General features: G+C 69.9%; 99 protein-coding genes and 4 pseudogenes (1 of these 103 running past the window's edge). 61 read left to right on the top strand and 42 right to left on the bottom strand.

Going from position 1 to position 115,343, the window contains the following annotated elements; translation table 11 throughout:
- The 4 genes from ABZ876_RS21810 to ABZ876_RS21795 form a co-directional block, all read left to right on the top strand.
- Positions 1-2,568 carry the 3' portion of a tetratricopeptide repeat protein gene (locus ABZ876_RS21810; protein WP_361783525.1) on the top strand. It extends 126 nt beyond the left edge of the window, so 2,568 of the gene's 2,694 nt are visible here — the last part of the coding sequence; its start codon lies beyond the left edge, outside the window; it ends in the stop codon at positions 2,566-2,568.
- 454 nt (positions 2,569-3,022) lie between these two features.
- Positions 3,023-3,394, top strand: a complete 372-nt coding sequence (locus tag ABZ876_RS21805) for a GIY-YIG nuclease family protein (RefSeq protein WP_361783522.1) — start codon at positions 3,023-3,025, stop codon at positions 3,392-3,394.
- A gap of 307 nt (positions 3,395-3,701) precedes the next feature.
- Positions 3,702-4,841 carry a DUF262 domain-containing protein gene (locus ABZ876_RS21800; RefSeq protein ID WP_361783519.1) on the top strand — a complete coding sequence of 380 codons (1,140 nt, stop codon included), beginning with the start codon at positions 3,702-3,704 and terminating at the stop codon, positions 4,839-4,841.
- A complete protein-coding gene (locus ABZ876_RS21795; RefSeq protein ID WP_361783516.1) occupies positions 4,838-5,362 on the top strand; it encodes a HEPN domain-containing protein in 525 nt (174 codons plus the stop codon). The genes ABZ876_RS21800 and ABZ876_RS21795 overlap by 4 nt, the downstream gene beginning before the upstream one ends.
- A gap of 438 nt (positions 5,363-5,800) precedes the next feature.
- Here the strand turns inward: ABZ876_RS21795 and ABZ876_RS21790 are convergent, their stop codons facing one another.
- From ABZ876_RS21790 to ABZ876_RS21780, 3 genes are read right to left on the bottom strand one after another with little or no spacing between them, the layout of a single operon-like run.
- Positions 5,801-6,121 (bottom strand): hypothetical protein, encoded by a 321-nt coding sequence (locus ABZ876_RS21790; RefSeq protein WP_361783513.1) that lies wholly within the window; start codon positions 6,119-6,121, stop codon positions 5,801-5,803.
- A 4-nt stretch (positions 6,122-6,125) separates the two neighbouring features.
- Positions 6,126-6,446: a hypothetical protein gene (locus ABZ876_RS21785; protein ID WP_361783510.1), complete on the bottom strand. Its 321-nt coding sequence runs from the start codon at positions 6,444-6,446 to the stop codon at positions 6,126-6,128.
- A complete protein-coding gene (locus ABZ876_RS21780; RefSeq protein ID WP_361783507.1) occupies positions 6,436-6,996 on the bottom strand; it encodes a bifunctional DNA primase/polymerase in 561 nt (186 codons plus the stop codon). Before ABZ876_RS21780 ends, ABZ876_RS21785 begins: the two co-directional genes overlap by 11 nt.
- A gap of 405 nt (positions 6,997-7,401) precedes the next feature.
- On the opposite strand from ABZ876_RS21780, the gene ABZ876_RS21775 reads away from it, so the two are divergent.
- On the top strand, positions 7,402-8,709 hold the full coding sequence (locus ABZ876_RS21775) for a hypothetical protein (protein ID WP_361783504.1): 1,308 nt from the start codon (positions 7,402-7,404) through the stop codon (positions 8,707-8,709).
- Here the strand turns inward: ABZ876_RS21775 and ABZ876_RS21770 are convergent.
- The 4 genes from ABZ876_RS21770 to ABZ876_RS21755 all read right to left on the bottom strand — a co-directional run bounded on the left by ABZ876_RS21770 (position 8,665) and on the right by ABZ876_RS21755 (position 13,123).
- Entirely contained in the window at positions 8,665-9,591 is a 927-nt protein-coding gene (locus tag ABZ876_RS21770) for an aminoglycoside phosphotransferase family protein (protein ID WP_361783501.1), read from the bottom strand. The two genes, ABZ876_RS21775 and ABZ876_RS21770, sit on opposite strands and share 45 nt — an antisense overlap.
- Positions 9,592-9,855: 264 nt before the next feature.
- Entirely contained in the window at positions 9,856-10,788 is a 933-nt protein-coding gene (locus ABZ876_RS21765) for a hypothetical protein (RefSeq protein ID WP_361783498.1), read from the bottom strand.
- A gap of 767 nt (positions 10,789-11,555) precedes the next feature.
- A complete protein-coding gene (locus tag ABZ876_RS21760; protein ID WP_361783495.1) occupies positions 11,556-12,947 on the bottom strand; it encodes a glycosyltransferase in 1,392 nt (463 codons plus the stop codon).
- Positions 12,944-13,123, bottom strand: a complete 180-nt coding sequence (locus ABZ876_RS21755) for a hypothetical protein (protein ID WP_361783492.1) — start codon at positions 13,121-13,123, stop codon at positions 12,944-12,946. The genes ABZ876_RS21760 and ABZ876_RS21755 overlap by 4 nt, the downstream gene beginning before the upstream one ends.
- A 976-nt stretch (positions 13,124-14,099) precedes the next feature.
- Between ABZ876_RS21755 and ABZ876_RS21750 the strand changes: the two genes are divergently transcribed.
- Positions 14,100-15,410: a UDP-glucose/GDP-mannose dehydrogenase family protein gene (locus tag ABZ876_RS21750; RefSeq protein WP_361783489.1), complete on the top strand. Its 1,311-nt coding sequence runs from the start codon at positions 14,100-14,102 to the stop codon at positions 15,408-15,410.
- Positions 15,411-15,793: 383 nt separating this feature from the next.
- Here ABZ876_RS21750 and ABZ876_RS21745 read toward each other — a convergent pair whose 3' ends face one another.
- From ABZ876_RS21745 to ABZ876_RS21730, 4 genes are all read right to left on the bottom strand, one after another.
- Positions 15,794-16,096, bottom strand: a complete 303-nt coding sequence (locus ABZ876_RS21745; RefSeq protein ID WP_361783486.1) for a hypothetical protein — start codon at positions 16,094-16,096, stop codon at positions 15,794-15,796.
- Positions 16,093-16,836 (bottom strand): GntR family transcriptional regulator, encoded by a 744-nt coding sequence (locus tag ABZ876_RS21740; protein ID WP_361783483.1) that lies wholly within the window; start codon positions 16,834-16,836, stop codon positions 16,093-16,095. The genes ABZ876_RS21745 and ABZ876_RS21740 overlap by 4 nt, the downstream gene beginning before the upstream one ends.
- Positions 16,833-17,057 carry a hypothetical protein gene (locus ABZ876_RS21735; protein ID WP_361783480.1) on the bottom strand — a complete coding sequence of 75 codons (225 nt, stop codon included), beginning with the start codon at positions 17,055-17,057 and terminating at the stop codon, positions 16,833-16,835. Before ABZ876_RS21735 ends, ABZ876_RS21740 begins: the two co-directional genes overlap by 4 nt.
- A gap of 523 nt (positions 17,058-17,580) precedes the next feature.
- Positions 17,581-17,859, bottom strand: coding sequence for a hypothetical protein (locus tag ABZ876_RS21730; protein WP_361783477.1), 279 nt, complete (start codon positions 17,857-17,859; stop codon positions 17,581-17,583).
- A 78-nt stretch (positions 17,860-17,937) separates the two neighbouring features.
- Here ABZ876_RS21730 and ABZ876_RS21725 point away from each other — a divergent pair, with 78 nt between their 5' ends.
- Positions 17,938-18,693 (top strand): GntR family transcriptional regulator, encoded by a 756-nt coding sequence (locus ABZ876_RS21725; RefSeq protein WP_361783474.1) that lies wholly within the window; start codon positions 17,938-17,940, stop codon positions 18,691-18,693.
- Between the two features lie 829 nt (positions 18,694-19,522).
- On the opposite strand, the gene ABZ876_RS21720 is transcribed toward ABZ876_RS21725, so the two are convergent.
- Together ABZ876_RS21720 and ABZ876_RS21715 are read right to left on the bottom strand one after the other, a co-directional pair.
- Entirely contained in the window at positions 19,523-19,978 is a 456-nt protein-coding gene (locus ABZ876_RS21720; RefSeq protein WP_361783760.1) for a L,D-transpeptidase, read from the bottom strand.
- Between the two features lie 1,035 nt (positions 19,979-21,013).
- Positions 21,014-21,781: a hypothetical protein gene (locus ABZ876_RS21715; protein WP_361783471.1), complete on the bottom strand. Its 768-nt coding sequence runs from the start codon at positions 21,779-21,781 to the stop codon at positions 21,014-21,016.
- A 1,080-nt stretch (positions 21,782-22,861) separates the two neighbouring features.
- On the opposite strand from ABZ876_RS21715, the gene ABZ876_RS21710 reads away from it, so the two are divergent.
- From ABZ876_RS21710 to ABZ876_RS21700, 3 genes are all read left to right on the top strand, one after another.
- The gene (locus tag ABZ876_RS21710; protein WP_361783468.1) at positions 22,862-24,097 is read left to right on the top strand and encodes a DUF11 domain-containing protein; all 1,236 of its coding nucleotides are present in this window, start codon (positions 22,862-22,864) and stop codon (positions 24,095-24,097) included.
- Between the two features lie 200 nt (positions 24,098-24,297).
- Positions 24,298-25,029 carry a L,D-transpeptidase family protein gene (locus tag ABZ876_RS21705; RefSeq protein ID WP_361783465.1) on the top strand — a complete coding sequence of 244 codons (732 nt, stop codon included), beginning with the start codon at positions 24,298-24,300 and terminating at the stop codon, positions 25,027-25,029.
- Positions 25,030-25,077: 48 nt separating this feature from the next.
- A complete protein-coding gene (locus ABZ876_RS21700; protein WP_361783462.1) occupies positions 25,078-26,037 on the top strand; it encodes a D-2-hydroxyacid dehydrogenase family protein in 960 nt (319 codons plus the stop codon).
- 354 nt (positions 26,038-26,391) lie between these two features.
- Here ABZ876_RS21700 and ABZ876_RS21695 read toward each other — a convergent pair whose 3' ends face one another.
- The 3 genes from ABZ876_RS21695 to ABZ876_RS21685 form a co-directional block, all read right to left on the bottom strand.
- Positions 26,392-26,997, bottom strand: a complete 606-nt coding sequence (locus ABZ876_RS21695) for a hypothetical protein (RefSeq protein ID WP_361783459.1) — start codon at positions 26,995-26,997, stop codon at positions 26,392-26,394.
- Between the two features lie 357 nt (positions 26,998-27,354).
- A complete protein-coding gene (locus ABZ876_RS21690) occupies positions 27,355-27,594 on the bottom strand; it encodes a chaplin (protein WP_361783456.1) in 240 nt (79 codons plus the stop codon).
- Between the two features lie 169 nt (positions 27,595-27,763).
- Complete coding sequence (locus ABZ876_RS21685) at positions 27,764-28,681, bottom strand: sugar phosphate isomerase/epimerase (protein WP_361783453.1); 918 nt, start codon at positions 28,679-28,681, stop codon at positions 27,764-27,766.
- A gap of 122 nt (positions 28,682-28,803) precedes the next feature.
- On the opposite strand from ABZ876_RS21685, the gene iolC reads away from it, so the two are divergent.
- From iolC to ABZ876_RS21655, 6 genes are all read left to right on the top strand, one after another.
- Positions 28,804-29,793: a 5-dehydro-2-deoxygluconokinase gene (iolC, locus tag ABZ876_RS21680; RefSeq protein WP_361783450.1), complete on the top strand. Its 990-nt coding sequence runs from the start codon at positions 28,804-28,806 to the stop codon at positions 29,791-29,793.
- Complete coding sequence (locus ABZ876_RS21675) at positions 29,790-30,797, top strand: deoxyribose-phosphate aldolase (RefSeq protein ID WP_361783447.1); 1,008 nt, start codon at positions 29,790-29,792, stop codon at positions 30,795-30,797. The genes iolC and ABZ876_RS21675 overlap by 4 nt, the downstream gene beginning before the upstream one ends.
- Before the next feature lie 7 nt (positions 30,798-30,804).
- Positions 30,805-31,626: a 5-deoxy-glucuronate isomerase gene (iolB, locus tag ABZ876_RS21670; RefSeq protein WP_361783444.1), complete on the top strand. Its 822-nt coding sequence runs from the start codon at positions 30,805-30,807 to the stop codon at positions 31,624-31,626.
- Positions 31,623-33,506, top strand: coding sequence for a 3D-(3,5/4)-trihydroxycyclohexane-1,2-dione acylhydrolase (decyclizing) (iolD, locus tag ABZ876_RS21665; RefSeq protein ID WP_361783441.1), 1,884 nt, complete (start codon positions 31,623-31,625; stop codon positions 33,504-33,506). Before iolB ends, iolD begins: the two co-directional genes overlap by 4 nt.
- Before the next feature lie 14 nt (positions 33,507-33,520).
- Positions 33,521-35,023 (top strand): CoA-acylating methylmalonate-semialdehyde dehydrogenase, encoded by a 1,503-nt coding sequence (gene mmsA, locus ABZ876_RS21660; protein WP_361783438.1) that lies wholly within the window; start codon positions 33,521-33,523, stop codon positions 35,021-35,023.
- A 389-nt stretch (positions 35,024-35,412) separates the two neighbouring features.
- Positions 35,413-36,813 (top strand): APC family permease, encoded by a 1,401-nt coding sequence (locus tag ABZ876_RS21655; protein ID WP_361783435.1) that lies wholly within the window; start codon positions 35,413-35,415, stop codon positions 36,811-36,813.
- A 14-nt stretch (positions 36,814-36,827) separates the two neighbouring features.
- Here ABZ876_RS21655 and ABZ876_RS21650 read toward each other — a convergent pair whose 3' ends face one another.
- The 3 genes and pseudogenes from ABZ876_RS21650 to ABZ876_RS21640 form a co-directional block, all read right to left on the bottom strand.
- Positions 36,828-37,658, bottom strand: coding sequence for an AAC(3) family N-acetyltransferase (locus tag ABZ876_RS21650; protein WP_361783432.1), 831 nt, complete (start codon positions 37,656-37,658; stop codon positions 36,828-36,830).
- A 64-nt stretch (positions 37,659-37,722) separates the two neighbouring features.
- Positions 37,723-38,865, bottom strand: a pseudogene (locus ABZ876_RS21645) (FxsB family cyclophane-forming radical SAM/SPASM peptide maturase); the annotation flags it as partial.
- An 83-nt stretch (positions 38,866-38,948) separates the two neighbouring features.
- Entirely contained in the window at positions 38,949-39,590 is a 642-nt protein-coding gene (locus tag ABZ876_RS21640; RefSeq protein ID WP_361783429.1) for a hypothetical protein, read from the bottom strand.
- 399 nt (positions 39,591-39,989) lie between these two features.
- On the opposite strand from ABZ876_RS21640, the gene ABZ876_RS21635 reads away from it, so the two are divergent.
- The 7 genes from ABZ876_RS21635 to ABZ876_RS21605 all read left to right on the top strand — a co-directional run bounded on the left by ABZ876_RS21635 (position 39,990) and on the right by ABZ876_RS21605 (position 46,786).
- Positions 39,990-42,710: an alpha/beta fold hydrolase gene (locus ABZ876_RS21635; protein WP_361783426.1), complete on the top strand. Its 2,721-nt coding sequence runs from the start codon at positions 39,990-39,992 to the stop codon at positions 42,708-42,710.
- Positions 42,707-43,570, top strand: a complete 864-nt coding sequence (locus ABZ876_RS21630) for an ABC transporter permease (protein ID WP_361783423.1) — start codon at positions 42,707-42,709, stop codon at positions 43,568-43,570. Before ABZ876_RS21635 ends, ABZ876_RS21630 begins: the two co-directional genes overlap by 4 nt.
- A 168-nt stretch (positions 43,571-43,738) precedes the next feature.
- A complete protein-coding gene (locus ABZ876_RS21625; protein WP_361783420.1) occupies positions 43,739-44,206 on the top strand; it encodes a hypothetical protein in 468 nt (155 codons plus the stop codon).
- 186 nt (positions 44,207-44,392) lie between these two features.
- Positions 44,393-44,710 (top strand): rodlin, encoded by a 318-nt coding sequence (locus ABZ876_RS21620; protein WP_361783417.1) that lies wholly within the window; start codon positions 44,393-44,395, stop codon positions 44,708-44,710.
- A 204-nt stretch (positions 44,711-44,914) separates the two neighbouring features.
- Positions 44,915-45,145: a chaplin gene (locus ABZ876_RS21615; protein ID WP_361783414.1), complete on the top strand. Its 231-nt coding sequence runs from the start codon at positions 44,915-44,917 to the stop codon at positions 45,143-45,145.
- Between the two features lie 136 nt (positions 45,146-45,281).
- A complete protein-coding gene (locus ABZ876_RS21610; protein ID WP_361783411.1) occupies positions 45,282-46,238 on the top strand; it encodes a chaplin in 957 nt (318 codons plus the stop codon).
- 347 nt (positions 46,239-46,585) lie between these two features.
- Positions 46,586-46,786 (top strand): MerR family transcriptional regulator, encoded by a 201-nt coding sequence (locus ABZ876_RS21605; RefSeq protein ID WP_361783409.1) that lies wholly within the window; start codon positions 46,586-46,588, stop codon positions 46,784-46,786.
- Positions 46,787-46,872: 86 nt separating this feature from the next.
- Here the strand turns inward: ABZ876_RS21605 and ABZ876_RS21600 are convergent, their stop codons facing one another.
- Positions 46,873-47,916 carry a zinc-dependent alcohol dehydrogenase family protein gene (locus tag ABZ876_RS21600; protein ID WP_361783407.1) on the bottom strand — a complete coding sequence of 348 codons (1,044 nt, stop codon included), beginning with the start codon at positions 47,914-47,916 and terminating at the stop codon, positions 46,873-46,875.
- 423 nt (positions 47,917-48,339) lie between these two features.
- Between ABZ876_RS21600 and ABZ876_RS21595 the strand changes: the two genes are divergently transcribed.
- Both ABZ876_RS21595 and ABZ876_RS21590 read left to right on the top strand, forming a co-directional pair.
- A complete protein-coding gene (locus tag ABZ876_RS21595) occupies positions 48,340-48,579 on the top strand; it encodes a heavy-metal-associated domain-containing protein (RefSeq protein WP_361783404.1) in 240 nt (79 codons plus the stop codon).
- An 89-nt stretch (positions 48,580-48,668) separates the two neighbouring features.
- Entirely contained in the window at positions 48,669-50,927 is a 2,259-nt protein-coding gene (locus ABZ876_RS21590) for a heavy metal translocating P-type ATPase (RefSeq protein WP_361783401.1), read from the top strand.
- 515 nt (positions 50,928-51,442) lie between these two features.
- Here the strand turns inward: ABZ876_RS21590 and ABZ876_RS21585 are convergent.
- Positions 51,443-52,732: a citrate synthase gene (locus ABZ876_RS21585; RefSeq protein ID WP_361783398.1), complete on the bottom strand. Its 1,290-nt coding sequence runs from the start codon at positions 52,730-52,732 to the stop codon at positions 51,443-51,445.
- A 232-nt stretch (positions 52,733-52,964) separates the two neighbouring features.
- Entirely contained in the window at positions 52,965-55,229 is a 2,265-nt protein-coding gene (locus ABZ876_RS21580) for an ATP-dependent RecD-like DNA helicase (RefSeq protein WP_361783395.1), read from the bottom strand.
- 54 nt (positions 55,230-55,283) lie between these two features.
- Between ABZ876_RS21580 and ABZ876_RS21575 the strand changes: the two genes are divergently transcribed.
- The gene (locus ABZ876_RS21575; protein ID WP_361783392.1) at positions 55,284-55,787 is read left to right on the top strand and encodes a hypothetical protein; all 504 of its coding nucleotides are present in this window, start codon (positions 55,284-55,286) and stop codon (positions 55,785-55,787) included.
- 4 nt (positions 55,788-55,791) lie between these two features.
- Here the strand turns inward: ABZ876_RS21575 and ABZ876_RS21570 are convergent, their stop codons facing one another.
- Positions 55,792-55,998: a DUF397 domain-containing protein gene (locus ABZ876_RS21570; RefSeq protein WP_361783389.1), complete on the bottom strand. Its 207-nt coding sequence runs from the start codon at positions 55,996-55,998 to the stop codon at positions 55,792-55,794.
- Positions 55,999-56,006: 8 nt separating this feature from the next.
- Positions 56,007-56,843: a helix-turn-helix transcriptional regulator gene (locus tag ABZ876_RS21565; RefSeq protein WP_361783386.1), complete on the bottom strand. Its 837-nt coding sequence runs from the start codon at positions 56,841-56,843 to the stop codon at positions 56,007-56,009.
- A gap of 202 nt (positions 56,844-57,045) precedes the next feature.
- On the opposite strand from ABZ876_RS21565, the gene ABZ876_RS21560 reads away from it, so the two are divergent.
- Both ABZ876_RS21560 and ABZ876_RS21555 read left to right on the top strand, forming a co-directional pair.
- Positions 57,046-57,456: an ATP-binding protein gene (locus tag ABZ876_RS21560; protein ID WP_361783383.1), complete on the top strand. Its 411-nt coding sequence runs from the start codon at positions 57,046-57,048 to the stop codon at positions 57,454-57,456.
- Positions 57,457-57,489: 33 nt separating this feature from the next.
- Positions 57,490-58,112: pseudogene (locus tag ABZ876_RS21555) on the top strand (hypothetical protein); the annotation flags it as partial.
- Positions 58,113-58,317: 205 nt separating this feature from the next.
- Here the strand turns inward: ABZ876_RS21555 and ABZ876_RS21550 are convergent.
- Positions 58,318-59,715 (bottom strand): protein kinase, encoded by a 1,398-nt coding sequence (locus ABZ876_RS21550; RefSeq protein ID WP_361783380.1) that lies wholly within the window; start codon positions 59,713-59,715, stop codon positions 58,318-58,320.
- Positions 59,716-59,857: 142 nt separating this feature from the next.
- On the opposite strand from ABZ876_RS21550, the pseudogene ABZ876_RS21545 reads away from it, so the two are divergent.
- The 15 genes and pseudogenes from ABZ876_RS21545 to ABZ876_RS21475 all read left to right on the top strand — a co-directional run.
- A pseudogene (locus ABZ876_RS21545) lies at positions 59,858-60,160 on the top strand (ATP-binding cassette domain-containing protein); the annotation flags it as partial.
- A 249-nt stretch (positions 60,161-60,409) separates the two neighbouring features.
- Positions 60,410-61,309 (top strand): ribokinase, encoded by a 900-nt coding sequence (locus ABZ876_RS21540; RefSeq protein ID WP_361783757.1) that lies wholly within the window; start codon positions 60,410-60,412, stop codon positions 61,307-61,309.
- Positions 61,306-61,680: a D-ribose pyranase gene (rbsD, locus tag ABZ876_RS21535; protein ID WP_361783377.1), complete on the top strand. Its 375-nt coding sequence runs from the start codon at positions 61,306-61,308 to the stop codon at positions 61,678-61,680. Before ABZ876_RS21540 ends, rbsD begins: the two co-directional genes overlap by 4 nt.
- A 274-nt stretch (positions 61,681-61,954) precedes the next feature.
- Positions 61,955-62,323, top strand: coding sequence for a gas vesicle protein (locus ABZ876_RS21530; RefSeq protein ID WP_361783754.1), 369 nt, complete (start codon positions 61,955-61,957; stop codon positions 62,321-62,323).
- Positions 62,324-62,365: 42 nt separating this feature from the next.
- Positions 62,366-62,818 (top strand): gas vesicle structural protein GvpA, encoded by a 453-nt coding sequence (locus ABZ876_RS21525; protein WP_361783374.1) that lies wholly within the window; start codon positions 62,366-62,368, stop codon positions 62,816-62,818.
- 8 nt (positions 62,819-62,826) lie between these two features.
- Positions 62,827-63,540: a GvpL/GvpF family gas vesicle protein gene (locus ABZ876_RS21520; RefSeq protein WP_361783371.1), complete on the top strand. Its 714-nt coding sequence runs from the start codon at positions 62,827-62,829 to the stop codon at positions 63,538-63,540.
- 45 nt (positions 63,541-63,585) lie between these two features.
- Positions 63,586-63,849: a gas vesicle protein GvpG gene (locus tag ABZ876_RS21515; RefSeq protein WP_361783368.1), complete on the top strand. Its 264-nt coding sequence runs from the start codon at positions 63,586-63,588 to the stop codon at positions 63,847-63,849.
- Positions 63,850-63,931: 82 nt separating this feature from the next.
- Positions 63,932-64,522 (top strand): ABC transporter substrate-binding protein, encoded by a 591-nt coding sequence (locus ABZ876_RS21510; protein ID WP_361783365.1) that lies wholly within the window; start codon positions 63,932-63,934, stop codon positions 64,520-64,522.
- Complete coding sequence (locus ABZ876_RS21505) at positions 64,515-65,681, top strand: SRPBCC family protein (protein WP_361783362.1); 1,167 nt, start codon at positions 64,515-64,517, stop codon at positions 65,679-65,681. The genes ABZ876_RS21510 and ABZ876_RS21505 overlap by 8 nt, the downstream gene beginning before the upstream one ends.
- An 81-nt stretch (positions 65,682-65,762) precedes the next feature.
- Positions 65,763-66,095: pseudogene (locus ABZ876_RS21500) on the top strand (gas vesicle protein); the annotation flags it as partial.
- A gap of 257 nt (positions 66,096-66,352) precedes the next feature.
- The gene (locus ABZ876_RS21495; protein WP_361783359.1) at positions 66,353-67,210 is read left to right on the top strand and encodes a GvpL/GvpF family gas vesicle protein; all 858 of its coding nucleotides are present in this window, start codon (positions 66,353-66,355) and stop codon (positions 67,208-67,210) included.
- Positions 67,207-67,470, top strand: a complete 264-nt coding sequence (locus tag ABZ876_RS21490) for a gas vesicle protein (protein WP_361783356.1) — start codon at positions 67,207-67,209, stop codon at positions 67,468-67,470. The genes ABZ876_RS21495 and ABZ876_RS21490 overlap by 4 nt, the downstream gene beginning before the upstream one ends.
- Positions 67,454-67,858, top strand: coding sequence for a gas vesicle protein K (locus ABZ876_RS21485; protein ID WP_361783353.1), 405 nt, complete (start codon positions 67,454-67,456; stop codon positions 67,856-67,858). The genes ABZ876_RS21490 and ABZ876_RS21485 overlap by 17 nt, the downstream gene beginning before the upstream one ends.
- A 205-nt stretch (positions 67,859-68,063) precedes the next feature.
- Entirely contained in the window at positions 68,064-69,104 is a 1,041-nt protein-coding gene (locus ABZ876_RS21480) for a LacI family DNA-binding transcriptional regulator (protein ID WP_361783350.1), read from the top strand.
- Positions 69,105-69,195: 91 nt separating this feature from the next.
- A complete protein-coding gene (locus tag ABZ876_RS21475; protein WP_361783751.1) occupies positions 69,196-69,996 on the top strand; it encodes a sugar phosphate isomerase/epimerase family protein in 801 nt (266 codons plus the stop codon).
- Between the two features lie 132 nt (positions 69,997-70,128).
- Here ABZ876_RS21475 and ABZ876_RS21470 read toward each other — a convergent pair whose 3' ends face one another.
- Together ABZ876_RS21470 and ABZ876_RS21465 are read right to left on the bottom strand one after the other, a co-directional pair.
- On the bottom strand, positions 70,129-70,773 hold the full coding sequence (locus tag ABZ876_RS21470) for a GNAT family protein (RefSeq protein WP_361783347.1): 645 nt from the start codon (positions 70,771-70,773) through the stop codon (positions 70,129-70,131).
- Complete coding sequence (locus tag ABZ876_RS21465) at positions 70,770-71,708, bottom strand: EamA family transporter (protein WP_361783344.1); 939 nt, start codon at positions 71,706-71,708, stop codon at positions 70,770-70,772. Before ABZ876_RS21465 ends, ABZ876_RS21470 begins: the two co-directional genes overlap by 4 nt.
- A gap of 99 nt (positions 71,709-71,807) precedes the next feature.
- On the opposite strand from ABZ876_RS21465, the gene ABZ876_RS21460 reads away from it, so the two are divergent.
- From ABZ876_RS21460 to ABZ876_RS21450, 3 genes are all read left to right on the top strand, one after another.
- Positions 71,808-72,725, top strand: a complete 918-nt coding sequence (locus ABZ876_RS21460; RefSeq protein WP_361783341.1) for a LysR family transcriptional regulator — start codon at positions 71,808-71,810, stop codon at positions 72,723-72,725.
- 332 nt (positions 72,726-73,057) lie between these two features.
- Complete coding sequence (locus tag ABZ876_RS21455; RefSeq protein WP_361783338.1) at positions 73,058-74,890, top strand: glycoside hydrolase family 3 protein; 1,833 nt, start codon at positions 73,058-73,060, stop codon at positions 74,888-74,890.
- Between the two features lie 115 nt (positions 74,891-75,005).
- Positions 75,006-75,602: a hypothetical protein gene (locus tag ABZ876_RS21450; RefSeq protein WP_361783335.1), complete on the top strand. Its 597-nt coding sequence runs from the start codon at positions 75,006-75,008 to the stop codon at positions 75,600-75,602.
- A gap of 23 nt (positions 75,603-75,625) precedes the next feature.
- Here the strand turns inward: ABZ876_RS21450 and ABZ876_RS21445 are convergent, their stop codons facing one another.
- The 8 genes from ABZ876_RS21445 to ABZ876_RS21410 all read right to left on the bottom strand — a co-directional run bounded on the left by ABZ876_RS21445 (position 75,626) and on the right by ABZ876_RS21410 (position 88,156).
- Complete coding sequence (locus tag ABZ876_RS21445; protein ID WP_361783332.1) at positions 75,626-77,047, bottom strand: S28 family serine protease; 1,422 nt, start codon at positions 77,045-77,047, stop codon at positions 75,626-75,628.
- Positions 77,048-77,169: 122 nt separating this feature from the next.
- On the bottom strand, positions 77,170-77,556 hold the full coding sequence (locus ABZ876_RS21440) for a hypothetical protein (RefSeq protein ID WP_361783329.1): 387 nt from the start codon (positions 77,554-77,556) through the stop codon (positions 77,170-77,172).
- 121 nt (positions 77,557-77,677) lie between these two features.
- Positions 77,678-81,409, bottom strand: a complete 3,732-nt coding sequence (locus ABZ876_RS21435; protein WP_361783326.1) for an ABC transporter ATP-binding protein — start codon at positions 81,407-81,409, stop codon at positions 77,678-77,680.
- Positions 81,410-81,667: 258 nt separating this feature from the next.
- Positions 81,668-82,705, bottom strand: coding sequence for an esterase-like activity of phytase family protein (locus tag ABZ876_RS21430; protein WP_361783323.1), 1,038 nt, complete (start codon positions 82,703-82,705; stop codon positions 81,668-81,670).
- Between the two features lie 67 nt (positions 82,706-82,772).
- Positions 82,773-83,693, bottom strand: coding sequence for a serine hydrolase (locus ABZ876_RS21425; RefSeq protein ID WP_361783320.1), 921 nt, complete (start codon positions 83,691-83,693; stop codon positions 82,773-82,775).
- A 195-nt stretch (positions 83,694-83,888) separates the two neighbouring features.
- Positions 83,889-85,574: a thiamine pyrophosphate-binding protein gene (locus ABZ876_RS21420; RefSeq protein ID WP_361783317.1), complete on the bottom strand. Its 1,686-nt coding sequence runs from the start codon at positions 85,572-85,574 to the stop codon at positions 83,889-83,891.
- Between the two features lie 22 nt (positions 85,575-85,596).
- The gene (gene speB / locus ABZ876_RS21415; protein ID WP_361783314.1) at positions 85,597-86,580 is read right to left on the bottom strand and encodes an agmatinase; all 984 of its coding nucleotides are present in this window, start codon (positions 86,578-86,580) and stop codon (positions 85,597-85,599) included.
- Positions 86,581-86,695: 115 nt separating this feature from the next.
- Positions 86,696-88,156 carry a sodium:solute symporter gene (locus tag ABZ876_RS21410; RefSeq protein ID WP_361783311.1) on the bottom strand — a complete coding sequence of 487 codons (1,461 nt, stop codon included), beginning with the start codon at positions 88,154-88,156 and terminating at the stop codon, positions 86,696-86,698.
- A 206-nt stretch (positions 88,157-88,362) separates the two neighbouring features.
- On the opposite strand from ABZ876_RS21410, the gene ABZ876_RS21405 reads away from it, so the two are divergent.
- Positions 88,363-89,988, top strand: coding sequence for a helix-turn-helix domain-containing protein (locus ABZ876_RS21405; protein ID WP_361783308.1), 1,626 nt, complete (start codon positions 88,363-88,365; stop codon positions 89,986-89,988).
- Positions 89,989-90,074: 86 nt separating this feature from the next.
- Complete coding sequence (locus ABZ876_RS21400) at positions 90,075-90,863, top strand: phosphatase (protein ID WP_361783305.1); 789 nt, start codon at positions 90,075-90,077, stop codon at positions 90,861-90,863.
- A 66-nt stretch (positions 90,864-90,929) separates the two neighbouring features.
- Here the strand turns inward: ABZ876_RS21400 and tesB are convergent, their stop codons facing one another.
- The 3 genes from tesB to ABZ876_RS21385 form a co-directional block, all read right to left on the bottom strand.
- Complete coding sequence (tesB, locus tag ABZ876_RS21395) at positions 90,930-91,796, bottom strand: acyl-CoA thioesterase II (protein ID WP_361783302.1); 867 nt, start codon at positions 91,794-91,796, stop codon at positions 90,930-90,932.
- Between the two features lie 32 nt (positions 91,797-91,828).
- Positions 91,829-92,986: an acyl-CoA dehydrogenase family protein gene (locus ABZ876_RS21390; protein ID WP_361783299.1), complete on the bottom strand. Its 1,158-nt coding sequence runs from the start codon at positions 92,984-92,986 to the stop codon at positions 91,829-91,831.
- A 119-nt stretch (positions 92,987-93,105) separates the two neighbouring features.
- The gene (locus ABZ876_RS21385) at positions 93,106-93,714 is read right to left on the bottom strand and encodes a TetR/AcrR family transcriptional regulator (protein WP_361783296.1); all 609 of its coding nucleotides are present in this window, start codon (positions 93,712-93,714) and stop codon (positions 93,106-93,108) included.
- 86 nt (positions 93,715-93,800) lie between these two features.
- On the opposite strand from ABZ876_RS21385, the gene ABZ876_RS21380 reads away from it, so the two are divergent.
- The 10 genes from ABZ876_RS21380 (at position 93,801) to ABZ876_RS21335 (ending at position 106,752) form a co-directional block, all read left to right on the top strand.
- Entirely contained in the window at positions 93,801-95,417 is a 1,617-nt protein-coding gene (locus ABZ876_RS21380) for a carboxyl transferase domain-containing protein (RefSeq protein WP_361783293.1), read from the top strand.
- 8 nt (positions 95,418-95,425) lie between these two features.
- Complete coding sequence (locus tag ABZ876_RS21375; RefSeq protein ID WP_361783290.1) at positions 95,426-97,393, top strand: acetyl/propionyl/methylcrotonyl-CoA carboxylase subunit alpha; 1,968 nt, start codon at positions 95,426-95,428, stop codon at positions 97,391-97,393.
- Complete coding sequence (locus ABZ876_RS21370; protein ID WP_361783288.1) at positions 97,390-98,328, top strand: hydroxymethylglutaryl-CoA lyase; 939 nt, start codon at positions 97,390-97,392, stop codon at positions 98,326-98,328. Before ABZ876_RS21375 ends, ABZ876_RS21370 begins: the two co-directional genes overlap by 4 nt.
- A gap of 5 nt (positions 98,329-98,333) precedes the next feature.
- Complete coding sequence (locus tag ABZ876_RS21365; RefSeq protein ID WP_361783285.1) at positions 98,334-99,494, top strand: acyl-CoA dehydrogenase family protein; 1,161 nt, start codon at positions 98,334-98,336, stop codon at positions 99,492-99,494.
- Positions 99,495-99,677: 183 nt separating this feature from the next.
- Positions 99,678-100,727 (top strand): ABC transporter substrate-binding protein, encoded by a 1,050-nt coding sequence (locus ABZ876_RS21360; RefSeq protein ID WP_361783282.1) that lies wholly within the window; start codon positions 99,678-99,680, stop codon positions 100,725-100,727.
- A gap of 29 nt (positions 100,728-100,756) precedes the next feature.
- Positions 100,757-101,608: a siderophore-interacting protein gene (locus tag ABZ876_RS21355; protein ID WP_361783279.1), complete on the top strand. Its 852-nt coding sequence runs from the start codon at positions 100,757-100,759 to the stop codon at positions 101,606-101,608.
- 120 nt (positions 101,609-101,728) lie between these two features.
- The gene (gene desA / locus ABZ876_RS21350) at positions 101,729-103,171 is read left to right on the top strand and encodes a lysine decarboxylase DesA (RefSeq protein WP_361783276.1); all 1,443 of its coding nucleotides are present in this window, start codon (positions 101,729-101,731) and stop codon (positions 103,169-103,171) included.
- Positions 103,155-104,438: a SidA/IucD/PvdA family monooxygenase gene (locus ABZ876_RS21345; RefSeq protein ID WP_361783273.1), complete on the top strand. Its 1,284-nt coding sequence runs from the start codon at positions 103,155-103,157 to the stop codon at positions 104,436-104,438. Before desA ends, ABZ876_RS21345 begins: the two co-directional genes overlap by 17 nt.
- A complete protein-coding gene (locus tag ABZ876_RS21340) occupies positions 104,435-104,983 on the top strand; it encodes a GNAT family N-acetyltransferase (RefSeq protein WP_361783270.1) in 549 nt (182 codons plus the stop codon). The genes ABZ876_RS21345 and ABZ876_RS21340 overlap by 4 nt, the downstream gene beginning before the upstream one ends.
- Complete coding sequence (locus ABZ876_RS21335; protein WP_361783266.1) at positions 104,980-106,752, top strand: IucA/IucC family siderophore biosynthesis protein; 1,773 nt, start codon at positions 104,980-104,982, stop codon at positions 106,750-106,752. The genes ABZ876_RS21340 and ABZ876_RS21335 overlap by 4 nt, the downstream gene beginning before the upstream one ends.
- Positions 106,753-106,829: 77 nt before the next feature.
- Here the strand turns inward: ABZ876_RS21335 and ABZ876_RS21330 are convergent, their stop codons facing one another.
- The gene (locus tag ABZ876_RS21330) at positions 106,830-108,425 is read right to left on the bottom strand and encodes a beta-N-acetylhexosaminidase (RefSeq protein WP_361783263.1); all 1,596 of its coding nucleotides are present in this window, start codon (positions 108,423-108,425) and stop codon (positions 106,830-106,832) included.
- A 241-nt stretch (positions 108,426-108,666) separates the two neighbouring features.
- Entirely contained in the window at positions 108,667-110,232 is a 1,566-nt protein-coding gene (locus ABZ876_RS21325) for a metallophosphoesterase family protein (protein WP_361783748.1), read from the bottom strand.
- 165 nt (positions 110,233-110,397) lie between these two features.
- Here ABZ876_RS21325 and ABZ876_RS21320 point away from each other — a divergent pair, with 165 nt between their 5' ends.
- A complete protein-coding gene (locus ABZ876_RS21320) occupies positions 110,398-110,655 on the top strand; it encodes a hypothetical protein (RefSeq protein ID WP_311692562.1) in 258 nt (85 codons plus the stop codon).
- A gap of 73 nt (positions 110,656-110,728) precedes the next feature.
- Complete coding sequence (gene glmS / locus ABZ876_RS21315; protein WP_361783260.1) at positions 110,729-112,546, top strand: glutamine--fructose-6-phosphate transaminase (isomerizing); 1,818 nt, start codon at positions 110,729-110,731, stop codon at positions 112,544-112,546.
- A gap of 131 nt (positions 112,547-112,677) precedes the next feature.
- Here glmS and ABZ876_RS21310 read toward each other — a convergent pair whose 3' ends face one another.
- Positions 112,678-113,244 carry a GPR1/FUN34/YaaH family transporter gene (locus ABZ876_RS21310; protein WP_361783257.1) on the bottom strand — a complete coding sequence of 189 codons (567 nt, stop codon included), beginning with the start codon at positions 113,242-113,244 and terminating at the stop codon, positions 112,678-112,680.
- Between the two features lie 248 nt (positions 113,245-113,492).
- Positions 113,493-114,020 carry a universal stress protein gene (locus ABZ876_RS21305; protein ID WP_361783254.1) on the bottom strand — a complete coding sequence of 176 codons (528 nt, stop codon included), beginning with the start codon at positions 114,018-114,020 and terminating at the stop codon, positions 113,493-113,495.
- A 540-nt stretch (positions 114,021-114,560) separates the two neighbouring features.
- Here ABZ876_RS21305 and ABZ876_RS21300 point away from each other — a divergent pair.
- Positions 114,561-114,881 (top strand): hypothetical protein, encoded by a 321-nt coding sequence (locus tag ABZ876_RS21300; RefSeq protein WP_361783251.1) that lies wholly within the window; start codon positions 114,561-114,563, stop codon positions 114,879-114,881.
- Positions 114,882-115,343: the final 462 nt, after the last annotated feature.

Genomic DNA, 115,343 nt, shown 5'->3' with positions numbered 1-115,343 from the left:
GCTGTGCGCTGGGCCCGGGAGACGACCGTACCGCCGGGGGCGGGCTATCTGCCCAACTCGGCATCCGGGGCATTCGTGGGTCGGGATCAGGAACTGCTGCGGCTGAGGGAGAAGCTGACGAACAGTGGCCATACCGCGGTGACCCATGCGTGGGCGATCCACGGGTTGGGCGGGGTAGGCAAGAGCACCTTGGCCTTGCACTATGCCCATCGCTACCGGGATGAATACACGCTGGTGTGGTGGATCACCGCCGAATCCCCTGAGCAGATCGACGCCGGCCTCAGTTCCCTGACAAGGCAGCTATGTCCACAGTGGGCCGCCACAGCCGACCCAGAGGAACACACCGCGTGGGCAATGACCTGGTTGCAGTGGCACCCGGGCTGGCTACTGGTTTTCGACAACGTCGAAAACCCCGAAGACTTGCGGCCCTATCTGGGAACGCTGCCTACCGGTCACCATCTGGCTACCAGTCGCAAGGCCACCGGCTGGCATGCCATCGCGCCTACCATGCCCCTGGGCCTGCTCGATCCGGCCGCCTCCGCCGACCTGCTCTGCGGTCTTGCCCTGGACGGCCAGCCCCCCACCCCCGAGCAATGGCGCCACGGCGAGGCGTTGGCTAAGGATCTGGGGTATCTGCCACTGGCACTGGAACAGGCCGGCGCCTACCTGCACCAGACCGCCACCGGCATGGACGTCTACCGGCAGGCGCTGGGGTTGATGCTGGCCAAGGCCGCCGACGGCATCAACCCCGAGCGCACCATCGCTCGCGTGTGGGACCAGACACTGAAGGCGATCACTGCTCGTAATCCACTGGCCGTCGCCCTGCTTCATACCCTGGCCTGGCTGGCACCCGACAACATCCCCCGCATCCTGCTCACCTCCCTGGCTTCCGATCCCTACACGCTGGACGAAGCTCTGGGCGCCTTGCGTGCCTACAACATGATCACTCTGGCTGGCCCTGACATCACCGTCCACCGTCTGGTACAGGCTGTGCTGCGCACTGGCTCCCAGATAGACGCCGATACCCCGCCGCCCGGCAGGCGCGAAGCCGAACGCACGCTCCTGCAGGCACTGCGCCCAGATGGGAATGGACAGCCCGCTCCGCCGGAACGTTGGCAGTACCTGATCCCACACGTGATCGCCCTGGCAGCCAGCGCTCCGGCCGGCTACTACACCGACGATGCCCTCAGCCTCTACGACGCCGCAACTGCCCACTTGAGAGGGCAAGGACAGCGAGCACGCGCAATTCCATTGCTCGGGGCCATGCTGGCCTGGTGCGAGGGGGTGCTGGGCGACACCCACCCGAACACTCTGAACAGCCGTAACAACCTAGCCCTGGCCTACGAGGAGGGGGGAGACTTGAGCCGGGCCATACCGCTACATGAGGCGACCCTCGCCCAGTACGAGCGGGTGCTGGGAGATACCCACCCCGACACCCTGCAAAGCCGCAACAACCTCGCTGGCGCCTATAAAATGGCGGGGGATCTGGCGCGGGCCATCTCGCTACATGAGGCGGCCTTGGCCCAGCGTAAGCGGGTGCTGGGCGACACCCACCCCGACACCCTGCAAAGCCGCAACAACCTCGCCGTGGCCTACGAAACTGCGGGAGACCTGAGCCGAGCCATCCCGCTATATGAAGCAACCTTGGCCCAGCACCAGCAGGCGCTGGGCGACGACCACCCTGGCACCCTGCGAATCCGTATTAACCTTGCTGGCGTATACCGGGCCGCGGGTAATCTGGGTCAGGCCATCCCGCTGTTGGAAACGACCCTCGCCCAGTACGAGCGAGTGCTGGGAGATACCCACCCCGACACCCTGCAAAGCCGCAACAACCTCGCCCTGGCCTACGAAACTGCGGGAGACCTGAGCCGAGCCATCCCGCTGTATGAGGCGACCCTGGCCCAGCGTGAACGGGTCCTGGGCGACACCCACCCCGACACCCTGCAAAGCCGCAACAACCTCGCCGTGGCCTACCAGGTGGTGGGAGATCTGGGTCGGGCCCTCCCTCTACATGCGGCGACTTTGGCCCAGCGTGAACGGGTGCTGGGCGACACCCACCCCGACACCCTGCAAAGCCGCAACGATCTCGCCGTGGCCTACGGGGCGGTGGGGGATCTGGGTCGGGCCCTCCCTTTGTTGGAGGCGACCTTGGCTCAGCGTGAACGAGTGCTGGGCGACACCCACCCCCACACCCTGCAAAGCCGCAACAGCCTCAGCGGCGCCTACTATGCGGTAGGTGATCTCGGTCGAGCCATCCCGTTGTTGGAGGCGACCTTGGCTCAGCGTGAACGAGTGCTGGGCGACACCCACCCCCACACCCTGAACAGCCGTAACAACCTCGCCGTGGCCTACGAGGCCGCGGGCGATCTGAGCCGGGCCATCCCGCTGTATGAGGCGACCTTGGCTGAGCGTGAACGAGTGCTGGGCGACACCCACCCCCACACCCTGCAAAGCCGCAACAGCCTCAGCGGCGCCTATGAGGTCGCGCAAATCCAAGCTGTACAGCAGCGGAGTACAGCAACCACCACGACCGTCCCCCACTCTCACCAGTCCCGAGCGACCGACTGACCGGCACCGGCAGACCTCAGCGACCGTCCCGCGCGTAGTTCGGGACGAGGATGTCGTGCCAGCCGCGTGCCAGAACCTGCGGGGAACCACGGGGAACACCGGTAAATCAAGGGCCCGCCACCAGGCGTCGAAGCCCTTCCACCACAGGCCAGCCCTGCGGCGAGTCCCAGATCACCTCAGCTTCCCAAGCTGATGTCACCGCAGCCACGCAGGCCAGGGGCGCTCTGTCAGCGTCGGCCAGTAGCCTGTGACGATCACCTGCGGCACGCCTGGAGGGTTCGTGGAAGCTACCGCTCTCGTCACTCCCGACCGGCTGTGGTCGGCGCACGAAGTCTTGGTACGCCCGAGCCCTATCCCGGCTACGGCAGGGGTCTATGGGTGGCACTTCAAGCAGTCGCCCCACCCGGACCTAGACGCCGGGCACCTCCTCTATGTCGGGATAGCCCCGCGGTACATGGCAAACCGGACCAGCACCCAAAACCTGCGGAAGCGGGTGCGGAACCACTACCGGGGCAACGCGGCCAGTTCGACGCTACGGCTCACCCTCGGTTGCCTGCTCGGACTCGAGCTGCGCCGCGTGGGCAACGGCCAGAAGATGACCTTCGGCAAAGCTGGCGAATCCACGCTGAGTCAGTGGATGGCGGACAACGCGCGAGTGTGCTGGATCGAGCAGAACGAACCGTGGACCTTCGAGTCCCAGTTCATCTCCCGACTCGACCTCCCCCTGAACCTCGCCCAAAACGGCCATAACGCGTTCCACAGTCGACTGGAGGAGCTAAGGGCCCAAGCACGACAGCGCGCGAGAGAGCTGCCGATCAGCTCTTAAATCCGCCGACGGGTCGTTGTCTGGGCCGTCTCTGGGCCGTCCGAGGCTGCCCGACGCCGACCAACAACGACAGAAGCCCACGGCATCTGAGCAGCTCAGAGCCGTGGGCTTCGTCAGTCCCGCCGGTCAGCGGGACCCGTGATCAGTAGACCGGCTACTGATCGTCCGCTGCGGGGGCACTTGACTCGCCATTAAGACTCCACCGACCTCCCTGTTGACCTCACGACCTGCAGCAACGGCAGGTATGTTGCCAAGCGGAGGTAACCGCCGACGCCGATGCGGTGCTTCCGCTAGGAGGAGGAGCATTATGTCGACGGACAAGGTGGAGCCCGGCGAAGGCGCCGAGCAGCTTGAGCTGACGAGCGAGGAGGTAGAAGAGGAAGAGGAGCGAGATGCCGCAATCTCAAATCTCGAGCCGCTTTCGTACTTCGGCACGGACTTCGACGTGCACGGCCTAGTTCGCCGACTGAATACCAAGGACATCGTCGTACCCAGTTTCGACCCGATGGCCGACTCGGGATCCGAACTGTCTGGCTTCCAGCGAAAATTTGTATGGAAGAAGACTCAAATGGACCGATTCATCGAGTCGCTACTCCTCGGATTCCCAATTCCTGGAATTTTCCTCGTCCAGCAGCCCAATAAGCAGTTGCTCGTTCTAGACGGGCAGCAGCGCCTCAGAACGCTTCAAAAGTTTTACAGCGGAAAGCACGCGCCAGACGAAGAGTTCCGACTTGATAACGTTGGCAAGGAGTTCAAGGGCCTGTCTTATGGCTCCCTAGACGACGAGCAGCGGAGACTCCTGGACAACACCTTTATTCACGCTACTGTCGTAAAATATAACCGGACACTCGGAGGTGACGAGAGCGTCTATTCACTGTTCGAGAGGCTGAACACGGGAGGAACAAATCTCTACCCGCAAGAGATCCGAGTTGCACTTTTCCACGGCGGATTGGTCGAACTACTGAGAGAGCTTAACGGATACGGAAATTGGCGCGCAATCTACGGCCCCCCTTCTGAAAGGCTTAAAGACCAGGAGCTAATCCTTCGCTTCCTCGCCTTCTTCGAGGATGAGGAGAAATATAAGCGCCCACTTAAAGTGTTCCTGAATGAATTCCTTTCCGCCCATCGAGACTTGGAGGGGCTGGCAAAGGAGGACCTTCGAAAGGTCTTCCACGCAACCTGCGATGCCGCAAGTATCGCCTTGGGGCGAAAAGCCCTGAGGGTAGAAGCTCAGGTGAACGCCGCCTTCGCCGACGCCATGCTCGTAGGTATCGCCCACCGCCTGAAGCGGGGACCCATCGAAAATCCGGAATCTCTAATTGAGGCCCGTGCTGGGCTTATCGCAAATCCCGATTTTATGAGCGCTGTCGCTCGAGCGACAGCCGATGAGGACCGGGTAACCCGCCGCCTCTCCCTGGCCAAAGAGGCTTTCAGGGAAATCCGGTGACCCGGAAGAGGGCTTCCCACTCTCTTGCCGCCCGAGTGCAAGTGGAGAGGCTAAAGAAATCAGTCGAGGATCTATACATTCGAGCCGATCCTAGAAATATCGACGATCCAGAGATCGCCAGCGACCTCGGCAGATACTTGTGCGTGAGAGTTTCTGGATTTCTAGAGCAGGCCACGCAGGTAATCTTGCGAGATTACTGCTCGCGAAACTCTTGGGGTGAAATTCAAACTTTTGCCCATTCATGGCTAGACCGTATGCCGAATCTGAGTTCTGACGCACTCGTGAAGCTGATAAAGAGATTCAATGAATCATGGGCAACCGAACTCGAAGAAATGCTTTCCGCGGAAGAGAGAAGGGCTAGCCTTAATGCGCTTATCGGGATTCGTAATGATGTAGCTCACGGCAAGCAGCAGGGCATGTCTCGACAACAGGCTTGGGAATACTTCGAGTTGGCCGAGACGCTTGTCGACTGGCTCTTGGAGCGCTTCGGCGACGTAAGTGCTAATGGCTCGCGTCAATAGCTCAAGAGCAGGAAGCCTATGGGGTACCGGCTGCCTTGGGCTGCTCTGGTCGACACAATTGGCAGCGTGGCTGAGGCCTGTGGGGGTGGAGCGAGGCATACGCGCGCGTGGTCGATCGGCAATCCCTGCCGTGGTGGCTGACTGTCGTCGGCTGAGGCTCAGCCGCTCCGGGGCCCCGTCCGGCCAAAAGATCCTCGAGGCGAAGAAACCGTGCCATTCACGTGCCAGATCCTGCGGGGAATCACGGGGAACAATGGGAACTTGCCCAGAGGGCGACCAGAATTTCAACGCCACTCCGCCGCAGGCCAGCACAGCAACCGCCGCTGAGAAACCCGAGCTTCCCAAGCTGATGTCGGTTGCCCTGCCGTTCGTCCGGGCTGCGGCGCTGGGGCGCCGGTCCCGGCCGAGCGGCAGGGCAAACAACTGCCGAGGAGCGGTTCAAGCGGCAGGCGCTTCCCGAGGAGGGAGCAGCGGCATGCCTGCCGTCGCCTCTCCTGACTCCGCGTTCAGACCAGCCGCAATCAGACTCGCCACCAGCTCAGCTGCCTCAGGACGAACGGCCCCGAGCTGCACCAGCCCGTCACCGAAAACGTTGACGTCGGCAACCAGGCCGGGAAAGTCGGAGTCCAGCCCGAGCAGCACGAGCTGATCAGCCAATGCGCCGGCGCTTTGCCGTGCCCAGTTCCAGCCGCGTACGTAGGGCACGCCCGGCGACAGGTTCTCCGCTCGTTTGGCTACTACTCCGCGCCGGTCGGTCATGATGTCAGGCCCTTCCCTGGTGTTCTTCGGCGACGGTCGGTTCGTCACCGTTGTCGTTGCGGTCTCGGCCGAAGCCGCTCGCGAGTGCCAGGCGCAGGAGTTCTGCGACGCGCTCGGCCGTGGCGGGGGACACTCGGCCCAGCTCGACGAGGCCGTGTCCGAACGCGTTCAAGTCCGCGCGCAGGTAGGGGAAGTCCTTCTCCAGGCCGGCGCGAACGAGGACGTCTCGCAGTGCGGTGGTGGCGTTTCGGGCCGCGTACCACCCGTCGCTGTCGAGCGGCGACCACGTGGCAGCGTCGCGCCCGTCGGTCGACTCATTCGGCATCCGTGCTCGACTCCTCGGGGAGCGCGGCGACCGCCGCGTACGGCGTCCGGTACTGCTCGTCGAAGCGGTCGATCCTTGCCAGGAGTTCCGCTGAAGCGACCAGCGCAGTGGCCAGGGCGACAGGGCGCAGCGGATTGGCTTCAGGTCGACGCGTAGGCGCGCGAAGCCACTGATAGCGGTCGTCGGCCAGCGGGATGGGGCCCGGCACGACGACGGCACAGTCCTTGCTCAGGTACCGGTATGGCGGCGGCGAGGACGTTTCGCGTTCGAGGTAATGCGTGAAGGTCTCGCAGCTCTTCGAGGAGAGGAAGAATCCGACTCGCTGTGCCTTGCGGTCGATAACCGTTGGTCCGAACGGCATCGCACTCCGCAAGAGGCGATCGAACATCTCCATCCCGAGGCGCTGTTCCACGCTCACCACGTCGAAGTAGCGGCCGGTCGGCAGCAGGCACGGCATGCGGGGATCGTCAGCCCACACCTGCCGGCACTCAACGGGGTTGTCCGCTGCCGCGGACAGCCATTCCATGCCGCTTCTGGTCATCCTCTGCATGCCATCTCACCTCGATCGAGACTGGGTTGCGGCCGCAACGCCGCCCTGTGTCCAGGCTCGGGGTCACCACCCTGGCCAGGGCAGATGACGAGAGGTGACGGGGGATGACGGGTCATGCGCGGACGCGTCATCCCCCGGCACCGATCAACAACCCTCGACCTAGGGTTACTTGCAGTGCGCGGTAAAGAACTGCGCGTACATTCGGTCGTGTATCCAAAGTGTCGTGCGCCCCAGAAGTCGCACCGGTGCTCACGTTGGGAGGGAACGGTCACGTCTTCGCTGGAGCCCATCAGCGTTCGCTTACGGCAAGCTCGTACGAGCCGAGGCTGGAGTCAGCCGAGGTTGGTACGCGAGTTGCGTCAGGTTGCGCTCCGCCGCGGCCACCAACTTCCGGCGGCCGCCAGCGTGAAGCGTCGTATCGCCAGTTGGGAGAACGGCCACAGCGCGCCGGACGACTTTTACGGTCCGTTGCTGTGCGAGGCGTACGACCTCAGCGCCGCCGAGCTGGGGCTGAACCACGAGGGCGAGCGGGACACCGGGCTCTTGGATGCCAGCTATCCGGCGAGTCCCGAAGGCGCGATCGATATGGTCGGTCAGCTGTGGCGCGCTGATCTCAACCGGTACGAGCCCCTGCTACAGGCCGAGCCGTCCGAGCCCGCGTGGAACGAAGCCTCGCTCCGCTGGTTGGTTGCACCCGAGCCGGCCGTTCCTCGGCAGCGTCGAGACGGAATGCGCGTCGGTTTCGGAGATGTCGCCGCCGTCAAGACCACGGCGGACATGTTCGCCGAGTTAGACGACCGGTTCGGAGGCGACCACGCTCGGCACGCAGCCGTGCAGTACCTCAGCACGGAAGTAGCGCCGCTCCTACGTGGGCAGTACACCGAGCAGGTGGGGCGAGCCCTGTTTTCCACCGTGGCAGAGGCAACCCTCCTGGCCGGTTGGATGTCGTACGACGCCTGCCGCCACGGCCTGGCACAGCGATACTTCCTGCAAGCCCTCCGGCTGGCCCAGGACGCCAACGACCGTCGGCTCGCCGGAAGCATCCTGTCCGCCATGAGCCATCAGGCGACGTTCCTCGGTCGCTACACGCAGGCCGCGACGCTCGCACGCGCGGCACTCATGGGCATCTCCCCCGTGGCCACGCCGACACTGCGTGCCCAGTTCCACGCCATGGAGGCTCGCGCACTTGCCCGCACCGGCGACGTACGGGCCTGCGAAGACGCCCTGACCGCAGCCACGAAGGCGCTGGAGAGCCGGAACAGTGACGACGAGCCCGAATGGATCAGCTACTTCGACGAGGCTGAACTTGCTGCCGAGGCCGCCCACTGCTTCCGAGACGTCAACAGCGCCCGAAAGGCCGTCGCCCACGCCGAGAACGCCATGAGTGGCAGCCACGTACGGAGTGACTTCTTCGCGACCATGGTGCTGGCGGACGCCCACCTACGCGTCGGCGACGTTGAGGAAGCCTGCCGTGTCGCCCTCGATGCTCTCGACCTGGGCGAGCAGCTCAAGTCGGCTCGCTGCATCAGCTACCTTGCCGAGTTCCGGCAAAACCTTGCAGGTGCCGGTAGCAGCAGGGACGTACAGAGCTTCACCGATCAGGTCAGAGACCACCGATTGTGGCTCGCCGCTGGCGGTCAGGTCGATTCCTGGACGCCACTGTCTAGGTTAGAACGGGCCCCATTCGTCTCGGCCCTCACCAGTACGAAGTGACCCCACACGCCGAGCGAACTCGGCGGCAGCAGGGTCGCTGCTCGTGACCTGGTGCCCGAGCCAGGCCACCATCATCAGTTCACGCAGGTCTGCGAGAGTCTCGTACCCGGGCCAGTTCATCAGGTCGAAGCCGTACCGGTGTACGAACTCTGCGTACTCCGCCTTGCTGTGCCACGCATACCGCTCATAGAACATCGCTGTCTGGACTAGGTCCCACTCGCGTGGTGCCAGCGCGAAGCCGTCCAGGTCGATGAGCACCGCGTGCCCGTCCCGGTGACGGAGGATGTTCCCGATGCTTGCATCGCCATGGATCATGCCGAAGGGAAGGACGAAGTCCAGCCGGTCGTAGTCCTTACCTAGGCTCGATGCTCGCTCCTCGAGGAACGTTCGGTCCTCCACCGAGATGCCGTCCAACCCTTCGAGCGACGCCGCTACCTTGGCCAGCGGGTCGTAGTACGGCAGGCGGAGAGACTCGGGTTCTTCAAGCCAGTGCAAGCGACGGAGGAGATCCGCGAGCTCTCCGACGGTCCCGTATTCCTCGTTCTCCTGGACGCTCTCCCAGAACGTCACCACCAGGCCGCCGACGACGAGTGGTTGGGTGACCGACGTCGGCACTCGCATGGCCGGGAAGTCCTGCGTCTCTAGCCACCGGGCCATGCTCACGGCCCGTTCCATCTCAGCAAGCACCGCCCGATCACGCGCGATTCGGACGATGACCGGTAAGGACGCCAGGCGGTAGACCGCGTTCGAACCCAGCCGCAGCAACTCGGCGCTACGGGAGTCGAGTCCGACCGTCGCGCATGCTTCCCGGAGAACAGGCTCCAGGCTCTCCGCCGTGAACTCCACGCCGCCGTCCGGTCCCTCGCTGCTGCCCGAGATCATGCTTCGACCATACGGGCCACACCGACCGCCCGACAGGCCGCCCACGTAATAGGGGCGTAATGGTCTTCGTCAGCAGCGACCATGACCAGCCCTCCCCTGCAGGTCAGCGCTCCAAGAGGCCAACGGTCTCCCCTGGCCTCCGGAGCCGTGTGCACAGGTTCGAATCCAGCCCAGTTTCACGAGGCCCCGCTCTTTCTCGTTCTTTCGCGTTGATCGCCACAGCCCGAGCCCCGCCCGTGGTCGGGGCGCTGTCCGCTCGACCGCTCAGGACAGCGCGTACGCCAGGCCGAACGAGTCCGTCAGGAACGACATCCGCGCATCCTCCATCGCCACGAGGACGGCGCTCACGTCCCGCCCCAGGTACGCCCCCCACGCGTCGACGCCTGCCTCCAGCGCACCCATGACGGTGATCAGTGCAGCCAGCGCAGTAGCGGCTTCACCAGCCCAGGAACCGTCTGCCGAGCGCCCCCGCGCGATCATCCACGGACGTCCATGCGCTGCACCGGAGACCAAGGGATACGAGCTCGTGCTCCACGGTGGCAGGAACGCCTTGATCTCCGCCGAGATGCTGTGGTCGAGAGGCGCAGACTCCCCGTCCACCGTGTACCCGGTCAGCCGCCCGCGCCGGTTAACCTGTTGCACAGCCCCCGCAGCGGTTACCAGCTGCTCGGCCTCCGCGATGTCACGTACGGCTGCGGCCTGCTCCTCCGGACCGAGCACCGCAGCCGCGCCGCTCTGGTTCTGCGCCTCCTTCACCCGCAGACTGGCCGCGCGAGCAACCCTCTGCCCCACCGACACAGCCGGGTCGCACAGGTAGCCGACGAAAGCCGCGCCCTCCAGCGTCGCTCGGCACAACGTCAGCGGCGACCACACAGGAGGCGGCGACATCATCAAGTCGTGCTCCAGCGCACGAACGTGGTCGAGCGCATGTGCCCAGATCAGCCGACATGCGTCGACCAGCAGCTGGTGGAGGTGCCACCGGGCATCCCGCTCTGGCCCCTCAGGCATTGCATTGAGAGTTTCGGCTTCCTTCGCCCACACACCGCCCGGCACTGCCCCGGCCGGCAACTCCACCGCGCGGCCAGTGTGCTCTCGGAACGCGCGCAGCAAACCTGAACTTGCCTGGGCTGGCGCCGGATTGATCGGGACGCAGAACAGGCGCCCGCCGTCAGGCGCCACCAGAGAACCATCATTCATGACCTTGAGACTAAGGAGCCCGAACCCGCCGCCGCTCGGAGTTTCCAGGCCCTCGCCTGCCTACTGCAAGTATCCGAGCACCGTGTGCGTCCGACAGACGTCTTTTCGGGCTGCGCGCTGCTCGGCCCCCTTGCGCTCGGAACGCTCTTCCCGTGCAAGGACGGGACGAAGAGGTCCGTGCCACACGCGTGCCAGATCCAGCGGGGACCCACGGGGAACAGCGGGGTATCGAGCGGTGGTCCACCAGGGCACCAGCGCTCTTAGTCACAGGTCAGGGGGACAACCCTGGCCAGAAGACACGAGCTTCCCAAGCTGGGGGCTTGGGCCCCGTGGTCACGGGCCGACCGTCGCGGCTTGCTCTGGTCAACGGCACCGGTAGCGTGGCTGAGGCCTGTGGGGGGCGCAGCGAGGCATACGCGCGCCTGATCGGTCGACGCACCCGCCATCGTGGCTGACCGTCGTCGGCTGAGGTTCAGAGGGGCCGCATCGAAGGTGCCCGCCGTCAGTCGAGTGTGGCCCTGCACTTGCAGGGCTGGGCCGTCTCTGGGCCGTCCGAGGCTGCTCATCGGTGGCCAAAGACGACCAACGACGACCACCAGCAGCGCGAGCCCACCGCCAGCTCGCGGTGCCCCATGGGGGCGCCGTTCAGCCGCAGTCGCCGCCGACAGCGCTCCGCGGTCAGCCCCCATCCTGCGCGTACCTCATGTAGAGGGTTTGCCAGGGAGGTTACGGGCAGTCAGTCGTCGGCGCGCCCACCTGGCGGCGCATCAGCTGGCAAGGTCCAGTTCGACCTTCTGCCGGGTGCCCCAGCCGGTCTTGTAGCAGGTCGCCATGGCGTACCAGCGAACGAACCGGAACACGGTGAACGCGAAGATCTGCGCGATCGGGGCCGCAAGGAACGTCAGGAAGTGAGACCAGAACGCGTCGTCGCTCCGCTTGAAGCTCAAGTAACGGAGCGCTTGTCCGTATCCGATGAGCACTGGGATCAGCAGCAGATCCCACGTCCATTGCTTCTCAACCACCGGCAGGTACAAGAACAGCACCACGAAGATCACAGTGGACAGCACCATCTGCACCCAGCCCAACAGGTGTCCCCAGTATGCGTAGTTGTTCAGCCGTAGGTACCGGAAGCGCCAGAAGGTGCGGATGAAGGCTCCTCGCATCCACCGGGTGTACATTCGGAACAGCTGGGAGAAGTTGTCCGGCATCAAGGTAGTGGCGAAGGCAGTGGGCTGCTGCACCGCCTTACCCCGCTGAAGCGCGTAGATCGTCAGCATGGAGTCATCGGAGAACTCCACCTTCCGGCCACAAAACGTTTCGTTGAGGTACCCGTCCAGGTTGTCGTCGAGGATGCCCGAACGATAGGCAGCGAGGACCCCGGAGTTCACAAGCACGCCGCCGAGCACGGACTGCGCCGATCGGTCCACCAGTTGCCCCACGACGAACCACAGGTCCGTCATGCGTACCAGCATGTCCCGCCACTTGCGTGGCTGTCCCTTCTGGTTCACGTTCCCTCGCAGGTTCGAGGCGAGCACGATGCCGGCGACGGACTGGATGTCCTTGTCCGCGAAGGGCTTCAAGATCTCCTCAAAGGCGTTCTGGTCCAGGTTCGCATCCGAGTCGACCGTCACGTAGACGTCCGTGATGACGCCTGCCCGCCGAGCACCGGTGACGGCGAGGCCCTGGGCGTGACGCTTGCCGGGTGTCGGGGTGGATTCCCAGATGAGGGGGATGCGCAGCGCCGTGCACTCCGCCTCGAACCACGCCTCAACCTGCGAGTAGTCCACGGAGTTGTCGTTCTCGACGACGATGATGCACTGCGGGAGACGGGACTGGCGAAGGATGGAAGCCAGGCACTCTCGGAAGGCGTTGGGCCCTTCGTTGCGGACCGGGATGGGAACCGTGACCCGAAGCTGGTCCAGATGTTTCTGCTGCCGTGGGGAGACCTTCTTAGGCCGCTCGGAGAAGTACAGGACGCACTGCCACATCAGCATGAGGAATGCGAGGGAGTAGACAGTGGCAAAGCGCTGCCCCTGGCCCTGCCAGGTGTGAATGCCGGAGTAGATGTGGCGGACCAGCCAAATGGAGAGGACCGCCCCCGAGAGGGCGGCCCCTGCCAGGATGCGGGTCCGGGTGCGGCGTACCCGGATCACGTTCATACCTCAGAAACCCCCTTGTTCCTGCGGAAGTTCGTTCGTACGAGGACGGCACCACCGACGACGAGCACGACCGCCAGGGCCAGCAGCCACAACTGCTGGAAGGCGACCCCTCCCACCGTGATGGCGCCGGCTCCAGTAGCGGCGAGGCTTCCGCCTCTCCCCCCTGTGTAGTTCATGGTGTTTTGCTCCTAAAATTGGTTGTACTGGACACTTGATAGCCCGTGCCCTCGCGAGTGGGGCGGCTCTCGGCTGCGGCTTGTCTCCGTCATCTGTGCGATGGCCGGCCCGTCTCCACAGCGCGCCGGTCAGGCAGAACCCCTTGAGATCACGGTCTCGAGGCGGTTGACGAACGCGAGTTGGGTGCCCGGAGGGCAGCTGCGGCTCCCGCAGTGACGGATGTGCGCAGCCACCTATCGACCCGAGCGAGGACCACCCTCGGCGCCAAGCTGGAAGAGTGACGAGAGTCGTCGCATCCCCTGCGTGCACTATCCGCGCTGAGGCCCTCGTGTGGTTGGTGTTACACCCGCCCCCAGGCGAATGTCACCGCACGTCCCTGACCAGTCCGGGCCCAGGAACAGTTGCCTGATCAACCCGGCGGTCGCGGTAGGCATGGCGCCGCCCAAGGCGCAAAGTCCGCCCGCTCGTACACGATATGACGCTATCTCGGCGGCAAGTCGTAAGGGGGTATGCGGCAAATGCAACAAGCCGACACCGCCTCACCCTCCGGCCCCCAAGGCAGACGTGCGGTCGATGACCATCACCGTCGATGGCCGCGACAGGCGTCCGGACACTTATCGAGTGGGTGATGGTGCCGTCAATGAGAGCAGGCACAACAGCCAGCTCAAGCCCCCCATGCCCGGACATACCCCTCCAAGGGCAAGTACCTGATCCATCAATGGTGAAGATTCTGTGCCCAATGTGTATAGCATGTAGGTGGTTGATAGTGGAACTTCATCTCGCTGACCGGTAACAAGGAGGCAGAGCCGCAGGTAACTTCCTTGCGTCTCTGGATGCTCAGCGGCTACTACCCAGAGCAGCGGCATCCCTCTGTGACCACCATCTCGCAGCCTCTACCGCGCCTCTGGCCAGTGGAACCACTCGTCTCCCTGACGCAGCGTCGCATCTCCTCCTGATGAACGAACGGAGTCCCGTATGCAGGGCAGCACCCGCAGCGTCGCCGTCTTCGGCGCCGGCTACATCGGACTGGTCACAGCCGCCTGCTTCGCCCACCTGGGCCACCGGGTTACCGTCCGCGACATCCAGCCCGAACGCATCCGTCTGCTGAACTGCGGCGACGTGCCCATCTACGAGCCGGGGCTGGGTGACCTCCTTGCCGAGAACAAAGAGCGCCTGACCTACACGCTGGACGCCGCAGAAGCCGTCCGCGACGCCCAAGTCGCCTACATCTGCGTCGACACCCCGCCCACCGCATCCGGAGACGCCGACCTGTCCCGTGTGTGGGCCGTCATCGACGCCCTCAAGGACGCACCCCATCTGACGGCCGTCGTCGTCAAGTCCACCGTCCCGGTCGGTACCGGAGCCCGCATCAGGGCCGCTCTCAACGAGGCCGGCCTCGAACACATCGGCTACGCCTCGAATCCCGAGTTCACCGCCGAAGGCCGCGCCGTCACCGACTTCCTGCATCCCGACCGCATCGTCATCGGCACCGCCGATCAGACCACCGCCGCGCTGCTCGCCGAGTTGCACGCCGGCATCGACGGCCCGGTGCAGCAGATGGACGTCGCCTCCGCCGAAATGGTCAAACTGGCTGCCAACGCCCTGCTCGCCACGAAGATCACCTTCATCAACGAGATTGCCACCGTCTGCGAAGCGACCGGCGCCGACGTCACCCACGTCGCCGACGCCATCGGCATGGACCACCGACTCGGCCGCCACTTCCTCAACGCCGGCCTCGGTTACGGCGGATCCTGCTTCCCCAAGGACTCCCGTGCCCTTCGCGCCATGGCCAGCAACAGCGGCTACTCCTTCCAACTCCTCAACGCCGTCATCGCGGTCAACGACCTCCAGCCCCGTCGCGCCGTCCAACGCCTCAAAGCCGAACTCGGCACCCTCGGCCAGCGGCGCATCGCTCTGCTCGGCATGACCTTCAAGCCCGGCACCGACGACATGCGCGAAGCCCCCAGCACTGTCCTCGCCTCCCGTCTTCTCGCCGAAGGCGCCACCCTCACCTGCTGGGACCCGATTGCGCGCCCCGACGACACGCCCCCTTGGGCCGCGGCAGAACGGCACCCCACCGTCATCGAGGCCATCACCGGCGCCGACGCTGCCGTCATTGTCACCGAATGGCCCCACCTTCGCGAGGTCGACTGGGAACGGGCACGTCCCACCATGCGCAACCCATTGCTCCTCGACGGACGCAACCTGCTCGACCCCGACGCGCTTTCACGTGCCGGGTACACCTGCATGGGCGTCGGACGTGCCACAAGGCGACCTCAGTCCTGATTCCTTCATGCCGCGGACAGAGCGCACTGCCGAGGGGTTGGTGAATGACAGCAGCGGAGTACAGCAACCACCGCAACCGGAGGTGGCCGACAAAGTCCTTCGGAAGCCCCACGACCAGCGTCCTGGACCGCAATGGCCGTCCGGCCGATAGTTCTGGACGAAGAGGTCTTCCCCAGGCTGGCGACAGCCGACGGTGGAGCTCGGGCCGTCTCTGGGCCGTTCGAGGTCACCCGGTACTAACCAACAACGACAGAAGCCCACGGCCGCTGAGCAGCTCAGAGCCGTGGGCTTCGTCAGTCCCGCTGGCCAGCGAGACCCTTGATCAGTAGACCGGCAAGTTGGCCGCACTGAGCAGGTCGTAGCCGCCAAACGCGCCCGCCCCTTCAGGGGCGATGAGGATCGCTTGCTGCCAGGAGGTGACCGCGGCTGGTTGCGACGCGGAGCACGTCTCGCAGTGCCCCGGTCAGTTCCTTGGCCAACCGTCGCAGGTTCTCCGGGCCTTGGTCCTGGTCGTCGAGGGTGTCCGAGGCATGCTGCAGCAGCTCGGCTGCCGTTCCCAGTTGTACCGCTTCGATGTTGTCCGCCAGGCGGGACATGTAGCCGCCCTTGTCGTCGGTGTTCAGGTAGCAGGGCTTGCCTTCCGGCCCCGACCATGGGAGGAGTCGTAGTTCGTTCGGTGCCGTCATCCCTGCATCTGCCTCTCATCGGGCACGTGATGGGTGGTGAAGACCGCGTCGACGCAATCCCCTGGGAACGCCAGAAGGGCGGCCTCGACGACTCGCCCGGCTGTGTCGGTCGCGACACGTGTGATCGCGAGGACTGTCTTGGAGGAGCCGGTCCGGAGGGCCGATGCTTCGTCCGGTGTTGGTGGGCGGGCGCATACCGTCTCCCGGACGGTTGCCAGCGGCGAGCCCAGAATGGCGAGTCGTCGGGCGGACTCCTGCCAGGAGGGTTCGTCATCCAGCACTTCGGCGGGGACCAGGTCGCGCGGGATGTAGATACGGGCCAGTCCGCGCGGGGACTCTTCCTCGTGACTGACGCAGAAGAACTCAGCGAGTGGACTGCCCCTCGGCACCTTGAGCAACGTCGTCAGGTGGCTGTCTGCCGGAACCGTGGTGGTGCGAACGGTGACGCGCAGAGCTGCTTCAGCAGCGGTCCACGGGTCCAGCGTCCCCCAGCCACCGACGTACACGATCTTGCGGAGTGGGCGGCGGACGAAGTTGCCTTTGCCGTGGATCTTCTCGACGAGGCCTTCGCCCTGGAGGACCGCGAGGGCACTTCGCAGCGTCACTGTGCTGACCTTGTAGCGGTCGGCGAGGCCGGCCTCGGACGGAAGACGTTCGCCCGGCTTGATGCGGCCGGTCGTGATCTGCTGCCGGAGATCGTCGGCGATGTCGTGATGGCGTGATGGCACGGACCGGATCACCGCCTCCTCTGCATCCGAACGGCGGCGAGCCGGGTTCGCGCGTGTATGGTCAGCAGCTCGCCCGACTCGAAAAGGAGTTGCTTGGCTCCCTGCGGGAGTTGGAAGAGGTCCCTCACCCGGCATGCGCTGCCGCCGAGTTGGATGACATCACCACGTTGCACGGTGGCCGCGGTGATCTCGACGTTGGACGCCAGCGCGCCGCCGGGTGCCCAGCCGCTCACTGCTCAACCTCCGCGGGCGTCGAGTTGTGAGACATCGAGTGACACGGGCAGGCGCACGTCTCGTAGACGACCGGCAGGTCGATCGGTGCGGATACCGGGGAGGGCTCCGTGCAGGCAAGATGCGTGCCGATACGGCAGGCAGTCGACCGGTAAGGGACGGCCGAGGCGTCGGCGATGTGTGGCTGTTGGCGAGGAGGCATCAGCGGACCCCCGCAAGGCAGGACCAGGCTTCAGCGGACAGGTGGGCAGCAACTACCACCGCATGCGGTCGTACTCGTTCCTCCCAGGCCAGCACGTATGGGCGGACGAGTGCGTTGTCCTCCCCCACGAGCGGGTGCCGGTGATTCGCGACGCTGGACGCCCGGCCCAGAATGACCGTTGGCGCGTCGGCGGAAGCAGGGAAGGCGGGGACGGCCGGCGGCCTGGAGGGCACTAAGGGGCGTCGATGCCTGCCCTTGGGGGCGTACCGCGCTCTGGTGAGGGAGACGGCACGGCGGATACGGTTGAGCACGCTGCTCAGCTCCTATCGCTGATGGCTCGGTCCCCCGACATCGCCCGTCGTGGGGACCGTTTTATGTACGACCGCCCAGAGAGTGCGGCCGTTCAGGCTGGTGGCGAGGAGCCCGAACCGGTCGGCCTCCGCCACCACGTCCAGGACCTCCCGCCATAAGTCGGCGGAGAGCGATTCCGGTATCTCCGCTTCAACCGACGTGTACCGGTCGTGCTCCTCCATGCGCGCGGAGAGCCCGACGGCGGACAGCCGGGCGGCGATGGCCGCCGCGCTAACTCCCGAAGCGGGCACAGGGCAGCCTCCGTCACCGGCGATCACTTTGAGTGAAGCTAGTTAACTAGATTAGAGCTAGTGGACTAGATTTTCCATATGCCTGAGCAGCCGCCCTATCTCCGCATCGCCGACGAACTCCGGCGCCGGATCGCGGAGCACGTCTGGGAGCCAGGGGACCGTTTGCCGTCCCGCGCCCAGATCGGCCAGGAGTGCGCGGTGGGCGAGAACGTCGTCCGCCGGGCTCAGGAGTTGCTGATCTCCCAGGGTGTGCTGGAAGGCCGCGCCGGTTCGGGCACGTACGTCGCCGAGCCCCGGCAGCGAGTGCGGGTGGTCCGGTCGTCCGCGCGTGAGAGACCCGACGGGTCGCCGTTCCGGGCGGACATGAAGGCTGTGGGTAGGCAAGGGGATTGGGAGAGCCGGACCGAGGCCAAGGTGCAGGCTCCAGCGGACATCGCTGCGCGGCTCGGCATCGCCGAGGGCGACCTGTGCGTCCGCACGACGTACGAGTTCCTGGCCGACGGCAGGCCGGTGCAGCTGTCCACGAGTTGGGAGCCGTACGACCTCACCGCCGGCACGCTCGTCGTCCTCCCCGAGGGAGGGCCGCACGGCGGGACGGGTGTCGTGAACCGTATGGCCGCGATCGGCATCACCGTCAGCCACGCCGTGGAGCAGCCGGAGCCGAGGCAGGCGACCGCCGAGGAGGCAACACTTCTGGGCATCCAAAAGGCCGCGCTCGTCATGCACATCCGGCGGACGTACTACAGCGATCAGGGGCGGCCCGTGGAGACGGCGGACATCGTGGTACCCGCCGCTCACTGCGAGATCGTCTACGAGATTCCCATCAATCGATGACGGTTCGGGGCCGTTGCGCTCCCAGTGACCACCCATCACACCTCCCGCACCCTTGTGGCTCCGTCAGGATTTCGCGCACGAGGACCAGAGTCAGTGCCCGAGTGGTCGCATCCACGCGTTCGGCCCTGCCGATCGATATGAGTCCCAGCGTCATCCATGACAGTCCGGTAATGCAGTACCAACTGTGGTACCGACACCCAGCCTCGCTACCGCTACAGTGCGCGCCGCGAACGGGGAAGTCAGCCTCGTATACGAGGCCTTTTGTGATCTTGACGCCTCAATCCGGTCTCTACCGGATACTCGGTCGCCGCCAGTCGAATGCGTATCGAAGGCTCGTCCATGAGACGCCGAGCACGGGAAGAAGAGCAGGTCAGCAAGGGTGCGATACACGACCCGCTAAGCGCCTTCTAAGCGCTTGGCCGCAGGTTCGAGTCCTGCCGGGGGCGCATAAAGCCTCTCACCTGCGAAAACACGTGAGGGGCTCTTTCATGTCCAGATGCACATCGCTCCCTGAGCAGGTGCCTTCACCTATCCACGATCGTGGGTAGCCGTGCCACCTCCGTTCTCGGGCCTCTAGAAGCGGTCGTCGTGCCGGATCCCGGGGGCAGCCGCGGTCAGCAGGGGTCGCTTGCAGGCCCATGTGCACCCGCTAGCTCGGCAGTGGAAGCCGCAGGTCACAGGTAGAGCGCCCCTGCCACTCTCCTGAGTGAGCGTTTGGCGCAGGTTCGAGTCCCACCAGGGGGTGGCGCTGAGCGCTTCGGTCGGCCTGTCGAGCGTTGGCTGCAGGGCCCCTGTGCCGCCTGGTTTCGTCACTGTGGCGTAGTGGGCGCTACGGACCGCTCGGGCCGCCGGCGCGGTCGCCGGCGTTCTTTACAATCACTGTGTCGCCGACCCGGCTGAAATCGTAGAAGCGGTGGGCGTCCGCCGTGCTCAGGTGGATGCAGCCGTGGGAGGTGTCTGCCCGGCCGATGGCGTGGTCCCAGGGCGCAGCGTGTACGAATACACCAGCGCTGGTCAAGCGCACCGCCCAGTGGACCGTGAGGGCGTAGTAGTTGGGATTGCGCGCATCGCATGTGATGTGCGCGCTGCACGAGGTCATCCTGATGACCGCGTTCTTGCCCAGTACATGGAACGTTCCGGACGGCGTGCGGAAGTCAGGCTTTCCGAAGCCCACGGTGAAGGTCATCACCGTCCGGCCGTGATCCGTGACGGTCATCCGGTGAGTCGCCTCGTCGAGCGTCGAAACGTGGCCCGAGGAGGCGGCCTGGGCGGGACCGGCGCCCAGCGTCAGGACGGCCGCCAGGGCACCGACCAGCGCGAGCCGGGTGGCGTCACGGAGGCGTGGGCTTGAGGCTTGGCGTCGGTGTGCCATATCTGATCACCACCGCTCTCTTGCACAAACCACCATATTCGCCCCTCATCCTCGCATCGAGGTGTCCCCAGGACACCTCGATCATTAAATCGAACACGTGATTGAATTCAAGGCATGGCGCACAGGACGTTCCCACCAGAGTTGATGCAAACGCAGCACGACTGGAACCGCACCTATGAAGCGCTCGCTCGACGGCCTCCTCAGACCACAGCGGTGCGCAGGCGCTTGCAGGTGCTCTCCAGCCGGCCGGTCTCCCATCCGTACTGCCACACGCGGGCTGGTCGATCGTCAGCGGCCAAGGTGGAGCTGCGTCGACAGGCGTGGGCGCAAGGGGAAGCGGAAGCCTCGTGAACGACCGGCTGACCGAGCGTCCGAAGCTGCCCCGGGGACCGACAGGGCGAGCTGCGCGAGGGCGTCCGACACACTTTGTGCCGCCGAACCCGTCTGACGAGCTCCGCCACGCATCAGAGAGCTGCGAGGGGCGATCGACGCATTCGCTCCGGAGCCGTTGCGGGTCGGGCCTGCCAGCGGGTGCCCCTCTCGGCAGACGCACAGTCAAGTGGCTGGCGCAGCATGACGAATGATGAGGAAGGCCCCGCCGCCGACCGTACGACCGCCGTGACCGATTCGGCTGGGGCTGCGGATCAGAAGCTGTGCCCCGGCGGACGGCCTGGCTCTCCGGGCCGTCCGCCGGGCCGTCCCGGGTCACACGACGACGGCCAACGCTGACGACCCTTGACCGCTTGGCCCCAGATCACAGCGTTGATCGCCTAGTAGAGCCCAGGTCAGCGGGCCCCCGGTCACTCCTTCGGCTACTGATCCAGTCCCTATCCCCGGCCTCTTCGCATCCGAGTAACGCATCCACACGCGCCGTCGGGTAGACGGCCGGCCCCAAGGTCGCGCCGGAACGGGACGTGCGGCCATGGGAGCCGTCGCGTCCGCCAGCCGTCAGTAGCGGTGGCCGGGCCAGTGCGGATCCGTCCAGCGGTCCTCGCCCATGAGTCCTAGCAGCCGTACCCGGTGCTGCAGATCCGCCGATACGCCCGACTCGCGGAGCCGCACCGCGGCATGGCTGAGGAGCCAGGCGACCAGTTCGGCACGCATCTCTTCCTCGTCGTGTTCGTACCAGTCGACGCTCCACGGCAGACCGTCTCCCAGGAGCTCGCACTCCCATTTCGCGACCGCCTCGGCGAGACGTCGGTCGCTGAGGTGCCCGGTCTGCCTCTCCCACTCGGCAAGCCAGGGGCCGACCGTTCCGGACGCCTCGGCACACATCGCGAAGACCTGGTGCGCCGGGACGACCGCATCCGGATCGGTGAGACTCTGCGCCCACCAGGCATGCAGGAACTCGCGTACCGAATCGGCTTGATCATCCGGCCACTGCTGCCAGCGGGCGCGGGCGAAGGAGTATCCGGCCTCTTCCAGTCCGAACAGGGGCTCCGCGTGACCGGCGACCAGGACCCTGGCGAACTGCGGCAGAATGCGGCGCAGCACGGCCGCGTGATCCCTCCAGTCGATGGCCTGCCAGGTCCGACGCAGGAGGTCCGGCTCCAGTTCCACGTCCGGCGTCTTCAGCAGGGAGAGCTCCTCCGAGCTGCCCCAGTGGCATTCGCAATTGCTCTCGTCCGGATGTGCGGTCATGCCATGGAAGGTGACAGAGAGGTTGTCCAGGGCGGCGCCGAGGCGGATGCGTGCGGGATGGTCGGCGAGAGGCATGTGTACCCGGCCTTCGAGGACTCCGGACGGCTTCCGCCGACCGAAGATCGTCACTTTATCCGGTGAGGCGGGGCCTTGCACTGGCCGCCCCGGGATGGGTGCGGACGGCGGTGAGCCGACAGCGACGGTGAAGAGAGCCAAGCCCGAGCTGACATCGACGAGTGACTGTGAGGATGGCGGTGGCACCGTCCGAGGGGTCTGACCCTCCGTCTGACCGACGCATGCTGTCCTGTCGATGATTTGTCGGCCACTTCGGGCGGTGCCGTTCGGCGCGCTGCCGGTCGGGCGTCGCCGAACGCGGGGGCCAGGAGCGGTGCCGGTGGACCGGCTGGACAGTGAAGCGCCGCGCCAGTGCTCCCAGTCACCGGCCTTCGTGACCTGTCCGTGGACCGGCAGCCCGCGCGGCGCTGGGCGGTGGACAGGAACGGCAGATCGAGTACGACAAGGCTGGGCCCAGGTCGGCTGCCCAGCAGGTGAGGGAGCCAAGCGACCTCGCTGCGGCCGGAACAGTCCTGTCGAATGCGCGCCGGAGTCGGCACGTAAGTCTCCACCAGACCGTACGACCGGTTTTTCCCGCAATGCAATTTCCGGGGCGGTCGTGACATTGAAGAAGCGTTTCACTTGACTCGAGTGGCGTTTGTGAAATTGCGCGCACACGAATCGTTTCTCCTGGTCCGATCCGATAGGTCTGCCGCCCGGCGCCCTCCCACTACCCGCCCGCCACATCGAACACGTGCGGGCGTATTCCAATTGATACGGCATTTATCCGTCGGCAAAATGGCAGGTCACCGCACGGTTCCTCACGCATCTACACACCACGCTGCGCATGCTCCATTGGGACTAAAAAAAGCCTGGTTACCGCGCCAAAAGGTGACTGGTATAGAGCCATGTGCTCTTCTTCAGCTGAAATCATCCGACAGGCCGCTTTCGGCAGCGGACGCATGGGCGCCGGCTGCAACAGGCCTCCTGCATGAAGGGTCAAACCTCGTGAGTCTAGGTAACGGCATGCGCCCCGGCGCTCGACGTGTCGGCGCGGTGTCGGCGCTCTCCGTGGGCATCATGACGGCGCTGACTTCGGGCATGGCTTCCTCCACCGCGGTCGCCGCCCCCAGCCACTCCGTCACCGAGGTGAAGGGAGTGCATGCGCAGTCACGGCAGGCCGGCGTCGACCTCGCGGTGACGAAGGACGGTCCCGCCTCCGCCACGGAGGGCGACCCCGTCACCTACACCATCACCGTGACGAACAACAGCGCGATCGCCTCGAGCGGCTACACCGTCACCGACTACCTTCCGACGGGTATCCGCGGCGTCGTTCCCCCGCCCGGTTGCACCATCCCCTCCGTGGGCCGACTGGTCTGCACCCACGGTCCGCTCGCGGGCCATGCCAGCGCCACGATCACCGTGACCGGCACCGCCGGCCAGGACTTCACCAACCTTCAGAACATCGTCACCGTCGAAGGCGTCGAAGCCGACACGGACTACACCAACAACGCGGCCGCGGTGCGCACCGTGGTCGCGCGGCGGCAGGTGGACCTGTCGCTGACGAAGTCGGGGCCGTCGTCGGCGCCCGTCAACAGCCCGGTGACGTACACCCTCACGGTGCGGAACAACGGCCCGCACGCCTCGACCGGCTGGACCGTCAGCGACCAGCTTCCGTCGACCCTGCACGGCCCGTACACCACCTCGCCGGGCTGTACCGTCTCCGTCACCAACCTGCTGACCTGCACCGGCGGTCCACTGGCCGTGGGCGCCACCGCCACGGTCACCGTGACCGGCTTCGCCGGCCCGGGCTTCAACGGCGTGCGGAACACGGCGGTGGTCAGGGGCCTCGACTTCGACCCCGGCCTGGGCAACAACACGGCCAGCAACCGGGTCACGCGGCCCGGCCTCAGGATCACCAAGACCGCGGACGCACCCCAGACGATCCATCCGGGCGACACCGTCCGATACACCGTCAGGGTCCGCAACACCGGGGAGACCGACTTCGTGGGCGCCGAACAGGCCCACTTCACGGACGATCTGACGGATCTGCTGGACGACGCCCGGTACAACGACGACGCGGACGCCACCCGCGGCGTCGTCGGCTATGCCGAGCCGAGGCTCACCTGGACGGGCGACCTCAGGCGGGGTGAGACGGTGACCATCCGGTACTCGATCACCGTCGACAGCCAGGACTTCGGCAACCTGCGGCTGCAGAACGGGATCGTCTCCGACAACCTCGGCAGCAACTGCCCGACGGCCGATGCCAGCACGGAGTGCCGGACCCTCGGCACCGTCCACGTCCAGGACAAGGCGATTCGCCCCACTCAGCGGTAGTGACCCGCGACCGTGCCCCGGGCCGTGTGCCGAGCCCGGGGCGCGGTCGTGTTCCCGCCCCGACACGGCGTGTCACCCCGGTCATTGGGGTGAGAGCCACGGCGACTTCGTTTTATAGGAAGAAAGAACGTCAACGGTTCCGTGGGACATACGGGAAGGTCTCGCGCACGAGCGCACCACCACGGGCACAGGAGGAACCGATGACGAAGAGGTCGCGCGTCCGCCGCGGACGGAGTCGCCTCGCCGCCCTGGCCGCCATGGTGGGGTCCCTGATAGTGACCGGCGCGCCGGGGGCATCGGCCGCGGGGACGCCCGAAGTTCGTCTCCGGGGGGACGAGGGCACCGTGATGTGCCGCCTGTCCACCGGGCCTTATCAGCGTCAGGTGGAGAAATTCCTGGAGCTTCCCCAGGACGGTAAGCAGTCCGCCGAGGACTGCGCCGCGATCCAGAGCATGCAGAGCGCGTACGGCATCAGCCCGGCGGACGGCTACGCCGGGCTCGTGAGTCATCGGGCCGCGGCGCTGGACTGGGCCATGCGGAACCCGGCCTCGCTCACCGGTTGCGCCGGGAGGTCGAGGCTCGTCGTCTGCGTCGACCAGACACGCCAGTTGGTGTGGGTGCAGCGGAGCGGGGAGATCGTTTTCGGGCCGGTTCCCGCGCGCACCGGGATGCCCGGCCACAGGACCCGCAACGGGTCGTACAAGATCTACAAGCGCGTGGAGAAGTTCTGGTCCAGTCTGTACAACGCTCCCATGCCGTTCAGTCAGTTCTTCGACCGCGGCGAGGCCCTCCACGCGAGCCACCGTCCGATCTTCGAAGAACCGGGCTCCCACGGCTGTGTGAACCTCCGTTACGAAGACGCCAGAACGCTGTGGCCCATGCTGCGCGTCGGTGACGGCGTCGTGGTCTTCGGCAAGCGCGAAGGGAAATGAGCCCGCACACCGGTTCGATAGAGTTTCCCCTCGATAAGAGGGGCTGGGATGCGCCTTCGGTGTGCCGTGCTCGACGACTTCCAGCGGATCGCGACCTCCGTCGCGGACTGGTCACCGGTGGCGGACCGGGTGGAGGTGGTCTCCTTCGCCGGGCACTTCGCCGGCGAGGACGCCCTGGCCGAGGCGCTCGCCGAGTTCGACATCATCGTCACGCTGCGCGAACGGGTGCCTTTCCCCGGTTCCCTGCCGGCCCGGCTGCCCCGGCTGAAGCTGCTGATCGCCTCCGGAATGCGGAACTCCGTCATCGACTACGAGGCTGCCGAGGCGCACGGTGTGACCGTCTGCGGCACCGCCGGCTCCTCCACGCCGCCCGTCGAGCTGACCTGGGCGCTGCTGCTCGGGCTCGCGCGCGGGGTGGGCGAGGAGAGCAACGCCCTGCGGGACGGCGGTCCCTGGCAGAGCACGGTGGGCGCGGATCTGCACGGGCGGCGGCTCGGGCTGCTCGGGCTCGGGAAGATCGGCAGCCGGGTGGCCCGGGTCGGGCTCGCCTTCGGCATGGAGGTCGCCGCCTGGAGCAGGCACCTCACCGAGGAGCGGGCGCACGAGGTCGGCGCCGAACGCGCCGCGTCACTGGAGGAGTTGCTGATGAGCAGCGACTTCGTCTCGGTGCACCTTGCGCTCGGCGACCGCACCCGAGGGCTGATCGGGGCCCGAGAGCTCGCGCTTCTGAAGCCGACCGCCTATCTCGTCAACACCTCGCGCGCCGCCATCGTGGACCAGGACGCCCTGCTCGCAGCGCTGCACGAGGGCCGCATCGCCGGTGCGGGCGTCGATGTGTTCGATGTGGAGCCGCTCCCGGCCGATCATCCGATGCGCACCGCGCCGCGGCTGCTCGCCACCCCACACCTGGGGTATGTCTCCCGGGCCAACTACGCGACGTACTACGGCGAGTCCGTCGAGGACATCCAGGCGTACCTCACCGGGGAGCCGGTGCGCCGCCTCGGCTGAACCGGCGACCGGACCGGCCGGAGCGACAGGAGCGCCGGGCCGCCCTGCCGCCGGAGCGACCGGACTGGCCGGAGCGACCGGACCGCCGGGCCGCCCTGCCGCCGGAGCGACCGGACTGGCCGGAGCGACCGGACCGCCGGGCCGCCCTGCCGCCGGACCGGCCGGAGCGACCGGACCGGCCGGAGCGACAGGAGCGGCCGCGCACGCCGACAGCCGCCCGCGGGCCTGGGCCTGGCGGGCGGCTGTGCGGTACGGGCGTCGCCGGGACTCGGGGCGGCGCGCGCTCGTCATGCGCCATGGGACTCGGGGCGACGTCACGCGCCACGGGACTCGCGGCGCCGTATGGCGCGGTACTCAGCTCGTCGAGCGGGACGGCATCGGCGTCAGCATGTGCGACGCGGACGGCATCGGCGTCAGCAGGTGCGGCGGGGACGGCTTCGCCGACGGCAGCGCCGGGAGGCTGGGAAGGGTCGAGGGGACGGAGGGGTTGGGCAGGGGCAGTAGACCGCCCGTGAGGAAGCCCGTGGCGAGGACCTTGACGAGTTCGGTCACGACCGCTGTGGCGGCCGGGGCGACCTGGCTGGTGTTGGCGGATGTCGCGGCCGCGAGCAGTCTGTCGATCGCCTGTCGCAGGCCGGCGAAGGTGTCGTCCTCGTCGGTCCCCGGGGACGTCGTGGCCGTGTCCATGCTGACCTTGGCGATGGCGTCGTCGACGGCCTTGCCGAGCCTGGCCGCCTCATCGGCCGGGAGGCGGTTGTGGTCCGCCTTCAGCACAGCGGCCAGCAGGTCGTTGACCGGGCGCACGAGGACGTCGGCGTTGGGCGGGAGGGATGCCTCCGCGGGGGCGCGGCCACGCGCCGAGGCGTGGTCGGCCGCCACTGCGGCCGGTCCGGCGATACCGGTGATCATCAGGGCGCAGAGAGCAGAGGAGGCAAAGCGCCGCGCGGGCAGAACACGCATGGATGTTCCTTTCGTCGTGAGGCTTGGTGCCTGAGATTCACCGTGAAAGGTGACATCGCCCTCTGCAACCGTTCGGCGGCTCCGCGTAACCGTCCCGGGGGACCTCGTCGTCCCGTCGTGCCTGGTGGGACGGCCTGTGGAGAGATCGAAACGCCTCCCACCCGTTCGGCGGAACAGCCGCCCGCCCGGGGGCTGCGCCGAACGGCCCGGGAGTGGCACCGACCCGCCCCGGCACACCGCCGCCCTGCCCCGGCACACCGCCGCCCCGCCCTCGTACGAACGCCGGCCGGCCCCGCACAAACGCCGGCCGGCCGCTTCCCGCAGGAGAACGGCCGGCCAGAAGGATCCGCTCGGGCGTCAGCCGTTGGCGCAGTTGTTGTTGGCCGCCGGGTTCAGCAGGCCGATCACGGTGGCCGTGACCCCGCAGGCGTTGACCGGAACGTGGGCCGGGGCCTCCACAACGTTGCCCGCCACGATGCCCGGGGAGGTGTCGGCGGCGGCGCTTGCGCCGCTGTCGGCGGCGGCGATACCGGCGGTTCCCGCCACGGCCGCAGCGGCAACGGTGGTCAGGGCCAGGCCCTTCGCGATACGCGACATGGAGAGGTGCTCCTTGAAAGTCGTCACAACAGCCGGGCGAAATGCCCGACGTCGAGTCAACTGCGAGGCACCCGTCCGGGTTGCGCCCCCGATGGGGTGATCTCCGGAATTGCCGGACTTCACGGTTTCACCCCGGCACGCCGCCTCTGCGCCCGCCGCTCCCGGAACCTCACGCGCCGCAGGACCTCAGATACGCCCGGGTGCGCCGTGCGATCGGCAGCGGTTTGTCCGGTTCGCACGGGTACATGTCCTGCTCCACGATCGCGAACAGGTCGACACCGAGCCGCTGCGCGGCCGCCAGCACGGGCTCCAACGCCGGGACACCGGACGGCGGTTCGCACATGACCCCGCGCGCCACGGCAGGGCCGAACGGGATCTCCTCCGCCCGCACCTCGGCGAGGACCGCGGGGTCGACCTGCTTGAGGTGGAGGTACCCGATCCGCTCCCCGTACGTCTCGATCAGCTTGACGCTGTCGCCGCCGCAGTACGCGTAGTGCCCGGTGTCCAGGCACAGCGACACCGCCGAGGAGTCCGTCGCGTCGAGGAAGCGCGTGACGTTCTCCTCGCTGTCGATGTGCGTGTCGGCGTGCGGATGGACGACGATCTCCAGGCCGTACCGCTCGCGCACCTCCCGTCCCAGCCGCTCGGTCTGCGTGGTGAGATGGCACCACTGCCCGGCGGTCAGGGTTTCCGGCTCCAGCACCCGGCCCGTCTTGTCGTCCCGCCAGAACGCCGGGATGACCACGAGATGCGAGCCGCCCATGGCCTGGGTCAGCGCCGCGATGTCCGAGACATGCGCCCAGGTGGCGTCCCACACCTCCGGGCCGCGGTGCAGCCCGGTGAAGACCGTGCCGGCGGAGACCTTCAGACCCCTCCGCCCGGTCTCCTCGGCGAGAACCGCGGGATCGGTGGGCAGATAGCCGTACGGGCCCAGCTCGATCCACTGGTAGCCGGACCCGGCGACCTCGTCGAGGAAGCGCTGCCAGGGCACCTGTCGGGGGTCGTCCGGGAACCAGACGCCCCAGGAGTCGGGGGCCGATCCGATCCGGATACGGGAGTGTGATTGTGCGGGCGACAACGGCGTCATGGCCGCCAGCTTCAGGCCACCCCGAAGCCATGTCAAGCTGTCGTCCGAATGTCTGGACAAAACATTGACAGGGCTCACTCCGCACGGCTAGACCTGGGGGCAGCCGATGGGAAGGGAACTCGATGGAGGAGTCCGAGGAGTGGGGCCCGCACGATGCCGGCGCCCCGTACGACCTGATCACCATGGGCCGGATCGGCGTGGATCTGTATCCGCTGCAGACGGGCGTGCCCCTGCCCCAGGTGACGGCCTTCGGGAAGTTCCTGGGCGGGTCGGCGGCGAACGTCGCGGTCGCCGCCGCCCGTCTCGGACGCCGTACGGCGGTGATCACACGCACGGGTGACGACCCCTTCGGCACCTACCTCCACGAGGCGCTGCGCGGCTTCGGTGTGGACGACCGCTGGGTGACCCCGGTCGCGGGGCTGCCGACTCCGGTCACGTTCTGCGAGGTCTTCCCGCCGGACGACTTCCCGCTGTACTTCTACCGTCGGCCCAAGGCGCCGGACCTGGAGATCGACGCCCATGAGCTGGACCTGGAAGCGATCCGCGCCGCGCGCGTCTTCTGGATGACGGGCACCGGTCTGAGCGAGGAACCGAGCCGCACCGCGACGCTCGCCGCCCTCGCCCACCGGGCCACCTCCGGGACGACGGTCTTCGACCTCGACTGGCGCCCCATGTTCTGGCAGGACGCCGGCACCGCACGCCCGTTCTACGCCGAGGCCCTGCGCCACACCACGGTCGCCGTCGGCAATATCGACGAGGTGGAGATCGCCACCGGGGAGCGCGATCCGCACACCGCCGCCCGCGCCCTGCTGGACGCCGGTGTGGAACTCGCGGTGGTCAAGCAGGGCCCCAAGGGCGTGCTGGCGGTCGGCGCCACGGGCGAGTCGGCGCAGGTCCCCCCGCTCCCGGTCAAGGTCCTCAACGGCCTCGGCGCGGGTGATGCCTTCGGGGGGTCGCTCTGCCACGGGCTGCTCGCCGGGTGGGACCTGGAGCGGATCATGCGGTACGCCAACGCCGCTGGGGCGATCGTGGCCTCCCGTCTGGAGTGCTCGTCGGCGATGCCCACGGCCGCCGAGGTCGCGGACGCGGTCAGGGCGGGAGCGGTGCGATGAGGGCGGGACACGTCGGCGGCACCCGGCACGAGGGCGAGGCCGGCACGCCCCACCGGGACGAGGGCACCGTGCACGCGCGCGTGCACGAAGAGAGCGGCACCGCGCATCTACACTCCCCCTTCCCCCGTGTGGACGTCGCCGAGCTCGTCCGGATCCGGACCCGGCATCCCGAGGCCGTCGCCGAGGCCGCCGGCCGGCGGGCCCGACGGCCCCTCCTCGGGGACACCGGCCGATTGATGATCGTCGCCGCCGACCACCCCGCCCGCGGTGCGCTCGGGGTCGGGGACCGCAAGATGGCCATGGCGAGCCGCGCCGATCTGCTGGAGCGGCTGTGCCTCGCGCTGTCCCGGCCGGGCGTCGACGGCGTGCTGGCCACCGCCGACATCCTCGACGACCTGCTGCTGCTCGGCGCCCTCGAACACAAGGTCGTCATGGGGTCGATGAACCGCGGGGGACTCCAGGGGGCGTCCTTCGAGCTGGACGACCGATTCACCGGTCACCGCCCGCAGGACATCGAGCGGCTCGGCTTCGACGCGGGCAAGCTGCTGCTGCGCATCGACTACGACGACCCGGGGTCGCTCAACACCCTCGAGTCCACGGCCCGGGTGATCGACGAGATGGCCGAGCGCCGGCTCCCGGTGTTCGTCGAGCCGTTCATCAGCCGCCGCACCCCTGAGGGCCGGCTGCGCAACGATCTGCGCGCCGAGGCCGTGACCAGGTCCATCGCCATCGCCAGCGGACTGGGCGGCACTTCGGCGTACACCTGGCTGAAAGTCCCGGTGACCGAGAACCCGGACGACATGGCCCGGGTGATGGAGACCTCCACCCTGCCGGCCGTGCTGCTCGGCGGCGATGTCGGCGGGGACCAGGAGGGCGCGTACGAGAAGTGGCGTGGGGCGCTCCGACTCCCCACCGTCAGGGGCCTGGTGGTCGGCCGTTCGCTGCTGTACCCGGCGGACGGCGACGTCGCCACGGCCGTGGACACCGCCGTAGGACTTCTGTGAGGGCCGCATGAGCAATGAGCTGTACGTCCCCAGGGGCGCGACCGCGAACGCGCAGTACTCCCTCGACATCGACCCGAAGCGGGCCGGCTGGAGCCACAGCAGCCTGCGGATCGTGGAGCTCGCGCCGGGTGGCACGCATATGTTCACCACCGGTGACAGCGAGTGGATCGTGCTTCCCCTCGAGGGCACCTGTACGGTGCACCTGGAGGACAAAGCGTTTCAACTCCTGGGCAGGGACAACGTCTTCGCGGGGGTATCGGACTTCGCCTACGTGCCCCGAGACGCCCGGGTACAGATCGCCTCCGGCGCGGGAGGCCGCTTCGCCCTGGCAGGAGCGAAGTGCGAGCGCCGACTCCCCGCCCGCTACGGCCCCGCGCCGGAGGTTCCCGTCGAAGACCGCGGCAGCGGCACCTGCGCCCGCCAAGTGCGCAACTTCGCCTCCGCGGACGCCTTCGACTGCGACAGGCTCATCGCCGTCGAGGTGATCACTCCCGGCGGCAACTGGTCCTCGTACCCGCCGCACAAGCACGACGAGACGCGGCCGGGCGAGGAGACCGAGCTGGAGGAGATCTACTACTTCGAGATCGAGGGTCGGAACGGTCTCGGGTACCAGCGCGTATTCCCCTCGCGTGAGGGCGGCTCCGACGTCCTCGCCGAGGTCCGCACCGGCGACGTCGTCCTCGTACCGGACGGCTGGCACGGCCCGTCGATCGCCCAGCCCGGACACACCATGTACTACCTGAACGTCATGGCCGGGCCGGGCGAGGAACGCCAGTGGCGGATCTGCTTCCACCCGGATCACGTAGAAAGCACAGGGGGTTACCGATGACCTCAACGACGAGGCTCACGGTCGCTCAGGCGCTCGTGCGCTTCCTGGCCGCCCAGTACACCGAGCGCGACGGCGTGCGCCGCCGGCTGATCGGCGCCACCTGGGGCATCTTCGGCCACGGCAACGTCGCGGGCCTCGGGCAGGCACTGGTCGAGTACGCCGACGTCATGCCCTACCACCAGGGCCGCAACGAGCAGTCGATGGTGCACGCGGCGGTCGGATACGCCCGGCAGTCCAACCGGCTGTCCACGCACGCGGTGACGACGTCCATCGGGCCCGGTGCGACCAACCTGGTCACGGGCGCCGCCCTCGCCACGATCAACCACCTCCCGGTCCTGCTGCTGCCCGGAGACGTCTTCGCCACCCGCCCGGCGGACCCGGTGCTCCAGCAGCTCGAGGTGCCCTATGCCGGGGACGTGTCCGTCAACGACTGTCTGCGGCCGGTGTCGAGGTACTTCGACCGGATCACCCGCCCGGAGGCGCTGATCCCGGCCGCCCTCCAGGCGATGCGCGTGCTCACCGACCCGGTCGACACTGGCGCGGTCACCCTCGCGCTGCCGCAGGACCTGCAGGCCGAAGGCTTCGACTGGCCGCAGGAGTTCTTCGCCGATCGGACCTGGACGGTGCGCCGCCCGGGCGCCGACCCGGTCGAACTGGCCGAGGCCGTCCAGGCGGTCCGTGGCGCCCGGCGCCCGCTGGTGGTGGCCGGCGGCGGCGTCCACCACAGCCGCGCGGAGGAGGCACTCGCGGAGTTCGCCGAGGCCACCGGTATCCCGGTCGCCTCCACCCAGGCCGGCAAGGGCTCGCTGCGCTGGGACCACCCGCAGGACGTGGGCGGTATCGGACACACCGGCACGGCCACCGCCGACGAGCTGGCCCGCACCGCCGATCTGGTGATCGGCGTCGGCACCCGCTACACGGACTTCACCACCGCCTCCGGCACCCTCTTCACCGGCGAGGGCGTCCGCTTCGTCAATCTCAACATCGCCCCGTTCGACGGCCACAAGCTCTCCGGGCTGCCGCTGATCGCCGACGCGCGCAGCGGCCTGGAGGAGCTGGCCGAGGCGCTGACCCTGCACGGCTACCGCGTCGATCCCCCGTACCTCACCGAGTACGCGGAGGACAAGCAGCGCTGGGAGCACCGCGTGGACGCCTGTTTCGAGGCCGCCGAGCCGGACGTACGGCCGACGCAGCCGCAGGTCCTCGGGGCGCTGGACGCCGTGGTGGACGAGTCCGACATCCTCGTCAACGCGGCCGGCTCGCTCCCGGGCGATCTGCACAAGCTGTGGCGGACCCGTTCGGTCGATCAGTACCACCTCGAGTACGGCTACTCGTGCATGGGCTACGAGATCCCGGCCGCGATCGGCGTCAAGATGGCGGCACCCGACCGGCCGGTGTGGGCGCTGGTCGGCGACGGCACCTATCTGATGATGCCGACGGAGATCGTCACGGCCGTACAGGAGGGGATCGCGATCAAGGTCCTGCTTGTGCAGAACCACGGCTACGCGTCCATCGGCGGCCTGTCGGAGTCCGTGGGCGGCGAGCGGTTCGGCACCGCCTACCGCTTCCGCTCCGGGGACGGCAGGTACACGGGGGCGCCGCTGCCCGTTGACCTGGCCGCCAACGCGGCCAGCCTGGGCATGCGGGTGCTGCGCGCGAAGACCGTGGGCGACCTGCGCACCGCCCTCGCCGAGGCACGCGCCGCGGACACTCCCACATGTGTCTACGTGGAGACCGAAACCGCAGACACTGTGTCGGGCGCACCCCCGGCGCAGGCCTGGTGGGATGTACCTGTGGCCGAGACCGCGACACGGCCGTCGGCGGTCGAGGCGCGCAAGGAGTACGACCGGCACGTCTCGACCCGACGCCGCCATCTGTGAAGGAGTTCTTGGGCATGACGAAGATCGTCAACCACTGGATCGGCGGCAAGACCGCCGAAGGCGCGTCGGGCACGTACGGTCCGGTGACGGACCCGGCGACCGGTGCGGTCACCACCAAGGTCGCCTTCGCGACCGCGGACGAGGTGGACGCGGCCGTCGCCGCGGCCAGGGAGGCGTTCGTGACGTGGGGGCAGTCCTCCCTCGCGCAGCGCACGTCCATCCTCTTCAGATTCCGGGCTCTGCTGGACGCGCACCGCGACGAGATCGCCGAGCTGATCACCGCCGAGCACGGCAAGGTCCACAGCGACGCGCTCGGCGAGGTGGCGCGCGGCCTGGAGATCGTCGACCTGGCGTGCGGCATCAACGTGCAGCTGAAGGGCGAGCTGTCCACGCAGGTCGCGAGCCGTGTGGACGTGGCCGGGATCCGGCAGCCGCTCGGCGTCGTCGCCGGCATCACGCCGTTCAACTTCCCGGCGATGGTGCCGATGTGGATGTTCCCGATCGCCATCGCATGCGGGAACACCTTCATCCTGAAGCCGTCCGAGAAGGACCCGTCCGCCTCGATCCGGCTCGCCGAGCTGCTGGCGGAGGCGGGCCTTCCGGACGGTGTCTTCAACGTCGTCCACGGCGACAAGGTGGCCGTGGACCGTCTTCTCGAGCACCCGGACGTCAAGGCCGTGTCCTTCGTCGGCTCGACCCCTATCGCCCGCTACATCCACACCACCGCCTCCGCGAACGGCAAGCGTGTCCAGGCCCTGGGCGGCGCCAAGAACCACATGCTGGTCCTGCCGGACGCCGACCTGGACGCGGCGGCGGACGCGGCGGTCTCGGCGGCGTACGGCTCTGCGGGCGAGCGCTGCATGGCGATCTCCGCCGTCGTGGCCGTCGGATCCATCGGCGACGAACTGGTGGAGAAGATCCGCGAGCGCGCCGAGAAGATCAAGATCGGTCCGGGCAACGACCCGGCCTCCGAGATGGGCCCGCTGATCACCAGGGCACACCGCGACAAGGTGGCCTCGTACGTGACGGGCGCGGCGGCGGAGGGTGCCGAGGTCGTCCTGGACGGCACCGGTTACACCGTGGACGGCTGCGAGGACGGCCACTGGATCGGCATCTCGCTCCTGGACAAGGTGCCGACCACGGCGAAGGCGTACCGGGACGAGATCTTCGGTCCGGTGCTGTGCGTGCTGCGCGCGGAGACGTACGAGGAGGGCGTCGCCCTGATCAACGCCTCCCCGTTCGGCAACGGCACCGCGATCTTCACCCGGGACGGCGGCGCGGCCCGTCGCTTCCAGCTGGAGATCGAGGCCGGCATGGTGGGTGTCAACGTGCCGATCCCGGTCCCGGTGGGCTACCACTCCTTCGGCGGCTGGAAGGACTCGCTCTTCGGCGACCACCACATCTACGGCAACGACGGCACGCACTTCTACACCCGCGGCAAGGTGATCACCACCCGCTGGCCCGACCCCTCGGAGGCCCCGGCAGGCGTGGACCTCGGCTTCCCGCGCAACCACTGATCGTCACGCAGAACCGCCCGTCAGACCCTTGTCAGGCCGTCCGGATACCGGACGGCCTGACATTTTTTTGACGCCGCTCCTGCGGTTCCCGTGCGGGCGGTACGAAACGGATTACGCAGGCTCAGCGCGCATTTCACCTTCGAAAACAAGGTCCACTCACTTGAGAGCTTGGCTAATGAGACGGGCGGGCGTCACGTCCTGGGAAAGCAACGTGACGTAGACCGCTTTACAGCTGCGGATTCCGAAGGTAAACGGGCATTGACGCGCCGGATTTCGTCGGGGTTCCATGCAGCGCACCGGGAGAGGACGAGCAGTAGTACGACCCAGCCTCCGGAGGCGATAGCGCTCCCGCCCCCACCACCGCCGCACGAGTCGATCGGAAACGCCGCATGACCGACACGCTCCGCCCTGTCGAGAACTCCGTCGCCCAGACACCGGAGAACAGTCCCCAGACACTCAAGCGTTCCATCGGGATCGTCGGCGGCACCCTGCTCACCCTGTCGTGCGTGACGCCCGCCTCCACGCTCTTCGTGGTCGTCCCCGACCTGTTCGGCTCGCTCGGCACCGCCACCGCCCTCACGATCGCCATCGGCTCCCTCCTCTGTATCGCCGTGGCGTTCTGCTACTCGGAGCTGGGCACCCTGATCCCCAGCGCCGGCGGTGAGTACGCCATGGTGTCGACGCTGGCCGGGCGGCTCGCCGGCTGGCTGGTCTTCGTGCTGTCCCTGCTGGTCGTGATGATCGTCCCGCCGGTGATCGCCATGGGCACGGCGGACTACCTCGCACCGGTCGTGCACCTCGACCCGGCGATGACGGGCGCCTCCGTCATGTTGCTCGCCACCCTCGCCGGACTGCTGGACCTGCGCGCCAACGCCTGGATCACCGGCATCTTCCTGGTCCTGGAAGTGGTGGCCGCGGGTGTCGTGGCGGTCCTGGGCTTCACCCACAGCGAGCGCGGCCTCGGCAGCCTGGTCTCGATGAAGGTGGCGGGCTCCGGCGGCCACACGGACACCGTGACGGCCATGCTGGTGGTCTCCGGGCTCGCCATCGCCCTCTTCGTCACCCAGGGCTTCTCGACCGCCGTCTACCTCTCCGAGGAGCTGGAGAACCCGCGCCGCAACGTCGCCCGCACGGTCCTCGCCACCCTCGCCATCTCCACGGTCGTCATCCTGGTCCCGGTCGTGGCGATCACCATGGGCGCCTCCGACCTGAAGGCGCTGACGGGCGGCGACATCAGCAGCATGGTCACCGCCTGGTCCAACTCGGCCGTCGGCACCTTCGTGAGCCTGTGCGTGGCGCTCGCCATCATCAACGCGGGCATCGTCATGGTCATCCAGAACTCCCGCGTGCTGTTCGCCTCCGCCCGCGACAAGGCCTGGCCCGAGCCGGTCAACAACGCGCTCTCCAGGCTCGGCCGGTTCGGCTCCCCCTGGGTCGCCACCCTCGTCGTCGGCGTCCCCGGCGCGCTCCTGTGCTTCGTCAACCTGGACACCCTCTACGGCGTCACGGGCGTCTCGGTGACCGGCATGTACCTGCTGGTCGCGGTCGCCGCCCTGCTCTCCCGGCGCGGCACGCACGGGCACACACCCGCCTGGCGCATGCCCCTGTGGCCCGCGATGCCGGTCCTGCTGATCGCGGTCCTCGCGTACATCCTCAGCCGGCAGGAGGTCGGCTACCTGCTGTGGACGGGCGGCATCACCGCGGCGGCCACCCTGTACTGGGCGCTCTACCTCCGCCCCCGCCGCGACACCCGCTGGCTGGTGTCGATCCCGGAGGACGCGCGGGCCTGACGCCCTGGGCCGGTCTACCTCTGCCGACGCCCCGGGCGATGGGACGACATCCACGCCACCGCGTGATCGACGGCGTCCCTGACACCGAAAACCCGGGCGTCGGCCCTCCCGGCCCGTCCCGTGCCGATCGGGGCCCCGCTCTCCTCGAACGACGCCCCGAGCACCGCGAAGTCGCTGTCGTCCAGTGCCACGTCCGTATAGCTCCACCAGGTCCGCTCCCCCCGGACCCTGATGACGCAGTGGTACTCCTGCATCGGCTTCTCCGGCATGCGGTACTCCGCCAGGTGGAACGCGGTGCAGGAGGCGAATCCCACTCCGAGGAGAAGCACTTGGGCCCCCTCCTCGTACAGCCTGGCCAGCGGGGAGCACTCCCCGAGGTGGCAGCGGGGGGAATGGCCGGAGATGATCCTGTGGGACAGGGGGCCGATGGCCGCGAAGGACGTCTGCGGGTGCTCACTGCGCAGCGCCTCGGGATGGGTCCGCACCTCTTCGGCCAGCCGCCCCGTCGACACCGCGGGGGTGCGCCAACGGTCGTACGGGGGCATTCTGCGGCGGAGCTCCGCGATCTGCGGCTCGGTCAGCCCTTGGACGCGCCGGCGGTAGACGAGGGACGTGTCGGAGTTCTCCGGGGTGAAGGTGGGCACCACCAGGGTGCCCTCGGGGCCGAGGGCGGCACGCAGCGCCCGTACCACCGCCCTGCTCTTGCCCCGCACCGGGCCGAGGCTGCGCAGGGAGGCGTGGGTCAGCAGCACCCCGCCGGGGCGGACGCCGAGCGCTCGGAACTCCTCCGCCAGGTGCTCCTCGTCGATGACCGGCTGATAGGGGCGTTCGCCGAGAGTGTGCATGGATGACCTTTCCGGGTCAGCGCTCCCGGGCGCGTCGGGCGTCCGGGAGCCGGTCGTTGAAAGAGGTGATCAAGGCCATCAGGTCACCGCAGTAGACCGAGGGATTGCCGAATCCGCTGCCGGAGCGGTACCGGTGGGCGTAGAGGCCGCCGCCGCACACATGCACCACGGGGCAGGACCGGCATGTGGCGCAGAGCCCGGCGAGACCGCGCCGGCGCTCGCGCAGACCGGGGTGGCCCGCGACCTCGTCGAGGCTGTGGGAGAAGACGTCCATGCCGGTCGCGGGCGCCCCGTCGTAGGCCGTCTTGAGCGAGTCCGCCTGCTCGAAGGTGCCGTCGGTCTCGACCACCACGAGGTCGGCCGGAGCCGTGCCCAGGGACTCGACGAAACTCGGGCCGCCCGCGAGCAGACTGAGGATCGAGTCGAACAGCCGCACGGGTACGGGCCGGCCGGTCTCGAACCACCGGTCGGCGATGGTGGTCAGCCAGTCGGCGTAGGGGGTCGGTGTGCCGTCGGCTCGGGCGGGCGGGTGGTCCCATGTGGCGTGGGGCAACAGGAAGTCGATCCTCGGAGGGTGCAGTTCCAGCAGGGCCGAGTACACCCGCAGGGGATCGTTCCCCCGGTCGACGGTGCACAGCAGGCCGGCGAACAGATGCCGGTAGCGCGGCCTGCGCAGCAGCCCCACACCCCGCAGCACGCGGTCATGGCTGCCGCGGCCGTCCGCGAAACGGCGATGGCGGTCGTGCGCCGTACGGTCGCCGTCCAGCGATACCCCGACCTTGATGTCGTACTCGCGGAAGAGCTCGCAGAAGCGTTCGTCCAGACGCACGGCGTTCGTCTGGATCCGCAGGTCCAGCCGGCAGTGGTGATCCAGGGCCGTATGGAGTTCCTCGGCGATCCGGCGCAGCCGGGCGTGCCCGGCCAGGAGCGGTTCGCCGCCGTGCAGGACCACGTTCACGGTGTCCAGCCCATGGGCCGCGGCATGCTCGGCGATCCGCCCGGCGGTCCGTGAGATCACCTCGTAGGACATCACCGGAGGCCGCCCGCGCCAGCTGTGGTCGGCGTGCCGGTAGACATAGCAGTGGTCGCACGCCAGATCGCAGCGGCTGTGCACCTTGACGACGAACTGCCGCACGCACGGTGTGGTGGCGAGCGCGCCGCTCTCCTCAGATGCAGGAGTCGAACGTGACGAGCCGATATCGGTCATGGTCACGTCCCTCCGGGCCGCGTACCGGATTCCTCATGTCCTTCGGCTCCGGATGGCCGGGCCCGGTCGCGGAAGGAGTGTGCTCACGGCTCGTCGGTGGCGAGAGCGCTGCGCATTTCGACTTCGGCTCCCCGGAGGCAGTGAAGGATTCGCTCATGGGTATCTCCTACTGCATCGATCACGCGTATGCGGATGTAAAGGTTGTCCAGCAAGGAGATTGCGGGTACCGAGAGACGTGCGGTGTACAGACCATGGCCGCTTCCCGAGACGACGAGCGGGGATCCGGGCCCGATCGGGTTCAGGTCGAAGTCCTTGCCGATCTGAAGGCCCAGGGATTCCAGCCCGGAAACGGTGGCCTCGTAGCCCTGCCACGGGACGTCCGCGGCCGGGATGTGTTCGCCTTTCGGCTGAACGCAGTAGTCGGCGCTCTCCAGGATGGCGCTGTGCATTCCTCCGTTCCTGATCTCGATCACCCAGACATGCTTGCTGTGCATGGCATGCGAGCCGGCACTCACACGGCCGCTCCAGCCGATGATCGGCCTGACCGTCCTCGCGTACTGGGCGCGCGCGAACACAAAACCGAGGGATACGGCCAGGAGGTTGGACAGCGCCTCCGGCGCAAGCAGTTCGAATCGCCACGGCCACTGTCCTTCGAGAGCCGGGGAGACGTTCTCCTTCGCCATGTCCCAGAACATCATGAGACTGAGCAGCGCGAGCAGGACCACGGGTGCGGTGAAAAGCAGCGGACTTCGACGTACACGGTGCTGGCGGTCGTCCAGATGCCCCGACCCCGGCAGAACGGTGCCACCTGTCATTCGGTTGTTTCCCGCTTTCGTTCAGCAGGCACTCGGGTGCCGCACAGCATGACAGAGGCGGAATTCCCCTCCCAGGTACGTTTCCGGACATCCTGCGGCCGGTGTCCGAGCGGCCGGTGAGAGGAGGAAAGCCCTGGGAGGCGGCGAAAGGCCTCTGGGAAACGACGGTGCCGAGCCGTCCAGGTGACACCCCCGAACGCCCGTACCGCGGCTGCGGTATGCGGCACCCGGTCCGTACGCCTGGGGGAGGGCCCGCAGTTCCGTCCGGCGGCTGCCGCGGTTGTCGGTGGCGGCCTCTACCGTTGACGCATGGATCTTCGACTGCCCGCGCTCCGGGGGCTGCGCCGAGGGGCCGTGGCCGCCGTGGCCGCGGTCGTCCTGGTGCTGGCCTGCGTCGGTACGTGGTCGGCCGTCGCCTCGGACGACGCGCCTGCCGTGCACCGCGCCGACAGAGTCATGGACATGGGCGGCGGCGTGCGGATCGACACGTCCTACTTCACCGCGGGGCCGGCCGGCCGGCGCCCGGCCGTCCTGCTCGCCCACGGATTCGGCGGGAGCAAGGACGACGTCAGGGGCCAGGCGGAGAAGCTCGCACGGGACGGGTATGCCGTGCTGACCTGGTCGGCGCGCGGCTTCGGAAGGTCCACGGGAAAGATCGGGCTGAACGATCCCGGGGGCGAGGTCGCCGACGTCTCCAAGCTGCTCGACTGGCTGGCGAAGCGGCCCGAGGTCGAACTCGACGGGCCCGGCGACCCGCGCGTGGGCATGGCGGGCGCGTCCTACGGCGGGGCGATCTCGCTGCTGGCCGCCGGCCACGACCACAGGGTGGACGCGATCGCCCCGGCGATCACGTACTGGAACCTGGCGGACGCCCTGTTCCCGAACGGCGTGTTCAAGAAGCTGTGGGCCGGCGTCTTCCTGAACTCCGGCGGCGGCTGCGGCAAGTTCACCGACGAGCTGTGCCGGATGTACGAGCGGGTCGCGGAGTCCGGAACGCCCGACGCACAGGCGCGCGCCCTCCTGCAGGCCCACTCCCCGTCCGCCGTCGGCAAGGACATCAGGGTGCCCACCCTGCTGGTGCAGGGCCGGTCCGACTCGCTGTTCCCGCTCGGCCAGGCGGACGCGGCGGCCAGGGCCATCCGGGCGAACGGCGCGCCGGTGGACGTCGACTGGATCGCGGGCGGCCACGACGGCGGCGACCTGGAGACGGGCCGCGTCCAGGCGCGCGTCACGGCGTGGTTCGACCGCTATCTGAAGGGGGAGAAGGGCGTCGATACCGGCCCCGCCTTCCGCATCACCCGGACCGGGGGCATCGATTCCACGGACGGCGCGGCCCTGTTGCGCGGTGCGAGCGCGGACACCTACCCGGGTCTGGGCAGCGGACGGCGGACGGTCCCGCTCGCCGGTCGCGAACAGAGTTTCGCGAACCCGCCGGGCGCGAGCCCGCCCGCGGTCTCCGCGCTCCCCGGCCTCGGCGGCTCCGGCGGCCTGTCCCAGCTGTCGTCGCTGGGCATCGGGGTGTCGCTCGACTTCCCCGGGCAGTACGCGCAGTTCGACTCGGCTCCGGTCCGCGGCGACCTGTGGATCACCGGGTCGCCGACGGTGACCCTCCATGTGACGTCGACGAGCGACGACGCGGTGCTCTTCGGGAAGGTGTACGACGTCGGACCGGGCGGCGGCCGGCCGGTGCTGCCCTCCCAGCTGGTCGCCCCCGTCCGGGTGGCGGGCGCCAAGGACGGCAAGGACCTCACGCTGACCCTGCCCGCCATCGACCACGAGGTGCAGAAGGGCCACCGGCTGCGGCTGGTCCTGGCCTCCACGGACCTCGGCTATGCGTCACCGGCCGCGCCGGCCACGTACCGGGTCGCCCTGAGGAGCGGCCTGACGGTGCCCACGGCACCGGGCGTGACGACCGCGGCGGCCCCGTTGCCCTCCTGGGTCTGGTGGCTGCCCCCGGCCGGAGCGGCGGTCGCTGCGGCCCTGCTCCTGACGGGCCGCCGCGCCACGACGACACCGGCTCCCGATCCCGCGCTGGCCGAGGTTCCGCTCCAGATCACGGACCTCGGCAAGCGGTACGGGAAGTCGGCGGACCGGTACGCGGTGCGGGGCCTCTCCTTCCGTGTGGAGCGGGGCCAGGTACTGGGCCTGCTCGGACCGAACGGCGCGGGCAAGACGACGACGCTGCGCATGCTGATGGGCCTCATCAAGCCGGACGGCGGTGAGATCCGGGTCTTCGGCCACGCGATCCGCCCGGGCGCACCGGTGCTGTCACGGGTCGGCGCCTTCGTGGAGGGCGCCGGCTTCCTGCCGCATCTGTCCGGCCGGGAGAACCTGGAGCTGTACTGGGGGGCGACGGGCCGCCCGCCCGAGGACGCGCACCTGGACGAGGCGCTGGAGATCGCCGGGCTCGGTGACGCGCTGTCCCGCGCGGTCCGCACGTACTCCCAGGGCATGCGCCAGCGGCTCGCCCTCGCGCAGGCCATGCTCGGCCTGCCGGACCTGCTGATCCTCGACGAACCGACCAACGGTCTGGACCCGCCGCAGATCCGGCAGATGCGCGAGGTCGTGATCCGGTACGCGGCGGGCGGCCGGACGGTCATCGTCTCAAGCCATCTGCTGGCGGAGGTCGAGCAGTCCTGCACACACCTGGTGGTCATGGACCGCGGCCGACTGGTGCAGGCGGGGCCGGTGGAGGAGATCGTGGGCTCCGGCGACACCCTGCTCGTGGGCCTTGCGGCCGAGATCGCGGACCCGCTGGTGGAGAAGGTGGCCGCACTGCCGGGCGTCTCGTCGGCGGTACGGACGGAGGGCGGACTGCTGGTACGCCTCACACCGGCGGCGGAACCGCTCGCCCTCAACGCGCCCCCGGCGGAACCACCCGAGCCGCTCGCCTCCGCCTCCGGTTCCGCGGCCGCGGCCGCGGCGCGGCTGCTCGTCGAGCTGGTCCGGCTCGACGTGCCGGTGGCCTCGCTCGGGCCCCACCGTCGTCTCGAGGACGCCTTCCTCACCCTGATCGGAGGTTCCGCATGAGTACGCTCGCCGAGCGGGCGGAGACGGCCGACGGGTACCGGGCGCGGCGGACGCTTCCGTTGCGCGTCGAGCTCGTCCGGCAGGTGAAGCGGCGCCGTACGCTCGTCATGGCCGCGATCCTGGCCGTGCTGCCGTTCGTGCTGGTCCTGGCCTTCGCCATCGGCGGCGACCCGGGCTCCCGCAACGGGCAGGTCACGCTCATGGACACGGCGACGGCGTCGGGCGCCAACTTCGCCGCGGTGAACCTCTTCGTCTCCGCCGGATTCCTGCTCGTGATCCCGGTCGCCCTGTTCTGCGGGGACACGGTCGCCTCCGAGGCGAGCTGGTCCTCGCTGCGCTATCTGCTCGCGGCACCCGTCCCGCGCGCCCGTCTGCTGTGGTCCAAGCTCGCGGTCGGGCTCGGTCTGAGTCTCGCGGCCATGGTGCTGCTGCCGGTCGTCGCGCTCGCGGTGGGCACGGCGGCCTACGGCTGGGGGCCGCTGGAGATACCGACGGGCGGCGCCCTCTCCGCGGGCACGGCGGCCCAGCGGCTCGTGGTCGTGGTGGCGTACGTCTTCGTGTCCCAACTGGTCACCGCCGGGCTCGCGTTCTGGCTGTCCACCCGGACGGACGCACCGCTGGGCGCGGTGGGCGGCGCGGTCGGCCTCACGATCGTCGGGAACGTGCTGGACGCGGTCACCGCGCTCGGCCACTGGCGGGACTTCCTGCCCGCGCACTGGCAGTTCGCCTGGGCGGACGCCGTCCAGCCGCGCCCCGAGTGGTCCGGCATGATCCAGGGCGCGGCGGTTTCCATAACGTACGCGCTGGTGCTGTTCGCCCTGGCCTTCCGCGGTTTCGCGCGCAAGGACGTCGTCTCCTAGGTCAACGGAGCGTCTCCCACCGCTCTCGGCGGCCGCCCGCCGTGGCCGGTTCGAGATCCATCCGCAACGCCCCGTACCGCACATCGGCGCCCCTTCCGCCGTCAGAGTCGCAGACGTCGCCGCAGAGGAAGACCGCAGCCGGTGACATGGACGGACGGAGGGGCGCCGATGGGTGAGTACCGGACACGACGACCTGGCGGCACGCTGCTCGCGCTCACACTCGCGGGCCCGCTCTACGCGGCCGGCACCCGGCCCGGCGCCACCGGGCATCTCGCCACGGCGAGCGTCCGCTGGCTGGACCCGGCCACCCGGGCCCCGCACGAGGAGTCGGGCCAGGTGGTGACCGGTTCCCTGGACGACGACCTGGGGCATGCGCCGTACGGGCTGCACGTCGCCGCGACCGCGGCCTACTTCGCGCAGAGCCTGCGCCGGGCCGACACCGGCCGGGGCCCCCTCCCCGGCGCACCCCGGCCTCCCCGTACTCGCCGACCGTGCCGACACCCTCGCCTCGCGCACCCGGGACGCCGAGGTACGCGAGCTGGCGGCGGCGATCCGGCAGGCATCCGGCCTTCACGGCCTCGGTCAGCCCTGACGACGGCGTTCACCCGGGAGATCGACGCATCGTCCGGCGGCTGAGCGGCCGGGCCGCCCGGACGACCGCCGCGCGAGCGGCGTCCGCGCGTTCGGATCCGCATTACCGCTATGAGCGCAATTACCGTTCCCCGAACGGCCGACCGGGTGAATCCACGAAACCAATACGGATACGCCTGGTTGGTGGCAGAGCAGAACGCGTGTCTCTGCCAGGAAAGGAACGCGAGAAAAATGCTCAAGCAGGCAATGGCCATGGCGGCGGTCGTGGCTTCCGTCGTCGGTGCCACGGCGGCGGCCGCTCCCCAGGCGCTTGCTCTCGGTGACGACGGGCGCACCACGTCCACCGGCTCACCCACCGTCCCGGACCCGATCGGCGACCAGGTGACCGGGAGCGGTACGAGTCCGCAGTCCTCCCTGGTGCAGACCTCCCTGAACAAGCTCGGCACCGGTCTGCCGGCGCAGACCGACACCGGTTCGGTCGTCGCTGCCGTACCGGAGGCGACCCAGGCCGCACCGCTCCTGGCGGGCGGCCGCGCGGGCACCAGCTGAGCGTTCCGCGTCAATACCCGGTACTCGCCCGGCGTGTGAATTCGGCGATGGCATTCGGGTGAATTGACCGGCGCCCTCCGACGGGGAGTTGCTTCGGTCGTCTATTCCTCGTTTCACAGACTGCAGTCGTGCGGCGAGCCGTTCAAAGTGCGCTCGCTCGGCTTCGGCCGTCACAGGGGCACGACCGCGAGGAAGGGAAAGTACGTGAAGCACAAGAAGAGTGCCGCCGTCGTCGCCGGTGCCATCATGACGCTCGGCATGGCCGCCCCGGCCATGGCCGACTCCGGTGCCGAGGCCACCGCGACCGCCTCCCCGGGCATCGGCTCGGGGAATGTCGTCCAGGTTCCCGTGCACGTCCCGGTCAACGCCTGCGGCCTCACCGTCAGCGTGATCGGGCTGCTCAACCCGGCCGGCGCCAACACCTGCGCGAACTGACGCCATGGCCGCCGACGGCTGAGGTCGTCACACGTCAGCTGCCCGGCTGTGTTCCGGCCGGCCTTGGAGTCCTCTTTCCGGTTCCAGGGCCGGCCTTCCCACTTCACCCACTTCTATCAGCAGGAAGACAACGAGATTGCGACAGACCCTGAGCAGGGGAATGGTCGCGGCAGCCGCCGCGACGGGCATTCTGTCCCTGTGCGGCAACCCGGTGTACGCGGACTCCCACGCCGACGGCACTGCGAACGGCTCGCCCGGCGTCGCCTCCGGCAACAACGTCCAGGCCCCCGTGCACGTCCCGGTGAACATCTGCGGTAACACGGTCAATGTGATCGCCGCGTTGAACCCCGCTTTCGGCAATGCCTGTGCCCACGCCTCCGGCGGGCAGACCTCGTCCACGGGCGCGCACGCCACGGGCACGGCGGCCGACTCGCCCGGCGTCGCCTCCGGCAACAACGTCCAGGCTCCCGTGCACGTCCCGGTCAACGCCTGCGGCAACGGCATCAACGTGGCCGCCCTGTTGAACACGGCGTCCGGCAACTCCTGTGGCAACACCTCCGGCGGACAGGCCTCGTCCACGGGCGCGCACGCCACGGGCACTGCGACCGGCTCGCCCGGCGTCGCCTCCGGCAACAACGTCCAGGCTCCCGTGCACGTCCCGGTCAACGCCTGCGGCAACGGCATCAACGTGGTCGGCCTGCTGAACGAGGCGTCCGGCAACTCCTGTGGCCCGGCCACCGGTACGCAGACCGTTCCGCAGAACCCGCAAACGCCGCCGCAGACGCCGCCGCAGAACCCGCAAACGCCGCCGCAGACGCCGCCGCAGAACCCGCAAACGCCGCCGCAGACGCCGCCGCAGAACCCACAGACGCCGCCGCAGACGCCGCCGCAGAACCCACAGACGCCGCCGCAGACGCCGCCGCAGCAGCCTGGGCGGCACGTGCCGCACGCGCCCGTCCACGCCTCGCACCCCACGCCCGCCCTGGCCGAGACCGGCAGTGAAGGCGTGATCGCGGCCTCGGCCGTCAGCGTCGCGATGCTGGCCGGCGGGCTCGTCCTGTACCGGCGGGGCCGCGTCGCGTCCCGCTTCTAGTCCCAGTACGACGGGTGCCGGGCGTCCGCGTCCGGCACCCGTCCGGTCCCCTCGATCCACGGCCCAGGGGCGGCACCCGCACACAGCGGGTGCCGCCCCTGGGCCGTCGCCGTCCTCGGCAACAAGCGCCCCACCCGGCCAATGCGTCATCCGTGTCACAAAGAACCCCGGCACGTCACAGGTGTTCCGCGGGGACGGTAATCCGGTCACACCCCGTCCACAGGCCCTGCCCGCCCCGGCTCACTGTCGTTGACGCAGTCACAGGTTCGTGATCGCCAGCGCAGCGCCCGGCTCCCCTGTCGGCCTCCCCCGGTCGCCACCGCGGCGCGCGCGGGGAGGTGCTACTGATGACCGACCGCCACCTCTGGTCGTACAAGGAGATCGCCGCGCACATCCGGGTGCAGCCGGACACCGTGAGGTCGTACCGAAAACACGGGCTGCTCCCCCCGCCCGACCATGTGGAGGGCGGGAAACCCTTCTGGTACGCCGACACGGTCCGGGCCTGGGTCGCCTCCCGGCCCGGCAACCGCGGCCGCGCGGAGCCCTGACCCCTCCTTCCGGCGAGTGGCCCGCCCCCGTCCGGGCCGGGCCACTCCCGTGTCATGGCCGGGGCGCCCTCCGTGGCGCGGCGCACTCAGCCCCACGGTTCGATGACGGTCACTCCGCGGCCCGGCGCCTTTCCCAGGGAGGCCAGGGCCGCCGGGGACGCTTCCAGCGGAATCGCCGAGGTGACCAGGAGGTCGGGGCGCAGGGCACCCGAGCGGACCAGTTCCAGCAGCGGCGGATAGGCGTGGGCCGCCATTCCGTGGCTGCCGAGCAGTTCCAGTTCCAGAGCGATCACCCGGGCCATGGGGACCGGGGTCGTGCCGTCGGGTGACGGCAGCAGGCCGACCTGGACATGGCGGCCGCGGGGGCGCAGGCCGTTCACCGACGCGGCGCAGGTGGGCGGGGAGCCGAGCGCGTCCAGGGAGACATGGGCGCCGCCGCCCGTCAGTTCACGGACCGCTGCCGCCGTGTCCTCGGCGCGCGTCGCGTCCACACACTCCGCCGCGCCGAACTGCCGTGCCAGCTCCAGGGCCCGGGGCGACACGTCGACGGCCACGACCCTCGCCCCCGCGGCCGCGGCGATCATCACCGCCGACAGGCCGACGCCCCCGCAGCCGTGCACGGCGACCCACTCCCCCGCCGCCGTCCGGCCCTGCCGGACGACCGCGCGGAACGCAGTGGCGAACCGGCACCCCAGCGCCGCGGCCGTCCGGAACGACAGTTCCTCCGGCACCGCCACCAGATTCACGTCCGCGTAATCCAGGGCCACGTACTGTGCGAAGGATCCCCAGTGCGTGAACCCCGGCTGTGTCTGGCGCTCGCACACCTGCTGGTCGCCCGCCACGCAGGAGGGACAGCTGCCGCAGGCGCAGACGAACGGGACCGTGACCCGGTCACCGGGGCTCCAGCCGGTCACCCGGGGGCCCACCGCCTCCACCACACCGGCGAGTTCGTGCCCGGGCACATGCGGGAGCGTGATGTCCGGGTCGTGCCCCATCCAGCCGTGCCAGTCGCTGCGGCACAGCCCCGTCGCCTCGACCCGTACCACGGCCCCGTGCTCGGAAGGCTCCGGATCCGGCACCTCGCGCACCTCGGCCGGCTCCCCGTACCGCTCGAACACCACCGCACGCATACGACCGCACCCTCCGCCCGGGTCCCGCGGTCCCCGGCGGTCCCGGGGACCTTGCTCGCGCCCGAACACTAGCCGAGTATGCGCGACACCCACCGGCGATACCCGACAGCCGCCGGGCATGCGGGATGCCGCCCGGGGAAACGCCGGTCCGGTCGGTGAAGCCCGACGCCGGCCGGAGAAACACGACGCCGGTCGGGGAGAGGGTCGCGGGCCGTCCGGAGGGTGTTCCGCCGGACGGGCGCACCCGCGCCGCCGACCGTGCCGCCAGCCCTCACGGCGGCGGATCCCGGCCTGATCATGTACCCGGAGGCCTGAGGCCGGACCGCCCTCGCGAGGAATCGGGCCCCCTCTTGGGGCGATACCCCCTAGGGGTATAGTCTGGTTCCCGTAAGCCCCATACGTCTCTCCCCGAGGAGTAACGACATGACCGCGCAGACCGACACCCAGGGCTCCGTGACGACCGTCTACAAGGTGAGCGGGATGAGCTGCGGGCACTGCGAGGGTTCCGTCTCCGGCGAGATCTCCGGCATCGCCGGTGTCAGCTCGGTAACGGCGGTCGCGTCCACCGGCGAGGTCACGGTGGTCTCCGCCGCGCCCCTCGACGACGAGGCCGTGCGCACCGCGGTCGACGAGGCGGGCTTCGAACTCGTCGGCAAGGCCTGAACCGCCCCCTCCCCCGCTCTCCGCACCGGGCCGTGCCGACCGGCTGATACCGGCTCCGTACGCCCCGGTCCTCCATCTGGAGTCCGGACATGACCAGTACCGCAGCACCAGCCCCGATAGACCGGGCCGCGCTCCTTGAGGTCGAACTGACGATCGGCGGCATGACCTGCGCCTCCTGCGCGGCCCGGGTCGAGAAGAGACTCAACCGCCTGGACGGCGTCACCGCCACGGTGAACTTCGCGACGGAGAAGGCGAAGATCTCGTACGCCGACGGCATCGAGGTCGCCGATCTGATCGCCACCGTGGTGAAGACCGGCTACACGGCCGAGGCACCCCCGCCGCCGCAGCCCGAGCAGCCGGGGCCGGACGGGCCCGGGGCCCCCGAAGAGGACACCGAGACGGCCGCGCTGCGCCGGCGCCTGACCGTCTCCGCCCTGCTCGCGCTGCCCGTGGTCCTGCTGTCGATGGTCCCTGCCCTGCAGTTCGACAACTGGCAGTGGCTCTCGCTGACGCTCGCCGCCCCCGTCGTCGTCTGGGGCGGACTGCCCTTCCACCGGGCGGCGTTCACCAACGCCCGGCACGGCACGGCCACCATGGACACCCTCGTCTCCGTCGGCACGCTGGCCGCCTTCGGCTGGTCGCTGTGGGCGCTGTTCTGGGGAGACGCCGGGATGCCCGGCATGCGGCACGGCTTCGACCTCACCGTCTCCCGCACCGACGGATCAGGGACCATCTATCTGGAAGTGGCCGCCGGGGTCATCGCGTTCATCCTGCTCGGCCGCTATCTGGAGGCCCGCTCCAAACGACAGGCGGGCGCGGCCCTGAAGGCGCTGCTCGAACTGGGCGCGAAGGACGTGGCGGTCCTGCGGGACGGCCGGGAGGTACGCGTCCCGGTGGCGCGGCTGGCCGTCGGCGACCGGTTCGTCGTACGGCCCGGGGAGAAGATCGCCACGGACGGCACCGTCGTGGAGGGCGCCTCCGCGGTCGACGCGTCGATGCTGACCGGTGAGTCGCTGCCGGTCGACGTGACCGTCGGCGACGCCGTGACCGGCGCGACCGTCAACGCGGGGGGCCGGCTGGTGGTGGAGGCGACCCGGGTGGGCGCCGACACCCAGCTTTCGCGGATGGCGCGCCTCGTCGAGGACGCCCAGAACGGCAAGGCAGAGGTGCAGCGCCTCGCCGACCGGGTCTCCGGGATCTTCGTACCCGTCGTGCTGCTGATCGCGCTCGGCACCTTCGGGGTGTGGCTGGGTGTCACCGGCGACACCGTCGCCGCCTTCACCGCGGCCGTCGCGGTGCTGATCATCGCCTGCCCCTGTGCGCTGGGCCTCGCCACACCGACGGCGCTGATGGTGGGGACGGGCCGTGGCGCCCAGCTCGGCATTCTGATCAAGGGTCCCGAGGTGCTGGAGTCCACGCGCCGCGTCGACACCGTGGTCCTGGACAAGACCGGCACGGTCACCACCGGCCGAATGGCCCTCCAGGGGGTGTACGCCGTCGAGAGCGCCGACGAGAAGCGGCTGCTGCGGCTCGCGGGAGCCCTGGAACACGCCTCCGAGCACCCCGTCGCCCGGGCGATCGCAGCGGGCGCCCAGGAGCGCGCCGGTGCCCTTCCGGTGCCGGAGCACTTCGAGAACGTGCCCGGATTCGGGGTACGCGGCCGTGTCGAGGGCCACGAGGTCACGGTGGGCCGCTTCCCGGACGCGCTGCCGGACGCCGTGGCCCGCGCGAAGGCCGAGGCAGAGGCGGAGGGAAACACGGCCGTCGTGGTGGCCCGGGACGGTGTGGCAGCCGGTGTGCTCACCGTCGCCGACACGATCAAGGAGACAAGCGCCGAGGCCGTACGGGAGCTGCGCGCCCTGGGGCTGAGGCCGGTGCTGCTGACCGGCGACAACCGGGCGGTGGCCGAGGCCGTGGCGCGCGCCGTCGGCATCGACGCCGACGATGTGATCGCCGAGGTGCTGCCGCAGGACAAGGTCGACGTCGTCAGGCGGCTGCAGAGCGAGGGGCGGACCGTCGCCATGGTCGGCGACGGCGTCAACGACGCGGCCGCGCTCGCCACCGCCGATCTGGGGCTCGCCATGGGCACCGGTACGGACGCGGCGATCGAGGCGAGCGATCTGACGCTGGTGCGCGGCGACCTGCGGGTGGCCGCGGACGCGATCAGGCTGTCACGGCGGACGCTCACCACGATCAAGGGCAACCTGGTGTGGGCCTTCGGGTACAACGTGGCCGCGCTGCCGCTGGCCGCGGCCGGGCTGCTCAACCCCATGATCGCCGGCGCTGCGATGGCCTTCTCGTCCGTCTTCGTGGTCACGAACAGCCTTCGGCTGCGGGCATTCTCATGACGCGGAGGTGAGACTCCCTCTAGAGTCCGACGCATGCCTCACATAAGCTCTTCACAAGGCTCGCGCATCATCCTTACGCTGGGGCCCCGATAGCCGTATCGGACCTCTTGCGCATTTTCAGGACGTATGCAAGAGACGCAGATCACAGTGATGTGAACGTAACCAACGGAAGGGTTCGTGGGTCTAAGTTGGCGATGTCGGAAGCGTCTTGGGGGGCGCGACTGACATCTGGGGATGTCTTGGGGGACGTTCCCGGGAAACTGCGTTGCCGGGACACGTACACCGGGGAGCTTTGAGCGGCCCTCCCGTCCGTACGCGTCCCGGCAGACCGCATCGCAGTGGTACGCCGAGTTCTGCTCGTTTTGCTCGTAGCGACTCAGGCGCTGTCCCGCAGACGCCCGGCCGGATCCCGTGGGGGGAATCCGCACCGGGACATGGGAAGGCGCCCCGAGCGTCGGCCCGTGGGGGGACCGCCGCCGGGGCGCCTTCTGCTTTTACGTCTGCTTTTCGGAAGCTCAGCGCTCCTCGACCGGAACGAAGTCGCGCTCTACCACGCCCGTGTAGATCTGGCGCGGGCGGCCGATGCGGGAGCCCGGCTCCTTGATCATCTCGTGCCACTGGGCGATCCAGCCCGGCAGCCGGCCGAGGGCGAAGAGGACCGTGAACATCTCGGTCGGGAAGCCCATGGCCCGGTAGATCAGACCGGTGTAGAAGTCGACGTTCGGGTAGAGGCTGCGCGAGACGAAGTAGTCGTCGGAGAGCGCGTGCTCCTCCAGCTTCAGCGCGATGTCCAGCAGCTCGTCGGACTTGCCGAGAGCGGAGAGGACGTCGTGCGCCGCCGCCTTGATGATCTTCGCGCGCGGGTCGAAGTTCTTGTAGACCCGGTGGCCGAAGCCCATCAGGCGGACGCCGTCCTCCTTGTTCTTCACCTTGCGGATGAAGGTGTCGACGTCGCCGCCGGCGTCGCGGATGCCCTCCAGCATCTCCAGCACGGACTGGTTGGCGCCGCCGTGCAGCGGGCCCCACAGTGCGTTGATGCCGGCCGAGATCGACGCGAACATATTGGCCTGCGACGAGCCCACCAGGCGGACCGTCGAGGTCGAGCAGTTCTGCTCGTGGTCGGCGTGCAGGATGAGCAGCTTGTCGAGCGCGGCGACGACGATCGGGTCGAGCTCGTACTCCTGTGCCGGGACCGAGAAGGTCATGCGGAGGAAGTTCTCGACGTAGCCGAGGTCGTTGCGGGGGTAGACGAACGGGTGACCGATCGACTTCTTGTACGCGTACGCCGCGATCGTCGGGAGCTTGGCGAGCAGGCGGATGGTGGAGAGGTTGCGCTGCTTCTCGTCGAAGGGGTTGTGGCTGTCCTGGTAGAACGTGGACAGCGCCGAGACGACCGACGACAGCATCGCCATGGGGTGGGCGTCGCGCGGGAAGCCCTTGTAGAAGTTCTTGACGTCCTCGTGCAGCAGGGTGTGCTGCGTGATGTCGTTCTTGAACGTGGTGAGCTCGTCAACGGTCGGCAGCTCACCGTTGATCAGCAGGTAGGCGACCTCCAGGAAGGTGGAGCGCTCGGCCAGCTGCTCGATGGGATACCCGCGGTACCGGAGGATGCCCGCCTCGCCGTCGAGGTAGGTGATGGCGGATTTATAGGCGGCCGTGTTGCCGTACCCGCTGTCCAGAGTCACCAGACCGGTCTGGGCGCGGAGCTTTCCGATGTCGAAGCCCTTGTCACCGACGGTGCTGTCGACCACCGGATAGGTGTACTCGCCGCCGTCGTACCGCAGTACTACAGAGTTGTCGCTCACGTCTTCCCTCACCGACGTAGTGCCTCATCTTCGAGGTGCCCTGACTGTCTCTACCATCCCCCATTTGGCGCAGGAGAGTGCACTCGGGGTCGACCATTGGGCTCATCGGCGGCACTGAGTGCCGTCAACTTGCTCATCCTGCCCCCCTTCGCCCGCTTCCGGAAGTGCTCTGTGACCTTCGCGACTCGTTTGATCGATCATTTTTTGGGAGGCCGGTCACAAGGCCGGGACGTCAGCCGTCGAGGGGTCCGGGTGACAGCCGGAAGTCCAGGGCCGTGCAGCGCCGGCCGGCCGAGACCGTGCGCACCGCCTGCCCGATCGCCCTGCGTGAACCGACGAGAACGACCAGCTTCTTGGCCCGGGTGACCGCCGTGTAGAGCAGGTTCCGCTGGAGCATCATCCAGGCTCCGGTGGTGACCGGGACCACCACCGCCGGATACTCGCTGCCCTGAGACCGGTGGATGGTCACCGCGTACGCGTGTGCCAGTTCGTCCAGTTCGTCGAATTCGTAGGGAACCTCCTCGTCCTCGTCCGTCAGCACCGTGAGGCGCTGGTCGACCGGGTCGAGCGAGGTGACCACGCCCACGGTGCCGTTGAAGACACCGTTCTTGCCCTTTTCATAATTGTTGCGGATCTGGGTGACCTTGTCCCCGACGCGGAAGACGCGGCCGCCGAACCTCTTCTCGGGCAGGTCGGGGCGGCCGGGCGTGATGACCTGCTGGAGCAGGCCGTTGAGGGTGCCCGCGCCGGTGGGGCCCCGGTGCATCGGGGCGAGCACCTGGACGTCCCGGCGCGGATCGAGGCCGAACCGGGCCGGGATGCGCCGTGCCGCCACGTCCACGGTGAGCCGGCCGGCCTCCTCGGTGTCGTCCTCGACGAAGAGGAAGAAGTCCTTCAGGCCGTCGGTGAGCGGGTGCTGTCCGGCGTTGATGCGGTGCGCGTTGGTGACGACGCCGGACTGCTGGGCCTGGCGGAAGACCCGGGTGAGCCGGACGGCGGGGATGGGGCTTCCCTCGGCGAGGAGATCCCTGAGGACCTCTCCGGCACCGACGCTCGGCAGCTGGTCGACATCGCCGACGAAGAGCAGATGGGCGCCCGGCGGGACGGCCTTGGCCAGCTTGTTGGCGAGCAGCAGGTCGAGCATCGACGCCTCGTCCACGACGACCAGATCGGCGTCGAGCGGGCGGTCCCTGTCGTAGGCCGCGTCGCCGCCGGGCTTCAGCTCGAGCAGTCGGTGGACCGTGGAGGCCTCGGCGCCGGTCAGCTCGGACAGGCGTTTGGCCGCGCGTCCGGTGGGCGCCGCGAGCAGGACCTTGGCCCGCTTGGCCCGGGCGAGTTCCACGACGGACCGTACGGTGAAGGACTTGCCACAGCCGGGGCCTCCGGTGAGGACGGCGACCTTCCGGGTCAGCGCCAGCCGTACGGCCTCCTCCTGCTCGGGGGCGAGATCCGCTCCCGTGCGCTCCCTGAGCCAGCCCAGCGCCTTGTCCCAGGCCACGTCCCGGAAGGCGGGCATCCGGTCCTCGTCCGTCCGCAGCAGACGCAGCAGCTGTGCGGAGAGCGAGAGTTCGGCCCGGTGGAAGGGGACCAGGTAGACGGCGGTGACATGCCCGTCTCCGTCGGGTCCGGGCACCTTCTCCCGTACGACGCCGGGGTCGCAGCCGTCCTCCGGGGGCGCCGCCAGCTCGGCCAGGCACTCGATGACGAGCCCCGTGTCGACCTGGAGAAGCTTGACCGCGTCCGCGATGAGCCGCTCCTCGGGCAGATAGCAGTGGCCCTGGTCGGCGGACTGCGACAGCGCGTACTGAAGTCCGGCCTTGACGCGCTCCGGGCTGTCGTGCGGGATGCCGACGGACTGGGCGATGCGGTCGGCGGTGAGGAAGCCGATACCCCAGACGTCGGCGGCCAGGCGGTAGGGCTGGTTCTTCACGACGGAGATGGAGGCGTCGCCGTACTTCTTGTAGATGCGCACGGCGATGGACGTGGAGACCTGGACGGTCTGGAGGAAGAGCATGACCTCCTTGATCGCCTTCTGCTCCTCCCAGGCGTCCGCGATCTTCTTGGTCCGCTTGGGCCCGAGGCCGGGGACCTCGATGAGCCGCTTGGGCTCCTCCTCGATGATTCTCAGGGTGTCGATGCCGAAGTGCTGGGTGATGCGGTCGGCGAAGACGGGGCCGATGCCCTTGACGAGGCCGGAGCCGAGATAACGGCGGATGCCCTGCACGGTGGCCGGCAGGACGGTCGTGTAGTTCTCGACGTGGAACTGCTTGCCGTACTGCGGATGCGACCCCCAGCGCCCCTCCATGCGCAGGGACTCCCCCACCTGGGCCCCGAGCAGCGCGCCGACCACGGTGAGCAGTTCCCCGGCGCCTCTGCCGGTGTCGACCCGGGCGACCGTGTAGCCGTTCTCCTCGTTGGCGTACGTGACACGCTCCAGCACGCCTTCGAGCACGGCGAGACGCCGCTCACCCGTGGAGTTCCCCGCCTGGTTGGACATGGTCCGACGGTACCGGTGCGCTCTGACAGCGGCCCACTGTTACTGTGCCTGCCCGTGATCGACTCCGGCACCCCCGACGCCCACCAGGACTTCTACGACCGCATCGTGGCCGCCACCGCGGACACGCGGTACCGGCCGCGCCGGACCGTGCCGGGCTTCGACCTGATCGTGGACGTCCCCCGGTCGCCGCTGGCCGCGCGGCGGATCAGCCAGGTGCACACCTACCGGGTCGTACTGCACCCCGAGGACCGGCGCTTCTCCATGACGGACATCGTCCGCACCGTCGAGTACGAGGCGGGTCTCGGCGGAGTGCGCACCAGCAAGACGGTGTCCTCCGGCCGGAACGTGTACGCCACCTGGAGCCGCAGCCTCGACGGCACCGAGCGCCGCTCCTTCTCGTCCGCCGCCGGCCACCGCCTGATCCGGGGCGTGGCCCGGGACCTGGGCTGGCAGGAGATCCGCCCCGCCAGCGTCAAGGCAGCCCTGGCCGCCGGCCTCGTCGGCGCCGCCATAGCCCTGGGCACGCTGATCGCCCTCGCCGTGGTCTTCCTGTTCTGAGGGTTCAGGAGAACGAGTGGACGTCCGGGTTCCCCTTCAGCCCTTCGAGGAAGGTGACGAAGGCGGAGGCGGGGAAGGTGAGGGTGGCCCGAGCGGGGGCCTTCGAGTCGCGGACGGCTGTGTGGGTGGGCGAACTCGCTATCTCGACGCAGGCGTTGCCGTCTCCCTCGCCGGAGTAGGACGACTTCCACCAGTTCACAGGGGTGGTCATGGAATGCCTCACAGCTCCTTCGCCAGCACGTGCAGGAAGTCGCGCGACCGGTCAGGTCCCAGCGATACGGCCTCCACCTTACGGAAGCGCGTTCGATAGGCAGTGAGCTGTGCCTCCGAATCGACGAAGACCGAACCGTGTGGTGCGTCCCGCACCACCGTGTCCAGCCTGGGCAGCGGGCCGCCCGCATAGGTCATGGCACTCGAAGCCCTCGCGAAGCCGTCCAGGTCGAAGGGGATGACCCGCACGGTGATGTGGTCCGCGTCGGAAAGCTCCAGCAGACGCGCAAGCTGCGCTTTCGTGGCGGCCCGATCACTGACCCTGATACGGAGCGCCGCCTCATGGATCACTGCTTCGTACGGGAAGACGGTCTGCTGGCGTCTCATGCGGTGCCGAATTCGCAACTCCAGCTCCTCAGCGGTCAGTTCCGGCACGCGAGCGGAGAAGACGGCGCGCGCGTACTCTTCGGTCTGCAACAGGCCCGGCACGAAAAGCAGCGCGACCTCCCTGAGGAACCCGGCGTGGTGCTCCAGCTCGGCCAGATCCAGAAACGCCGTGGGCAGCAGGCCCCGGTACTCCTCCCACCAGCCGCGCCCGCGTTCGGTGGCCATGGCGGCCAGGGAGTCGATGAACTTCGTGTCCGTGCACTCGTAGTGAGATGCGAGACGGCGCAGCCGCTGCTCGCTGACGCCGGCGATGCCGGACTCGATCTGGCTGATGACCGGGGCGGTCACCCCGAGCAGCCTGGCCGCCTCCCGGGCCGTCAGTCCCGCCGCCTCGCGAAGCCTGCGCAGCTCGACCGCCAGCCGCAGCTGACGGGCGGTCGGCTCACTCCTCAACGCCATCGCCGACGCCTCCCAACGCACCCACAGACGCGACTCGTTCGGTGTCACATTACGGGATCGGCTTGCGGAGTTTAAACAATTAGCCCTACCGTCGGTGACGCAGCGCACACGCAGCGGAAGCGCACCGCCCCGCCCTGCCACGGCGGCCGCGGCATGCCACCGCAACGCGCAAACCCCCCGAACCCCACGGAGTTGATGACGCATGCCCGAAAACGAGTCCTGGGACTACACCCTCTACATTCCCAACGACCTCAGAGCCGTCACCGTCTGCCGCCGCACCCTGCGCCTGATCCTGACGATGCATGGACTGATCGGCCTGGTGGACACCGCCGAACTGCTCGCGGCGGAGCTGGTGTCGAACGCCGTACGGCACACCAAAGGACCGGCCGCGCTGCGGGTCCGCCGGTCGACGGAGGGGCTGGTGTGGATCGGGGCGTGGGACACGGACCCCGCGCCGCCTCCGCCGCCCCAACCGCTGGAGCGGGCCGTGGACCTCGAGGAGGGACGGGGGCTGGGGCTGGTGATGGCCTGCGCGGAGTACTGGGGATGGCAACCGTCGGCTCGGTTCGGGGGCCGGGGGAAGTACGTGTGGTGCGAACTTGTGGCCGCCTAGCTCGTTGATCACGTCGTACGGACAGGAGAGCAGTTGGTCGGCTCGTCGCACGAGGCGCTGCACCGGATCTTCCAGAAGGATCCGACGCCGCTGACGCGAGCGTTACAACGGGTACTGCACGTGCCGTTTCCCGAGCCCAGGGAGATCGCCGCGCTGAACGTGGACCTCACGGAGTTCGAACCGGTCGAGCGCCGGGTGGACACGTTGCTCCGGGCGGAGACCGACGAGGGGACGTACCTCCTCGTGGTCGAGTCCCAGGAGAAGGCGGACGACCGCAAGCGGGGCAGTGGCCGTACTACTTGTCGCACCAGTACGAGAAATACCGCTGCGAGCCCGTGCTCATCGTCATCACCCACAGCAGCGACACCGCGCGGTGGGCGTCCCGGCCGATCCGGCTGGGCTTCCCTGGCTGGCACTCGCTGACGGTGCGTCCATTCGTCCTCGACCCGGACAACGTGCCGGTGATCGCCGACGAGCGGCAGGCCGAACGGGATGTCCCCCTTGCGGTGCTCTCGGGGATGACACACGGGCGTGGCCCCCGGGCGCCCGCCATACTGGAATCGCTGGCATCCGCCCTGCGGACCATCGACCCCGACAGTGCCGCGGTCTTCGTGCAGTTCGTCGACTCCTGCCTGGCCGACCCCCAGACGAAGCGAGCCCAGCGCGCCGTACGAGCCACCGACGGGCGGAGCTGTTCGCCGGAGAGTGACGAGGGTTCGGGGTGACTACGGCCGTGGGTCGGTGATCACGCCGAGGAAGAAGCCCACGGCGCGCTGGACCCCCGCGGTGGACTCCGAGCCGCAGGGGACGTTCATCAGGAGCGTGGAGCCGCCGCCGTCGAGGTTGAGCCAGGTGCTCCTGTTACTTCTTCTTCCGGAGCTTCTTCTCAGCTTTCTTCTGAGCCTTCTCCTCGGCCTTCTCCTGCGACTTCCCGGCCTTACCGGGCTTGCCGGCTTTCCCGGACTTACCGGGTTTGCCGGAGTGCCCGTTCGGGCGCTTCGCCCCGGCCCCGGGCCGCGTCGTGACGGAGGCAGGGCCCGCGCTCCGTTCGAGCGCGGCGTCGCGGAGCCGTACGACGGAGGTGTCGCGGGTGGGGGACGCCGGAGCCGTGGATCGCGGCTCGCTCCCGGCAGAGGACGCGTCCGGGTGCTCGGCGCGCGCGGAAGGGGTACCGGCGGCCCGGGTCGTTGCGGCACCGCTTCCCTGATGTGAGAAGCCGTCGGAGACGGTGAACGCGGCGGCCGTGAAAGCGGCGAGCGCGGCCACTGCGCCGGTCACCGCCCGCCGCCCCCGTGCGGGCGCGGCACCCTTCCGGCTGGGCGTGCCCTCGGCGTGCGGCGGCGGATACGGGTGCGTGACGTCGGCCCTCGCCGGTGCTTCGCTGGGCACCATGCTCGTGACATCGGCCGGGAACGTGACGGACCGCGAGTCGGCCGTGCCGGCGAGGGCGGTCAGTGACCCGGCGCAGTCGCGTGCCGACGGCCGCGTCCCCTCCTCCAGCGCGGTCATGTCCCGCAGCAGGGCGACGAGTTCGTCCGGCAGGAAGCCGGGCAGCTCGGGCGCGCGGTGGAGTCGCGCGATCGCGGCCTCCAGGGGGCCACCGTCGTATTCGAGTCTGCCCGTGAGGCATTCGAGGAGGACCAGCCCGAGGGCGTAGACGTCGGCGGGCGGGCCGACGGGGCTGCCGAGCACCTGCTCGGGGGACAGGTAGGCGGCGGTGCCGACGAGGGTGCCGGTGGCGGTGCGGGTAGTGGAGTCGAGCAGCCGGGAAATGCCGAAATCGGTCAGGTGGGGCCGACCGGACGCGTCCAGAATGATGTTCGAGGGCTTCACGTCGCGGTGGACGACCCCTGCCTCGTGGGCGTGGGACAGGGCCAGGGCGAGGTCGGCACCGAGCGCGGCGGTCTCGGCGGGGGCCAGTGGGCCCGCGGTGATGCGCTTCCTCAGCGTGGGACCTTCGACCAGCTGCATGACCAGGTAGGCGCGGCCGTTGTGCCGTCCGGCGTCGTAGACGCTGACCAGCCGGGGATGGTGCAGCCGGGCCAGGATCACCGCCTCGTTGTCGAGGCGGTCCTCCATGTCGATGTCGGCGTCGGTACGGAAGACCTTGACCGCCACCGGCCGTTTCAGACGCAGGTCGTAGCCCCGGTGGACGTCGCCCGTGCCACCCGAACCGATGACCGCGTCCAGACGGTACCGGCCGCCCAGCACCTCCGTGGCACACCGGGACAGCGCCAGAGCCGGCCGGCTGAGCCTCATGTCGTCTCCCTCCGTGTCGCGTGCTGGGGCGGGCGCCCTCACCGGGAGGGCGCCGAGCACGCGTACCCAGGGCAGGCCGGTGTACCCATGTGACGATCCTCCCCCCAGTGCGAAGGAGCACGTCAGTGCAGAGGAGCACGTCGTGAGCGAACCGGACGAGTTGCTGCGCATCGAGGGCGTACGCAAGACCTTCCCCGGCGTGGTCGCGCTCGACGGCGTCGACTTCGATCTGCGCCGGGGTGAGGTCCATGCGCTGCTCGGTGAGAACGGCGCAGGCAAGAGCACCCTCATCAAGATGCTCTCCGGTGCCTACACGCCCGCCGCGGGCCGGATCCACGTCGGCGGCCGGGAGGTGCGCATCCAGGGCGCCCAGGACGCCGAGAAGCTCGGGATCGCCACCATCTACCAGGAGTTCAATCTGGTCCCGGACCTGACCGTGGCCGAGGAAGGCGGGCACGCTGTACGCCCCGGTGGCGTAGCAGCCGACGCAGCTGGGGCGGATCGCGGTGGACAACACGCTGCGCGCGGCCCAGGGCAAGGATGTCGCCACCACGGTGAAGGTGCCGGTCAAGGTGGTAACGAAGCAGAACGTGGCCGGGTTCAGCGGCTGACGTCGCGAAACGGGCGGGCGGTCCTGTGACCGCCCGCCCCCAGTCATCTCTCAGGGAGTCCTTTCATGTACGACTACGACCTCCTGTACGACTACGACCTCCTGGTCGTGGGATCGGCCAACGCCGACCTGGTGATCGGGGTGGAGCGGCGGCCCGCGGCCGGGGAGACCGTGCTCGGCTCCGACCTCGTCGTCCACCCGGGCGGCAAGGGCGCGAACCAGGCGGTCGCCGCCGCCCGTCTCGGCGCCCGTACGGCGCTGCTGGCCCGCGTGGGCGACGACGGGCACGGCCGGCTGCTGTTGGGTACGCAGCGCGACGCGGGCGTCGACACCACGGGGGTGCTGGTCGGCGGGGCGCCCACGGGGGTCGCGCTGATCACGGTGGATCCGTCGGGCGACAACAGCATCGTGGTCTCACCGGGGGCGAACGGGCGGCTCGCGCCCGAGGACGTGCGGGCCGCCGGCGCCCTGCTGCGGGCCTCCCGGGTGGTCTCGGCGCAGCTGGAGATCCCGCTGGAGACGGTCGAGGAGGTCGTACGGAACCTGCCGCCCGGCACCCGTTTCGTGCTGAACCCGTCGCCGCCCGGACCGCTGCCCGCCGAGGTGCTGACGGCGTGCGACCCACTGATCGTGAACGAGCACGAGGCACGGGTGATCGCGGGGCGTGCGCTGGACGGCTCGCCGGAGGACTGGGCGGCCGCGCTGCTGGCGCTCGGGCCGCGGTCGGTGGTGGTCACCCTGGGCCCTCAGGGCGCGCTGGTGGCGGACGGGGCGGCCCTGACCCGTGTCCCGTCCGTGAAGGTGGACGCGGTGGACACGACCGGTGCGGGCGACGCGTTCACGGCGGCGCTGGCGTGGCGGCTGGGCACCGGCTCGTCGCTGGCGGACGCGGCGGCGTACGCGGCGCGGGTGGGGGCGGCGGCGGTCACACGCCCCGGGGCCCAGGAGTCCTTCCCGACCGCCGAAGAGGTCGCCGCACTGTGAAGAGGGCCGGAATTCTGAAACGTCACCTCGCCGGGGCGCTGGCTGAGCCGGGCCATGGGCACGGGGTCCTGGTGTGCGACGCGGGCGTGCCGATACCGGACGGTCCGCGCGTGGTCGACCTGGCGTTCCGCGTCGGGATCCCGTCCTTCGCGGAGGTCCTGGACGAGCTGGTGGAGGGCGCGACGGCGGCGCAGGAGGTCAGGGACGCCAACGCGCAGGCGTCGGCGTTCCTGGAGGCGCGCTTCCCTGAGCTGGCGCCGGTCCCGCACAAGCAGCTGAAGCGGATGACCGCGCAGGCCGGTCTGGTCGTGCGCACGGGCGAGGCCAGGCCGTACGCGAATGTGCTGCTGCGCTGCGGGCTCTTCTTCTGACCCACACCCGCCCGCGCGGCTCGCGGAGACTTCGAGGGGCCCGGTCCACAGACCGGGCCCCTCGGCTTCCCCTCCACATCAGAACCCCCGCGATCCCCCCAGATCCCCCTCCCAGAAGTTCTGACGCCCAGTACGACACGCGGGATGCGGGGAGGGTTGCACAAGCCGGAGAGGAAATTCTTTTCGTGTCCCGGGCCTACGGAAAAGAAGGACATATGACTGGCATACGACCCAAATAGGGTGAATCATGGACGAAAGAGCAAGAAGGTGAATGATCACGAACGACCGTGAGCCCAAGAAGGCACGTCCCGCGTCGCGGGAGCCGTCCGGCCGGGAGCGGCAGACGTCCGCGAAGGAGCCGGAGCGCTCCGCCCCCGAGCGCGTGCCCGCCCCCCAGGCCATGCGGAACGCGGCGCGGCAGCTCTCCGAGCTGCTGGGACGCGCCCCTCAGTCCGTCTCGTCGCTGAAGCCGACGCCCGACGGCTGGGAGGCCCTGGTGGAGGTCGTCGAGCTGGAGCGCATCCCGGACACGAGCAGCGTGATGGCCAGCTACAAGGTCGTTCTTGATCCCGCGGGTCAGCTGATGGCGTACGAGCGTGCACGCCGCTACACCCGCGCACAGGTCGACAAAGAGGGCCGCTAGCAGCGTTCCTCCTTCGCGTGAGGCTTACGAGGGGAAAAAATCGTGACTGTGGTGCCAGGAGGTGGCGGTGGAGCCGTCGCCGGGGGCGGCGGGGGCTCGGGAACCCTCTACGACGTTCTGGAACTCGTGCTCGACCGCGGTCTGGTCATCGACGTCTTCGCACGGGTGTCCCTCGTGGGCATCGAGATCCTGAAGGTCGACGCCCGCGTGGTCGTGGCCAGCGTCGACACATATCTGCGCTTCGCGGAGGCCTGCAACCGGCTGGATCTGGAGTCGGGCCGCAAGGCGCCCGCGCAACTGCCCGACCTCATCGAGGGCGTCAGCCAGGGCGTCACCGAGGGCGGCGCGCGCGGCAAGACCAAGGGGGCGCTGACCGGCGCGGTCGAGGCGTTCACGGACTCGCTGCAGGGCCACGGTGGCGACAAGCGCGAGAAGGAGCGCGAGCACGTCGAGCGCGGCTCGAGCCGCCGTTCATCCAAGGACCGGGAGGAGTGAGCGCACCGATGGCGCTGTACGTATACGCGATCACCGACGACGCGCACCCCCTGGACCTGGACGGCATCAAGGGCGTGGGCGCGTCGCCCGCCGAGCTGCGTACGGTACGCGGGGACTCCCTGCGCGCCGTCGTCAGTGAGGCCCCCGAAGATCTCTCGGTCGCGCGCCGGGACCTGGAGGCGCACCACGAGGCCCAGGAACGGCTGTGGGCCGAAGGGACCGTCCTGCCGCTGAGCTTCGGGTTCGTCGCCCCGGACGAGGAATCGGTGCGCGCCGTGCTGGCGGAGAGGGCCGGGGAGTTCTCCCAGCGCCTCGAAGAGCTGACCGGACGGGCCGAGTTCAACGTGAAGGGCCTGCAGGACGAGGACGCGGTGCTGCGCACCGTCCTGGAGGAGTCCGAGCAGGCCCGCGCGCTGAACCAGTCGACCCGGGACGGCACCGGGACGTACCAGGACCGGCTGGCGCTCGGTCAGCTCGTGGCCCAGGAGGTGCAGAGCCGTCAGGAGGCGCTCGCCGGTGAGGTGCTCGCCGCACTGCGGCCGCTCGCACTGGCGGAGCAGGTCTCCCCGCCCTCCCAGCAGTACTTCGTGAACGCTTCCTTCCTGGTGGAGAACGAGCGCGGCGAGGAGTTCGCCCGGACCACCCGGGAACTGGCCGAACGCCTGGGCGAGGGCATCGAGATGCGGGTACGGGGGCCGCTGCCGCCGTACAGCTTCACCTGACGAACCGTTTCCACCGACCACATCCGGACGGCACGAGGAGGCGGAATGGGACTGGTCACCGGGATTCTGACACTGCCGTTCGCCCCCGTGCGGGGCATCGGCTGGGTGCTCGACAAGGTCGTGCGTACCGCCGAGGACGAGTTCTACGACCCCGCTCCCGTGCAGGAGGGACTCGTGCAGCTGGAGCGGGCGAGGAACGAAGGCCGCATCGGCGAGGAGGAGTTCGCGCGGCGTGAGGAGGAACTGCTGCACCGCTTGGAGGAGATCAGGGCCTACCAGCTGCAGCGCGGCGGGCAGAGCGGGCTGTGAGGCGTCGGCCGTGACGCGCGGCGCGCGGGGCCCGGCCCTGACACGCGGGCCGTGACGTCCGGGCAAGGAGAGAAGACGAATCATGAACAACGCCAAGATCGGCGCGGCTGTCCTCGCCGGTTATCTGCTGGGCCGGACCAAGAAGGCCAAGCTCGCCATGAGTCTCGGTGCGATGCTGGCCGGCTCGCGGATGAGGCCGGGCCAACTCAACAAGCTCCTCCAGGACTCCCCGCTGGTCGGGAACGTCAGCGAGCAGGTCCGCACCGAACTGGCGGACGCCGGCAAGGCCGCGGCGACCACCCTGCTGTCGGCGAAGGCCGAGAGCCTGGCCGACGCACTCCACGACCGCACCACCGGGCTGAAGGAAAGAACGCAGGGCGGGGGCGGGCGCGGCAGTGGCGCCGAGGAGGGGGACAGGGAAGGCCGGGACGAGGAGCCCGAGGACGAAGAGGAGAAGGGCGAGGAGAAGAGCGAGGAGAAGGACAAGGAGAAGGGCGAGGGGCGTCGGGGCGGAGCACCCAAGAGCCAGGAAAGCCAGAGCGCGGGGCGCGGGAAGAAGGCGCATCAGCGCGGATCGGACCAGGGAGGCGAGCCGCGCAAGAAGAAGGAGCCGGCCGCCCAGAGCCGCGCCAAGAGCGGCTCCGCACGATCGAGGAGGCCGGACGATGACTGAGGGCGTCCTCAGCAAGGTTCGTGAGCAGGCGAAGCAGAATCCCGCCACGGACCGGCTGAAACAAGAGCTGGAGGAGTACCTGCGGACCCGGCTCGAAGTGGCGGTCGGGGACTTGGGCGAGCGGCTGGGCGAGGGGGCGCGCCGGCTGGCCGACACACACGTCGGTCCCGGCATGCTGACCGGTCTCGTCCTCAAGGGCGGCAAGAAGCTCCTCGGGGGCGGGCTCCTCGGCGGCGGGCAGGAGGAGGGAGCCGGCGGGCTGCTGTCCAAGGCCAAGGACACGGTCCTGGGCAAGGCCCAGGAGGCGGCGGGAGGGCGTCACGAGAAACGCCCCAGCGGTGTGGCCAAGGGCCTGATGATCATCGAGGACGTCAACGTGGGCGTGCCGGTGCGCGAGGCTTACAACCAGTGGACCCAGTTCACGGAGTTCGACCGGTTCACCAAGGGCGTCGAGAACGTCGAGCAGGACGACGAGATCTCGTCCCGCTGGCAGTTCAGGATCGCCAAGGTCCGCCGCCGTTACCGGGGCATCGTCACGGAAGAGGTGCCCGACGAGCGGATCGCGTGGAACTCCGAGGGGGCGAAGGGCACCACCAAGGGCGTCGTCACCTTCCATCCGCTCGGGGACCAGCTCACCAAGGTGCTGCTCTGCATGCAGTACTTCCCCAAGGGTCTCTTCGAGAGGGTCGGGAGCCTCTGGCGGGCCCAGGGCCGTCGTGCCCGGCTCGATCTGAAGCTCTACCGGGCGTTCATCATGGAGCGCGGGGAGGCCACCGGTGCCTGGCGCGGCGAGATCCGCGAGGGGGAGGTGGTCCGCAGCCCGGAGGAGGTCGAGGAGGCCGAGCAGGAGGAGCGGGACCGCGAGGAGCGTGAGCGGGGCCGGGGGCGCGACGAGGACGAGGAGCTCTACCCCGAGGACGAGGAAGAAGAGGAAGAAGAGGGCGAGGAGGGCGAGGAGCCCGAGGAGCGCTACGAGGACGAGGAAGAGGAAGAGGACGACGAAGGCGAAGAGGAGGGGCGCGAGGAGGACGAGGGGGACGAGGACGAATTCGCCTCCGAGGAATCCGATGAAGGCGACCGGGAGGAGGACGAAGAGCCCGAGGACCGCTACGACGAGACGGAGGAAGAAGCCCCGCAGAGGCGCCGGCGTCGCGGTTAGATCCGGACGCTGAGGTGCGCGAGCCCGCCGGTTCCCGCGTCGCCGACGCCGGGGCCTCAGCGAAACGAGGTCGAGTGTGCCGTGACCGACTCCGAGCCCGCCGTCCCCACGTCCCGGGCCCTGTACCCGTACAACCAGCAGGGGTCCGGCGCGAACCTGGCCGACATCCTTGAACGGGTGCTCGACAAGGGCATCGTCATCGTCGGCGACATCAAGATCAACCTGCTCGACATCGAGTTGCTCACCATCAAGCTCCGGCTGCTGGTGGCATCCGTCGACAAGGCCAGGGAGATCGGCATCGACTGGTGGGAGCACGACCCCGCCCTGTCCTCCCGGGCTTCCCGCACCGACGGCCGGCTCAGCCTGGAGGAGCAGAACGAGCGGTTGCGCGCCGAGGTGGAGGAGCTGCGCAGACGGGTCGCCGAGTCCCCGGCTGAGCTGTCCGGGAGCGGCCCGGAGGACCGCCGCCCGCGCGAGGCCCGGGACACGGACCGGGAGCCGCCCATGGAGCCCCGGCGCAAGCGGCGCGGAACCGAGTACGACCGCGAGACCGACGACACCCGCGGCGACGAGGGAACCCGCAGAACCCGTACGCCCGAGGGCACCCGCAGAAGCCGTCCGGCCGAGGGCACGCGCAGGGCGCGTGACGACGAGGACCGGAGCTGAGGCCGGTGGACGAGCAGCTGTGCTACGCATACGCCGTGGTGGAGTCTTCCGCTCCGCTGGACCTCGCCGGTGTCCGCGGGGTGGCGGACGCACCCGTCGCCCTGGTCCGCTCGGGCGCGGTGGCCGCCGCGGTCAGCGCGGTGCCCTGGGAAGGGTTCTCGGAGGCGGCCTTGAAGGTGGGCCTGGAGGACCTGGATTGGCTGGAGGCGACGGCCCGCGCGCACCACTCCGTCATCGAGACCCTCGCCGCGCACACCACGGTCCTTCCGCTGCGGCTGGCCACCGTGTACCTCGACGAGGCACGGGTCCGGCAGATGCTCGGCGAGCGGGAGGCGCACTTCGCGGCGCTGCTGGGCCGGCTCGCCGACCACGTGGAGTGGGGGGTGAAGGTGTACGCCGAAGTGCCGCCCTCGTCCCCGCACACCACCTCCCCGTCCGCCGCCCAGCCCCCCTCCGAGGCTCCCCCCTCCGAGTCGGCCACCGCCGGCCGCGGCCCCGCGGCCGGTGCCGACGCCGGACGTGCCTACCTGCGGCGCCGCCGGTATCAGCGGCAGGCGCGCGAGGACGCGTGGCGGGTCGCCGAGGAGGCCGTACGGCGGACGGAGCGGCAGGCCCGCGGCCTTGCGGTGGAGCGGACCCGGCACCGGCCGCAGCAGGGCGGGCTGACCCGCGTGCCGGGTGAGAACGTCGCCAACGACGCCTATCTGGTCCCCCGCCGGCTCTCCGAGGAGTTCCGCACCCGGATGCTGCACGCGGCCGACGGCCTGCCCGGGGTGCGTGTGGACGTCACCGGACCGTGGGCGCCGTACTCCTTCACCGCGCCCCTGGCACCCGGCGCGCCGGAAGGGGCCGGGCAGCGGTGAGCGAGTACGACACCTTCGACGACCGCCCGGTCAGCCAGCCGCAGGTCGCGCTGATCGACCTGCTGGACCGGCTGCTGAGCGGCGGCGTGGTGCTCACCGGCGATCTCGTCCTGTCCATCGCCGACATCGACCTGGTGAGGATCTCGCTGCGCGCCGTGCTGGTCGCCGTCCGCGAGGAGCTGGACGAGCAGTGGGCGACCTTCCTGCCGTCGGGGCGGCCCCTCACCGAAGGGGACGGCTCCGGTGACGAACCCGTCTGACAGCCCGGGCGCCGACCGGCTGCGGGAGGTGGCCGAGGCCGCCACGCGGGCGTTCTCCGTGCTGCCGGCGAGACCGGACGAGATGTCCCCGCCGCCGTCCGGCCGCGGCCGGGGCGCCGCGCGCCGCCTGCACACAGACCCGGAGACGGTGGAGCGGGACCTGGTCAAGCTGGTGCTGACCATCGTCGAGCTGCTGCGTCAGCTGATGGAGCGGCAGGCTCTGCGCCGCGTCGACGAGGGAGGTCTGACGGAGGAGCAGGAGGAGCGGCTCGGGCTGACGCTGATGCTCCTGCACGACCGGATGGCCGAACTGTGCGACCAGTACGGACTCACCCTCGCCGACCTCAACCTCGACCTCGGTCCGCTGGGGACGCTGCTCCCGCCGTGAGGCCGGGCGGGAACGCGTGTCAGCCCGCCACCTCCACGTACCCTTCCACTCCCGCAGGTCGACCGAGCCGTCGCCGAGCCGGTCGACCCGTCGAACGCCTGGTTGGTCGACCCGTCGAACAAAGGGGAACCGGAGACCTGTACACGGGTGTCCGGAGAGCTGTAGATGAATCCCTGACAAGACACGCGACCGGAGGAAGACGACGATGACGGTGACCCTGGCGGACGTGGCGGCGCGCGCGCAGGTGTCGCCGGCCACCGTCTCGCGTGTGCTCAACGGGAACTACCCGGTGGCGGCCTCCACCCGGGAGCGGGTGCTGCGCGCGGTCGACGAGCTGGACTACGTCCTCAACGGCCCGGCGAGCGCGCTCGCGGCGGCCACCTCAGACCTGGTCGGGATCCTGGTGAACGACATCGCCGACCCGTTCTTCGGGATCATGGCGAGGGCGATCCAGTCGGAGATCGGGGGCCCCGGGGGACGGGCCGGCGGCGAGCGGCTCGCCGTGGTCTGCAACACCGGCGGCTCGTCGGAGCGGGAGCTGACGTATCTGACGCTGTTGCAGCGGCAGCGGGCGGCGGCCGTGGTGCTGACCGGCGGCGCGGTGGAGGACAGCGCGCACATCGAGGCCGTGGGCGCCAAGCTGCGCAAACTGGCGGCGGCGGGAACGCGCGTGGTGCTGTGCGGCCGCCCGTCCGCCTCCGAGGCGATCGCTCTGACCTTCGACAACCGCGGCGGCGGACAGCGGCTCACCGAGCACCTGACCGGCCTCGGCCACCGGCGGCTCGGCTATATCGCGGGCCCCGAGGAGCGCACGACCACCCGTCACCGCCTGGAGGGCCACCGGGCGGCCCTGGCCGCCGCCGGGATCGAGGACGACCCGCGGCTGACGGTGCACGGGCGCTACGACCGCCGCGCCGGCTACGAGGCGACGCGGGAACTGCTGCGCCGGGAGCCGTCGCTGACGGCGATCGTGGCGGCGAACGACACGGTGGCGCTGGGCGCCTGCGCGGCACTGCGCGACTTCGGTCTGCGCATCCCCGAGGACGTGTCGGTGGCCGGCTTCGACGACCTCCCCTTCGCGATCGACGCGGTACCGGCCCTGACGACGGTACGGCTGCCGCTGTCGGAGGCGGGCGCCCGGGCGGGCCGCATCGCGAGGGGCCGGGAGGAGCCGCCGCCGGGCGGGATCGCCATGGTGCCCGGGGAGCTGATGGTACGGGGGTCGACCGGGGTACCCCGCGGCTGAGCACCCGTCACCGGGACGCCGCGCGCCACGCCACACCGGCCGCGGCTCGGGACGGGCGTTACCCGCGGGTGGCGGGGTAGGTTCCGTGACCATGAAGCTGGCGTTCTCCACCCTTGGTGTGCCCGGTCTGCCCATGCGGGACGTCGTCCGGCTCGCGACGGCGCACGGCTATCACGGTGTCGAACTGCGTGCGCACCCCGAGGAGCCCGTGCACCCCGGCCTCGCGCCCGCCGAACGGGCCGCGATCACCGCCGAGTTCGAAGGCAGTGGCGTCGAGATCCTGGGACTCGCGGGCTACGCGCGTGTCGCCGCGCCCGGTGACGACGAACCCGTGCTCGCCGAGATCCGCGCGCTCCTGGAGCTCGCCCGCGACCTGGGCGCCCCCTTCGTGCGGGTCTTCCCCGGCGGCGGCACCGAGCAGTCTCCGGAGACTGCCGACGCGACCGCCGCCCGGCGCCTGGGCACGGCCGCCGAGTACGCCGCCGACCTCGGCCTGCGGATCCTGCTGGAGACCCACGACTCCCACCCCACCGGCGCGGACGTCCTCCGCGTCCTGGGCGCGGTGGGCCACCGCCACGTGGGGGCACTGTGGGACGTGATGCACACCTGGCTGGGCGGCGAGCAGCCGCAGGAGACCTACGCGGCCCTGTCCACGTACCTCGGCTACGTCCAGGTCAAGGACATCGCCTCCGCCGACGACAGGACCCCGCTGCCGCTGGGCTCCGGCGTCCTCCCGCTCACCGAGTCCGTGGAGGTCCTCTCCCGCCACGGCTGGGACGGCTGGCTGTGCTGGGAGTACGAGAAGCGCTGGCACGAGACGGCGGCGCCGCTGCCGGAACTGCTGGACGCCGGGCGGGACCACCTGGCACGGCTGCTCAGCGAGTCGGCGTAGCGCAGCGTGAACCTCGGCCGCCGGATGCGGAGTCGGAGCCGTGCGCCCTCACTTTCCCGGTGGGGCGATCGCGTAGAGGTCGCCCAAAGCCGCCCTCATACACATCCGCGACTCCAAGGCCCCCGACCGCCCCTACCTCACCGTCTCCCCCGCCCCCTGGACCGACTTCCGCACCCTCGCCTCCAAGAGCGGGCGGCGTTCGGGCCATTCCTCCGCCGTGATCGAGTAGATCGCGGAGTCCCGGAGCCGGTCCTGCTCCCCAGGAGTCCGGGAACGGGACCAGTTGCGCAGGACGCCCTCGAAGCGGGCTCCGACGCTCTCGATGGCCCTGCGGGAGCGGGCGTTGCGCGCATCGGTCTTCAGGTCGACGCGCGCAACACCCCACTGCTCGAACGCGTGGCGGAACAGCAGCAGCTTGGACTCGGCGTTGACACCCGTGCCCTGGGCCGACCGGGCGAGCCAGGTGAAGCCGATCTCGATGGCATCGAGCCGGTCGTCCGAAAGCCAGCAGCGAGGGTCCCAGAAGGAAGTGGTTCCGACCGCGCGTCCCGTGACGAGGCAGATCTGGGCGTACGGCGCGAGCCGGCCCTCCGCCGCGCGGGCGAGCTGTGCGTCGATGTAGTCCCCGATTTCATGGGCCCTGGGCACCCAGGTGTAAGCGTAGGAGGTCCGGTCCTCCTCCACCGCCACCGCCAGGTCGGCCGCGTGCCGGTGCTCCAGCGGCTCCAGCCGCACGAGCGTGCCCTCCAGGACCGGTCCCCTCAAGATGAACGTCACGGCTGAAGCCTCGCGGGTCCGCCCGCCGTCGTCGAGCGGATTTCCCTCTCGCCCGCGACGACAACCTTTGCCGGCCGGGTCTTCCCCGGGGTCAGGGACGTCAGCGCCACCCCGCCCACCAGCAGCGCCGCCGCGCCCCAGCGCAGCGGGGTGATCTGCTCGCCCAGGAACAGGGCCGCGGACGACATGCCGAAGACGGGGACGAGCAGGGAGAACGGGGCGACCGTGGACGCGGGGTGGCGGCGCAGCAGCCAGCCCCAGGCGCCGAAGCCGAACACCGTGGTGATCCAGGCGACGTAGAGGACGACGCCCGCGCCCTGCCAGTCCAGGGCGCGCAGGGCCGCGAGGTCCCGTGAGGGGCCCTCCGTCAGGAGGGACAGGACGAGCAGGGGCAGGACCGGCACGGTGCTCACCCACACCATGAAGTTGAGCGCGTCGGGCGGGGACGCCCTGCGGGTCAGGACGTTGGACAGGCCCCAGAAGGCCGCCGCCGCGATCACCAGGGCGAACGCGCCGAGCGGGCCGGCCGTGCCCTCGTCGACGGCTGCGAGGACGACCCCGGCCAGGGCCACCGTCATCCCCAGGGTCCGTATGCGCGTGGGCCGTTCGCCGAGGACCGCGAAGGCGATCAGCGCCGTGAAGACGGACTGGATCTGGAGTACCAGGGAGGAGAGTCCGGCGGGCATGCCCGCGTCCATGCCGAGGAACAGCAGGCCGAACTTGGCGACGCCCAGGACCAGCCCCACCGCCACGATCCACTTCCAGGCGACCTTGGGGCGCCCGACGAGGAAGACGGCCGGGACGGCTGCGGCCAGGAAGCGCAGGGCCGAGAACAGCAGGGGCGGGAAGTGGCCGAGGCCGATCTCGATGACCGTGAAGTTCACGCCCCAGACGGCGGCGACGAGGACGGCGAGGAGGAGATGTGCGGGTCGCATGGCTCGAGCATCACGTCCCACGACCGTGAAGCACCAGCGATGATTGCTGCATGGTTGGATGAAGCCTCGCTAATCCCATTCAGGCCCGAGGGAGGGTCCGTGCTCGATCTCCAGCGGCTGCGCGCCCTGCACGCCGTCTCCGTCCACGGCACGGTCGGCGCCGCGGCCGCCGCGCTCGGGTACACCCCGTCCGCCGTCTCGCAGCAGATCGCCAAGCTGGAGCGGGAGACCAGGACCACCCTGCTCGAGCGGGAGGGGCGCGGGGTGCGACTCACCGACGAGGCGCGCCAGCTTGCCGCCACCGCCCAGGAGTTGATGGCGATCGTGGAGCGTGCGGAGACGGATCTGGAGGAGCGGCGCGGGGTGCCTGCCGGACGGCTGACCGTGGCCGCGTTCCCCTCGGCGGCGCGCGGGCTGATGCCGGGCGTGCTGGCGGACCTCGCGCGGCGGCATCACACGCTGGACGCCCGGCTCACCGAGATCGACCCGCATCTGTCGGTGGACCTGGTCGCCAAGGGCGCCGTCGACCTCGCCGTCGTGCACGACTGGGACATCGCCCCGCTGCCGGCGCCCGCCGGGGTGGAGCAGGCGGTCATCGGGGACGACCTGTGCGATCTGCTCGTGCCCGAGGGGCATCCGTTCGCCGGGCGGACGGCGGTACGGCGTGCGGAGCTGGGCGGTGAACGGTGGATCTGCCAGCCGCCGGGCCGGGTCTGTCACGACTGGCTGCTGCGGACCCTGCGGGCGGCGGGGCATGAGCCCGAGGTGGTGCACCAGGCCGACGAGAACCCCACGCTCGTCGCTCTGGTCGCCGCAGGTCTGGGCGTCGCGCTGATCCCGCGCCTGGGCCGCGGCCCGCTGCCGGCCGGGGTCGTCGAGGTCGCGCTCGACCCGATGCCCGTACGACGGCTCTACGCGCTGTGGCGCACGGGTGCCGCCCGCAGGCCGGCGATCGCGGAGACCGTGCGGACCCTGCAGGAGCGCTGGAGCGGGGCGGCGGCACACACACCGCGCTGACCACGCTCGTATCGACTCGCGAAAACGGGCCGCGTACCGGGAACCCGCCCGGGCCCGCCCTCGTCCAAGGCGCAGGCTGCCGGATGAGTCTCCGCCTGCGGTGTCGGCCTCGCTGCTGGCTGCGATCGCTGACCACCCTCTCCGCCGCACGCGGCCGGCAGCACGCCGCCATCGGCGCGCCCCCTCCTACCGCGCCGATGGCGGCCCCCCGCCGGTTACTGTGCATTCCCTTGACTGGCAGAAACTTCCCGGATATTGGTGCTTCTCGGAAGTTTCCTTCAGCGTTCTCCCCAAGCGTTCACCCCAAGCGTTCTCCTCCGGAAGGAGCGCACGTGCACGACGCCGGCACGGGAAGCACCGCACATCCCTCCAGACGCACGGTCCTCGCCGCCGCGAGCCTGACCGCGGCCCTCGCCCTCGCCCCGGACCCCGCCCGCGCCGCCGGGCCCGCCGGGCAAGACGACGAGCGGCTCAAGGCCCTGATCTCCCGCATGACGCTGGAGGAGAAGGTCGGCCAGCTGTTCGTGATGCGGGTCTACGGACACTCGGCCACCGACCCCGACCAGGCCGACATCGACGCCAACCTCCGGGAGATCGGTGTCCGCACGGCCGCCGAACTGATCGCCGAGTACCGCGTCGGCGGCATCATCTACTTCACCTGGGCGCACAACACCCGTACGCCGCACCAGATCGCGGATCTCTCGAACGGGATCCAGCGAGCGTCCCTCGCCCAGCCCCGCGGGCTGCCCGTGCTCATCGCCACGGACCAGGAACACGGCATAGTCGCCCGCGTGGGCAGGCCCGCCACCCTCCTCCCCGGCGCGATGGCGGTCGGAGCCGGAGGTTCCCGGGCCGACGCCCGTACCCTCGGCCGGATCTCCGGCGCCGAGCTGCGCGCCCTCGGCATCCGCCAGGACTACGCGCCCGACGCCGACGTGAACGTCAACCCGGCCAACCCGGTCATCGGCGTACGGTCCTTCGGCGCGGACCCGGACGCGGTGGCGGGCCTCGTCGCGGCGGAGGTGAGGGGCTATCAGGACTCCCGCGTCGCGGCCACCGCCAAGCACTTCCCCGGCCACGGCGACACGGCCGTCGACAGCCACTTCGGCTTCCCGGTCATCACCCACAGCCGCGAACTGTGGGAGAAGCTCGACGCGGTGCCCTTCCGGTCGGCGATCCGCGCCGGGATCGATGCGATCATGACCGCGCACATCATGGTCCCCGCACTCGACGACTCCGGTGACCCGGCGACCCTCTCGCACCCGATCCTCACCGGCATCCTGCGCGAGGAGCTGGGCTACGACGGGGTGGTGGTGACCGACTCGCTGGGTATGGAGGGCGTGCGCCAGAAGTACGGCGACGACCGGGTGCCGGTTCTCGCCCTGAAGGCCGGCGTCGACCAGCTGCTCAACCCGCCGTCCCTGGACCTCGCCTGGAACGCGGTGCGCACGGCGGTACACAGCGGGGAGCTGACCGAGGCCCGGCTCGACGAGTCGCTGCTGCGCATCCTGCGGCTGAAGGCGAAGCTGGGGCTGCTCGACCGGCCCTACGTCACCCCGGACGGGATCGACCGGACCGTCGGCACTCCCGGACATCTGCGCGCGGCGGACCGTATCGCGGACCGCACGACCACCCTGCTCGTGAACAAGGGGGGCGTGCTGCCGCTGTCGCGCCGTACACACCCCAGGCTCCTGGTGGTGGGTGCGGACCCGGCGTCACCGTCCGGCACCGACGGGCCGCCCACCACCGTCCTGGCCAACGCCCTGACCACACTGGGCTTCACGGCGACCGCGCTGTCCACCGGCACGGCGCCCACACCGGCGGCGATCGAGAAGGCGGTGACGGCGGCGGGGAACGCGGACGCGGTGATCGTGGGCACGTACAACGTGAGCGCGACGAGTTCCCAGCCGACCCTGGTGAGCCGGCTGGCCGCCACCGGGAGGCCGGTGATCGCGCTCGCCCTCCGGAATCCGTACGACGTGGCCCGGCTCCCCGATGCGGCGGCTTGCCTGGCCTCCTACTCCTGGACCGACGTGGAAGTGCGCGCGGCGGCCCGGGTGATCGCGGGACGGGTGAGACCACGCGGGCGGCTGCCGGTGCCGGTGCAACGGGCGGACGATCCGACGCAGGTGCTGTACCCCCTCGGGTACGGGCTGTCGTACTAGGAGTACGCCGGGGACCGGGCACGCGGCCCCTGAATGTCGCATATCACCCCGGATGTCTGGCGTGGGCCGTGATCGCGGTTCACGCTGGACGCGGGCGGACGGGGGGATATGGACGATGCGAGGGACACGAGCGTGGCTGGGTGCGCTGCTCACGGCCGCGCTGGCGGTGACCGGGCTCTGCGGGTGCCAGACCTCGTCGGGGACGGTACGGGACCGGCCGGGCGGGGGATCCGCGTCGCCGGGACCGTCCGGGTACGGGGCCGAGTTCCTCGCGGTCGACGAGTGCAGCTCGTTCGGGACGACGAGCTTCACCGAGGTGCCGTGCACCAGCGAACGGGCGGCGGCGCGGGTGATCGCCCGGTTCGACGGCGATCCGTCCGGCGCTCCGGGGTGCCCGGCGACCACGGACCTCGTTCTGCACATCGGCGCGTCCGGCACGGTGCCCCGGGGGTACGCGTGCATGCGGAACCTGGAGCCGCCGCATCCGGGCGACCCCGGCGGCGGGGGCGGACCCCGCACGATCGTCGGGGACTGCGTCTACGGCGCCGGCAGGGGCGAGGTCCGCGAGACGGCCTGCGACGGCAAGGGTGGGCACGCGCCCGAGTACAAGGTGACCTCGGCGGTGACGCGGCGGTCGCAGTGCCCGTCGTCGACCGCGCTGTACGTCCAGCTGGGCGGCGACAGACCGGTGGGCTGTGCCCGGACGGTGTGAGCCGGCCGGGCACAGCCGGAGCGTCACGGCCGAAGCGCCGGTTCCCGCTCCATGTCCCGGCGGTCCAGCCGCGCGTCGTACCGCGCCAGCGGCCGTGCGGCCGACGGGTCGTTGCGGACCGTCGCCGACGCCACGCCCGCCCAGTCCAGGATGCGGGCCGTGGACAGGGTCTTCTCCTCGGCGACCAGACCGGCCACGTTCGCGCCGTGGTTCAGGCCGGGAGCCGTGAAGACGTAGGAGTCCTTCGCGCCCGTGCCGAGACGGAAGCGCTCCGCGCCCCACGGGTCGTTCTGGCCGTACACGAACAGCATGTGCCGTGCGTGGTGGCGCACCCAGGTGTCCACGTCCCGCATCGCCCACGGCTGGAACCGCATCGGGATCGAGCGGGGCACGAAGTTCCGGGGCGGCTGGTAGCCGTAGCGGATCAGCTTCTTCTCGATGTACGGGAAGTCGATCGTGGGCGCCCCGAGCTGCGTACCGGCCTGGTAGTAGTACGGGGTGTACGTCTCCAGGCCCTGGTCCGTGTACGCCGAGAAGCCCGAGATGGTGTCCACCGAGTCCCAGATCTGCTGGTCGGTGGCGTGCGCCGCGTCCGCCGGGACCTTGGTGCAGTCCGACAGCAGGCTGTACTGCCAGAAGCCCCACACATAGTCCAGGACGACCGCCTCGTAGGCCCGGTCCAGGCCGCCGATCGTGGTGAAGGTGTAGCCGCCCGTCGCCGCGAACTGCTCGTACTTCCGCTTCAGCGACTCCCGGCGCACCAGCGCCTCACGCTGCACCGCCTGCAACCGGTCCCGGCACTCCTTGGTGCCGACCGACGCGAAGAAGCGGTCGTACGCCGAGTCCTCGTCGTTCACGACGTCGTTGGGGGCCACGTATGCCACGACGCCGTCCATGTCGTGCGGGTAGAAGCGCTCGTAGTACGTCGCCGTCATACCGCCCTTGGAGCCGCCCGTCGCGAGCCACCTCTGGCCGTAGACCGGCTTGAGTGCCTCGTGGATGCGGTGCTGGTCGCTCGCCGCCTGCCAGATGTCGAGCTTCGACCAGTCGGCCGGGGCGGGGCGGGAGGGGGTGAAGAAGCGGTACTCCATGGAGACCTGGTTGCCGTCCACGATCTGCGTCGGTTCGCGGCGGCCCGGGGTGGTGGAGACGTTGTAGCCGCTGGTGTAGAAGACCGTCGGCCGTGAGACGTCCTTGTGCAGCACGGTGATCCGCTGCTGGAAGGTGCCCTTGGACGGGTGCCGGTGGTCGATCGGCTGGGTGTAGTTCAGGACGAAGAAGCGGTAGCCGGGGTACGGCTTCTCCTCGATCAGGCTCATGCCGGGTATGGCGAGCAGCCGGTCCTTGATGTCCGTGTCCGCCGCGGCGGCGCTGGCCGCCCCGGCCGTGCTCAGCGTGCCGATGAGCACCACGAGCGCCAGCAGCCATCTGAGCGCCTTGCGCATGCACCCTCCCCTGTGTACGCGGATGTCCGCCGGAACCTAGCGGAGCAACTCCGGTTGCACCAGGGGAGGTTGGGGAAACCTGTGAATTGGCCGAAGAAGGTCCCCCTGCTGCGGGGCGGCTGTCAGCACATGATCCAGCCGGAGCTGGCCGAGGACGAGCCCACCGATCCGCGGATCCACACACAGCGGTGGCCGACGTGCACGACCACCGGTCCGGCCAGACGCGTGTACTGCCCCCTGTCGGCCACGGGGCGGCTGCCGCGCGCCTGCACACTGACCGACATCGACTTCCGGCCGGAGGCGCTCTTCGCCACGGTCACCGCGCACACGAAGCCGTCGCGCTTGTAGACCCGCACCGAGCCGGCCGAGAACGAGAGCGTGCGTACCTTCCGTCCGGAACAGAAGTCGTCCGCCTCCGCGTGCCCCGGGCTCGCCACGGCGAGCAGACCGGCCCCCGTCAGCACGGCCAGGCCGAGCGCCAGGCGCCGGCGTATCGCACCACTGTCCACTTCTCGTCCCTCCCGCGACCATCAACGTACTGGTGTACGGACGCAGGACGTATGTCCGATGGTTGCGTCGCACGGCTGCGCACTCCCCCGGGCGGACCGGCGGACCCGGCCGGGCGGCAGGTCAGGCCGTGGACCCGACCCGCTCCTCGGGCTCCGGCACCCCGACGAACGTCCGCCACAGCCGCGCGTAGCGGCCGCCGCGGCGCAGCAGCTCCTCGTGCGTGCCGTCCTCCACGACCCGGCCGTGGTCCATGACCACCACACGGTCGGCACGGGCCGCCGTCGTCAGCCGGTGGGCGACCACGAGCGTCGTGCGGCGGCCGGTGAGGCGGTCGGTCGCCTGGTTGACCTGGGCCTCGGTGGCCAGGTCCAGCGCGGCCGTGGCCTCGTCGAGGAGCAGGATGTCGGGGTCGACCAGTTCCGCGCGGGCCAGGGCGATCAACTGCCGCTGCCCGGCGGAGAGGTTGCGGCCGCGCTCGGCGACCTGGTGCAGATAGCCGCCCGTGAGCCGGGCGACCATGTCATGCGCACCGACCGCCCGGGCCGCGGCCTCCACCTCGGCATCGGTCGCGTCCGGACGTCCGTAGGCGATCGCGTCCCGGACGGTTCCGGCGAACAGGTACGCCTCCTGCGGGACGACGCCGAGCCGGTGCCGGTACGAGGTCAGCTCCAGGGAGCGCAGATCGGTGCCGTCGATCAGCACCCGGCCGCGTGTGGGGTCGTAGAACCGGGCGACGAGCTTCACCAGGGTCGACTTGCCCGCTCCGGTCTCGCCGACGAACGCGACGGTCTGCCCGGCGGGGATCGTCAGGTCGATGCCGCCGAGGGCCTCCTCGTCGTCGCCGTACGCGAAGCCGACGCCCTCGAAGGTGACGTCGCCGCTCAGGGACACCACCTCCAGCGGGTGGTCCGCGGCCTTCGTCGACGTCGGCTCCTGGAGCAGCTCCTGCATACGGCCGAGCGACACCGTGGCCTGCTGATAGCCGTCGAAGACCTGGGAGAGCTGCTGCACCGGGGCGAAGAACAGATCGATGTACAGCAGGTACGCCACCAGGGCGCCCGTCGTCAGCGTCCCGGCGTCCACCCGGTGCGCACCCTCGATCAGCACGGCCGCGGTGGCCACCGACGACAGCAGCTGCACGAAGGGGAAGTACACCGATATCAGCCACTGACCGCGGATACGGGCCCGCCGGTAGCTGTCGCTGGCCTCGGTGAACCGCCGTCCGCCGTCCTGCTCGCGCCGGAACGCCTGGAGGATCCGCAGCCCGGACACCGACTCCTGGAGATCCGCGTTGACCGCCGAGACCCGCTCGCGGGCGAGTTCGTAGGCCTTCACGCTGGCCCGGCGGAAGAAGACGGTCGCCACCACCAGCAGCGGCAGGGTGGCGAACACCACGATCGCGAGCCGCACGTCGATCACCAGCAGCGCGACCATGATGCCGAAGAAAGTGACCACGGAGACGAAGGCGGTGACGAGCCCCGTCTGGAGAAACGTCGACAGCGCGTCGACGTCGGTCGTCATCCGGGTCATGATCCGGCCGGTCAGCTCCCGCTCGTAGTAGTCGAGACCGAGCCGCTGGAGCTGCGCGAAGATCTTCAGCCGGAGGGAGTAGAGGACGCGCTCGCCGGTACGCCCGGTCATCCGGGTCTCGGCGACCTGCGCCGTCCACTGGACGAGCACGGCGAGCAGGGCCAGCAGGGACGCGGCCCAGACCGCGCCGAGGGCCATCCGGGACACCCCCTGGTCGATACCGTGCCGGATCAGGACCGGCAGCAGCAGGCCCATGCCCGCGTCGACGGCCACGAGGACGAGGCTGACGAGGAGGGGCAGGCCGAAGCCGCGGAGCAGCCGGGTGAGGCCGTACGACTTCTCCGGCCGGACCGCGCGTGTCTCGTCGACGTCCGGGGTGTCGTCGGCCGGGGGCAGCTGCTCGACCTGGGCGAGGAGCTGGGGGGTCGCCGGGGTCCCGGTCAGCGCGTGGTCCTTGGGCTCGCGGTCGCCGGTCCACAGATGCGGGGTGACGCCCCGCTCCGCGTCGAACTCTGCGTCCAGCTCCTCCCGGACCGTCGTGTCCTCCTGCGGGGGCTCGGGCAGGGAGTGGCCCGGGGAGACGCCGCCCAGTTCGTCGGGGTCGGTGAGCAGCCGCCGGTAGAGGGCGGACCGCTCCTGGAGTTCCGCGTGGGTGCCGATGTCGGCGAGCCGGCCGGCGTCCAGGACGGCGATGCGGTCGGCGAGGTTGAGGGTGGAGCGCCGGTGGGCGATCAGCAGCGTCGTGCGGCCCTCCATGACCTGCTTCAGCGCCTCGTGGATCTCGTGCTCGACGCGGGCGTCCACGGCCGAGGTCGCGTCGTCGAGGACCAGCAGCCGGGGGTCGGTGAGGATCGCCCGGGCAAGGGCGATGCGCTGGCGCTGCCCGCCGGAGAGGGTGAGGCCGTGTTCGCCGACCTTGGTCGCGTACCCGTCGGGCAGCGCGGCGATGAAGCGGTCGGCCTGCGCCGCGCGGGCGGCCCGCTCGATCTGCTCGTCGGTGGCGTCGGGGCGGCCGTAGGCGATGTTGTTGCGGACCGTGTCCGAGAAGAGGAAGGAGTCCTCGGGGACCAGCCCGATCGCGGCGCGCAGGGAGGTGAGGGACAGCTCTCGGACATCGTGGCCGCCGACGAGGACGGCTCCGTGCGTGACGTCGTAGAAGCGTGGCAGCAGCAGCGAGACCGTCGACTTGCCGGAGCCGGAGGAGCCGACGACGGCGAGGGTCTCGCCGGGGCGTATCTCGAAGGAGAGGCCGTCGAGGACCGGCCGGCCGTCCTGGTAGGCGAAGGAGACGCCGTCGAACTCGACGGTCGCGGGGGCGTCGGCGGGCAGTTCCCTGGTGCCGTCCGTCAGCGAGGGCTCGGTGTCGATCAGCTCCAGGACGCGTTCGGCGCCGGCGCGGGCCTGCTGGCCGACGGTGAGCACCACGGCGAGCATCCGCACCGGGCCGACGAGCTGGGCGAGGTAGGACGAGAAGGCGACGAAGGTGCCGAGCGTGATGTGCCCGCGCACCGCCAGCCAGCCGCCGAGCGCGAGCATGGCGACCTGGCCGAGGGCGGGTACGGCCTGAAGGGCGGGGGTGTACCGGGCATTGAGCCGGATGGTCCGCAGCCGGGCCGCGAAGAGGCGGCGCCCGACCTCCTTCAGCTTCCCGGTCTCCTGGTCCTCCTGCCCGAAGCCCTTGACCACGCGGACGCCGCTGACGGCGCCGTCGACCACGCCCGCCACGGCGGCGGCCTGGGCCTGGGCGTACCACGTGGCCGGGTGCAGGCGGGTGCGGCTGCGCTTGGCGATGAACCACAGGGCGGGCGCGACGGCCAGCGCCACCAGGGTCAGCGGCAGCGACAGCCAGGCCATGATCACCAGAGAGATCAGGAAGAGCAGTACGTTCCCGATGGTCATCGGGAGCATGAAGAGCAGGCCCTGGATCAGCTGGAGGTCGCTGGTGGCGCGGCCGACGACCTGTCCGGTGGACAGCTCGTCCTGGCGCCGCCCGTCCAGCCGCGTGATCGTCCCGTACATGTCCGTGCGCAGGTCGTGCTGGACGTCGAGGGCGAGCCGGCCGCCGTAGTAGCGGCGGATGTAGGTGAAGACGTAGACGAGGACGGCGGAGCCGACGAGGGCGGCGGCCCAGGGGCCCATGGACCGGCTGTGGTTCCCCACGACATCGTCGATGATCACCTTGGTGATCAGCGGGACGACCGCCATGACGGCCATACCGCCCAGGGAGGACCCGAGCGCGAGGACCACGTCCTTCGGATAGCGCCATGCATACCCCGCGAGCCTGCGCGCCCAGCCGCGTATGTCCCCCTCGTGCGCCACCACACCGGCCCCTTCCCATCGCCCTGTCCATCCGCAAGCCACCAACGCGGACCAGGGCGGATTTCATCCCTCCGCAACAATTCCCGGCCGAAGGTCCGAGGGCGTCTGCGACCCCGGACCTACGCCGTCGGAAGGTGAGTGGCGTTTCCGCGGTGAAGGCGATGACCGGCCGAGCGGGAGCAGATCGCCGCGCCGGGAACCACACCGCTGACCGGTGTCCGGCCGGGCGTGGCGCCCGGCCGTTCCGTGTTGTGCGGTCCGTCAGCGGGTGGCGGGGTGCGGGAGGCGTACGCGCAGGGAGTACAGGCGGGATATCTGGGCGGCGCTCTGGTTGTCGTCGCTGGCCAGGAGCAGATTCAGCCGGCCGTGCGAGGCGCCCGTGACCGTCATGCCCTCGATGTTGTCGAGCAGCGGGTTCGGCTGGGGCTGCTTGGCCCGCGCGCCGAGCGCGGGGCAGTTCACCAGGTCCGCGAGCAGAGTCTTGCGGGCGAGGCGCACGCCGTCCTGGCCGGTCAGCGTGTCGATGCCGCGGGTGTCGGTGGCGTGCCGCAGGTCCGCCAGGTAGAGGCGGATCGTGTTGCCGTACCCGGCGGTGAATCCGCGCTCCAGGACCAGCAGACGGCCGTCGGACGTGGCCGTGGTCTCGGCGACGCCGAGCCCGGGGTCCTTGAGGTAGCCGTACTGGGCCGCGAGCCTGAAGTGCTTCCCCTGGCGCGTCCAGGTCTGGAAGCGGACGACGCCCGGGGCGTCGCCGCTCAGCGAGCCCTCCATGCCGGCCAGCAGCGTGCGCCCGCCGGGCAGCAGGGTCAGGCCCTCGAAGGTCTGGTTGGTGGTGGCGCGGCCGGCCGGGGCGACCCCCAGCGCGTCCGGCACCGGAAGGCGGTCCAGGATCCTCCCGTCGCGGGAGTAGCGGCGCACCGACGGTTCGGTCTCGGAGGAGACGAGCAGGGTGCCGTCGCGGTCGACGACCAGTCCCTCGGAGTCGAGCGCGGCGCCCTTCTCGTCGGCGAGGTTCACCACGCTCGTGGGCTCGAGGGTCCTGGGGTCCAGGGTGAACAGCGACGAGCGGTCGGACAGTGCGGCCATCCCTTTGTCCCGGTCGACGGAGAGCGCGGAGAGGTTGCCGACGAACGTGTTGTCGTACGTCGTCTTGTCCAGGGCGTCGGAGAAGCCCTGGAGGTCGACGGCGGAGGAACAGGCGTGGGTGGCGGTGCCGGTACCGGCGGCCGAGCCCGCGGCGGCCGGCGCGGCCGCCGCCAGGGTGGCGGTGACGGTGGCGAGAAGGATTCTCAGGCGCATGCCGTCACCGTAGGCCGAGCCGGGTGGCCCGGGGGTTGACTCCCCGTGAACCACCGTGGCCGGCTGGTCAGTCGCCGGGCACCGCCGGGAACGCCTCCTTGGGCGCGCTCGTGGGCACGTACCCGCTCGTGGTGGGCGGCGTCGGCACCAGGTCCTTGTGGATGGCCTTGGCGACGTTCTGGATGGTGGCGACGCCGTAGTCCATGGTGCTGTTGTCCTGCGTCAGCACGGTGATCATGTAGTCGTGCCCGTTCCCGTTGAACGTGCCGACGCTGTGCACGCGCCAGCCGTGCGTGGCGCGCTGCAGCCAGCCGTTCTTGACGTGCACGGAAACACCCGAAGGCGCGCCCGCCGGGGTGCCCCAGCGCTGGGAGGAGACGACCTTCCCCATCAGCTTCAGGATATAGGCGCGGGAGTTGTCGCTCAGCACGGAGTTCTTGGCGGTGATGAGCTTGAGCAGCTTCTGCTCGTCCTGCACGGTGATCTGGGTCAGGCCCCAGTAGCCGTCCGCGCCCGGCTTGGTCTGGGTCATGCCGGCGGCCGCGAGGAAGCCCTTGATCTTCGTCAGGCCCAGCTGTCTCCACAGCGAACTGGTGGCGCTGTTGTCCGACTTGGTGATCATCGCCGTGGCGAGGGTGTTCTCGCGGTCGGTCAGATAGCGGTCGTGCTTCCTGGCGTCCCACAGCAGCGTGCCCAGCACGGTGACCTTGACGACACTGGCCGAGTCGTAGGCGCTGGTGGCGCGCAGCGAGCAGGTGGTGTTCGTGGAACGGTCGTAGAGGCCGACCGCGACGGTGCCCCTGCGGCCCGCGAGGGCCGCGGTGATGTCCTTCTGGAGCTTGGCCGCGAGGCCCGTCTTGCCCGACGTGCAGCTGACCGTCGGCGTCGTCGCCGCGGCGGGCGCGGCGGCCGCCGCGAACGGTATGAGCATCCCGGCGCCGAGGCTCGCAGAGAGCACACGGGCACGCCGGGACATCCGGTGAGTCATGGAAGTCCCATCCCTTGCGTGGATTCGTCATCCGTTGCATGGATTTGCTTACGTGCCCCAGGCACGTCCTGACCCTCATGACTCACAGGAGTGGGTCAAAGGTTGCACGGCCCCCGGCAGCCGCCCGGTCGGAGGCCGTTGCACGTTCTTCCTCTGGTCCCGTGGTCCCGGTGACCAGGTCCCGGTGGGCGCGCGTCAGTGCAGATGCGTCGGAGCGAACATGCGCAGCACCGCCGGGAGGACGACCACCGAAGGACCCGGCTCGGCGAGGGCCTTCGCCAGGTCCTCCTGAAGGGTCTCGGGCGTCGTGCGGACACCGGGGACACCGAACGACTCCGCCAGGGCCACGTAGTCCGGGCGGGCCAGTTCCGTCGCCGTGGCCTGGCCGAAGGCGTCCGTCATGTACTCGCGCAGGATGCCGTAGCCGCCGTCGTCGACGATCAGCCAGGTCACGTGCAGGCCGTACTGCCGTGCCGTCGCCAGCTCGGCGATCGAGTACAGCGCGCCGCCGTCGCCCGAGACCGCCAGGACAGGGCGCGTGGGGTCGGCCGCGGCGGCGCCGAGCGCGGCCGGGAAGCCGTAGCCGAGGCCGCCCGCTCCCTGAGCCGAGTGCATCGTGTTCGTCCCCCGGGGGTCGAACGCCGACCACGCCCAGTACGCCAGGATCGTCATGTCCCAGAAGGACGGCGAGTCGGCGGGCAGGGCGCGCCGCACCGACGCCAGCAGGTGCTGCTCCAGGGTCAGTTCCTGGGACGCGATCCGGTCGGCGACCCGCGCGAGCAGCGCCCGTACGCGCTCCGCGGCCGTGCCGTCCTCCCGTACGGACACCGTCTCCACCAGCGCCTGCAACGCCAGGCGCGCGTCCGCGTGGATGCCCAGGGCGGGGTGGTTGGACTCCAGCTTGCCCAGATCCGCCTCGATCTGGACGACCCGGCCGCGGGGCTTGAACGTGTGGTAGTTCGACGACAGCTCACCGAGGCCCGAGCCGACCACCAGCAGCACGTCCGCGTCCTCGAGGAAGTCCGTGGTGTGGCGGTCCTCCAGCCAGGACTGGAGGGAGAGGGGGTGCTCCCACGGGAAGGCGCCCTTGCCGCCGAAGGTGGTGACGACGGGGGCGTTGAGTTTCTCGGCGAGCTGGAGGAGCTTGCCCGTCGCGTCCGCCCGGACCACTCCCCCGCCCGCGATGATCGCCGGGCGGGACGCCTTCGACAGCAGGTCGGCGGCGACGGCGGTCAGTTCGGGGCGCGGGGCCAGGTCCTCCGGCGTCGCGTCCACCGCCGTCACCACGGGCAGGCTCGTCTCCGCCAGCAGCACGTCCTGGGGGATCTCCACCCACACCGGCCCGTGCGGAGCGGTCAGCGCCGACTTCCACGCCGCCGCGATCGCCGACGGGATCTGCGACTGCGTGCGGACCGTGTGGACCGACTTCACCACGCCCCGGAACGAGGCCGCCTGGTCGGGGAGTTCGTGCAGATAACCGTGGCGGCCGCCGCCCAGACCGGCGGTCGGGATCTGGCTGCTGATGGCCAGGACGGGGGCGCTGGCCGCCACCGCCTCCTGGAGCGCGGCCAGGGAGGTGAGGGCCCCCGGGCCGGTCGACAGCAGCAGCGGCGCGGCCTCGCCGGTGATCCGGCCGTAGGCGTCCGCCGCGAAGCCCGCGTTGTTCTCCACGCGCAGGCCCACATAGCGAAGCTCCGAGCGGCGCAGGGCGTCGAACATGCCGAGGGCGTGCTGGCCGGGCAGACCGAAGACGGTTGTCGCGCCCAGCCCGGCCAGGGTCTCCACGACCAGGTCTCCGCCGTTGCGGCCGGGGGGAGGGTTGAGCGCGGCCTCCGTCTGAACGGACGTCGGGCGGAGCACCAGGTCGTGGTCGTGCGTCACTTGGTCTCGGTCTCCTCGGGAATCAGGAGGTGCGGGCCGCCGCGATCTGGCGGCTCATGATGGTGGTCAGTTCGTACGCGGTGTGCGAGGCGGCCACCGACGTGATCTCCGCGTGGTCGTATGCGGGGGCCACCTCGACGACGTCCGCCGACACCAGGTTGCACGAAGCCAGTCCGCGCAGGATCTCCAGGAGCTCGCGCGAGGTCATGCCGCCGGCCTCGGGGGTGCCGGTGCCGGGGGCGTGCGCGGGGTCGAGGCAGTCGATGTCGATGGAGATGTACAGCGGGCGGTCGCCGATGCGCTGGCGCAGCTGGTCGGCGACCTCGTCCGCGCCGCGCCGGTAGACGTCGGCGGACGTGACGATGCCGAAGCCCATCTTCTCGTCGTCCGTGAGGTCCTGCTTGCCGTAGAGCGGGCCGCGGGTGCCGACGTGGGAGAGCGCGGAGGTGTCGAGGATGCCCTCCTCGACGGCGCGGCGGAACGGGGTGCCGTGCGTGTACTCGGCGCCGAAGTAGGTGTCCCAGGTGTCGAGGTGGGCGTCGAAGTGGAGCAGGGCGACCGGGCCGTGCTTCTTGGCGACGCTCCTCAGCAGGGGCAGCGCGATCGTGTGGTCGCCGCCGAGGGTCATCAGGCGGGCGCCCGTGCCGAGCAGTTCGTCGGCTGCGGCCTCGATGGTCTCCACGGCCTCGTTGATGTTGAACGGGTTCACGGCGATGTCGCCGCCGTCCGCGACCTGCGCGAGCGCGAAGGGGGAGGCGTCCTGCGCCGGGTTGTACGGGCGCAGCAGGCGGGACGCCTCACGGATGGCGTTGCCGCCGAAGCGAGCGCCTGGGCGGTAGGAGACGCCCGAGTCGAAGGGCACACCGACCACTGCGACGTCCGCGGTGCCGACCTCGTCGAGGCGGGGCAGCCGGGCGAAGGTCGCGGGGCCCGCGTACCGCGGGATGCGGGACGAGTCGACGGGTCCGCGGGGTGCGCCTGCTGCGGGGTTCTCGGTGCTGCTCATCGTCGGACTCCTCCGGGTCATGCCGGTGTTGCGGGTTTCTTCCAGTGTCGCGGACCCCGGTGCGGGACCCGCACGGTCCGGCCGCCGCACGGCGGCCGGACCGAAGCGTCGGGGCCTAGGCGCCCACCGTCGCGGGCTCCTCCACGGCCGGCGCGCCGCGGCCCGCGAGCCGCTCGCGCCAGGCGGCCAGCACGGCCTCGTCGGTCGGCTTCGTCACCAGCGACACCACGACGTACGCGGCCAGCGAGGCGAGCAGGCCGTAGTAGACGGGCTCGTTGGCGAGGATGCCGTAGGAGGCCATCAGGGCGATGACGGCGAGACCGCCGACGGCGACCGAGGCGAGCGCGCCCTGCACGGTGCCGCGCTTCCACAGCAGTCCGCCCAGGATCGGGACCAGCAGTCCGCCGACGAGCAGGTTGTACGCGACGGTCAGCGCCTCGACCACGTTGTTCAGCGCGATGGCCGTACCGATCACGGCGAGGCCCATGAGCAGGATGAAGACGCGGTTGCCCTTGACCTCGTCGTGCGCGCCCTCGTCCCGGCGTACGGCACCGCGCAGTCGCGACCATATGTCGTTGTTGGCGACGGTCGCACACGCGATAAGGGCGCCGGAAGAGGTCGACATCACCGCGGCGAGCGCGGCGGCCAGAACCAACCCTCGCACTCCGATGGGGAGTTCCTGCTTGACGATGGTCGCGAACGCCTCGTCCGGGCTGCCCAGCTTCGGGAACAGCACCTTGGCGGCGGTGCCGATGACGGCACCGGCGAGCGCGTACACCAGGCAGTAGGTGCCGGCGACCGTGCCGCCCCACTTGGCCGTCGTGTCGCTGCGGGCGGTGAACACGCGCTGCCAGATGTCCTGCCCGATCAGCATGCCGAACGTATAGATCAGGACGTAGGTGAAGATCGTCTCGCCGCCGATGCCCAGCGGGTCGAAGTACGTGGTCGGCAGCTTGGCCTTCATCTCGCTGAAGCCGCCCGCCCGGACGACCGCGATGGGCAGCAGCAGAAGCAGTACGCCGATGGTCTTCACCACGAACTGCACCATGTCGGTCAGCGTGATGGACCACATGCCGCCGAGCGTGGAGTAGGCGACGACGATGGAGCCGCCCAGGATGATCGCGACGGTCCGGTTCATGTCGAAGAGGACGTCGAAGATGGTGGCGTAGGCGATGGTCGAGGTGACCGCGAGCATGAGGGTGTAGGCCCACATGACCAGGCCCGAGATCACGCCGGCCCGGCCGCCGTACCTGAGATCGAGCATCTCGGAGACGGTGTAGACCTTCAGGCGGGCGATGCGCGCGGAGAAGAAGACGGAGAGGGCGAGCAGGCCGAGGCCGATGGTGAACACCATCCAGGCGCCGGAGAGCCCGTACTGGTAGCCGAGGCCGACACCGCCGATGGTGGACGCGCCGCCGAGGACGATCGCGGCCATGGTGCCGGAGTACATGGCGGGACCGAGGCGGCGGCCCGCGACCAGGAACTCGCTCTTGGACCTGGCGCGGCGCATACCCCACCAGCCCATGGCCAGCATGCCGGCCAGATAGACGACGATCACTGTGTAGTCGACGGCCATGTGGGGCCCTCCTTCGCGCACATTCCGGTGGCGTGTCGTGCAGATGGGTGGGGTTTTCCTGGGGACAGGGACGTCGGCAGCGGATCGCGGGGACATCCGCCCGTACCCGCGGCTGCCGGTCTGGACAGAGACTAAGTGGCCGGAAAGCGACTGCGAAGTGTACGTTTCATCCATCCGAACCGAGTGGGATGGAGGAACCGTCCACCATGCCGGACCTGCCACCCCCGACCGGGCCCCCGACCGGATCCCCGACCGGCCCTCCTGCCGCCCCGGCGGTACCGCCCACGCCCCCGGTACCGCTGACGGCCCTGCTCGCCCGGGAGGACCTGGCCCTGCGGCAGATCGCCGGGCCGACAAATCCCGGCATCGTGATCCACTGGGCGCACACGTCGGAGATGGCCGACCCCTATCCGTACCTGCTGGGCGGTGAGCTGCTGCTGACGGCGGGCGTGCACATCCCCGAGGCGGCGGGCCCGGACGGGAGTGCGGGGGAGAAGCCGGGACTGGGGACCTACTTCGACGACTACGTCTCCCGGATCGTGGCGGCGGGCGGCGCGGCGCTCGGTTTCGGCCTGGCCCCGGTGCACGACACCGTGCCGCGGGCTCTGGTGGCGGCCTGCGAGCACCACGGGCTGCCGCTGCTCGAGGTACCGCCGCAGACCACGTTCTCGGGTGTGGCCCGGGCGGTGTGGCAGCTGATGGCGCAGGCCCGTCTCGCGGAGCTGCGCCGCGTCACGGAGGCCCAGCAGAGCCTGGCCGCGGCGGCCTCCCGGCCGGACCCGGTGCCCTCGGTACTGCGTCAGCTGGCCCAGCGGGTGGCGGGCTGGTCGGTGCTCTACGGCCCGGACGGCACGCGGATCGCGGCGGCGGGGCGGGGGCCGGAGACCGAGGCGCGGGAGGCGATGGCGGAGCTGGCGCGGGAGGCGATGGCGGAGCTGGCGCGGGTGGTGCGGCCCGTCGCGGGGGGCCGCCCCTCCCCCTCCTCGGCCACCGACACCGTCGCCGGCACCCACCTCGCCGCCTACGCCCTCGCTCCCGGCCGGGGCTTCGTCCTCGGTGTCGCGTCCCCGCAGCGCGATCCCGGGGACCACACCATCGCCTCGGTCGCCGCGGTCCTGCTCTCCCTGCTGACCGGCGAGCACCAGAGCGGCGCGGGCGCGGCCCGTTCGTCGGCGCTCGTACGGCTGCTGCTGGGAGCCGCACCCGAGTCGGTCGCGCCGCTGCTCGGGGAGGGGCGGTGGATCGTCGTGCACGCCCGCCCGGACGCCGGGGCCCCCGGGGCCGTGGAGCCGCGCCCGGATGACGCCGGCCCGCACGACGCCGTGGCCGCCTCCGCGCTGGGCGCCGCGCTCGGATCCCCGCTGGTCGACCTCGGGGACGGGGCCGTACGGGTCCTCGTCCCGGCCGACCGGGAACCGGCCCCGCTGCCCGGCTGGACCCTGGGGGTGAGCGCCGCCGTCCCCCCGGGCGACTGGGCCGCCGCCGACACCCAGGCGGCCCGGGCGCTGGCCCGCGCCCGCGCCACCCGCGCTCCGCTGGTGCGCCACGGGGAGCGCACGGGCCTGGCCGACCTGGTCCCGGCCGCGCAGGCCGAGCTGCACGCCCGCACCCTGCTCGCGCCGATCGCCCAAACGCCCGCTCTCGTCGAGACCCTGCGTACCTGGCTCTCCCTGCACGGCAGCTGGGACCGCACGGCGGTCGCCCTGTCGGTCCACCGCAACACCGTGCGACAGCGCATCGCCCGGTGTACGGCGCTGCTGGACGCCGACCTGGACGACCCGGACGTACGGATGGAACTGTGGTTCGCGTTGCAGCAGATCGCGCAGCGCTGAGCGGCCGCGCCCGGCGCCGAGTGACGCACGTCCCACGCTGCGGAACAACGGCCGGCCCTGCGGAGCACGACGGCAGAATGGGTGCCATGCCGATACCCGGGACCCCCAGCCGCGCCGAGCTCGTCGACCACCTCGTACGGACCCGTGTCGCGGGCGACGTCGCCACTCCCCGTGAGAACAACCTCTCCCACTACCGCAAGCTCTCGAACGGCGACCGGAGCTTCTGGTTCGGCCTGGAACTGGGGGACCGCTGGAGCGACGAGCAGGACGTGCTCGCGGTCATGGCGGAGCGCTGCGGGGTGAACGACGACCCCGAGTACCGCTACGGCCAGGACACCATCGACCCGGAACTGACCGTCGACGCCCTGGAGCGCCTGGCGGCCCGGCTGCGCAAGGCCGCCGACGGCGAGCAGCGCGTGCTGCTGGCCACCGGCCACCCCGGCGGGCTCCTCGACGTCCACCGGGCCACCGCCGCCGCGCTGCGCGCCGCCGGCTGCGAGATAGTCGTGATCCCCGACGGGCTCCAGACGGACGAGGGGTATGTCATGCAGTTCGCCGACGTGGCCGTGCTGGAGCACGGTGCCACGCTCTGGCACACGCACTCCGGCGAGCCGATGCGCGCGATCCTGAAGGGCCTCGAGGCGGAGGGCCGCCCGCTGCCCGACCTCGTCGTCGCCGACCACGGCTGGACGGGCTGCGCGGGTCAACTGGGCCTCGACTCCGTCGGCTACGCCGACTGCAACGACCCGGCCCTCTTCCTGGCGGAGGCCGAGGGCACCGTCCAGGTGACGGTCCCCCTCGACGACCACGTCACGAGCCCCCGCCACTACGACCCGCTGACGGCGTATCTGCTCAACACGGCGGGGCTGGCCTGACCGACCCGGAGCCGATCCGCGGCGAGCGAGTCCCGTCCGGTGGGAGCGTGGCCCCGTCCCGTGGCATCACCACGGAACGCGGACCACGCCCTCCTGGATCACCGAGATCGCCAGGCGGCCGTCCTGGGTGTAGATACGGGCCTGGCCGAGGCCGCGGCCGCCGTGCGCGGACGGGGACTCCTGGTCGTAGAGCAGCCACTCGTCGGCCCGGAAGGGGCGGTGGAACCACATGGCGTGGTCCAGGGAGGCGCCGACGACATCGCCGACGGCCCAGCCGCCGCGCCCGTGCGCGAGCAGCACCGAGTCCAGGAGCGTCATGTCGGAGACGTACGTCGCCAGCACCACGTGCAGCAGGGGGTCGTCCGTGAGCTTGCCGTTGGTGCGGAACCACACCTGGGAGTGCGGCTCGCGCGGTTCGCCGAACTTCCCGTACGGCGGCTCGTCGACGTAGCGCAGGTCGATCGCCTCGCGGGCCTCCAGGAACCGCTCCACCACCTGGGCATCGAGGTGGTCGTAGGAGCGCAGCCGCTCCTGGGAGGTGGGCAGGGTGACCGGGTCGGGCGCGGGCGGCATCGGTGCCTGGTGGTCGAGGCCCTCCTCGTCCGTCTGGAACGACGCGGACAGCGTGAAGATCGGCTTGCCGTGCTGTACGGCCACGACCCGGCGGGTGGTGAAGGACCGGCCGTCGCGGAGGCGGTCGACGCTGTAGACGATGGGCGCGCCCGGGTCGCCCATGCGCAGGAAGTACGCATGGAGGGAGTGGGCGAGCCGGTCCCCGGGGACCGTGCGCCCGGCGGCGACCAGTGCCTGGGCCGCCACCTGTCCGCCGAAGACGCGGGGGACGACGGCGGACCGGGACCGGCCGCGATAGATGTTCTCCTCGATCTGCTCAAGGTCGAGCAGATCGAGGAGATCCTCTAGTGCCTGATTCATAGGGGAGTTGTATCCGCCGGTCGTTGCGCGGCTTACAGACCCATGTCCTTGGCGATGATCGACTTCATGATCTCGCTGGTGCCGCCGTAGATACGGTTGACGCGGTTGTCGGCGTACAGGCGGGCGATCGGGTACTCGTTCATGAAGCCGTAGCCGCCGTGCAGCTGGAGGCAGCGGTCGATCACACGGTGGGCGACCTCGGTGCAGAAGAGCTTGGCGGAGGCGGCCTCGGCGGGGGTCAGCTCACCGGCGTCGAGGGCCTCGGTCGCGCGGTCGGCGACGGCCTCGGCCGCGTCCACCTCGGCCTGGCAGGCGGCCAGCTCGAACTTGGTGTTCTGGAAGGCGGCGACGGGCTGGCCGAAGACGGTGCGCTGCTGGACGTAGTCCTTGGCGAACCGGACGGCGGCCTTGGCCTGCGCGTAGGCGCCGTAGGCGATGCCCCAGCGCTCGGAGGCCAGGTTGTGGCCGAGGTAGTAGAAGCCCTTGTTCTCCTCGCCGAGGAGGTCCTCGACGGGGACCTTGACGTCGACGAACGCCAGCTCGGCGGTGTCGGAGGTCTTCAGGCCCAGCTTGTCGAGCTTGCGGCCGATCGAGTAGCCCTCGGCCTTGGTGTCGACGACGAAGAGGGAGATGCCGTAGCGGCGGTCCTCGGCGGTGGGGGCGGCGGTACGCGCGCAGACGATCATGCGGTCGGCGTGCACGCCACCGGTGATGAAGGTCTTGGCGCCGTTGAGGACGTAGTGCGTGCCGTCCTCGGAGAGCTTGGCGGTGGTCTTCATGCCCGCGAGGTCGGAGCCGGTGCCCGGCTCGGTCATCGCGATGGCCCACATCTCCTCGCCGGCGACGAACTTCGGCAGGTAGCGCTTCTTCTGCTCGTCGGTGGCGAGCAGCTTGATGTACGGCAGACCGAGCAGCACATGCACGCCGGAGCCGCCGAAGGTGATGCCGGCGCGGGCGGTCTCCTCGTAGAGGACCGCCTCGAACTTGTACGAGTCGATGCCGGCGCCGCCGTACTCCTCGTCGACGCGGATGCCGAATATGCCCAGCTCGGCGAGCTTGTAGTAGAAGTCGCGCGGCGCCTGGCCGGCGGCGAGCCATTCGTCGTAGACCGGAACGACCTCGGCCTCGATGAAGGCGCGCAGGGTCTCCCGGAACGCCTCGTGATCCTCGTTGAACACCGTACGGCGCACGACGCCACCTCCACCTGATCTGTCTAAGCGCTTGCTCAGACTTCACCGTACCGGCGGGTAGGAACCGTCGTCCAGATCAACCAATGGGTAACGCTCGTCACGCTTGCGGAGCAGCCGGCTCAGTCCGTCCCGGCCGCCTCGAAGGCGCCCCTCGCCATCCGGTGCAGCAGCTCGGCCGTCGCGCCGCGCCCCGGCAGCGAGCCCGGGCGCCCCAGATGCGGCGTCGAGTTGAGCAGGCCGAACACCGAGTGCACCGCCGAGCGGGCGGTCGGCTCGGCCAGGCCGGGGTACACCTCCCGGACGATCTCCACCCACAGCTCGACGTACTGCCGCTGGAGCTGACGCACGAGCTTGCGGTCGCTGTCGCGGAGGCGGTCCAGCTCCCGGTCGTGCAGGGTGATCAGGGGACGGTCGTCGAGCGCGAAGTCGATGTGCCCTTCGATCAGCGAGTCGAGGACCGCTCCGGCGTCACGGTCCGGGGAGTTGCCCTCGGCCTCGGCGACCCGCCGTCTCGCCCCGGTCAGCAGCTGCCCGCTGATACCCACGAGCAGCTCGGCGAGCATCGCGTCCTTGCCCGCGAAGTGCCGGTACAGACCGGGCCCGCTGATGCCGACCGCGGCCCCTATCTCGTCGACGCCGACGCCGTGGAAGCCGCGCTCGGCGAACAGCCGCGCGGCCTCCTTGAGGATCTGCTCGCGACGGGTGGGCGCGTCGGTTCTCGTGGCCATGAAAACGATTCTAGACACGGAGGTTAGCGGTCGTTAACCTGAAGGAAATGCGTTAACGCTCATTAACAACGTGAGGGGACCGCAGGATGCAGGAGGCACCGGAGCTGACGAGCGCGGCAGACCCCGCGTCGGAGGCCTGGCGGGCCAACGAGGAGGCGCACCGCGCCCTGGGCGAGGAGCTGCGCGCCAAGCTGGCCGCGGCCCGGCTGGGCGGCGGCGAGAAGGCACGCGCACGCCATACCGCGCGCGGCAAGCTGCTGCCGCGTGACCGCGTGGACACCCTGCTGGACCCGGGGTCGCCCTTCCTCGAGCTGGCACCCCTCGCGGCCGACGGGATGTACGACGGGCAGGCCCCGGCCGCCGGGGTGATCGCCGGGGTCGGGCGGGTCAGCGGCCGCGAGTGCGTGATCGTCGCCAACGACGCCACGGTCAAGGGCGGCACGTACTACCCGATGACGGTGAAGAAGCACCTGCGGGCCCAGGAGGTGGCGCTCGAGAACCGCCTCCCCTGTGTGTATCTGGTCGACTCCGGGGGCGCCTTCCTGCCCATGCAGGACGAGGTGTTCCCCGACCGGGAGCACTTCGGACGGATCTTCTACAACCAGGCGCGGATGTCCGGTGCCGGGATCCCCCAGATCGCCGCCGTGCTCGGATCCTGCACGGCCGGCGGGGCCTATGTCCCGGCGATGAGCGACGAGGCCGTGATCGTGCGCAACCAGGGCACGATCTTCCTGGGCGGCCCGCCGCTGGTGAAGGCGGCCACCGGTGAGGTGGTGAGCGCCGAGGAGCTGGGCGGCGGCGAGGTCCACTCGCGGGTGTCGGGCGTGACCGACCACCTGGCGGAGGACGACGCGCACGCGCTGCGGATCGTGCGGACCATCGTCTCCACGCTCCCCGCGCGCGGGGAGCTGCCCTGGGAGGCCGTCCCCTCCGTCGAGCCGAAGCTCGATCCCTCCGGGCTGTACGGAGCGGTCCCGGTCGACTCCCGCACGCCGTACGACGTCCGCGAGGTCATCGCGCGCGTAGTGGACGCCTCTCGCTTCGCCGAGTTCAAGGCGGAGTTCGGGCAGACCCTCGTCACCGGCTTCGCCCGTATCCACGGCCACCCGGTCGGGATCGTCGCCAACAACGGCATCCTGTTCTCCGAGTCCGCCCAGAAGGGCGCCCACTTCATCGAGCTGTGCGACCAGCGCGGCATCCCGCTGGTGTTCCTCCAGAACATCTCCGGCTTCATGGTCGGCCGTGACTACGAGGCGGGCGGCATCGCCAAGCACGGCGCCAAGATGGTCACGGCGGTCGCCTGCACCCGCGTGCCGAAGCTCACGGTCGTCATCGGCGGCTCCTTCGGCGCGGGCAACTACTCGATGTGCGGGCGGGCCTATTCTCCGCGCTTCCTGTGGATGTGGCCGAACGCCAAGATCTCGGTGATGGGCGGCGAGCAGGCCGCGTCAGTCCTCGCGACCGTCAAACGCGACCAGTTCGAGGCGCGCGGGGAGGCCTGGCCCGCGGAGGACGAGGAGGCCTTCAAGGACCCCATCCGCGCCCAGTACGAGCGCCAGGGGAACGCGTACTACGCGACGGCCCGCCTGTGGGACGACGGTGTGATCGACCCGCTGGAGACCCGGCAGGTGCTGGGACTGGCCCTGACGGCATGCGCCAATGCGCCCCTGGGCGAGCCCCAGTTCGGCGTCTTCAGGATGTGAGGGGGACCATGTTCGACACGGTGCTTGTGGCCAACCGGGGCGAGATCGCCGTACGTGTCATCCGCACGCTGCGGTCGATGGGCGTGCGCTCGGTGGCCGTCTTCTCCGACGCCGACGCCGACGCCCGCCACGTCCGGGAGGCCGATACGGCGGTACGGATCGGTCCGGCGCCCGCGGCCGAGAGCTATCTCTCGGTGGAGCGTCTGCTGGAGGCCGCCGCCCGGACCGGGGCCCAGGCGGTGCACCCCGGGTACGGCTTCCTCGCGGAGAACGCCGGGTTCGCGCGCGCGTGCGCGGAGGCGGGCCTGGTCTTCATCGGTCCTCCCGCTCAGGCGATCGCCCTGATGGGCGACAAGATCCGCGCCAAGGAGACGGTGCGCACGGCCGGGGTTCCGGTCGTCCCCGGCTCGAGCGGAAGCGGTCTCACGGACGACGAGCTGGCCGCCGCGGCTCATGAGATCGGCGTGCCGGTGCTGCTGAAGCCGAGCGCGGGTGGCGGCGGCAAGGGCATGCGGCTCGTCCGGGACCCGGCCGCGCTGGCGGACGAGATCGCCGCCGCCCGCCGCGAGGCCCGTGCCTCCTTCGGCGACGACACGCTGCTGGTCGAGCGCTGGATCGACCGCCCCCGCCATATCGAGATCCAGGTGCTGGCCGACGGCCACGGGAACGTGGTGCATCTGGGCGAGCGCGAGTGCTCCCTCCAGCGCCGCCACCAGAAGATCATCGAGGAGGCACCCAGTGTGCTCCTCGACGAGGCCACGCGCACCGCGATGGGCGAGGCGGCGGTGCAGGCGGCGCGCTCCTGCGGCTACCGGGGCGCGGGCACGGTGGAGTTCATCGTGCCGGGCGGTGATCCCTCGTCGTACTACTTCATGGAGATGAACACCCGCCTCCAGGTGGAGCACCCGGTCACCGAGCTGATCACGGGCCTGGACCTGGTGGAGTGGCAGCTGCGGGTGGCGGCGGGAGAGCCCCTGTCCTTCGAGCAGAAGGACATCACGCTCACCGGACACGCCGTCGAGGCCCGCATCTGCGCCGAGGACCCGGCCCGCGGCTTTCTCCCGTCCGGGGGCACCGTGCTGGCGCTGCGCGAGCCGCAGGGGGACGGGGTGCGCACCGACTCGGGCCTGACCGAGGGCACCGAGGTCGGCAGCCTGTACGACCCGATGCTGTCGAAGGTCGTCGCCTACGGCCCCGACCGCGCGACCGCCCTGCGCAAGCTGCGGGCGGCCCTGGCGGGGACGGTCAGCCTGGGCGTGCAGACCAACGCCGGTTTCCTGCGCCGTCTGCTGGCCCATCCGGCGGTCGTGGCGGGCGACCTGGACACGGGTCTGGTGGAGCGGGTGGTGGACACGCTGGTGACCACCGAGGTACCGGAGGAGGTCTACGAGGCCGCGGCGGCCGTTCGTCTGGAGGCGCTGAAGCCGCGCGGTGCGGGCTGGACCGATCCGTTCTCCGTGCCGAGCGGCTGGCGGCTCGGCGGCGAGCCCAGGCCGGCGGCGTTCTCCCTGCGGGTGTCCGACCCCGTCGAGTACACCCCGCGGGGCACTCACACCGTCACCGAGGACTCGGTGACGGTCGTCCTGGACGGTGTACGCCATACCTTCCGGCGGGCCGGGGACTGGCTGGGCCGCGACGGTGACGCCTGGAATGTGCGCGACCACGATGCGGTCGCCGCGTCGCTCACAAGGGCGGCCCACTCCGGCACGGAGTCGCTGACCGCGCCGATGCCCGGCACGGTGACCGTGGTGAAGGTGGCCGTCGGGGACGAGGTGGCGGCCGGGCAGAGCCTGCTGGTGGTCGAGGCGATGAAGATGGAGCACGTCATCTCCGCCCCGCACGCCGGGACCGTCGCCGAACTCGATGTCACCCCCGGCACGACGGTCGCCATGGACCAGGTGCTGGCCGTGATCGCACCGCACGAGGACGACAGCGAAGACCGCGAAGACCGCGAGGACACGGAGGCGGCGACATGACCGCTCAGGGGCTGCCCATGGTCGTGCCGTCCGAGGATCTCCCCCCGCGGGTCAGGATCCACGAGGTCGGCGCGCGCGACGGGCTTCAGAACGAGCAGCGCACGGTCCCGACGGAGGTCAAGGCGGAGTTCATCCGCCGGCTGGCCGACGCGGGCCTGTCGACCATCGAGGCCACCAGTTTCGTCCACCCCAAGTGGGTGCCCCAACTGGCGGACGCCGAGCAGCTGTTCCCGCTGGTGAGCGACCTGCCGGTGGCGCTTCCGGTCCTCGTGCCGAACGAACGCGGCCTGGACCGGGCCCTCGCGCTGGGCGCCCGCCGGATCGCCGTCTTCGCCAGCGCCACCGAGTCCTTCGCCAAGGCGAACCTCAACCGCACGGTGGACGAGGCCCTGGCGATGTTCGAGCCGGTCGTCCGGCGCGCGAAAGACCGGAAGGTGCACGTCCGCGGCTATCTGTCCATGTGCTTCGGCGACCCCTGGGAGGGCCCGGTCCCCATCCATCAGGTCGTCCGCGTCAGCAAGGCGCTGATGGACATGGGCTGCGACGAGCTGAGCCTGGGCGACACGATCGGCGTGGCGACACCGGGCCATGTCCTGAACCTGCTCTGCGCGCTGAACGAGGAGGGCGTGCCGACCAGCGCCATCGGCGTGCACTTCCACGACACCTACGGCCAGGCCCTCGCCAACACCCTGGCGGCGCTCCAGCACGGCGTGACGACGGTCGACGCCTCCGCGGGCGGCCTCGGCGGCTGCCCCTACGCCAAGTCCGCCACCGGGAACCTCGCCACCGAGGACCTGGTGTGGATGCTTCACGGCCTCGGCATCGAGACCGGGGTCGACCTCGGCCGGCTCACCGCCACGAGCGTGTGGATGGCCGCCCATCTGGACCGGCCCAGCCCGTCCCGCACCGTCCGAGCCCTCTCCCACAAGGAGTGACCCCCATGAACCACCACCTCTCCCCCGAGCTGGAGGAACTCCGGCGCACGGTCGAGGAGTTCGCGCACGATGTCGTGGCCCCCAAGATCGGTGACTTCTACGAGCGCCACGAGTTCCCGTACGAGATCGTCCGCGAGATGGGCCGCATGGGCCTGTTCGGGCTGCCGTTCCCGGAGGAGTACGGCGGCATGGGCGGTGACTACCTGGCGCTGGGGATCGCCCTGGAGGAACTCGCCCGGGTCGACTCCTCGGTGGCCATCACCCTGGAGGCGGGCGTCTCCCTGGGCGCGATGCCGGTCTACCGTTTCGGCACGGAGGACCAGAAGCGGGAGTGGCTCCCGCGGCTGTGCTCCGGGGAACTCCTGGGCGCTTTCGGCCTGACGGAGCCGGACGGCGGTTCGGACGCGGGTGCGACGCGTACGACGGCGCGGCTGGACACCGACACGAACGAATGGGTGATCAACGGCACGAAGTGCTTCATCACCAACTCGGGCACGGACATCACCGGCCTGGTGACCGTCACCGCGGTCACCAGCCGCACGCAGGACGGCCGTCCGCAGATCTCCTCGATCATCGTCCCGTCCGGCACACCCGGCTTCACGGTGGCGCCCCCCTACTCCAAGGTGGGCTGGAACGCGTCGGACACCCGTGAGCTGTCCTTCGCGGACGTGCGTGTCCCGGCCGAGAACCTGCTGGGCGAGGAGGGCCGCGGCTACGCCCAGTTCCTGCGCATCCTGGACGAGGGCCGGATCGCGATCTCCGCCCTGGCGACGGGCCTGGCGCAGGGTTGTGTGGACGAGTCGGTGAAGTACGCGAAGCAACGCCATGCGTTCGGACGTCAGATCGGCGCGTACCAGGCGATCCAGTTCAAGATCGCCGACATGGAGATGAAGGCCCACACGGCCCGCCTGGCCTGGCGCGACGCGGCGTCCCGTCTGGTCTCCGGGGAGCCGTTCAAGAAGGAGGCGGCCCTGGCGAAGCTCTACTCGTCCACGGTCGCCGTCGACAACGCCCGCGACGCCACCCAGATCCACGGCGGCTACGGCTTTATGAACGAGTATCCGGTGGCCCGTATGTGGCGTGACTCCAAGATCCTGGAGATCGGCGAGGGCACGAGCGAGGTCCAGCGCATGCTGATCGCCCGGGAACTGGGGCTGGCGGGCTGAGCCCACGGCAGCGACGAGGGGCCCGCGACAACCACTGGAACCCAAGCACAGGGGTGGGCCCCTTCGCGTATGAGGGGCGGTCAGGCGCCGCGTCCCCACCCCCTGGACATGCAGTTAGGTTAGGCTAACCTATCTTCGAACTCGTCCTGCGGATGTTCCGCCCTGTTCGAAGGCAGCACACTTATGTCCCATGCCCGTGCCACACGTCTCACCCGTCGCGGCATCCTGGCCGCCGGCGGTGTCCTCGGCCTCGGTGCCGTGCTCGCGGCCTGCGGGGACGACAAGGGCAAAAACGAACGCTCCGCCGGCGGAAAGGGCGCGGGCAAGGCCGGCCCCTGGTCGTTCAAGGACGACCGAGGGCAGACCTCGAAGACGGACAAGGTCCCCACGGACATCGTGGCGTTCATCGGCGTCGCCGCCGCGCTGCACGACTACGGCGTCGGCGTGAAGGGCGTCTTCGGCCCGACGAAGACCAAGGACGGCAAGGCCGACGTACAGGCCGGCGACCTCGACATCGGCAAGGTCGCGGTCCTCGGCGACGAGTGGGGCCAGTTCAACATCGAGAAGTACGCGGCCCTCGCCCCCGACCTGCTCGTCACCACGATGTTCGACGGCGCCGGGACGCTGTGGTACGTCCCGGAGGAGTCCACGAAGAAGGTCCTCGCCGTGGGCGCCCCCAGCGTCGGCATCTCCGTCTACGACCGCCGGCTCACCGAGCCGCTCCAGCGGATGCTGGAGCTCGCGAAGTCGCTCGGCGCGGACACCGCTTCCGCGAAGACCGCCCAGGCGAAGAAGCGGTTCGAGGACGCGGCCGCCCGGCTGCGCGCGGCCACCAAGGCCAACCCCGGCATCAAGGTGCTGGCGGGCTCCGCGAGCCAGGACGTCTTCTATGTCTCCGGCTCCAACCTCTCCATCGACCTGGAGTACTTCAAGGCCCTCGGCGTGAACTTCGTCGAGCCGCCCGCCTCCGCCCTGAAGGCCAGCGGCGGCTGGTTCGAGAACCTGAGCTGGGAGAACGTCGACAAGTACCGGGCCGACATCATCATGATGGACAACCGCGGCTCGGCCATCCAGCCCGCCGACATCACCGAGGCGACCTGGAAGAAGCTTCCCGCGGTCAAGGCGGGCCAGGTCATCCCCCGCAACCCCGAGCCGATCCTGTCGTACGACAAGTGCGCCCCGCTGCTCGAGGACCTCGCCAAGGCCATCGAGACGGCCAAGAAGGTCGGCTGACGCCCCCTGACGGCACCTCAGGAGCACCTATGACGACGGCCGTGGCCGCCCCGTTCCGTTTCTTCTCCCTTCAGGTCGCACGGACGAGGCGGCTCGGCCCGTCCGTCGTCCGTATCACCTTCGCGGGGGACGACCTGCGCGCGTTCCACTCCGACGGACGCGACCAGAGTCTGTCCCTCTTCCTTCCGCATCCGGGCCAGAGCGAGCCCGCCGTGCCGATCGAGCTCGGCGACCTCTGGTGGCAGGGCTGGCGCGAACTGCCCGACGAAGTACGGGCGGTGATGCGCTCGTACACCCTGCGGGCCCTGCGGCGCGAGCCCGGCGAACCCGATGAGATCGACATCGACTTCGTGCTGCACGGCGTGGAGCCGGGCGCCCATGGCCCGGCGGGCCCGGCCTCTCGCTGGGCCTCCCGGGCCGCCCCCGGCGACCGCGTCGTCCTGCTCGGCCCGGCAGTCGAGGACAACCGTGCGATCCGCTTCCGTCCGCCCGAGGACACCGACCTGGTGCTGATCTGGGCCGACGAGACCGCCGTGCCCGCCGCCTGCGCGATCCTCGAGTGGCTGCCCGCGGGCACCCGCGCCCGCGTCTGGCTGGAAGCGGCCCACGCAGGTGACATCCAGGACCTCGCGACCGAGGCCGACGCCGAGATCACCTGGCTCGTCCGCGGCGCGGAGGACCCCACCGCGCTCGAGTCGCTGCGGAGCGCCGAACTCCCGAGCGCGCAGGCCCCGTACGTCTGGATCGCGGGCGAGTCCGGCCGGGTCAAGGAGCTGCGCCGGCACTTCGTCGGCGAGCGCGGGATCGACCGCCGGCGCGTCACCTTCGTCGGCTACTGGCGCCAGGGGCTGAGCGAGGAGCAGCTGCGCGCCGAGGAGTGACGCCGGTCACCCGCGGCGTGGTTTTCCGAGATCGAACTTAGGTTAGGCTAACCTAAGTTCGATAGCCGACTCCGCCTCTCATCCGCCCCGCACGGACTGTCCCCACGGGAGGACCCCCACATGCGCTCGCACCTGCTCAATGACCTGACCGCGGAGCACTACCGCCGCTCCGTGACCGAAGGAGTCGAGCGGGTGGCCGCCAAACTCGCCACCACGGACCGTCCGTTCACCGGCGTCACGGTCGATGCCCTCACCCCCCGCATCGAGGGCATCGACCTGGACCACCCGCTGCACGACACCACCGCGGCCCTGGACGAGCTGGAGGAGCTCTACCTCCGCGACGCCGTGTATTTCCACCACCCGCGGTACCTGGCCCACCTCAACTGCCCGGTCGTCATCCCGGCCGTCCTCGGGGAGGCCGTCCTGTCCGCCGTCAACTCCTCCCTGGACACCTGGGACCAGTCGGCGGGCGGCACCCTCATCGAGCGCAGGCTCGTCGACTGGACCGCCGGGCGCATCGGCCTCGGCCCCGCCGCCGACGGGGTGTTCACCTCCGGCGGTACCCAGTCCAACCTCCAGGCGCTGCTGCTGGCCCGCGAGGAGGCCAAGAGCGGCGATCTCGCCAGGCTGCGGATCTTCGCCTCGGAGGTCAGCCACTTCAGCGTGAAGAAGTCGGCGAAACTGCTCGGTCTGGGCGCCGACTCCGTCGTGGCCGTCCCGGTCGGCGCCGACCAGCGCATGCAGACCGTCACCCTCGCCCACGAGCTGGAGCGCTGCCTCCAGGACGGCCTGATCCCGATGGCCGTCGTCGCCACCGCGGGGACCACCGACTTCGGCTCCATCGACCCGCTGCCCGAGATCGCCGAGCTGTGTGGCCGCTACGGCACCTGGCTGCACGTGGACGCGGCCTACGGCTGCGGACTGCTCGTCTCGCCCGCCCGCCGTCACCTCCTCGACGGCATCGAACGCGCCGATTCGGTCACCGTCGACTACCACAAGTCCTTCTTCCAGCCGGTGAGTTCGTCCGCACTACTGGTCCGGGACACCGCCACGCTGCGCCACGCCACCTACCACGCGGACTATCTGAACCCCCGCCGCATGGCCACCGAGCGCATCCCCAACCAGGTCGACAAGTCCCTCCAGACCACCCGGCGCTTCGACGCCCTCAAGTTGTGGATGACCCTGCGCGTGATGGGCGCCGACGGCATCGGCTCCCTCTTCGACGAGGTCTGCGACCTGGCACGGGAGGGCTGGCAACTGCTGGCCGCCGACTCCCGCTTCGACGTCGTCGTCGAGCCGCAGCTGTCCACCCTCGTCTTCCGCTACATCCCGGCGGCCGTCTCCGACCCCGCGGGAATCGACCGCGCCAACCTGTACGCCCGCAAGGCCCTGTTCGCCTCCGGCGACGCCGTGGTCGCGGGCACCAAGGTCGCCGGCCGCCACTACCTGAAGTTCACCCTGCTCAACCCCGAGACGACGGCCGACGACATCGCCGCCGTACTCGATCTGATCGCCGGCCACGCCGAGCAGTACCTGGGAGAGTCCCTTGACCGCGCATCCTGACACCCCCGGCACCACTCACGACTTCGTGGGGATCGGACTCGGCCCCTTCAACCTCGGACTCGCCTGCCTCACCGAGCCGATCGACGGACTCGACGGCCTCTTCCTGGAGTCGAAGCCCAGCTTCGAGTGGCACTCCGGGATGTTCCTGGAGGGCGCCCACCTCCAGACCCCGTTCATGTCCGACCTGGTCACCCTGGCCGACCCCACCTCCCCGTACTCCTTCCTCAACTACCTGAAGGAGCGCGGGCGGCTGTACTCGTTCTACATCCGCGAGAACTTCTACCCCCTGCGCGTCGAGTACGACGACTACTGCCGCTGGGCGGCCTCCAAGCTGAGCTGCATCCGCTTCGGCACCACGGTCACCGAGGTGACGTACGAGGAGCGGGACGCCGTGTACGTCATTCACACGCGGGAGGGCGCTGTCCACCGGGCCCACCACCTGGTCCTCGGCACCGGCACCCCGCCCCACGTTCCCGAGGCCTGCCGGGGTCTGGAAGGCGACGTCATCCACAACTCCCGCTATCTGGACCACAAGCACCGGCTCCAGGCCAAGGAGTCGATCACCCTGGTCGGCAGCGGCCAGTCCGCCGCCGAGATCTACTACGACCTGCTCAGCGAGATCGACGTCCACGGCTACCGGCTGGACTGGGTGACCCGCTCCCCGCGTTTCTTCCCGCTGGAGTACACCAAGCTCACCCTGGAAATGACCTCCCCGGAGTACATCGACTACTTCCACGCCCTGCCCGAGCGGACCCGCTACCGCCTCCGCGAGCAGCAGAAGGGCCTGTTCAAGGGCATCGACGGGGACCTGATCAACGAGATCTTCGACCTGCTGTACCAGAAGAGCCTCGACGGTCCGGTGCCCACCCGTCTGCTCACCAACTCCGCGCTCACCCGCGCCCGTCACGAGGACGGCACGTTCACCCTCGGCTTCCGCCAGGAGGAGCAGGACAAGGACTACGTGCTGCGCTCCCAGGGCCTGGTCCTCGCGACCGGCTACCGGTACGTCGAGCCGGAGTTCCTCAAGCCCGTCCGCGACCGTCTGCGCTACGACGGGCACGGCAACTTCGACGTGGCCCGCAACTACGCCATCGACGTGACGGGCCGGGGCGTGTTCCTGCAGAACGCCGGAGTCCACACGCACAGCGTCACCAGCCCCGACCTGGGGATGGGCGCCTACCGGAACGCGTACATCATCCGGGAGCTGCTCGGCACCGAGTACTACCCCGTCGAGAAGACCATCGCCTTCCAGGAGTTCGCCGTATGAGCACGACCACCGGTACCGTCGGCACCCTCGCCTTCCGCCCCCTCGATCCCCTCAGGGACGCCGAAATCCTGCACGGTTGGGTCACCCACCCCAAGGCGGCCTTCTGGATGATGCGGGACGCCCGGCTCGAGGACGTAGAGCGCGCGTACATGGAGATCGCGGCCGACCGGCACCACCACGCGTTCCTCGGGCTGCACGACGGCGAACCCGCCTTCCTGATGGAGCAGTACGACCCCGCCCGCCGAGAACTCGTCGGCCTCTACGAGCCCCGGCCCGGCGACGTCGGCATGCACTTCCTCGTCGCCCCCACCGACCGGCCCGTGCACGGGTTCACCCGGGCCGTCATCACCGCCGTGCTGCGGCGCCTGTTCGAGGACCCGGCCACCGAGCGGATCGTGGTCGAGCCCGATGTGCGCAACACGGCCGTACATGCGCTGAACGCCGCCGTCGGGTTCGTGCCCGAGCGCGAGATCACCAAGCCGGAGAAAACGGCGCTGCTCAGCTTCTGCACCCGCGACGGGTTCGAGCGGGCGGTGACGGCATGACCCTCGCCGACGCCGTGGCCCACCTCTCCCCCGAGCGCTGGGAGCAGGCCAACCGTCTCCTCATACGCAAGGCGCTGGCCGAGTTCGCGCACGAGCGGCTGATCACCCCCGAACCGGGGGACGACGGCCACTACGTCGTCCACAGCGACGACAAGCTCACCCGCTACCGGTTCAGCGCCACCCTGCGCGCCCTCGACCACTGGCAGATCGCCCCCGAGTCGATCACCCGCCACCGTGACGGCACCGAACTTCCGCTCGCGGCCCTGGACTTCTTCATCGAGCTGAAGACATCCCTCGGCCTGAGCGACGAGATCCTGCCCGTCTACCTGGAGGAGATCTCCTCCACCCTCTCCGGTACCTGCTACAAGCTCACCAAGCCGAAGACCACCTCCGCCGAACTCGCCCGGAGCGGCTTTCAGGCCATAGAGACCGGGATGACCGAGGGCCACCCCTGCTTCGTCGCCAACAACGGGCGGCTCGGCTTCGGCGTCCACGAATACCTGTCGTACGCGCCCGAGACCGCGAGCCCCGTCCGGCTGGTGTGGCTGGCGGCGCACCGCTCACGGGCCGCGTTCACGGCGGGCGTGGGCCTGACCTACGAGTCGTTCCTGCGGCAGGAGCTGGGGGCAGCGACCCTCGCACGCTTCCACCGGCACCTCACCGGCCGGGGCCTGGACCCGGCGGACTACCTCCTCATCCCCGTCCACCCCTGGCAGTGGTGGAACAAGCTCACCGTCACCTTCGCCGCGGAGGTCGCCCGGCGGCACCTCGTCTGCCTCGGCGAGGGCGACGACGAGTACCTGGCCCAGCAGTCCGTACGGACCTTCTTCAACCGCGACAACCCCGGGAAGCACTATGTGAAGACGGCCCTGTCCGTCCTCAACATGGGCTTCATGAGGGGTCTCTCGGCCGCCTACATGGAGGCGACCCCGGCGATCAACGACTGGCTGCACGGGCTGATCGAGAGCGATCCGGTACTGAGGTCGACCGGCCTGACGATCCTGCGCGAGCGGGCGGCCGTCGGCTACCGCCATCTGGAGTACGAGGCGGCCACCGACCGCACCTCCCCTTACCGCAAGATGCTCGCCGCCCTGTGGCGCGAGAGCCCGGTCGCCTCGCTCCAGGAGGGCGAGAGCCTGGCGACGATGGCCTCCCTCGCCCATGTCGACCACGACGGCGCCTCCTTCGCGGGGGCACTGATCGTGCGGTCGGGGCTCGCTCCGGCCGAGTGGCTGCGTCACTATCTGCGGGCCTACCTCACCCCGCTGCTGCACAGCTTCTACGCCTACGACCTCGTCTTCATGCCGCACGGCGAGAACGTCATCCTCGTCCTGCAGGACGGTGTGGTGCGGCGCGCGGTCTTCAAGGACATCGCCGAGGAGATCGCGGTGATGGACCCGGACGCGGTGCTGCCGCCGGAGGTCGCACGAATCCGGGTCGAGGTCCCGGAGGAGCAGAGACTGCTGTCCGTCTTCACGGACGTCTTCGACTGCTTCTTCCGCTTCGTCGCGGCGAACCTCGCCGACGAGGGCATCCTGGAGGAGGAGGACTTCTGGCGCACGGTCGCCGAGGTCGTCCACGAGTACCAGGACGCGAACCCGCACCTCGCCGACCGGTTCCGGCGGTACGACATGTTCGCCCCGGAGTTCGCCCTGTCCTGCCTCAACCGGCTCCAGCTGCGCGACAACCGGCAGATGGTGGATCTCACGGACCCGTCGAGTGCGCTCCAGCTGGCCGGGACCCTCAGGAACCCGATCGCGGGCCGCTGAGCCCCTCAGGGCGGGCGGGCACCCCGGTGTACGGTCCACCGGGGTGCCCGCCGTCGGGTTCGCGCCCTTGGTGTGGCCTATCGGGTGGACCAGGGCACCTGCGGCGACCGGTAGTACCCGATCCTCAGCGCCTCCCAGCGCGGCCCCTGCGCCGCGAGCCGCACCCGGTACGCGTCCCAGTCGTGCGTGGCGGCCGGCGACCAGCCCAGCTCGGCCACGCCCGGCAGCCGCGGGAAGGTCATGTAGTCGATGTCGGCGTCGGTGACGATCGTCTCGGACCACAGCGGTGCCTCGACGCCGGCGATCGCCGAGGCCGGGGCGCCTCGCAGATAGGTGCCGGGATCCCAGTCGTAGGACCGCTCGACCTCCACCAGCCCGGCCCAGTCCTGTCCGAGGGGCGTGTCCTTGGTGTACTTCATGTCGAGGTAGACCCGGTCGGCCGGGGACAGGATCAGCCCGGTGCCGTTCCGCGCGGCCTGGGCGACCTGGGCCTTCTCCGCGGCGCTCGTGGCGTCGAGTCCCCAGTACTGGGCGAGCGCGCCCTTCGCCGGGTGCGCTCCGGTCAGCTGGTGCCACCCGATCACGGTCTTGCCGTACCTGGCGACGATCGGCTGCACCCGGTCCATGAAGGTCACATAGTCGGTGTGGCTGGTGGAGTGTGCCTCGTCACCGCCGATGTGGAGATAGCTGCCCGGAGTGAGGGCGGCGAGTTCCCGTACGACGTCGTCCACGAAGTCGTACGTCACCGCCTTGGGCACGCACAGCGAGCTGAAGCCGACGTGGGTGCCCGTGTAGAGCGGGGGTGCGACGCCGTCGCAGTTCAGTGGGGCGTACGAGGCGAGGGCGGCGTTGGTGTGGCCGGGCATGTCGATCTCGGGGACGACCTGCACATAGCGGGAGGCGGCATGGCGGACGATCTCCCCGTACTGCGCCTTGCTGTAGAAGCCGCCCCGGCCGCCGCCGACCTGGGTCGAGCCGCCGTAGGTCGCGAGGCGCGGCCAGGAGTCGACGGCGATGCGCCAGCCCTGGTCGTCGCTCAGGTGCAGATGCAGGGTGTTGATCTTGTAGAGGGCCAGTTCGTCGATGTACCGCTCGACTTGGGCGACGGTGAAGAAATGGCGGGAGACGTCGAGCATGGCGCCGCGGTAGGCGTAGCGCGGTGAGTCCGTGACGGTGCCGCCCGCGATGGTCCACGGGCCGGGCTGCACGGTCTTCTTCTCGACGGCCGCCGGCAGCAGCTGGCGCAGGGTCTGCACGCCGTGGAAGAGGCCGGCGGGGCGGCGGGCGGTGATGGTCACGCCTCCCGCGCCGCTCGTGAGCCGGTAGCCCTCGTCGCCGAACGGACCGCTGCCGAGGGTCAGTCGGATGCCTCCGGTGCCGCCCGTGGTGACCGGGAGGCGGTAGCCGGTGGAGGGCCTCAGTACGTCCGCGAGGTACTCGCCGATTCGGCGCGTTTCGCTTGTGCCGTCCACCCGGATGGGCGTGCCCCGGGTGATCTCGTACGGGGATCCGCCCGCCTCGGCCGAGGCGGGTGCCGGGACCACCCGGTCGAAGGAGGCGGTGGTGGCGCGGGCGGCCGCGGCGGGCTGGGTGCCGAGGCCGACGCTGAGTCCGGCCGTCGCGACGAGCAGCAGCGTTCCGAGGATGCGGGGCGTTCTGTGGTGCTGTGACACATGCGCTCCCTTCCACGATGACCCAGGGGCTCGCCCGGACTGGACGAGATGGGTATAGACCCCTCTCCCCGCCCCACGAGGGGAATCAATCCCTCCGACGGCGGAATTCAGCCCCTGGCCGGGCGTGCCGAGGACCGCTGGGCCAGGCGATGCCAAGCGGGCGGTCCTCGGCACCGATGCGAGAACCGATGCGAGAACCGCCTGCCGTTCCCGCGCCTGTTCTGCGGGCGCGAACGTGGCTCTACTTCGCGCGGCGCGCCACCGTGAAGTGGTCGACCTGCTCACCGGACTCGGCTATACCGCGCACCGTCAGCGTGGCGTAGCGGCCCTTGGACGCGGGGGTGACGTCGACGCGGAGGAACGAGTAGTCGAGGTAGCGCACGCGCGACCAGGCGACCGTCTCGTTCTGCCTGCCGTCCTTGGTGTTGACGAACGAGGCGACCGAGTCCACCTCGTTCTCGTGACCCTCGTACGACAGCGGGGCGCTGAACGCGTACAGGCTGCGGCCTGCCGCGCCCGCCGTGACGTACACCACACCCTCGGTCTCGGGGTACGCCGTACCGCCGATCGGGAGCTTCTTGGCGACCGTTCCCGCCTTGATGACGTCGGTGCGCTCGTACTGGTGGTTGTGGCCGTTGATGACCAGGTCCACGGAGTACTTCTCGAACAGCGGTACCCACTCCTGGCGCACGCCCCCCTCCGAGGCGTGCGCGGTGGAGGTGCAGTACGCGCAGTGGTGGAAGAAGACGACGACGAAGTCGATGTCCTTGCTCGCCCGGTACTTCTTCAGCTGCGCCTCGAGCCACGTGGTCTGGGTGCCGCCGGAGATGCCGAGGTTGGCCGGGATCTCGAAGGAGATGTCGTTGGCGTCCAGCGAGATGACGGCGGTGTTGCCGTAGACGAAGGAGTAGACGCCCGGGAGGTTCTTCTTGTCCGGTCCGTTGTCCGGCAGGGTCCAGCGGGCCTCCTCGCCGCCGTAGCCGTTGGGCGAGTACCAGGCCTCCATGTCGTGGTTGCCGTAGGCCGGCATCCACGGGACCTGCTTGGCGACGGACTCGGTCTGGTACAGGAACTGGTCCCACACGCGCGAGTCGAAGCCGGTGTCGGAGGTCTTGCCCTGGCCCGCGGGGTCGCCGTAGGCGATGTCGCCGGCGTGCAGATGGAAGGCCGGGTTCTGGCCGAGCAGCAGGCTGTTGTTGGCCAGGGCGTGGTAGCTGACGCCCTCGTCGCCGAACGCGGTGAAGGTGAACGGCTCCTTGTGGGCGGGGGCGGTGGTGAAGGTGCCGAGGGTGCCGAGCAGGTGCCGCTCGGCCGGGTCGAAGCCCGCGTGGCCGACGCCGTAGTAGTAGGTCCTGCCGGGGCGCAGGTTGGTGAGTTTGGCGTGCAGGTAGTACTGGGTGTGGTCGCCGCTGGCGCCGACGCCCGCCGGGGTGTAGAGGGTGCGGACCTCGGCGGGGATCTTGCGGCACAGGTCCCAGGGGTGGGCGCCGATGCGGATGAACGGCTTCTTCACGGCGACCGGGACCTGCCAGGAGACGGTGATCTCGGTGCGCGGGTCGTTGCCGAAGGCGAGGTGGCGGCCGAAGGGGGCGACGAGGGCACCGTCGACGGACTCGGTCGCGGGGGCCGTGCTCTGGGCCGGGACGGCGGCCTGGGCGGTGGCGCCCGGTACGAACGCGCCACCCGCGACGGCGCCCAGGGTCACGGCGCCGCCTCTGATCATCGTGCGTCGGGAGAATCTCGAGCGCAGGTACTCGTGCTGCTCCGCCATGCTCATGCGGGTGGCGAGCTTCTCAGGTACTCCCATACGAGGTGTGTCCATGTGGCCTGAACTTCCTCCACATCAGCAACGTGGCGCAAGACACAGAATGGACAGCCGTCGAACAAGGGCTCATGAGAGTTTCAAGGGGCGTCTACCCGAAATCGGGCACGATTCTTGCGATTCCGGCGCTTGTACCGCAGGATCTACCGGGTGCACGACGAACTCGTTGATCATCTGACGCGGTCCACGACCCTGAGCAGGGGCGAGGCGCTGCGTGTGGTCCAGGACGTGCTCGCCTACTTCGACGAGACGACCGAGGAGTTCGTCCGCCGCCGCCACCGCGAGCTACAGGCCCAGGGCCTGGTGAACGCGACGATCTTCGAACGGATCGAGGCGGATCTGAGGTATCGCGCGGTCGCACCGCCCGAGCTTACGCTCCGCCAGCTGCGCCGCATCGTCTACGGCTGAGACGCGACGACACGCGACTGACGCACCGTAGAACAATTCACCACAACGGGGACAGAGAGAACTAAGGACATATATGTGCGGAATCGTCGGATACATCGGTAGGCGCGATGTGGCCCCGCTGCTCCTGGAGGGTCTCCAGCGGCTGGAGTACCGCGGCTACGACTCGGCGGGCATCGTCGTGACCTCCCCCAAGACGGCCGGCCTGAAGATGGTCAAGGCCAAGGGCCGGGTCCGCGACCTGGAGGCCAAGGTCCCCGCGCGCTTCAAGGGCACCACCGGTATCGCCCACACCCGCTGGGCCACCCACGGCGCCCCCTCCGACGTGAACGCCCACCCGCACATGTCGGCCGACCACAAGGTCGCCGTCGTCCACAACGGCATCATCGACAACGCCTCCGACCTCAGGAAGAAGCTGGAGGCGGACGGCGTCGAGTTCCTCTCCGAGACCGACACCGAGGTCCTCACCCACCTCATCGCCCGCTCCCAGGCCGAGACCCTGGAGGAGAAGGTCCGCCAGGCACTGCGGGTGGTCGAGGGCACGTACGGCATCGCCGTGATGCACGCCGACTTCGCCGACCGCATCGTGGTCGCCCGCAACGGCTCCCCGGTCGTCCTCGGCATCGGCGAGAAGGAGATGTTCGTCGCCTCCGACGTCGCCGCCCTGGTCGCCCACACCCGCCAGATAGTGACGCTGGACGACGGCGAGATGGCGACGCTGAAGGCCGACGACTTCCGTACCTACACCACGGAGGGCACCCGTACGACGGCCGAGCCGACCACCGTGGAGTGGGAGGCCGAGTCGTACGACATGGGCGGCCACGACACCTACATGCACAAGGAGATCCACGAGCAGGCCGACGCCGTGGACCGGGTGCTGCGCGGCCGCATCGACGACCGGTTCTCCACCGTCCACCTGGGCGGACTCAACCTGGACGCCCGCGAGGCGCGCGCGGTGCGCCGGGTGAAGATCCTCGGCTGCGGCACCTCGTACCACGCCGGCATGATCGGCGCCCAGATGATCGAGGAGCTGGCCCGTATCCCCGCGGACGCCGAGCCCGCCTCCGAATTCCGCTACCGCAACGCGGTCGTGGACCCCGACACCCTCTACGTGGCGGTCTCCCAGTCCGGCGAGACCTACGACGTGCTGGCCGCCGTCCAGGAGCTGAAGCGCAAGGGCGCGCGGGTGCTCGGCGTCGTCAACGTCGTCGGCTCGGCGATCGCGCGTGAGGCGGACGGCGGCATGTACGTCCACGCCGGCCCCGAGGTGTGCGTGGTCTCCACCAAGTGCTTCACCAACACCACCGTGGCCTTCGCGCTGCTCGCGCTGCACCTCGGCCGCACGCGGGACCTGTCGGTGCGCGACGGCAAGCGGATCATCGAGGGCCTGCGGAAGCTGCCCGAGCAGATCTCCGAGATCCTCAAGCAGGAGGAGGAGATCAAGGAGCTGGCACAGCAGTTCGCGGACGCCCGCTCGATGCTCTTCATCGGCCGGGTGCGCGGCTACCCGGTGGCCCGTGAGGCCTCGCTGAAGCTGAAGGAGGTCTCGTACATCCACGCCGAGGCCTACCCGGCCTCCGAGCTGAAGCACGGTCCGCTGGCACTGATCGAGCCCGCCCTGCCGACGGTCGCGATCGTGCCGGACGACGACCTGCTGGAGAAGAACCGGGCGGCCCTGGAGGAGATCAAGGCCCGCAGCGGCAGGATCCTCGCGGTCGCCCACCAGGAGCAGGAGAAGGCCGACCACACGATCGTGGTCCCGAAGAACGAGGACGAGCTGGACCCGATCCTGATGGGCATCCCGCTCCAGCTCCTCGCGTACCACACGGCACTGGCGCTGGGCCGGGACATCGACAAGCCCCGGAACCTGGCCAAGTCGGTGACGGTGGAGTAGCGGCTCCCCTCCCCTCACGAAACGCGTCCGAGGGCCGCGTCTCATGACGTGAACGACCCCCTGTGCGCCACCAGCACAGGGGGTCGTTCCCTCACGGGACCGGGGCCGCCCTTCCCCGGCCCGGCGCTGCCTCAGCCGGCGGCCGTCACCCCCCGGCCGGCAGCGCGCCGCGGCAGGGACGTGGGCCACTTGGCCAGCACCGCCGTCGCTGCGTACCAGGCGACCGCTCCCGCGGCGACCGCGCACCAGCCACCGGCCTTGCCGAGCGCGTCGTTGCCGGCGAAGCGGGCGACGGCCAGCAGCACCAGCGAGACGCAGAGCAGACCGTAGGTGCCCTGGCCGAGGACATCGCCGGCCGCTCCGAGCGCCAGGCTCAGGGCGACGAGGGCGAACAACAGGAGGAAGAGTCCTGCGGCGTTGTCGGACACCTGGCCGCCGGCCGTGACGGCCCAGGTGAACCACAGGGCACCGAGGGCCGAGAACGCCGTACCCGTGGCGGTGTCGCGGTCGCGGAAAGCGAGCAGGCCGACGAGGAACAGGGCAACGCCGCCCACATAGTGGGCCAGTGACACGGCGTCGGCCGTCGTCACACCGTCGATCACCTTGGTGGTTCCGAGACCGAAGGCCAACAGCGTGATGCCCAGAGCGAGTCGGCCGACGATCGAGGTGGTGCTTCCCGCAGAGACGTCGTTGTCCACGGCGGGCTCCCTTCTTGTCCTGCACGTACGGTCGTGCGGTGACCGATATATGCCCTTCACAAGGGCACAAACACCTCTACGCGCGAGTAGATTCAGGCGTCCATGCAGGGAAGTTGGCGCCACCCCCACCTCATCTCCCCTGGGACAACGGCGAGTTGCGGTTGGACAACACCAGGGTCGCGGCGAGACCGCATGCGCTGCTGCGGCAATCCGGGAGAAGCGGGGCGAAGCCGGGCTGTACCCGGCAGTCAGGGGATGACGACGACAGGGCGTCGCGCGCGCTTGGCGAGGCGGCCGGCGACCGAGCCGAAGATACGGCCGACGATGCCGTGCGTGGAGCCGACGACGATCGCGTCCGCCTCGTACTCCCGGCCCACCTCTTCGAGTTCGTGGCAGATGTCGCCGCCGCGCTCCACCAGGATCCAGGGCACCTCGGCGAGATGCTCCGCGCAGGCCAGCTCCAGCCCCAGGACCTCCGTGCGGTGGTCCGGCACGTCGACGAAGACCGGCGGCTCACAGCCCGCCCACACCGTGGTGGGCAGTCGGTTGGCGACATGGACGATGATCAGGCCCGAACCGGAGCGGTAGGCCATGCCGATCGCATAGGCGAGCGCGCGCTCGCTGGAGGTGGAACCGTCGAAGCCGACCACCACACCGTGCTTGAAGGCGGGGTCGCAGGACGGGCGTGACTCTTCCGCCGCCAAGGGCTCGGCCGCCGTGGGATCGGCGACGCGGCGCTTGCGGTCCGCGGGATCGAAGAATTCGTGACCGGCCATGAGTGTCTCGGCGTTGTGATCCTCTGGGTGGGACGACACTGTACGGCGGAGCTGTGTCCGGGAAACATCTTCCCAACCCCATACCCCCAAGGGTACGGCGGCACGCCTCCTCGGCCCAGATCCTGTGCACTCCCCGTGTTCTCGACTTCGCTCGAACCAGGGGACCCTCATCACTGGGTTCCAGGGAGCATGCACGAGAGGACGCCCGTAACGCAATGGTTGCTGCCTCGTACAGGCGGTTTGCACAGGGTTCACGGAGCAATCAGGGCGGCGGCCCGGCTTCCGCGGTAAGGGCCCGGACAGTGTGCGACCGGTCGCACACACAGTCACCGGCAACCGCCCGGCGCACGCCCGCCGTCATGGACCGACCGGCGCCGGCACCCCCGCCCCAGTGACCGACCGGTGCCCCCCACTTCGCCCCTGTGACCGGCCGGCGCCCCCACTTCGCCCCTGTGACCGGCCGGCGCTCCACCTCGCCCCAGTGACCGACCGCCCGCAGACGCGTTGATTCCGGTGACCCGCCGCCCCAGGGAGCCCGCCGTGCCCGCACTCCGCCCCGACCGACGGAACCGCCCCGCGCCCGACACGGCCACCGTGGTGATCCGCTGGGCCTGCTTCACCTGCGTGCTGGTTCCCGTGGTCCTCGTCTGGAGCGGCACCTCGGTCGCCGGTGCGATCAGCGCCACCCTCGGCCTCACGGCGATCACCTGGGCCTGCCGTGCGCTTCTGCGGCAGTGCGAGCGGGGCGCGGCACGGCCGGCCGACGTGGACCGCGCACCCGGCCTCGCCCGGCCCGGCACGGCCGGAGCGGGGGCGCGCAGGGGCGGGCGGAGCGGGGGAGCGAACACTCCGGTCGACTGACCGGTTTCCGCGCACGCCCCCGCTTCTTTTCAGCCAACTTCTTGCACCCGTGCATCAGGGGGTCGAACGGCCCCCCACCCCCCGTTCCACCTGCACTGAAAGGGTCCCGGAGGGCTCCCGCACCCTATGGGGATTGGCCACTGGGACGAGGCGCACTTCCCTGCACGGCCCACGAGTGCAACCCTTCGTGATCGAATGCTTCACGCCAAGTTGCCATGTCGACAATGTGCCGGATGGTGAACTGGTCACGACGACACTGCGGAACACAGTAAATTCGATCATGACTTACGGCGGGGGACTCGTGCAGGACCGAGGGGAAACGTGCAGGAGCGACACAACCGAGGAGCCGCGACCACCGAGGGGGGCTTAGGGCGTGTATCGAAAGTGGATCTTCATCGTGAGATGATCTTGATTTGTGGCGCGTGGAGATCTGACGGACGGGGAGTGGGCGGTGCTGGAGCC

The sequence above is a fragment of the Streptomyces sp. NPDC046931 genome (assembly GCF_040644655.1).
Taxonomy (GTDB): domain Bacteria; phylum Actinomycetota; class Actinomycetes; order Streptomycetales; family Streptomycetaceae; genus Streptomyces.
Note: the sequence above shows the minus strand (reverse complement) of the source record. Positions and strands in the feature narration are given on the sequence as shown.

Bases quoted from the DNA above. Each gene is read 5' to 3' on its own strand.
- ABZ876_RS21805 (WP_361783522.1), top strand. From the start codon at position 3,023: ATGGCAAACCGGACCAGCACCCAAAACCTGCGGAAGCGGGTGCGGAAC.
- ABZ876_RS21800 (WP_361783519.1), top strand. From the start codon at position 3,702: ATGTCGACGGACAAGGTGGAGCCCGGCGAAGGCGCCGAGCAGCTTGAG.
- ABZ876_RS21790 (WP_361783513.1), bottom strand. From the start codon at position 6,121: ATGACCGACCGGCGCGGAGTAGTAGCCAAACGAGCGGAGAACCTGTCG.
- ABZ876_RS21785 (WP_361783510.1), bottom strand. From the start codon at position 6,446: ATGCCGAATGAGTCGACCGACGGGCGCGACGCTGCCACGTGGTCGCCG.
- ABZ876_RS21780 (WP_361783507.1), bottom strand. From the start codon at position 6,996: ATGCAGAGGATGACCAGAAGCGGCATGGAATGGCTGTCCGCGGCAGCG.
- ABZ876_RS21770 (WP_361783501.1), bottom strand. From the start codon at position 9,591: ATGATCTCGGGCAGCAGCGAGGGACCGGACGGCGGCGTGGAGTTCACG.
- ABZ876_RS21765 (WP_361783498.1), bottom strand. From the start codon at position 10,788: ATGAATGATGGTTCTCTGGTGGCGCCTGACGGCGGGCGCCTGTTCTGC.
- ABZ876_RS21760 (WP_361783495.1), bottom strand. From the start codon at position 12,947: ATGAACGTGATCCGGGTACGCCGCACCCGGACCCGCATCCTGGCAGGG.
- ABZ876_RS21755 (WP_361783492.1), bottom strand. From the start codon at position 13,123: ATGAACTACACAGGGGGGAGAGGCGGAAGCCTCGCCGCTACTGGAGCC.
- ABZ876_RS21750 (WP_361783489.1), top strand. From the start codon at position 14,100: ATGCAGGGCAGCACCCGCAGCGTCGCCGTCTTCGGCGCCGGCTACATC.
- ABZ876_RS21745 (WP_361783486.1), bottom strand. From the start codon at position 16,096: ATGACGGCACCGAACGAACTACGACTCCTCCCATGGTCGGGGCCGGAA.
- ABZ876_RS21725 (WP_361783474.1), top strand. From the start codon at position 17,938: ATGCCTGAGCAGCCGCCCTATCTCCGCATCGCCGACGAACTCCGGCGC.
- ABZ876_RS21715 (WP_361783471.1), bottom strand. From the start codon at position 21,781: ATGCCTCTCGCCGACCATCCCGCACGCATCCGCCTCGGCGCCGCCCTG.
- ABZ876_RS21710 (WP_361783468.1), top strand. From the start codon at position 22,862: ATGGCTTCCTCCACCGCGGTCGCCGCCCCCAGCCACTCCGTCACCGAG.
- ABZ876_RS21705 (WP_361783465.1), top strand. From the start codon at position 24,298: ATGACGAAGAGGTCGCGCGTCCGCCGCGGACGGAGTCGCCTCGCCGCC.
- ABZ876_RS21700 (WP_361783462.1), top strand. From the start codon at position 25,078: ATGCGCCTTCGGTGTGCCGTGCTCGACGACTTCCAGCGGATCGCGACC.
- ABZ876_RS21695 (WP_361783459.1), bottom strand. From the start codon at position 26,997: ATGCGTGTTCTGCCCGCGCGGCGCTTTGCCTCCTCTGCTCTCTGCGCC.
- ABZ876_RS21690 (WP_361783456.1), bottom strand. From the start codon at position 27,594: ATGTCGCGTATCGCGAAGGGCCTGGCCCTGACCACCGTTGCCGCTGCG.
- ABZ876_RS21685 (WP_361783453.1), bottom strand. From the start codon at position 28,681: ATGACGCCGTTGTCGCCCGCACAATCACACTCCCGTATCCGGATCGGA.
- iolC (WP_361783450.1), top strand. From the start codon at position 28,804: ATGGAGGAGTCCGAGGAGTGGGGCCCGCACGATGCCGGCGCCCCGTAC.
- ABZ876_RS21675 (WP_361783447.1), top strand. From the start codon at position 29,790: ATGAGGGCGGGACACGTCGGCGGCACCCGGCACGAGGGCGAGGCCGGC.
- iolB (WP_361783444.1), top strand. From the start codon at position 30,805: ATGAGCAATGAGCTGTACGTCCCCAGGGGCGCGACCGCGAACGCGCAG.
- iolD (WP_361783441.1), top strand. From the start codon at position 31,623: ATGACCTCAACGACGAGGCTCACGGTCGCTCAGGCGCTCGTGCGCTTC.
- mmsA (WP_361783438.1), top strand. From the start codon at position 33,521: ATGACGAAGATCGTCAACCACTGGATCGGCGGCAAGACCGCCGAAGGC.
- ABZ876_RS21655 (WP_361783435.1), top strand. From the start codon at position 35,413: ATGACCGACACGCTCCGCCCTGTCGAGAACTCCGTCGCCCAGACACCG.
- ABZ876_RS21650 (WP_361783432.1), bottom strand. From the start codon at position 37,658: ATGCACACTCTCGGCGAACGCCCCTATCAGCCGGTCATCGACGAGGAG.
- ABZ876_RS21635 (WP_361783426.1), top strand. From the start codon at position 39,990: ATGGATCTTCGACTGCCCGCGCTCCGGGGGCTGCGCCGAGGGGCCGTG.
- ABZ876_RS21630 (WP_361783423.1), top strand. From the start codon at position 42,707: ATGAGTACGCTCGCCGAGCGGGCGGAGACGGCCGACGGGTACCGGGCG.
- ABZ876_RS21625 (WP_361783420.1), top strand. From the start codon at position 43,739: ATGGGTGAGTACCGGACACGACGACCTGGCGGCACGCTGCTCGCGCTC.
- ABZ876_RS21620 (WP_361783417.1), top strand. From the start codon at position 44,393: ATGCTCAAGCAGGCAATGGCCATGGCGGCGGTCGTGGCTTCCGTCGTC.
- ABZ876_RS21605 (WP_361783409.1), top strand. From the start codon at position 46,586: ATGACCGACCGCCACCTCTGGTCGTACAAGGAGATCGCCGCGCACATC.
- ABZ876_RS21600 (WP_361783407.1), bottom strand. From the start codon at position 47,916: ATGCGTGCGGTGGTGTTCGAGCGGTACGGGGAGCCGGCCGAGGTGCGC.
- ABZ876_RS21595 (WP_361783404.1), top strand. From the start codon at position 48,340: ATGACCGCGCAGACCGACACCCAGGGCTCCGTGACGACCGTCTACAAG.
- ABZ876_RS21590 (WP_361783401.1), top strand. From the start codon at position 48,669: ATGACCAGTACCGCAGCACCAGCCCCGATAGACCGGGCCGCGCTCCTT.
- ABZ876_RS21580 (WP_361783395.1), bottom strand. From the start codon at position 55,229: ATGTCCAACCAGGCGGGGAACTCCACGGGTGAGCGGCGTCTCGCCGTG.
- ABZ876_RS21570 (WP_361783389.1), bottom strand. From the start codon at position 55,998: ATGACCACCCCTGTGAACTGGTGGAAGTCGTCCTACTCCGGCGAGGGA.
- ABZ876_RS21565 (WP_361783386.1), bottom strand. From the start codon at position 56,843: ATGGCGTTGAGGAGTGAGCCGACCGCCCGTCAGCTGCGGCTGGCGGTC.
- ABZ876_RS21560 (WP_361783383.1), top strand. From the start codon at position 57,046: ATGCCCGAAAACGAGTCCTGGGACTACACCCTCTACATTCCCAACGAC.
- ABZ876_RS21550 (WP_361783380.1), bottom strand. From the start codon at position 59,715: ATGAGGCTCAGCCGGCCGGCTCTGGCGCTGTCCCGGTGTGCCACGGAG.
- ABZ876_RS21520 (WP_361783371.1), top strand. From the start codon at position 62,827: ATGGCGCTGTACGTATACGCGATCACCGACGACGCGCACCCCCTGGAC.
- ABZ876_RS21515 (WP_361783368.1), top strand. From the start codon at position 63,586: ATGGGACTGGTCACCGGGATTCTGACACTGCCGTTCGCCCCCGTGCGG.
- ABZ876_RS21510 (WP_361783365.1), top strand. From the start codon at position 63,932: ATGAACAACGCCAAGATCGGCGCGGCTGTCCTCGCCGGTTATCTGCTG.
- ABZ876_RS21505 (WP_361783362.1), top strand. From the start codon at position 64,515: ATGACTGAGGGCGTCCTCAGCAAGGTTCGTGAGCAGGCGAAGCAGAAT.
- ABZ876_RS21480 (WP_361783350.1), top strand. From the start codon at position 68,064: ATGACGGTGACCCTGGCGGACGTGGCGGCGCGCGCGCAGGTGTCGCCG.
- ABZ876_RS21475 (WP_361783751.1), top strand. From the start codon at position 69,196: ATGAAGCTGGCGTTCTCCACCCTTGGTGTGCCCGGTCTGCCCATGCGG.
- ABZ876_RS21465 (WP_361783344.1), bottom strand. From the start codon at position 71,708: ATGCGACCCGCACATCTCCTCCTCGCCGTCCTCGTCGCCGCCGTCTGG.
- ABZ876_RS21450 (WP_361783335.1), top strand. From the start codon at position 75,006: ATGCGAGGGACACGAGCGTGGCTGGGTGCGCTGCTCACGGCCGCGCTG.
- ABZ876_RS21445 (WP_361783332.1), bottom strand. From the start codon at position 77,047: ATGCGCAAGGCGCTCAGATGGCTGCTGGCGCTCGTGGTGCTCATCGGC.
- ABZ876_RS21430 (WP_361783323.1), bottom strand. From the start codon at position 82,705: ATGCGCCTGAGAATCCTTCTCGCCACCGTCACCGCCACCCTGGCGGCG.
- ABZ876_RS21425 (WP_361783320.1), bottom strand. From the start codon at position 83,693: ATGACTCACCGGATGTCCCGGCGTGCCCGTGTGCTCTCTGCGAGCCTC.
- speB (WP_361783314.1), bottom strand. From the start codon at position 86,580: ATGAGCAGCACCGAGAACCCCGCAGCAGGCGCACCCCGCGGACCCGTC.
- ABZ876_RS21410 (WP_361783311.1), bottom strand. From the start codon at position 88,156: ATGGCCGTCGACTACACAGTGATCGTCGTCTATCTGGCCGGCATGCTG.
- ABZ876_RS21405 (WP_361783308.1), top strand. From the start codon at position 88,363: ATGCCGGACCTGCCACCCCCGACCGGGCCCCCGACCGGATCCCCGACC.
- ABZ876_RS21400 (WP_361783305.1), top strand. From the start codon at position 90,075: ATGCCGATACCCGGGACCCCCAGCCGCGCCGAGCTCGTCGACCACCTC.
- tesB (WP_361783302.1), bottom strand. From the start codon at position 91,796: ATGAATCAGGCACTAGAGGATCTCCTCGATCTGCTCGACCTTGAGCAG.
- ABZ876_RS21385 (WP_361783296.1), bottom strand. From the start codon at position 93,714: ATGGCCACGAGAACCGACGCGCCCACCCGTCGCGAGCAGATCCTCAAG.
- ABZ876_RS21380 (WP_361783293.1), top strand. From the start codon at position 93,801: ATGCAGGAGGCACCGGAGCTGACGAGCGCGGCAGACCCCGCGTCGGAG.
- ABZ876_RS21375 (WP_361783290.1), top strand. From the start codon at position 95,426: ATGTTCGACACGGTGCTTGTGGCCAACCGGGGCGAGATCGCCGTACGT.
- ABZ876_RS21370 (WP_361783288.1), top strand. From the start codon at position 97,390: ATGACCGCTCAGGGGCTGCCCATGGTCGTGCCGTCCGAGGATCTCCCC.
- ABZ876_RS21365 (WP_361783285.1), top strand. From the start codon at position 98,334: ATGAACCACCACCTCTCCCCCGAGCTGGAGGAACTCCGGCGCACGGTC.
- ABZ876_RS21360 (WP_361783282.1), top strand. From the start codon at position 99,678: ATGTCCCATGCCCGTGCCACACGTCTCACCCGTCGCGGCATCCTGGCC.
- ABZ876_RS21355 (WP_361783279.1), top strand. From the start codon at position 100,757: ATGACGACGGCCGTGGCCGCCCCGTTCCGTTTCTTCTCCCTTCAGGTC.
- desA (WP_361783276.1), top strand. From the start codon at position 101,729: ATGCGCTCGCACCTGCTCAATGACCTGACCGCGGAGCACTACCGCCGC.
- ABZ876_RS21340 (WP_361783270.1), top strand. From the start codon at position 104,435: ATGAGCACGACCACCGGTACCGTCGGCACCCTCGCCTTCCGCCCCCTC.
- ABZ876_RS21335 (WP_361783266.1), top strand. From the start codon at position 104,980: ATGACCCTCGCCGACGCCGTGGCCCACCTCTCCCCCGAGCGCTGGGAG.
- ABZ876_RS21325 (WP_361783748.1), bottom strand. From the start codon at position 110,232: ATGGGAGTACCTGAGAAGCTCGCCACCCGCATGAGCATGGCGGAGCAG.
- glmS (WP_361783260.1), top strand. From the start codon at position 110,729: ATGTGCGGAATCGTCGGATACATCGGTAGGCGCGATGTGGCCCCGCTG.
- ABZ876_RS21305 (WP_361783254.1), bottom strand. From the start codon at position 114,020: ATGGCCGGTCACGAATTCTTCGATCCCGCGGACCGCAAGCGCCGCGTC.